This is a genomic window from Streptomyces wedmorensis, from assembly GCF_000716445.1.
Taxonomy (GTDB): Bacteria; Actinomycetota; Actinomycetes; order Streptomycetales; family Streptomycetaceae; genus Streptomyces; species Streptomyces wedmorensis.
On sequence record NZ_JNWK01000002.1, the window covers coordinates 57,672 to 173,014 of the forward strand.

At 72.1% G+C, this 115,343-nt stretch carries 93 protein-coding genes and 4 tRNA genes (2 of these 97 cut by a window edge); 72 read left to right on the plus strand and 25 right to left on the minus strand.

Annotated elements, in window-relative coordinates; genetic code table 11:
* The 4 genes from OO54_RS01490 to OO54_RS01505 all read right to left on the minus strand — a co-directional run.
* A protein-coding gene (locus tag OO54_RS01490) for a carbohydrate ABC transporter permease (RefSeq protein WP_051786648.1) crosses the window boundary here: on the minus strand, positions 1 to 602 show its 5' portion. The gene continues 397 nt to the left of window position 1, outside the view; only the first 602 of its 999 coding nucleotides appear in the window; the start codon lies at positions 600 to 602; its stop codon lies beyond the left edge, outside the window.
* Between the two features lie 16 nt (positions 603 to 618).
* Positions 619 to 1,965: an ABC transporter substrate-binding protein gene (locus tag OO54_RS01495; RefSeq protein WP_033201057.1), complete on the minus strand. Its 1,347-nt coding sequence runs from the start codon at positions 1,963 to 1,965 to the stop codon at positions 619 to 621.
* Between the two features lie 49 nt (positions 1,966 to 2,014).
* On the minus strand, positions 2,015 to 3,229 hold the full coding sequence (locus tag OO54_RS01500) for an ROK family transcriptional regulator (RefSeq protein WP_033201058.1): 1,215 nt from the start codon (positions 3,227 to 3,229) through the stop codon (positions 2,015 to 2,017).
* A 208-nt stretch (positions 3,230 to 3,437) separates the two neighbouring features.
* Complete coding sequence (locus tag OO54_RS01505) at positions 3,438 to 4,517, minus strand: mechanosensitive ion channel family protein (protein WP_051786649.1); 1,080 nt, start codon at positions 4,515 to 4,517, stop codon at positions 3,438 to 3,440.
* A 249-nt stretch (positions 4,518 to 4,766) separates the two neighbouring features.
* Here OO54_RS01505 and OO54_RS01510 point away from each other — a divergent pair, with 249 nt between their 5' ends.
* A complete protein-coding gene (locus OO54_RS01510; RefSeq protein WP_033201060.1) occupies positions 4,767 to 5,330 on the plus strand; it encodes an HNH endonuclease in 564 nt (187 codons plus the stop codon).
* An 87-nt stretch (positions 5,331 to 5,417) separates the two neighbouring features.
* Here OO54_RS01510 and OO54_RS47075 read toward each other — a convergent pair whose 3' ends face one another.
* On the minus strand, positions 5,418 to 8,696 hold the full coding sequence (locus OO54_RS47075; protein WP_037944150.1) for a glycoside hydrolase family 84 protein: 3,279 nt from the start codon (positions 8,694 to 8,696) through the stop codon (positions 5,418 to 5,420).
* Positions 8,697 to 9,022: 326 nt separating this feature from the next.
* On the opposite strand from OO54_RS47075, the gene OO54_RS01520 reads away from it, so the two are divergent.
* From OO54_RS01520 to OO54_RS01530, 3 genes are read left to right on the plus strand one after another with little or no spacing between them, the layout of a single operon-like run.
* Entirely contained in the window at positions 9,023 to 9,223 is a 201-nt protein-coding gene (locus tag OO54_RS01520; RefSeq protein ID WP_017237950.1) for a hypothetical protein, read from the plus strand.
* Position 9,224: 1 nt separating this feature from the next.
* Positions 9,225 to 11,345 (plus strand): 4-alpha-glucanotransferase, encoded by a 2,121-nt coding sequence (malQ, locus tag OO54_RS01525; protein WP_033201061.1) that lies wholly within the window; start codon positions 9,225 to 9,227, stop codon positions 11,343 to 11,345.
* Positions 11,346 to 11,365: 20 nt separating this feature from the next.
* Entirely contained in the window at positions 11,366 to 11,593 is a 228-nt protein-coding gene (locus tag OO54_RS01530) for a hypothetical protein (protein WP_033201062.1), read from the plus strand.
* 163 nt (positions 11,594 to 11,756) lie between these two features.
* Here OO54_RS01530 and OO54_RS01535 read toward each other — a convergent pair whose 3' ends face one another.
* Positions 11,757 to 12,263, minus strand: a complete 507-nt coding sequence (locus tag OO54_RS01535) for a MarR family winged helix-turn-helix transcriptional regulator (RefSeq protein ID WP_033201063.1) — start codon at positions 12,261 to 12,263, stop codon at positions 11,757 to 11,759.
* A 131-nt stretch (positions 12,264 to 12,394) separates the two neighbouring features.
* Here OO54_RS01535 and OO54_RS01540 point away from each other — a divergent pair, with 131 nt between their 5' ends.
* The 4 genes from OO54_RS01540 to alc are packed head-to-tail and all read left to right on the plus strand — an operon-like array spanning position 12,395 to position 16,478.
* A complete protein-coding gene (locus tag OO54_RS01540) occupies positions 12,395 to 13,342 on the plus strand; it encodes an EamA family transporter (RefSeq protein WP_033201064.1) in 948 nt (315 codons plus the stop codon).
* A 4-nt stretch (positions 13,343 to 13,346) separates the two neighbouring features.
* A complete protein-coding gene (locus OO54_RS01545) occupies positions 13,347 to 14,357 on the plus strand; it encodes a DMT family transporter (RefSeq protein ID WP_078905004.1) in 1,011 nt (336 codons plus the stop codon).
* A gap of 10 nt (positions 14,358 to 14,367) precedes the next feature.
* Complete coding sequence (locus OO54_RS01550) at positions 14,368 to 15,294, plus strand: LysR family transcriptional regulator (RefSeq protein ID WP_033201065.1); 927 nt, start codon at positions 14,368 to 14,370, stop codon at positions 15,292 to 15,294.
* A gap of 59 nt (positions 15,295 to 15,353) precedes the next feature.
* Positions 15,354 to 16,478 (plus strand): allantoicase, encoded by a 1,125-nt coding sequence (alc, locus tag OO54_RS01555; protein ID WP_033201066.1) that lies wholly within the window; start codon positions 15,354 to 15,356, stop codon positions 16,476 to 16,478.
* Between the two features lie 81 nt (positions 16,479 to 16,559).
* Here the strand turns inward: alc and pepN (OO54_RS01560) are convergent, their stop codons facing one another.
* The 5 genes from pepN (OO54_RS01560) to OO54_RS01580 all read right to left on the minus strand — a co-directional run bounded on the left by pepN (OO54_RS01560) (position 16,560) and on the right by OO54_RS01580 (position 25,716).
* A complete protein-coding gene (gene pepN / locus OO54_RS01560; RefSeq protein WP_033201067.1) occupies positions 16,560 to 19,139 on the minus strand; it encodes an aminopeptidase N in 2,580 nt (859 codons plus the stop codon).
* 52 nt (positions 19,140 to 19,191) lie between these two features.
* Positions 19,192 to 20,376 carry a TerD family protein gene (locus OO54_RS01565; RefSeq protein WP_033201068.1) on the minus strand — a complete coding sequence of 395 codons (1,185 nt, stop codon included), beginning with the start codon at positions 20,374 to 20,376 and terminating at the stop codon, positions 19,192 to 19,194.
* An 86-nt stretch (positions 20,377 to 20,462) separates the two neighbouring features.
* Complete coding sequence (locus OO54_RS01570; protein WP_033201069.1) at positions 20,463 to 21,479, minus strand: aspartate-semialdehyde dehydrogenase; 1,017 nt, start codon at positions 21,477 to 21,479, stop codon at positions 20,463 to 20,465.
* A 179-nt stretch (positions 21,480 to 21,658) separates the two neighbouring features.
* On the minus strand, positions 21,659 to 24,979 hold the full coding sequence (locus OO54_RS01575; RefSeq protein WP_033201070.1) for a S8 family serine peptidase: 3,321 nt from the start codon (positions 24,977 to 24,979) through the stop codon (positions 21,659 to 21,661).
* Positions 24,980 to 25,173: 194 nt separating this feature from the next.
* The gene (locus OO54_RS01580; RefSeq protein WP_033201071.1) at positions 25,174 to 25,716 is read right to left on the minus strand and encodes a CGNR zinc finger domain-containing protein; all 543 of its coding nucleotides are present in this window, start codon (positions 25,714 to 25,716) and stop codon (positions 25,174 to 25,176) included.
* A gap of 129 nt (positions 25,717 to 25,845) precedes the next feature.
* Between OO54_RS01580 and OO54_RS01585 the strand changes: the two genes are divergently transcribed.
* The 5 genes from OO54_RS01585 (at position 25,846) to OO54_RS01605 (ending at position 29,740) form a co-directional block, all read left to right on the plus strand.
* Positions 25,846 to 26,301, plus strand: a complete 456-nt coding sequence (locus tag OO54_RS01585) for a VOC family protein (protein ID WP_017237961.1) — start codon at positions 25,846 to 25,848, stop codon at positions 26,299 to 26,301.
* 102 nt (positions 26,302 to 26,403) lie between these two features.
* Positions 26,404 to 27,288, plus strand: a complete 885-nt coding sequence (locus OO54_RS01590) for a pyridoxamine 5'-phosphate oxidase family protein (RefSeq protein WP_033201072.1) — start codon at positions 26,404 to 26,406, stop codon at positions 27,286 to 27,288.
* Between the two features lie 179 nt (positions 27,289 to 27,467).
* A complete protein-coding gene (locus tag OO54_RS01595) occupies positions 27,468 to 27,989 on the plus strand; it encodes an HPP family protein (RefSeq protein WP_033201073.1) in 522 nt (173 codons plus the stop codon).
* A 9-nt stretch (positions 27,990 to 27,998) separates the two neighbouring features.
* A complete protein-coding gene (locus OO54_RS01600; protein WP_033201074.1) occupies positions 27,999 to 28,466 on the plus strand; it encodes an NUDIX hydrolase in 468 nt (155 codons plus the stop codon).
* Between the two features lie 140 nt (positions 28,467 to 28,606).
* The gene (locus OO54_RS01605; protein WP_033201075.1) at positions 28,607 to 29,740 is read left to right on the plus strand and encodes a serine hydrolase domain-containing protein; all 1,134 of its coding nucleotides are present in this window, start codon (positions 28,607 to 28,609) and stop codon (positions 29,738 to 29,740) included.
* Between the two features lie 47 nt (positions 29,741 to 29,787).
* On the opposite strand, the gene OO54_RS01610 is transcribed toward OO54_RS01605, so the two are convergent.
* Together OO54_RS01610 and pepN (OO54_RS01615) are read right to left on the minus strand one after the other, a co-directional pair.
* On the minus strand, positions 29,788 to 30,792 hold the full coding sequence (locus OO54_RS01610) for a hypothetical protein (RefSeq protein ID WP_033201076.1): 1,005 nt from the start codon (positions 30,790 to 30,792) through the stop codon (positions 29,788 to 29,790).
* Between the two features lie 147 nt (positions 30,793 to 30,939).
* A complete protein-coding gene (gene pepN, locus OO54_RS01615) occupies positions 30,940 to 33,489 on the minus strand; it encodes an aminopeptidase N (RefSeq protein ID WP_200146714.1) in 2,550 nt (849 codons plus the stop codon).
* A 162-nt stretch (positions 33,490 to 33,651) separates the two neighbouring features.
* Here pepN (OO54_RS01615) and OO54_RS01620 point away from each other — a divergent pair, with 162 nt between their 5' ends.
* Entirely contained in the window at positions 33,652 to 34,287 is a 636-nt protein-coding gene (locus OO54_RS01620) for a mycothiol-dependent nitroreductase Rv2466c family protein (RefSeq protein WP_033201078.1), read from the plus strand.
* A 116-nt stretch (positions 34,288 to 34,403) separates the two neighbouring features.
* Here OO54_RS01620 and OO54_RS01625 read toward each other — a convergent pair whose 3' ends face one another.
* The 3 genes from OO54_RS01625 to OO54_RS01635 all read right to left on the minus strand — a co-directional run bounded on the left by OO54_RS01625 (position 34,404) and on the right by OO54_RS01635 (position 38,101).
* Positions 34,404 to 35,048: a superoxide dismutase gene (locus tag OO54_RS01625; protein WP_033201079.1), complete on the minus strand. Its 645-nt coding sequence runs from the start codon at positions 35,046 to 35,048 to the stop codon at positions 34,404 to 34,406.
* Between the two features lie 139 nt (positions 35,049 to 35,187).
* A complete protein-coding gene (locus OO54_RS01630) occupies positions 35,188 to 36,597 on the minus strand; it encodes an amino acid permease (RefSeq protein ID WP_033201080.1) in 1,410 nt (469 codons plus the stop codon).
* Positions 36,598 to 36,712: 115 nt separating this feature from the next.
* Positions 36,713 to 38,101 (minus strand): amino acid permease, encoded by a 1,389-nt coding sequence (locus OO54_RS01635; protein WP_033201081.1) that lies wholly within the window; start codon positions 38,099 to 38,101, stop codon positions 36,713 to 36,715.
* 255 nt (positions 38,102 to 38,356) lie between these two features.
* Here OO54_RS01635 and OO54_RS01640 point away from each other — a divergent pair, with 255 nt between their 5' ends.
* Entirely contained in the window at positions 38,357 to 38,950 is a 594-nt protein-coding gene (locus OO54_RS01640) for a biotin transporter BioY (RefSeq protein ID WP_017239326.1), read from the plus strand.
* Between the two features lie 31 nt (positions 38,951 to 38,981).
* On the opposite strand, the gene OO54_RS01645 is transcribed toward OO54_RS01640, so the two are convergent.
* Complete coding sequence (locus tag OO54_RS01645; RefSeq protein WP_033201082.1) at positions 38,982 to 40,439, minus strand: amino acid permease; 1,458 nt, start codon at positions 40,437 to 40,439, stop codon at positions 38,982 to 38,984.
* A gap of 196 nt (positions 40,440 to 40,635) precedes the next feature.
* On the opposite strand from OO54_RS01645, the gene OO54_RS01650 reads away from it, so the two are divergent.
* Positions 40,636 to 41,130, plus strand: a complete 495-nt coding sequence (locus tag OO54_RS01650) for a ribose-5-phosphate isomerase (RefSeq protein ID WP_017239325.1) — start codon at positions 40,636 to 40,638, stop codon at positions 41,128 to 41,130.
* The gene (locus tag OO54_RS01655; protein WP_033201083.1) at positions 41,130 to 41,939 is read left to right on the plus strand and encodes an Fpg/Nei family DNA glycosylase; all 810 of its coding nucleotides are present in this window, start codon (positions 41,130 to 41,132) and stop codon (positions 41,937 to 41,939) included. Before OO54_RS01650 ends, OO54_RS01655 begins: the two co-directional genes overlap by 1 nt.
* A 154-nt stretch (positions 41,940 to 42,093) precedes the next feature.
* On the opposite strand, the gene OO54_RS01660 is transcribed toward OO54_RS01655, so the two are convergent.
* On the minus strand, positions 42,094 to 43,323 hold the full coding sequence (locus OO54_RS01660) for a GNAT family N-acetyltransferase (protein ID WP_033201084.1): 1,230 nt from the start codon (positions 43,321 to 43,323) through the stop codon (positions 42,094 to 42,096).
* Between the two features lie 105 nt (positions 43,324 to 43,428).
* On the opposite strand from OO54_RS01660, the gene OO54_RS01665 reads away from it, so the two are divergent.
* A complete protein-coding gene (locus OO54_RS01665; RefSeq protein WP_033201085.1) occupies positions 43,429 to 44,574 on the plus strand; it encodes a PP2C family protein-serine/threonine phosphatase in 1,146 nt (381 codons plus the stop codon).
* A 158-nt stretch (positions 44,575 to 44,732) separates the two neighbouring features.
* Positions 44,733 to 44,927, plus strand: a complete 195-nt coding sequence (locus OO54_RS01670) for a hypothetical protein (RefSeq protein ID WP_015033610.1) — start codon at positions 44,733 to 44,735, stop codon at positions 44,925 to 44,927.
* Positions 44,928 to 45,051: 124 nt separating this feature from the next.
* Here OO54_RS01670 and OO54_RS01675 read toward each other — a convergent pair.
* Positions 45,052 to 45,125: transfer RNA gene (locus OO54_RS01675), tRNA-Gly, on the minus strand.
* Positions 45,126 to 45,257: 132 nt separating this feature from the next.
* Between OO54_RS01675 and OO54_RS01680 the strand changes: the two genes are divergently transcribed.
* The 5 genes from OO54_RS01680 to clpX all read left to right on the plus strand — a co-directional run bounded on the left by OO54_RS01680 (position 45,258) and on the right by clpX (position 49,915).
* Positions 45,258 to 45,334: transfer RNA gene (locus OO54_RS01680), tRNA-Pro, on the plus strand.
* A gap of 171 nt (positions 45,335 to 45,505) precedes the next feature.
* On the plus strand, positions 45,506 to 46,891 hold the full coding sequence (tig, locus tag OO54_RS01685; RefSeq protein WP_017239322.1) for a trigger factor: 1,386 nt from the start codon (positions 45,506 to 45,508) through the stop codon (positions 46,889 to 46,891).
* A 242-nt stretch (positions 46,892 to 47,133) separates the two neighbouring features.
* The gene (locus tag OO54_RS01690) at positions 47,134 to 47,751 is read left to right on the plus strand and encodes an ATP-dependent Clp protease proteolytic subunit (protein ID WP_033201086.1); all 618 of its coding nucleotides are present in this window, start codon (positions 47,134 to 47,136) and stop codon (positions 47,749 to 47,751) included.
* A 61-nt stretch (positions 47,752 to 47,812) separates the two neighbouring features.
* Positions 47,813 to 48,475, plus strand: coding sequence for an ATP-dependent Clp protease proteolytic subunit (locus OO54_RS01695; RefSeq protein WP_033201191.1), 663 nt, complete (start codon positions 47,813 to 47,815; stop codon positions 48,473 to 48,475).
* Between the two features lie 156 nt (positions 48,476 to 48,631).
* On the plus strand, positions 48,632 to 49,915 hold the full coding sequence (clpX, locus tag OO54_RS01700) for an ATP-dependent Clp protease ATP-binding subunit ClpX (protein WP_015033605.1): 1,284 nt from the start codon (positions 48,632 to 48,634) through the stop codon (positions 49,913 to 49,915).
* 70 nt (positions 49,916 to 49,985) lie between these two features.
* Here clpX and OO54_RS01705 read toward each other — a convergent pair whose 3' ends face one another.
* The gene (locus tag OO54_RS01705) at positions 49,986 to 50,948 is read right to left on the minus strand and encodes a hypothetical protein (RefSeq protein ID WP_033201087.1); all 963 of its coding nucleotides are present in this window, start codon (positions 50,946 to 50,948) and stop codon (positions 49,986 to 49,988) included.
* 138 nt (positions 50,949 to 51,086) lie between these two features.
* Between OO54_RS01705 and OO54_RS01710 the strand changes: the two genes are divergently transcribed.
* Both OO54_RS01710 and OO54_RS01715 read left to right on the plus strand, forming a co-directional pair.
* The gene (locus tag OO54_RS01710) at positions 51,087 to 53,708 is read left to right on the plus strand and encodes a valine--tRNA ligase (RefSeq protein WP_033201088.1); all 2,622 of its coding nucleotides are present in this window, start codon (positions 51,087 to 51,089) and stop codon (positions 53,706 to 53,708) included.
* A gap of 154 nt (positions 53,709 to 53,862) precedes the next feature.
* Positions 53,863 to 55,002 (plus strand): sensor histidine kinase, encoded by a 1,140-nt coding sequence (locus OO54_RS01715; protein WP_033201192.1) that lies wholly within the window; start codon positions 53,863 to 53,865, stop codon positions 55,000 to 55,002.
* Positions 55,003 to 55,217: 215 nt separating this feature from the next.
* Here the strand turns inward: OO54_RS01715 and OO54_RS01720 are convergent, their stop codons facing one another.
* Complete coding sequence (locus tag OO54_RS01720) at positions 55,218 to 56,240, minus strand: rod shape-determining protein (RefSeq protein ID WP_167348113.1); 1,023 nt, start codon at positions 56,238 to 56,240, stop codon at positions 55,218 to 55,220.
* Positions 56,241 to 56,305: 65 nt separating this feature from the next.
* On the opposite strand from OO54_RS01720, the gene folC reads away from it, so the two are divergent.
* The 20 genes from folC (at position 56,306) to galE (ending at position 84,605) form a co-directional block, all read left to right on the plus strand.
* Positions 56,306 to 57,841: a bifunctional tetrahydrofolate synthase/dihydrofolate synthase gene (gene folC, locus OO54_RS01725; protein ID WP_051786650.1), complete on the plus strand. Its 1,536-nt coding sequence runs from the start codon at positions 56,306 to 56,308 to the stop codon at positions 57,839 to 57,841.
* 5 nt (positions 57,842 to 57,846) lie between these two features.
* Entirely contained in the window at positions 57,847 to 58,212 is a 366-nt protein-coding gene (locus OO54_RS01730) for a DUF4233 domain-containing protein (RefSeq protein ID WP_033201090.1), read from the plus strand.
* 66 nt (positions 58,213 to 58,278) lie between these two features.
* Positions 58,279 to 58,692: a nucleoside-diphosphate kinase gene (gene ndk, locus OO54_RS01735; protein WP_017239314.1), complete on the plus strand. Its 414-nt coding sequence runs from the start codon at positions 58,279 to 58,281 to the stop codon at positions 58,690 to 58,692.
* A gap of 218 nt (positions 58,693 to 58,910) precedes the next feature.
* Positions 58,911 to 59,930: a rod shape-determining protein gene (locus OO54_RS01740; RefSeq protein ID WP_033201091.1), complete on the plus strand. Its 1,020-nt coding sequence runs from the start codon at positions 58,911 to 58,913 to the stop codon at positions 59,928 to 59,930.
* Positions 59,931 to 60,009: 79 nt separating this feature from the next.
* Complete coding sequence (mreC, locus tag OO54_RS01745; RefSeq protein WP_033201092.1) at positions 60,010 to 61,008, plus strand: rod shape-determining protein MreC; 999 nt, start codon at positions 60,010 to 60,012, stop codon at positions 61,006 to 61,008.
* The gene (gene mreD / locus OO54_RS01750) at positions 61,005 to 61,673 is read left to right on the plus strand and encodes a rod shape-determining protein MreD (RefSeq protein WP_033201093.1); all 669 of its coding nucleotides are present in this window, start codon (positions 61,005 to 61,007) and stop codon (positions 61,671 to 61,673) included. The genes mreC and mreD overlap by 4 nt, the downstream gene beginning before the upstream one ends.
* 19 nt (positions 61,674 to 61,692) lie before the next feature.
* On the plus strand, positions 61,693 to 63,906 hold the full coding sequence (mrdA, locus tag OO54_RS01755) for a penicillin-binding protein 2 (protein WP_017239310.1): 2,214 nt from the start codon (positions 61,693 to 61,695) through the stop codon (positions 63,904 to 63,906).
* Positions 63,907 to 63,911: 5 nt separating this feature from the next.
* On the plus strand, positions 63,912 to 65,111 hold the full coding sequence (gene rodA, locus OO54_RS01760) for a rod shape-determining protein RodA (protein WP_033201094.1): 1,200 nt from the start codon (positions 63,912 to 63,914) through the stop codon (positions 65,109 to 65,111).
* Between the two features lie 18 nt (positions 65,112 to 65,129).
* The gene (locus OO54_RS01765; RefSeq protein ID WP_033201095.1) at positions 65,130 to 66,668 is read left to right on the plus strand and encodes a CYTH and CHAD domain-containing protein; all 1,539 of its coding nucleotides are present in this window, start codon (positions 65,130 to 65,132) and stop codon (positions 66,666 to 66,668) included.
* Positions 66,669 to 66,720: 52 nt separating this feature from the next.
* Positions 66,721 to 68,649, plus strand: a complete 1,929-nt coding sequence (locus tag OO54_RS01770; RefSeq protein WP_033201096.1) for a TIGR03960 family B12-binding radical SAM protein — start codon at positions 66,721 to 66,723, stop codon at positions 68,647 to 68,649.
* A gap of 75 nt (positions 68,650 to 68,724) precedes the next feature.
* The gene (locus OO54_RS01775; protein WP_037944158.1) at positions 68,725 to 70,194 is read left to right on the plus strand and encodes a hypothetical protein; all 1,470 of its coding nucleotides are present in this window, start codon (positions 68,725 to 68,727) and stop codon (positions 70,192 to 70,194) included.
* Positions 70,195 to 70,315: 121 nt separating this feature from the next.
* Positions 70,316 to 71,107: a TIGR03936 family radical SAM-associated protein gene (locus OO54_RS01780; protein WP_026058233.1), complete on the plus strand. Its 792-nt coding sequence runs from the start codon at positions 70,316 to 70,318 to the stop codon at positions 71,105 to 71,107.
* A gap of 235 nt (positions 71,108 to 71,342) precedes the next feature.
* Entirely contained in the window at positions 71,343 to 75,164 is a 3,822-nt protein-coding gene (locus tag OO54_RS01785; RefSeq protein ID WP_033201097.1) for an Rne/Rng family ribonuclease, read from the plus strand.
* Positions 75,165 to 75,409: 245 nt separating this feature from the next.
* On the plus strand, positions 75,410 to 75,730 hold the full coding sequence (gene rplU / locus OO54_RS01790) for a 50S ribosomal protein L21 (protein WP_015033583.1): 321 nt from the start codon (positions 75,410 to 75,412) through the stop codon (positions 75,728 to 75,730).
* A gap of 13 nt (positions 75,731 to 75,743) precedes the next feature.
* Complete coding sequence (gene rpmA, locus OO54_RS01795) at positions 75,744 to 75,998, plus strand: 50S ribosomal protein L27 (RefSeq protein WP_003976205.1); 255 nt, start codon at positions 75,744 to 75,746, stop codon at positions 75,996 to 75,998.
* Positions 75,999 to 76,105: 107 nt separating this feature from the next.
* Entirely contained in the window at positions 76,106 to 77,545 is a 1,440-nt protein-coding gene (obgE, locus tag OO54_RS01800; protein ID WP_033201098.1) for a GTPase ObgE, read from the plus strand.
* 179 nt (positions 77,546 to 77,724) lie between these two features.
* The gene (locus OO54_RS01805) at positions 77,725 to 79,362 is read left to right on the plus strand and encodes a glycosyltransferase family 2 protein (RefSeq protein ID WP_033201099.1); all 1,638 of its coding nucleotides are present in this window, start codon (positions 77,725 to 77,727) and stop codon (positions 79,360 to 79,362) included.
* Positions 79,363 to 79,567: 205 nt separating this feature from the next.
* Entirely contained in the window at positions 79,568 to 82,351 is a 2,784-nt protein-coding gene (locus OO54_RS01810) for a bifunctional glycosyltransferase/CDP-glycerol:glycerophosphate glycerophosphotransferase (RefSeq protein WP_033201100.1), read from the plus strand.
* Positions 82,344 to 83,501: a glycosyltransferase gene (locus tag OO54_RS01815; RefSeq protein ID WP_026058232.1), complete on the plus strand. Its 1,158-nt coding sequence runs from the start codon at positions 82,344 to 82,346 to the stop codon at positions 83,499 to 83,501. The genes OO54_RS01810 and OO54_RS01815 overlap by 8 nt, the downstream gene beginning before the upstream one ends.
* 111 nt (positions 83,502 to 83,612) lie before the next feature.
* Positions 83,613 to 84,605, plus strand: coding sequence for a UDP-glucose 4-epimerase GalE (galE, locus tag OO54_RS01820; RefSeq protein WP_017239299.1), 993 nt, complete (start codon positions 83,613 to 83,615; stop codon positions 84,603 to 84,605).
* Positions 84,606 to 84,692: 87 nt separating this feature from the next.
* Here the strand turns inward: galE and OO54_RS01825 are convergent, their stop codons facing one another.
* The gene (locus OO54_RS01825; protein WP_033201101.1) at positions 84,693 to 86,390 is read right to left on the minus strand and encodes a hypothetical protein; all 1,698 of its coding nucleotides are present in this window, start codon (positions 86,388 to 86,390) and stop codon (positions 84,693 to 84,695) included.
* Between the two features lie 250 nt (positions 86,391 to 86,640).
* On the opposite strand from OO54_RS01825, the gene OO54_RS01830 reads away from it, so the two are divergent.
* From OO54_RS01830 to OO54_RS01860, 7 genes are all read left to right on the plus strand, one after another.
* The gene (locus OO54_RS01830) at positions 86,641 to 87,636 is read left to right on the plus strand and encodes a glycosyltransferase family 2 protein (RefSeq protein ID WP_033201102.1); all 996 of its coding nucleotides are present in this window, start codon (positions 86,641 to 86,643) and stop codon (positions 87,634 to 87,636) included.
* Positions 87,636 to 88,130, plus strand: coding sequence for a GtrA family protein (locus tag OO54_RS01835; RefSeq protein WP_051786651.1), 495 nt, complete (start codon positions 87,636 to 87,638; stop codon positions 88,128 to 88,130). Before OO54_RS01830 ends, OO54_RS01835 begins: the two co-directional genes overlap by 1 nt.
* Positions 88,131 to 88,254: 124 nt before the next feature.
* Positions 88,255 to 89,358, plus strand: a complete 1,104-nt coding sequence (gene proB / locus OO54_RS01840; protein ID WP_033201196.1) for a glutamate 5-kinase — start codon at positions 88,255 to 88,257, stop codon at positions 89,356 to 89,358.
* Between the two features lie 168 nt (positions 89,359 to 89,526).
* The gene (locus OO54_RS01845; RefSeq protein WP_033201103.1) at positions 89,527 to 90,048 is read left to right on the plus strand and encodes a hypothetical protein; all 522 of its coding nucleotides are present in this window, start codon (positions 89,527 to 89,529) and stop codon (positions 90,046 to 90,048) included.
* A 106-nt stretch (positions 90,049 to 90,154) separates the two neighbouring features.
* On the plus strand, positions 90,155 to 91,438 hold the full coding sequence (locus OO54_RS01850; RefSeq protein WP_033201104.1) for a glutamate-5-semialdehyde dehydrogenase: 1,284 nt from the start codon (positions 90,155 to 90,157) through the stop codon (positions 91,436 to 91,438).
* A gap of 76 nt (positions 91,439 to 91,514) precedes the next feature.
* Positions 91,515 to 92,075, plus strand: a complete 561-nt coding sequence (locus OO54_RS01855) for an SCO2584 family spore wall biosynthesis protein (RefSeq protein ID WP_033201105.1) — start codon at positions 91,515 to 91,517, stop codon at positions 92,073 to 92,075.
* 109 nt (positions 92,076 to 92,184) lie between these two features.
* Positions 92,185 to 93,273, plus strand: coding sequence for an SCO2583 family membrane protein (locus OO54_RS01860; protein WP_033201106.1), 1,089 nt, complete (start codon positions 92,185 to 92,187; stop codon positions 93,271 to 93,273).
* 110 nt (positions 93,274 to 93,383) lie between these two features.
* On the opposite strand, the gene OO54_RS01865 is transcribed toward OO54_RS01860, so the two are convergent.
* On the minus strand, positions 93,384 to 94,487 hold the full coding sequence (locus OO54_RS01865) for a M48 family metallopeptidase (RefSeq protein WP_033201107.1): 1,104 nt from the start codon (positions 94,485 to 94,487) through the stop codon (positions 93,384 to 93,386).
* A gap of 128 nt (positions 94,488 to 94,615) precedes the next feature.
* Between OO54_RS01865 and OO54_RS01870 the strand changes: the two genes are divergently transcribed.
* The 7 genes from OO54_RS01870 (at position 94,616) to OO54_RS01900 (ending at position 98,849) form a co-directional block, all read left to right on the plus strand.
* Positions 94,616 to 94,840 (plus strand): hypothetical protein, encoded by a 225-nt coding sequence (locus tag OO54_RS01870; RefSeq protein ID WP_017239291.1) that lies wholly within the window; start codon positions 94,616 to 94,618, stop codon positions 94,838 to 94,840.
* Positions 94,841 to 94,923: 83 nt separating this feature from the next.
* Complete coding sequence (locus tag OO54_RS46290) at positions 94,924 to 95,085, plus strand: hypothetical protein (RefSeq protein ID WP_017239290.1); 162 nt, start codon at positions 94,924 to 94,926, stop codon at positions 95,083 to 95,085.
* Positions 95,086 to 95,137: 52 nt separating this feature from the next.
* On the plus strand, positions 95,138 to 95,758 hold the full coding sequence (nadD, locus tag OO54_RS01880; protein WP_078905006.1) for a nicotinate-nucleotide adenylyltransferase: 621 nt from the start codon (positions 95,138 to 95,140) through the stop codon (positions 95,756 to 95,758).
* Positions 95,759 to 95,777: 19 nt separating this feature from the next.
* On the plus strand, positions 95,778 to 97,472 hold the full coding sequence (locus OO54_RS01885; RefSeq protein ID WP_033201109.1) for an LCP family protein: 1,695 nt from the start codon (positions 95,778 to 95,780) through the stop codon (positions 97,470 to 97,472).
* Positions 97,473 to 97,555: 83 nt separating this feature from the next.
* On the plus strand, positions 97,556 to 98,023 hold the full coding sequence (rsfS, locus tag OO54_RS01890) for a ribosome silencing factor (RefSeq protein WP_033201197.1): 468 nt from the start codon (positions 97,556 to 97,558) through the stop codon (positions 98,021 to 98,023).
* On the plus strand, positions 98,020 to 98,673 hold the full coding sequence (locus tag OO54_RS01895) for a histidine phosphatase family protein (RefSeq protein WP_033201110.1): 654 nt from the start codon (positions 98,020 to 98,022) through the stop codon (positions 98,671 to 98,673). Before rsfS ends, OO54_RS01895 begins: the two co-directional genes overlap by 4 nt.
* A 103-nt stretch (positions 98,674 to 98,776) precedes the next feature.
* Positions 98,777 to 98,849: transfer RNA gene (locus tag OO54_RS01900), tRNA-Ala, on the plus strand.
* A gap of 89 nt (positions 98,850 to 98,938) precedes the next feature.
* Here the strand turns inward: OO54_RS01900 and OO54_RS01905 are convergent.
* Positions 98,939 to 99,802 carry a helix-turn-helix transcriptional regulator gene (locus tag OO54_RS01905; protein WP_078905007.1) on the minus strand — a complete coding sequence of 288 codons (864 nt, stop codon included), beginning with the start codon at positions 99,800 to 99,802 and terminating at the stop codon, positions 98,939 to 98,941.
* Positions 99,803 to 99,903: 101 nt separating this feature from the next.
* Here OO54_RS01905 and OO54_RS01910 point away from each other — a divergent pair, with 101 nt between their 5' ends.
* Together OO54_RS01910 and OO54_RS01915 are read left to right on the plus strand one after the other, a co-directional pair.
* Entirely contained in the window at positions 99,904 to 101,340 is a 1,437-nt protein-coding gene (locus OO54_RS01910; protein WP_200146715.1) for an MFS transporter, read from the plus strand.
* 137 nt (positions 101,341 to 101,477) lie between these two features.
* Entirely contained in the window at positions 101,478 to 101,711 is a 234-nt protein-coding gene (locus OO54_RS01915) for a hypothetical protein (protein WP_017239283.1), read from the plus strand.
* On the opposite strand, the gene OO54_RS01920 is transcribed toward OO54_RS01915, so the two are convergent.
* A complete protein-coding gene (locus OO54_RS01920; RefSeq protein WP_033201112.1) occupies positions 101,690 to 102,910 on the minus strand; it encodes a glycosyltransferase 87 family protein in 1,221 nt (406 codons plus the stop codon). The two genes, OO54_RS01915 and OO54_RS01920, sit on opposite strands and share 22 nt — an antisense overlap.
* 124 nt (positions 102,911 to 103,034) lie before the next feature.
* Here OO54_RS01920 and OO54_RS01925 point away from each other — a divergent pair.
* The 10 genes from OO54_RS01925 to OO54_RS01970 all read left to right on the plus strand — a co-directional run.
* Positions 103,035 to 103,107, plus strand: a tRNA-Ala gene (locus OO54_RS01925).
* Positions 103,108 to 103,409: 302 nt separating this feature from the next.
* Positions 103,410 to 106,286, plus strand: coding sequence for a leucine--tRNA ligase (gene leuS, locus OO54_RS01930; RefSeq protein ID WP_033201113.1), 2,877 nt, complete (start codon positions 103,410 to 103,412; stop codon positions 106,284 to 106,286).
* Positions 106,287 to 106,445: 159 nt separating this feature from the next.
* Positions 106,446 to 107,168 carry a hypothetical protein gene (locus tag OO54_RS01935; protein WP_033201114.1) on the plus strand — a complete coding sequence of 241 codons (723 nt, stop codon included), beginning with the start codon at positions 106,446 to 106,448 and terminating at the stop codon, positions 107,166 to 107,168.
* 132 nt (positions 107,169 to 107,300) lie between these two features.
* Positions 107,301 to 108,146, plus strand: a complete 846-nt coding sequence (locus OO54_RS01940) for a DegV family protein (protein ID WP_033201115.1) — start codon at positions 107,301 to 107,303, stop codon at positions 108,144 to 108,146.
* Between the two features lie 269 nt (positions 108,147 to 108,415).
* Positions 108,416 to 109,462 (plus strand): ComEA family DNA-binding protein, encoded by a 1,047-nt coding sequence (locus OO54_RS01945; RefSeq protein WP_167348114.1) that lies wholly within the window; start codon positions 108,416 to 108,418, stop codon positions 109,460 to 109,462.
* Positions 109,459 to 112,041 (plus strand): ComEC/Rec2 family competence protein, encoded by a 2,583-nt coding sequence (locus OO54_RS01950; RefSeq protein ID WP_033201116.1) that lies wholly within the window; start codon positions 109,459 to 109,461, stop codon positions 112,039 to 112,041. The genes OO54_RS01945 and OO54_RS01950 overlap by 4 nt, the downstream gene beginning before the upstream one ends.
* A 52-nt stretch (positions 112,042 to 112,093) precedes the next feature.
* Positions 112,094 to 112,714 (plus strand): winged helix-turn-helix domain-containing protein, encoded by a 621-nt coding sequence (locus tag OO54_RS01955; protein WP_051786652.1) that lies wholly within the window; start codon positions 112,094 to 112,096, stop codon positions 112,712 to 112,714.
* Positions 112,715 to 112,719: 5 nt separating this feature from the next.
* On the plus strand, positions 112,720 to 113,982 hold the full coding sequence (locus OO54_RS01960; RefSeq protein ID WP_033201117.1) for an MFS transporter: 1,263 nt from the start codon (positions 112,720 to 112,722) through the stop codon (positions 113,980 to 113,982).
* 30 nt (positions 113,983 to 114,012) lie between these two features.
* Positions 114,013 to 114,912 carry an arylamine N-acetyltransferase family protein gene (locus OO54_RS01965; RefSeq protein WP_033201118.1) on the plus strand — a complete coding sequence of 300 codons (900 nt, stop codon included), beginning with the start codon at positions 114,013 to 114,015 and terminating at the stop codon, positions 114,910 to 114,912.
* A gap of 88 nt (positions 114,913 to 115,000) precedes the next feature.
* Positions 115,001 to 115,343, plus strand: partial view of a YceI family protein gene (locus OO54_RS01970; protein ID WP_033201119.1) — the beginning only. 542 nt of this gene lie beyond the right edge of the window; only the first 343 of its 885 coding nucleotides appear in the window; it begins with the start codon at positions 115,001 to 115,003; its stop codon lies off the right edge, out of view.

Here is a 115,343-nt window from a genome sequence, read left to right on the forward strand (position 1 = left end):
GCCATGAAGATGACCATGAGGTCGCCGACGCCCCACACGGCGAGGACGGTCAGCGCGGGCTTGGACCAGGACGCGTCGTTGAACCAGGAGGGGGCGGGCAGACCGACCGCCTCCAGGAGCGCGTTGACCGGTCCGGTGCCGGGGTTCAGCAGGAAGACGAAGGCGAGCGTGGCCGCCACCGGCGGGGCCAGGTACGGCAGGTAGAAGAGGGTCCGGAAGACGCCGGCCGCCGTCTTGATCTTGGTGATCAGCATGCCGACGCCGAGGCCGAAGAGCACCCGGCAGGCCACCATGACGACGGCGAGCCACAGGGTGTTGCGCAGGGCCGGCCAGAACTGCGGGAACTCGCCGAAGACGTACGTCCAGTTGTCCACGCCCCGCCAGGTCGGCGGGTTGAGGCCGTCGTACTTCATGAAGGAGAAGTACAGCGTGGAGACGAGCGGATAGGCGAAGAAGACGCCGAATCCGATCAGCCAGGGGGACATGAATGCCAGGGTGCGCAGCGCGTTGCGCCGGCGCTTGGACCGCAGCGTGTTCCGTCCCCCGGGGGAGGAGGCGGCCGGGGCGGCCGCCTCCTTCGCGGGCAGGGTGTCCGTGCTCATGGGTGGCTTCCGGCCGTCACTTCGCCGCGGCGATGTCGCGGTCGATCTGGGCCGCGGTGTCCGCGAGGCCCTTCTTCAGGTCGGTGACCTGGCCCTTCTCGTACTGCTGGGCGAACTTCTGCAGGGTGTCCTGGTAGGCGGAGCCGTTGACCGCGCCGTCCGAGGTGGTGGACGCCGGGTGCCGGGCGATGTCCAGGAAGGTCTTGAAGCGGTCGTCGAACTTCAGGTTCGGGGACTTCAGCGCCTCCAGGGTGGAGGGCACGTTGCCGATGGCGTTGGCGAAGCTCACCACGGCCTCGGTGTCCGTGGTCATGTACTTGACCAGCTCCCAGGCCGCGTTCTGCTTCTTGCTCTGCGGCGCGATGCCCATGATCGTGCCGGACAGGTAGCCCTTGCCGTACTCGCTCAGCTCGTCGTCGGCGACCGGCAGCGGCGCGACGCCGACGTCGAAGGGCACCTTGGCCTCCTTGACGAAGTTCAGCCGCCACTCGCCGTCCAGCTGCATGGCGACCTGACCGGTCTGGAAGGGGTGCTTGGCGCCCCACTCGTCGCCGAAGGTGGTGCGGTACTTGTCGAGCTTCTGGAACCCGCCCAGGGCGTCCACCAGGGACTTCTGGTAGGTCATCATCTCGGCGAACGCCGGGTCGGTGGCGACGGTCGACTTGCCGTCCGCGCCGAAGTACCCCTGGTGGCCCCACTGCGACATGTAGTGCGAGACGACCGTCTCGTAGCCGAGGTAGTTCGGCATGAAGCCGAGCCGCTCGTACGAGTCGCCCTTGGCCTTCGTCAGCCTCTTGGCGACCTCGGTGAACTGGGACCAGGTCTTCGGCGGGGCCTCCGGGTCGAGACCGGCCTCCTTGAAGGCGGTCTTGTTGTAGTAGAGCCCGTACGCGTCGGAGAGCAGCGGCAGCGTGCAGCGCCTGCCCTCGAACTGCGTGTACTCCTGGAGGACCTTCGGGAAGGTCTTGTCCAGGTCGAGCTTCGACTTCTCGATGAAGGGCTCGAGGTCCGCGAGGGCGCCCGAGGCGCAGAACTTGCCGACGTTGGCGGTGGTGAACGAGGAGACGACGTCCGGCCCGTTCGAACCGCCCGCGCGCAGCGCCTGGCCGAGCTTGTCGTCGTTGATGTTGCCGACGACCTTCACCTTGATGTTCGGGTGGCTCTTCTCGAACCGGGCGACGTTGTCCTCGATCGCCTTGACCTCGGAGGGCGCCGACCAGCCGTGCCAGAAGGTGATGGTGGTCTCGGCCTTGGGGTCGTCGGAGGCCTGGTTGTTCGCGGAGCCCGTACAGGCGGAGGCGAAGAGGGCGATCGAGGCGGTGGCGGCGAGCGCGGCGGCGGCTCTGCGCGGGCGTGCGGGCATGACGGTGTCTCCCTGGGGCGGGTCGGGGTGTGCGGAGGGGCAGGGGTGGTCAGCGCGAGGTGTCGAAGACCTCGTCGCGCGTGGTGGCGAGGGCGCTTTCGAGGGCGCCGCGCAGCACGGGGCTCCGGCGTACGGCGGAGAGCACGAGCCGGGGCCGGGAGGGAGCGAGGTCCGCGAGTTCGGACTGGACGCGGGCGCGCAGGGGTTCGCCGCCGGGGACGAGGGCGTCACCGGACAGCACGATCAGTTCGGGGTCGAGGACGGCCACCAGGGCGGCGAGTCCGGTGGCGAGGCGCTCGGCGTAGCGGTCGAGCAGCTCCGCCGACCGGGGGTCGTCCTCGTGGGTCTCGGCGGCCCGGGACAGCAGCCCGGCCACCACCGGTACGAAGGGGTGGTCGGGGGTCGGGATCCCGGCGGCGCGGGCGAGCCGGGGCACGGACTGGATGCCCGCGAGCTCCTGGAAGCCGCCCGAGTTGGCCTTGGTGACCTGGCGGACGAGCGGTGTGCCGGGCACGGGGAGGAAGCCGAGCTCGCCGGCGCCGCCGGTGAAGCCGCGGTGCAGCCGGCCGCCGAGGACGAGGGCGGCGCCCAGGCCCCCCTCGTTCCACAGCAGGACGAAGTCGTCGTGGCCGCGGGCGGCGCCCACGCGCTGCTCGGCCACGGCGACGAGGTTGACGTCGTTCTCGTACTCGAACGGCATGGGCAGGACGGCGGCCAGCTCCTCCAGGAGGGTGGGGGAGTGCCAGCCGGGCAGGTGGGAGGCGTACCGCAGGCGTCCGGTGGCCGGGTCGAAGGCGCCGGGGGTGCCGATGACCAGCCGCCGCACGTCCTCGCGGGCGAGTCCGGCGGCCTGGACCGCGCCGTCGAGGGCGTCGGTGACCTGTCGGACGACGCCGGAGTTGGAGCGGCCCGGGGTGCGGAGCTCGTACGCGCCGACGATCTCGCCGGTGATGTCGGCGACGGCGGCGTGGATGCGGTGCTGGTCGACGTCGAGTCCTGCGGCGTAGGCGGCGCGCGGGTTCACGGCGTAGAGCTGGGCGTTCGGTCCGGGGCGGCCTTCGGTGGTGCCGGTGGCGACGACGAGCCCGGCGGCTTCGAGGCGGGCGAGCAGCTGGGAGGCGGTCGGCTTGGAGAGGCCGGTGAGCTTGCCGATCCGGGTCCGCGAGAGCGTGCCGTGTTCGAGGAGCAGGTCCAGGGCGGCGCGGTCGTTCATGGCCCGCAGGACGCGCGGCGTGCCGGGGGTGCCCGGGGTCGTAGCGGCCATGAGTGCGCACCTGCCCTTCCGCGATGGTCGGGCCATTGTGCTGCCTGCCGGCCGGCCCGCTCTCCCACTTGCTCTGTTAGGAAAGTTTCCTATTCGATGGGAGGAAGGTAAGGCGGCCGCCGCGAAGGCGTCAATACCCGGGAACGCACGACGCCCCCGAAGGCAACCGAAGCGTTACCTGCGGGGGCGTACGGGACGTACGGGGACGCTACTTCGAGAGGTCCGACTTCGGCAGCGGGGTCGCCGCCGCCGACTGCGGCGAGGTCGTCGAGGCGAACGCCGACGGCGCCGCCATGCCCGCCGTCGGATCGGCCGCGGACTCCTCGGCCTGCGGCGGGACCCCGCCGACGATCCGGATGCCGGCCTCGTCCAGACCCCGCTTGATGCGCCAGCGCAGCTCGCGCTCCACGCCCAGCTTCTTGCCCGGCATCGTCTTCACCGAGACCCGGACGGTCATCGAGTCGAGCAGCACCTCATTCAGACCGAGCACCTCCACCGGACCCCACAGGCGCTCGTTCCACGGCTCCTCCTTCGCCATGGTGTCGCCCGCCTCGGCGATCACCGTCCGCACCTTCTCCAGGTCCTCCGTCGGCCGGACGGTCACGTCCACGCCCGCCGTCGCCCAGCCCTGGCTGAGGTTCCCTATCCGCTTGATCTCGCCGTTGCGCACGTACCAGATCTCGCCGTCCACCCCGCGCAGCTTGGTCACCCGCAGACCCACCTCGACGACCTCGCCGGAGGCCACCCCCGCGTCGACCGAGTCGCCCACGCCGTACTGGTCCTCCAGGATCATGAAGACGCCGGAGAGGAAGTCCGTCACCAGGTTCCGCGCGCCGAAACCGATCGCCACACCGGCCACACCGGCCGAGGCGAGCAGCGGCGCCAGGTCGATCTTGAAGGCGCCGAGCACCATCAGGCCGGCCGTGCCCAGGATGAGGAACGACGCGACCGAGCGGAGGACCGACCCGATCGCCTCCGAGCGCTGCCGGCGCCGCTCGGTGTTGACGAGGAGACCGCCGAGCGTCGTCCCCTCCACCGCCTGTGCCGAGCGGTTCATCCGCTCGATCAGCTTCGTCAGGGCGCGGCGGACGGCCATCCGCAGCAGGAGCGCGACGATCAGGATCAGCAGGATGCGCAGCCCGGTGTTCAGCCAGGTGGACCAGTTCTCCTCCACCCAGCTCGCCGCGTTCGTCGCCTTCTCCGCGGCCTCGTCCAGGGTCACCGGAATGGGTTCGGGGTCGGTGGCAGCCACTAGGACGGACCAGGACACGGGGCAACCTCCAGGCATCGCGTACGCAGGCCATCCACACTAACGGGGCGTCGGACGTGGTCCCGTTGCCGTGTTCGAGGGAGAGACGGACCTCACCTGGGCAAGTAAGAGACAGGTAAGAGGAGGAGTCGCCGATGTGGTCGAGAACACTCCGGGCGCGTCACCCCGATCCCGGAACGTGGTGGCGCTCCGACCAGGCCTGAGGAGAGACTGAGAGCAGTTCGTCCCGGCGCGAGCCACGCGCCGCCGGCGCCATAGGAGGCATCCGTGCCGCATGTCCTGGTCCTCAACGCGTCGTACGAGCCACTGGGCGTCGTACCGCTCCGCCGCGCACTCGTCCTCGTACTGGAGAACAAGGCTCTCTGCCTCGAGGAGTCCGGCGCCTTCCTGCACAGCGAGACCCAAGTCCTCCCCGCACCCAGCGTGGTGCGACTGAAACGCTTCGTGCGGGTCCCCTACCGGGGGCCCGTTCCTTTGACCCGCAGAGCCCTCTTCGCCCGCGACGGCGGGCGCTGTGTGTACTGCGGGGGCGTCGCCACCAGCGTCGACCACGTCATCCCGCGCAGTCGCGGGGGCACGCACGCCTGGGACAACGTCGTGGCGGCCTGCCGCCGCTGCAACCACGTCAAGGCCGACCGGCACCTGCGCGAGATCGGCTGGCGCCTGCGCCACCAACCGGCCCCGCCGTCCGGCCTGGCCTGGCGGATCATCGGGACCGGACACCGGGACCCCCGCTGGCTGCCGTACCTCCAGCCGTACGGCGCCGAGGACGTGATGGCCCGGATCGACTCCGTCGCCGAAGCCCCCGTGAGGGCGCTGACGACGGGTTGAGCCGGGCCTTTCGCGTACGCGGGGCTTCGCGCGCGCGGCCCCTCCGCATACCGGGGGGCCGATGGCGGCACGGGAGCGGCGCGCCCCTCAGGGGGCGGGCCGCTCCTCCGGTGCGCCCGTGGGAGCCTCCGGCCGCTCCGCCTCCTTCTCCGGGGCCACGGCATAGGTCTCCACCGACCAGAGGGAGTAGCCGAACCGGGTCGCCCGCGCCTCCCCCTGCACCCGCAGGAAGCGCGTGTCCGCCGCGTCCATCCGCACCGTCTCCCGGCCGCCCCCGCCGTCCGCGACGGTCGCCGCCGTGCGCCACACGCGCCCGTCGGCCGACACCTGGATCCGGTAGCGGGAGGCGTACGCGTCCTGCCAGTGCAGCACCACCTGCCCTATCCGCGCCGGCTCGGCCAGCTCCAGCTGCCACCAGGCGCCGTTCTCGGCCGGCGAGGACCAGCGGGTCGCCGGATCGCCGTCCACCGCCGAGGCGGCCGGGAAGTCCGGGGTCTCGTCGCCCGACGAGCTCGCCGTCGCCGTCCGCGCCAGGTCGGGACCGGCCGTACGCGGAAAGGCCCGCACGGTCAGCACCCGCTCCTCGCCCGCGAACGAGACCGGCACGCGGTACGAGCCGGCCGGCACGTCCGCGCCCACCGACACCTCCAGGGGCACGGACGTCCGCGCGCCCCGCTCCACGACGGCCTCCTTCGGGAGGCGCACCGCGATCCCCTTCGGGGCCTTCGCCGTCAGCGCCCCGCGCACCTCGTCCGCGCGCAGGCCCGTCAACTCCACGTCCACCCGCCGTGCCGGTCCGCCGATCTCGGCGTCCGTCTCCCCGCGGGCCAGTTCGAGCCCGGCCCGTGGCCCGTCGCCGAACCACGGCACCAGCGAGCGCACCCCGGGATCCCGACCGCCCCCGCTCCACGACACGCGCACCGCGTCGGCCCGCAGGCCCTTCAGATCGGTCTGGGTCCAGCCGGACGTCGACAGCGGGCCGAGCGACCGCCAGCCCTCCCCGGGGACATGCGCCTCCACGCGCGCGTCCGTGGCCGCCGCCTTGTCCGTCCCGTCTCCCGTGCCCGCTCCCGTTTCTCCGGGCCTTGCCATCACCGTCAGGGCCGCCACGGGCCGCGCCCGGTCGAGCCGCACGGTGTACGAGCCGGGGGCGCGTTCGGCCCGCGCCGCGGCGGGCCGGTCGGCGCCGGTCCAGGCCGCCGACTCCGCCACCGCGCGCGTGAGGAACGGGTCGAGCACCCCCGCGCCGACCGTCACCCGGCTCGACCCCAGCGCCTCCCGCAGCGGTTCGAGGGCCAGCTGCGCCCGCCAGGCCGCCGCGCCGTCGCCGCGCGCCTGGGCGAGCAGCATGTCGACCGCCGTCTCGCCGGCCTCGCCGTACCGCGCGAGCTGTTCGAGCCAGGGGCCCGCCTCGTCGCCCAGCGCGGAACCACCGGAGCCGCCGGAGCCGCCCGGACCGCCGGAGCCGCCCGGACCGCCGGAGCCGCCCGGACCGTCGGAGCCGCCCGGACCGTCGGAGCCGCCCGGACCGCCGGAGCCGCCCGAATCACCGGAGCCGTCCGGACCGTCGGAGCCCCCGATGGTCGCGAGTCGCTCCGGGGCCCCGCGCATCACGGTGAACGCGGCCCGCAGCTCGCGCGCCGCCCGATCCCGTGCGGCCCTGCCCGCGGGGGTGTCGGGGCCGCCGCGCGAGGCCCAGAACGCGGTGAGCAGAGGCTTCAGGTAGGCCGATTCGCCCTTCGGGTCGAGGATCGAGGAGGCGCCGTTCCCGGCGAGCGCCCGCAGCGCCTCACGGGCCGCCGGATCAGGGCCCGCGAGGTCGTCGACGGCGGCCCCCCAGGACTCCGCGGGCCGGTAGCCCCGCGGGTTCCAGGCGTAGTCGGCGGCGGTGAAGAGCGGGATCCGGGAGGCCGTGGGCTGCTCCATGGCGTGGGCCAGGAAGGCGGCGGAACCGGCGGCCACGGCCGGCTCCCGGCCGGTGGCGGGGCCGAGGAACAGCCGGTCCTGCGCGTAGTCGTTGACCGGGTAGTTGTCCATCGTGACCAGCGGATGACTGCCCAGGGCCGTCCGCGCCCCGGCCAGTTCGCCGCCGGTGATCGTGCGCGGGACGACACCGACGCCCGTCCACGCCACCCGCACCTCGGGGTCGAGCGCCCCGGCGAGCTCCGTGCGGTACGCGGTCGCGCCGTCCTGGTAGTACTCCGTCGGCAGCACCGTCAGCGGCTCGGCGTCCGGGTACCGCTCGGCCAGGTGCCGGGCGACGGTGTTCGCCACGCGCGCGTGGGCGGCCGCCGCGGCCCCGGGCCCCCGGCCGAAGGTGTCGGCGTCCTTGTCGCAGTGCCACTCGTCGTACGAGGCGTCCTGGAACTGGAGCTGGAAGACCCGCACCCCGAGCTCCCACATGGCGTCGAGCTTCCGCGTCAGCGCCGTCACGTCGCCGGCCGATGCCAGGCACATGGACTGGGCGGGTGACACGGCCCAGCCGAGCGTCACCCGGTTGGCGCGGGCCCGTTCGGCGAGCGCGCGGAACTCCCGCCGCTGCTCCTCCGGGTAGGGCTCGCGCCACTGCGCTCGGCGGTACGGGTCGTCGCCGGGCGCGTACAGATAGCGGTTCTGCTTGGTGCGGCCGAGGAAGTCCATTTGCGCGAGCCGCTGTTCGAGGGTCCAGGGGCTGCCGTAGAAGCCCTCGGTGATCCCGCGCTCGACCGTGCCCGGCCAGTCGCGGACGACGACCCCGGGCACCTCCCGGCCGGTGCCGACGAGCTGCCGCAGCGTCTGGACGGCGTGGAACAGGCCGTCCTCGCCCACCCCGTCCAGGACGACCGTCTCCCGCCCCTGGTAGCGGCCGGTCGCGAGACGGTAGCCGCCGCGCGGCAGGTCCGTCCGCTCGGGCACCCGCAGGGCCGTCAGGGCCGCCTCCGCCGCCTCGCCGGAGGGACCCGCGAGCCGCAGCACCGGGCCGCGGCCGGGGAGTCCGGCGTGGACGGTCCGCACTCCGGCGCCCCGCAGCAGCTCGCGCAGGGCGGCGACGGCGTACGGATCGGCGTCGGCGTCCGCGAGCAGCGTCACCTCGTCCCCGAGGCGTACGGACGGCCCGGCACCGGTCAGCGACTGCGGCCGGGGCCAGACGGCCGGCAGGGGCGCGGCGGCGACGGCACCCGCGCGCGTGGGGGCTGCGACCGCCGGGCCCACCGGAGGCGCCGGGGCCGAGGGCCGGACCGGCGCGGCGGGGGCCGTCGGGGCCGCGGGAGTCGCCGGTGCGGCCGGGGTCGCGTACACCGGGACCGGCGCGGCGCCGCCCAGGAGGCCGCCGATGACGGCGGCCGCGACGGCCGTCGCGGTCCGCTTCCTGCGCCCGAGGTGCACGGGGTCTCCCTTCGGACAGGCCCGGCAGCTCCGCCGGTTTGGTCACGAGTGGGTCACGAGCCCACCACCCGTCGCACGGAAGTGTCAATGCACGAGGGCGATGTGTCGCCTTTGCCCGGCGATCCGTCGGCGAGGTGACGTCACTTCGCCACCTTCCGCCGGTAAAACGAGGTGCGGTGGGTAGGGCTCACTCGCACCCCCCCGGGGGGTGTCCTGCCGATCAGGCCGGATCAGGGAGCGGCGTCCGGTGCCAGGCGTCGCGAGCCCGGCCTGATCGGCAGGACGCCCCCTTGGCCCAGCTGTCGAGACGAAACCGGGAGACCCCCGTGACCACGACCGCCCGCCACACCGGACGGATACGCGTTCCCCAGCAGGCGTCGCCCACCGCCGCGCCGCTGACCAGCGAACCGCCGCTGCCCGACGCGGCACCCCTCACGAGCGAACCGCCCCTGACCGAGGCGGCCCCCCTCACCAGCGAGCCCACCGCCCCCGGCAGCGCGGGTGGCACGGAGTCCCCCGGAGTGTGAAGTGACCCTGGCCCGTCTCGCCGCCCGTCACGGCGTCGCCACCGCCTACAGCCCGTCCGAAGGCGTCACCGTGCCCGTGCCCGACGCCACCGTGGTCGCCGTCCTCGGCGCCCTGGGCGTCGACGCGACCACCCCGGAGGCGGTCGCCGCCGCCCTCGGCGCGGCGGAACGGGCCGACCGGGACCGCCTGTTGCCGCGCACCCTCGTCCACCGGCGGGGCGACGAACCCCTGCGCCCCCCGGCGGACCTGCCGTCCGGCACCCGGCTGCGGGTCACCACCGAGGAAGGAGCCGTGGTCACCGGCCGGGACTGGGAGCGGCTGCCCCTCGGCGTCCACGCCGTCGCCGCGCAGGCGCCCGACGGGCGCACCTCCACCAGCACCCTGATCGTGAGCCCCGCGCGCGTGCCCGCGCCCGAGCGGCGCGCGTACGGGCTGCTCGTCCAGCTGTACTCGCTGCTCTCCCGCCGCTCCTGGGGCATGGGCGACCTCGGGGACCTGCGCGAGCTCGCCGGCTGGGCGGGCCGCACGCACGGAGCCGGCTTCGTCCAGGTCAATCCGCTCCACGCGGGCGTGCCCGGGGCGCCCACCGACCCCTCGCCGTACCGCCCCTCCTCCCGCCGCTTCCCGGACCCGGTCCACCTGCGGATCGAGGAGATCCCGGAGTACGCCCTGGTGGGCCCCGAGCACCGGGAGGAGCTCGACCGGATCCTCGCCGAGGCCGCCGAACTGCGCGAGCGGGTCCTCGGCAAGGGCGCCCTCATCGACCGGGACGCGGTGTGGGAGGTCAAGCGGCGGGCCCTGGAGCTCGTGGTCGGCGGCGTGGAACTCGGGCCGGGCCGGCGCGCCGACTTCCACGACTTCCTCGCCGACCGCGGCCGCCCCCTGGAGGACCACGCCACCTACCAGGCCCTGGCCGAACGGCACGGCCACCACTGGCGCGACTGGCCCGAGGAGCTGCGCGGGCCGCGCACGGCGGAGTCCGCCGTGCGCGCCGACCCGGAGCTCGCCGCCCGGGTCGACTTCCACTGCCGGCTCGCCTGGCTGACGGACCGGCAGCTGGCCGACGCCGCCGCGACCGCCCGCGAGGCCGGGATGGAGATCGGGATCGTCCACGACCTGGCCGTCGGCGTCCACCCGGAGGGCTCGGACGCCTGGGCCCAGCAGGACGCCTTCGCGACCGGCATGTCGGTCGGCGCCCCGCCGGACGCCTTCAACTCCCGCGGTCAGGACTGGGGTCTGCCGCCCTGGCGGCCTGACGCCCTGGCCGCCGCGGGCTACGCCCCCTACCGGGGCCTCCTGCGTGAACTCCTGCGCCACGCGGGCGCGCTGCGCATCGACCACGTCATGGGCCTCTTCCGGCTCTGGTGGGTGCCCGAGGGCCACGAGCCCACCGAGGGGACCTACGTCCGGTACGACGCCGAGGCCATGCTCGCCGTCCTCGTCCTGGAGGCGCACCGCGCCGGCGCCCTCGTCATCGGCGAGGACCTCGGCACGGTCGAGCCGGGAGTGCGGGAGGAGCTGGCCCGGCGCGGGGTGTTCGGCACGTCCGTGCTCTGGTTCGAGCGGGACTGGGCGGGCACCGGCCGCCCGCTGCCTCCGGCGCAGTGGCGCCGGGAGTGCGTGGCCACGGCCACCACCCACGACCTGCCCTCCACCGCGGCCCGGCTCTCCGGCGACCACGTCGCGCTGCGCCACCGGCTCGGCCTGGCCGACGGGGACCCGGTCCGCGACCGGGCGGCGGACGCGGCCGAGACCGCCGAGTGGCTCGGCCTGTTCCGGCGGCTGGGGCTGCTCCCGGAGGGGGAGGGGGACGAGGAGGCCGCCGTCCGGGCTGTCCACCGGTATCTGCTCGCCTCCCCCGCCCGGATGGTGGGGGTGTGGCTGCCGGACGCGGTGGGGGACCGCAGGCCGCAGAACCTGCCGGGCACCTGGGACGAGTACCCGAACTGGCGGCTGCCGCTCGCCGGCCCGGACGGCCAGCCGCTGACCCTGGAACAGTTCGCCGCCTCGCCCCGGGCGCACGCCCTGCTGCACGAACTGCACACCCGTACGGCTTCCGACGACACGGCCGACGGGTGGGGGAGCGCCCGTACGGCACCCCCGGGCGCGCGGTCCGTTTAGGTGTTCGCTACGTTTGCACCGTGGACAAGAAGAACGCTCTGCGCGCCGGCTCCGTCGCGGCCGGTACGACGCTGATGATGCTGCTCATGTCGTCCCCCGCGCTCGCGCTCACCCGCGACGACGGTGACGACCCGGCCCCCAAGCTGAGTGTCGCCGAGACGCTCGGCCTCTACGTGGCCGCACCGCTGGTGCTGTTCCTGGTCATCATCGGCCTGGTGATGGTGCTCGACAAGTCCAAGAAGGCGTAACGGCCTCATCGGTCTCCGCCGAGGGCGCCGCACGGTACGAGGTACCGTGCGGCGCCCTCGCATGCGTCGAGACCCCCGCCGCGCCCGCGCCGGGTCCGCCCGCCGTGCCCGATCCGCCCGCCGCGCCCGGGGTCTGTTCCGCGGGTGGGCCGACCGCCGACCGCTAGACGGTCGTGGCGAGCAGCTTGCGGAGGAGGCCGGCCAGCTGGTCCGCCTCCTCCTTGGTGAGCGCGCCCCACAGGGCGGCCTGCTGCTCCGCGAGGCCGGCCGCGACGGCCTGGTCCACCAGTTCCCTGCCGCGCTCGCTGAGGGTGACCCGCAGCCCGCGCCGGTCGTTCGGGTCGGGGCTGCGGGTGAGCAGCCCGGCCTTCTCCAGCTTGTCGAGGCGGCCCGTCATCCCGCCGGTGGTGATCATCAGCGTGGCGGTCAGCTCGCGCGGCGAGAGCGTGTACGGCTCTCCTGACCTGCGCAGCGTGGCGAGCACGTCGAACTCCCCGAGCGCCATGCCGTAGGGCGAGTACGCCTTGTCCACCCGGCCGCGCATGGCGTTGGCCAGCCGGTAGATCCGGCCGAAGACGGCCATCGGCACGGTCTCCAGATCGGGGCGGACGGCCGCCCACTGGTCGGTGATGGCGTCGACGGCGTCGTGGGCGGGGGGCTTCGTGTCCATGGCCCCAGTCTCCTCTTCCTCGCGACTCGATGGCAAGAAAGCCACTTGCAAGTAAGTAGCTTAGTGGTAAGTTAATTACCGCCAAGCCAGTCCGGTGCGGCAGCAGGACTCCACAGCAGGGGGAAACCGTCATGTCCCGCAAGGCAGCAGTCGTCGCGCTCACCGCCCTCGCCCCGATCTCCTGGGGCTCCACCTACTTCGTCACCACGGAGTTCCTGCCGCCCGACCGGCCGCTCTTCACCGGCCTGATGCGCGCCCTGCCCGCCGGCCTCCTGCTCCTCGCCCTCACCCGCAAGCTCCCGCAGGGTGCCTGGTGGGGGAAGGCGGCGGTCCTCGGAGCGCTGAACATCGGCGCCTTCTTCCCGCTCCTCTTCCTCGCCGCCTACCGGCTCCCCGGCGGTGTCGCCGCCGTCGTCGGCTCCGTCGGCCCGCTCTTCGTCGTCGGCCTCGCCGCCCTCTTCCTGGGCGACAAGCCCACCGCGAAGTCCCTGATCACGGCGATCGCCGCCGCCTTCGGCGTCAGCCTGGTGGTCCTCAAGGCCGGGGCCGCGCTCGACGCGCTCGGCGTGGTCGCCGGACTCCTCTCGGCCCTGTCGATGTCCGCCGGCGTCGTCTTCACCAAGCGCTGGGGCCGCCCGGAGGGTGTCGGCGCCCTCGCGCTCACCGGCTGGCAGCTCACCGCGGGCGGCCTGATCATCCTGCCCATCGCCTTCCTGATCGAGGGCGCCCCGCCGGCCCTGACCGGCACCAACCTGGCCGGCTACGCCTACCTCGCCTTCGGCAACACCGCGATCTCCTACTTCCTCTGGTTCCGCGGCATCGAGCGGCTGAGCGCCTCCTCGGCCACCCTCCTCGGCCCGCTCTCCCCGCTCACCGCGGCGATCATCGGCTGGGCGGCGCTCGGCCAGGCCCTCGGCCCGGTGCAGATCGTCGGCATGGTCATCGCCTTCGGCGCCACGCTGGCCGGCCAGCTGAGCCCCCGCGCGTCGAAGGTCCCGCAGATCGAAACGTTCAGCTTGACTGAAAAGAATGCTCAGGAAGTTTCGATGGACCTGGAGGGTTCGGCGATGCGACGGTAACGGCATGAAGCTGATCACCGCCCGCCACCCGACCGCCACGACACCCACCGGCACCACGGCCGACAGCACCACCGGCACCACGATCGACAGCACCACCCGCACCACCCGCACCACCGTCACCGAGAGGCCGGCGCCCGCGAGGAAGCTCGCACGGGGCGCCGGCCTCGGCGTGCTCCTCGCCCTGCTCGCCACCGTCGTCTGGTCCGGCAGCTTCGTCGCCACCCGGGACATGGCCGACACCGTGCCCCCCGTCCAGGCCGTCTTCTGGCGCTGGGTCATCGCGCTGGTCGCCGTCGCCCCCTTCGCCGCCCGCCCGTTCCTGCGGCAGTGGCAGACCATCCGCCGCCACCTCGGCTTCGTCACCCTCGCCTCGCTGTTCGGCGTCACCCTCTACAACACCCTGGTCCACCAGGCCGGACTGACCACCTCCGCCTCCAACATGGGCATGATCATGGCCGCCTCCCCGGTGATCATGGCGGTCTACGCCCGGCTCGGCGGCGAACGCCTCGGCGCCCGCCGCGTCCTCGGGATGCTGATCGCCGCCCTCGGCGTGCTCCTGCTCGTCGGAAAGGGCTCGCTCGCCGTCGACCTCTCCGCCGGCGACCTGTGGATGCTCGCCGCGGCCCTGTCCTTCGCCTCGTACAGCGCCCTGCTCAAGCGGAAGCCCGCCGGGATCGACCAACTCGCCTTCCTCTTCACCACCTTCCTGCTCGGCGCCCTGATGCTCGCCCCCGCGTACGCCGTCTCCCTCGCCGTCCAGGGCGGGTTCGCCCTCGGCGCCGCGACCGCCGGCCCCCTGCTGTACGTCGGGGTGCTCTCCTCCGCCGTCGCGTTCTTCGCCTGGAACAGGGCCGTCGCCCTCGTCGGCGCCGCGCGCGCCGGCGTCGTCTACTACCTCCAGCCCGTCTGCGTCGCCCTCCTGTCGTACGCGCTCCTCGGCGAACGGCTCGGCGCCCTCGGCGTCGCGTGCATGGCGCTCATCCTCGGCGGAGTGGCGCTGAGCTCCGCCCGGTAGGTTGCGCCCCATGACCGAGTGGGACATCAAGAAGCTCCGGATCCTCCGCACCCTCCGCGACCGCGGCACCGTCACCGCGACCGCGGAGGCCCTGCTCATGACCCCCTCGGCCGTGTCGCAGCAGCTCACCAACCTCTCCAGGCAGCTCGGCGTACGGCTCCTCGAAGCCCACGGGCGCCGCGTCCGGCTCACCGACGCCGCCCATCTGGTGCTGCGGCACGCGGAGGCGGTGTTCGCACAGCTCGAACGCGCCGACGCCGAACTCGACGGGTACCTGCGGGGCGAGGCGGGACAGGTGCGGGTGGCGGCGTTCTCGACGTCCGTGCCCGCGCTCGTCGTCCCCGCCGTACGGCAGCTGCGCACCGCGCACCCCGGACTCGACGTCCGCGTCCGGGAGGCCGAGGCGGCGGAGGCGTACGAACTGCTCGCGGCCGACCAGGTCGACCTGGCGCTCTCGCTCGCCGCCCACGCCCCCTCCGTACGCGACCCCAAGTTCAGCCGCGTGCCGCTGCTCGCCGATCCGCTCGACGTGGCCCTGCCGGCCGGCCACCCGCTCGCCGACGCCCCCGGACTGCGCCTCGCCGACCTCGCCGCCGAGCCCTGGATCTTCGGCGGCTCCGGCCCTTGGTCCGAGATCACCACCGCCGCGTGCGAGGCCGCCGGCTTCGTGCCCGAACAGGCCCACAGCGCCTCCGGCTGGACCGCGATCCTCGCCATGGTCGAGGCCGGGATGGGCATCGCCCTCGTGCCCCGCATGGCCTCGGCCGAACGCCGGGGCGGCGCCGGCGTCGTCATGCGCGTCCTCTCCGCCGACCAGCCGCGCCGCCACGTCGTCGCGGCCGTACGGCGCGGGGCGGAGGACGGGCCCGCGGTGTCGCGGGTCCTCGCCGCGCTCCGGCAGGCGGCGGCCGCCCGTGAGACCGTTCAGCAGGGCTGAACAGCCTCGTCGAAAACATTCGATGGACCGAAGGGTCGCCACGGGGCAGAGTCGAAGCCATGAGCAGCCACGACGCGCACCAGGACCCGCACGCCAACGACGCCGCCCCCTACTCCGGCGGCGACCCGTACGCCGACTACCGCTCCGGAGACTTCCCCTTCACCGAGCTCGTCGACCTCGCCGACCGCCGCCTCGGCGCCGGAGTCGTGGCCGCCAACGACGAGTTCTTCGCCGAGCGGGAGAACCTCCTCGTCCGCGAACGGGCCGTCTTCGACCCGGAGCACTTCGGCCACAAGGGCAAGGTCATGGACGGCTGGGAGACCCGCCGCAGGCGCGGCGCCGACGCCGAGAACGTCTTCCCCGCCCCCGAGGACCACGACTGGGCCGTCGTCCGCCTCGGCGCCCCCGGCGTCATCCGCGGGATCGTCGTCGACACCGCCCACTTCCGCGGCAACTACCCGCAACGGGTCAGCATCCAGGCCACCGCGGTCGAGGGCTCGCCCAGCCCCGCCGAGCTGCTCGACGCGAAGTGGGAGGAGCTCGTCCCGCCCACCCCCGTCCGCGGCCACGCCGCCAACGGCTTCGCGATCGACGCCGAGCGCCGCTGGACCCACGTCCGGGTATGCCAGCACCCCGACGGCGGCATCGCCCGCCTGCGCGTCCACGGCGAGGTCGTCCCCGACCCCGAGTGGCTCGAACTCCTCGGCACCCTCGACCTGATCGCCGTGCTCAACGGCGGTTCGTACGAGGACGCGTCGGACAGGTTCTACTCGTCGCCCACTCAGATCATCCTGCCCGGCACCTCCCGCAAGATGGACGACGGCTGGGAGAACCGCCGCCGCCGGGTCCGCGGCACCAACGACTGGGTCCGCTTCCGGCTCGCCGCCCAGGGCGCCGTCCGCGCCGTCGAGATCGACACCGCCTGCCTCAAGGGCAACTCGGCCGGCTGGATCGCCCTCCAGGGCCGCAACGGCGAGTCCGGCGAATGGTTCGAGATCATCCCCAGGACCCGTCTCCAGCCCGACACCCTGCACCGCTTCAAGCTCCCCGCCCAGGCCGTCGTCACCCACGTCCGCCTCGACGCCTTCCCCGACGGCGGCGTCGCCCGCATGCGCCTCCACGGCACCCTCACGGACCAGGGCGCGGCCGACCTCCGCGCCCGGTACGCCCGGCTCGGCGGCTGACGGGCACGAGGCGAGCGGGTACGAAGAAGGGGCGCCCCCACGGGGAGGGCGCCCCTTCTCTCGTACTAGCTCACCGCGGCACTACTTCGCGGCGGCCGCGTCCGCGGCCCGGGCCTTGAGGGCGCGCTCGATACCGGCGCGGCACTCCGTGACCATGCGACGCAGGGCCGGGACCGGGTTGTGCTCGGCGATCCAGGCGTCCGTGGCGTCCAGCGTCTCCTGCGAGACCTGGAGCGACGGGTACAGGCCGACGACGATCTGCTGGATCATCTCGTGGCTGCGGGTCTCCGAGACACGCTTGATCGACGCGAAGTACTTCGCCGTGTAGGGGGCGAGCAGCTCGCGCTGGTCGGCCTGGACGAAGCCGCCGATGACGGCCTCCTGCACGGCGTTCGCCAGCTTGTCGTCCTCGACGACCGACGCCCAGGCCTCGGCCTTCGCGGCCTCCGTCGGGCGGGCCGCCCGCGCGGTCGCCGCGTGGCGCTCGCCGGCCGCGGTGCGGTCGCGCTCCAGCTCGGCGGCGATCTCCGGCTCGTCGAAGCGGCCGGTGGCGGCGAGGCGCTGCACGAACGCCCAGCGCAGCTCGGTGTCGACGGCCAGGCCCTCGATGACCTCGGAGCCGTCGAGCAGCCCGGCGAGCACGTCGAGCTCGGCGTCCGTGCGGGCGGTCGCCGCGAAGGCCCGTGCCCACGCCAGCTGGTGGTCGCTGCCGCCCTCGGCGGCGCGCAGCTGCTCCTGGGCGAAGGTGCCCCAGCGCGCCAGGCCCTCGGCCCGCCACTCCGGCGCCGCGTACATCTCCAGGGCCGCCTTGACCTGGCCCTGGAGCGACTGGACCACGCCGATGTCGGACTCCTTGGCGATGCCCGAGAGCACCAGGTCCAGGTAGTCGCGGGTGGCCAGCTCGCCGTCGCGGGTCATGTCCCAGGCCGAGGCCCAGCACAGGGCGCGCGGCAGGGACTCGGCGAAGTCGCCGAGGTGCGCGGTGACGTTGGTGAGGGACACCTCGTCGAGGCGGACCTTCGCGTACGAGAGGTCGTCGTCGTTGAGAAGGACGACCGCCGGGCGGGCCTTGCCCACCAGCTGCGGCACGGCGGTCAGGCCGGCCGCCTCGATGTCCAGCTCCAGGCGGTCCGTGCGGACCAGCCGGCCGGACTCGTCGAGGTCGTAGAAGCCGATCGCGATGCGGTGCGGCCGCAGGACGGCCTCGCCCTTGGCGCCGACGGGCAGCGCGGGGGCCTCCTGGCGGACGGCGAACGCGGTGATGGAACCGTTCTCGTCGGTCTCGATCTCCGGGCGGAGGATGTTGATGCCGGCCGTCTCCAGCCATGCCTTCGACCAGGTCTTCAGGTCACGGCCGGAGGTCTCCTCCAGCGCGCCCAGCAGGTCGGACAGGCGGGTGTTGCCGAAGGCGTGCGCCTGGAAGTACGCCTGGACGCCCTTGAAGAACTCGTCCTCGCCGACGTACGCCACCAGCTGCTTCAGGACCGAGGCGCCCTTGGCGTACGTGATCCCGTCGAAGTTGACGAGCACGTCCTCCAGGTCGTTGATCTCGGCCATGATCGGGTGCGTGGACGGCAGCTGGTCCTGGCGGTAGGCCCAGGTCTTCTCCGCGTTGGCGAAGGTCGTCCAGGCGTTCGGCCAGCGGGTGCCCGGGACCGAGGCCTGGCAGGCGACCGAGGTGAAGGTGGCGAACGACTCGTTCAGCCACAGGTCGTTCCACCACTCCATGGTCACGAGGTCGCCGAACCACATGTGGGCGAGCTCGTGCAGGATCGTCTCGGCGCGCCGCTCGTACGCCGCGTCCGTCACCTTCGAGCGGAAGACGTACTGGTCACGGATGGTGACCGCGCCCGCGTTCTCCATCGCGCCCGCGTTGAACTCCGGCACGAAGAGCTGGTCGTACTTGGCGAACGGGTAGTCGTACGCGAACTTCTCCTGGAACCAGTCGAAGCCCTGCCGGGTGACGTCGAAGATGTGCTCCGCGTCCAGGAACTCGGCCAGCGACGGACGGCAGTAGATGCCCAGCGGGACGGTCTGGCCGTCCTTCTCGTACGACGAGTGCACCGAGTGGTACGGGCCGACGATCAGCGCCGTGATGTACGACGAGATGCGCGGGGTCGGCTCGAAGACCCAGACGTCGTCCTTCGGCGTCTCCGGCGTCGGCGAGTTGGAGATGACCTTCCAGCCCGTCGGGGCCTTCACGGTGAACTGGAAGGTCGCCTTCAGGTCGGGCTGCTCGAAGGAGGCGAAGACCCGCCGCGCGTCCGGCACCTCGAACTGGGTGTACAGATAGGCCTGGTCGTCGACCGGGTCGACGAAGCGGTGCAGGCCCTCACCGGTGTTGGTGTACGCGCAGTCGGCGACGACCTTCAGCTCGTTGCGGCCCGCGACCAGGTGGTCGAGCGCGATCCGCGAGTCGCGGAAGACGGCGGCGACGTCGAGCGACTTGCCGTTCAGCACGGCCTCGTGGACGGCGGGCGCGACGAGGTCGATGAAGGTCGAGGCGCCGGCCTCTGCGGAATCGAAGCGGACGGTGGTGACGGACCGGTAGGTGCCGCCCTCCTGCGCACCGGTGAGGTCGAGTTCGACCTCGTACGCGTCCACGGTCAGCAGTGCTGCCCGCTGCTGAGCCTCTTCACGGGTCAGGTTTGTGCCAGGCACCCGGTCAACTCCTCGGTTTCGTGACGTTTGGCCCATCCTTCCATGGGGCGCCTCAGCGGCGCACCGCGCATTTCCACGGCCCGTCACCGCTGATCCGCAGCAGCCCCGGACCCGGCACGGGGGCGCTCACGCGGACCTCCCCGATTTCGTTGACCAGCAGGTCCTGCTCCTCGTCGTCGTAGAGCGGATCCTGCGGCGGAGTGTGCTGGTGGACCGTGAAGTTGGACTCCCCGTGATGCAGGAAGTCGAGCACCCCGGGCGGCCCGTCGTAGATCACCAGATCGTGTGCGAGGCCTTCGAGGTGGCTGTCGAAACGCCGGGCGTGGGACAGCGGCAGCACCCGCAGCGTCCAGGGCGCGTCGGCCTCCACCCGCAGCGTCAGCGGGCGGGCCCGCGGCACCAGGGCGACCGTCCGGGCGCGGACGTCGTCCTCGTACGCCATGAGCAGGAAGTCCTCGGCCCGCCCGTACGCGTCGCAGGCCTCGATCGTGGTGGAGAGCGAGTGGAACGACTCGATCTCCAGGAGCACCCAGTGCCCCGGCGGCAGCGCCGGGTCGCAGTGCACGGTCTCCTTGCCGCGCCCCTGGTACACGGCGGGCCGGAACTCGCCGCCGTACGGGTCCGCCACCGGTACGGGCGGCGCCGCGGGCGCCGGCGGCGGGGGCGGCGGGACGTAGCCGGGGCCCGGGATCGGCGGCGGCGGGGACTCCACCACGATGCCGAAGTCCGTCGCGAGCCCGGCCAGACCCGAGGCGTAGCCCTGGCCGACCGCCCGGAACCGCCAGCCGCCGTCCCGCCGGTAGAACTCCCCGAAGACGAAGGCCGTCTCCGTCGTCGCGTCCCCGATCGCGCAGTACGCCACCGGGTTCCCGGCCGCGTCCGTGACCCGCACGTCGAGCGCCGGCACCTGCCCGAAGGAGCCGCCGTCGGCGGAGGCGGCGATCACCAGGCGCCCCACGTCCGGCTCCACGCGCGCGAGGTCGAGCCACAGCCAGTCGGCGGCCGGGCTGCCGGGCACGCCGGGCGCCGACTTTCCCAGGTGCCGTACCGCCCCCGAGGGATGTTCGGCGTGGTTGTAGAAGACCAGGTCGGCGTCGCCCCGCACCCGCTCCCCGGCCCCGAGCAGCAGCGCCGACACGTCCACGTCGGGCACCTCGTACCCGGTCCGCCAGCTGACCGCGACGTGGAGGGCCTGCGCGGGCACCGGGACGTTCGCACCCCTGGGTATCTGGGTCATGGAGGCACTCTGGCACGCCCGGGCACGCCGGAGGGGCGGCTCCCCGCAACGGGAAGCCGCCCCTCCGAAAGGAACGGTGCTCCTGGTCAGCCCTTGAGCTCGGCCGCGACGAGCTCCGCGATCTGCACGGCGTTCAGCGCCGCGCCCTTGCGCAGGTTGTCGTTGGAGAGGAACAGCGCCAGGCCGTTGTCGACGGTCTCGTCCACCCGGATGCGCCCGACGTACGAGGCGTCCTTGCCGGCCGCCTGGAGCGGGGTCGGGATCTCGGAGAGCACGACGCCCTCGGCGCCCTCGAGCAGCTCGTAGGCGCGCTCGACGCTGATCGGGCGCTCGAAGCGGACGTTGACCTGGAGGGAGTGGCCGGAGAAGACCGGGACGCGCACACAGGTGCCGGAGACCTTGAGCTCGGGGATCTCCAGGATCTTGCGGGACTCGTTGCGGAGCTTCTGCTCCTCGTCGGTCTCGAAGGAGCCGTCGTCGACGATCGAGCCGGCCAGCGGGACCACGTTGAAGGCGATCGGACGCTTGTAGACGGCCGGCTCGGGGAACTCGACGGCCTCGCCGTCGAACGCCAGCTGGTCGGCGGTCTCGGCCACGGCGCACGCCTGCGTGCGCAGCTCGGCGACACCGGCCACGCCCGAGCCGGACACGGCCTGGTAGGTGGTGGCGATCAGCGCGGTCAGGCCGGCCTCCTGGTGGAGCGGCTTGAGGACCGGCATGGCGGCCATCGTGGTGCAGTTCGGGTTGGCGATGATGCCCTTGGGGCGGTCCTTGATCGCGTGCGGGTTGACCTCGGAGACCACCAGGGGGACCTCGGGGTCGCGGCGCCAGGCGGAGGAGTTGTCGATCACGACGGCGCCCTGCGAGGCGACCTTCTCGGCGAGGGCCTTGGAGGTGGCGCCGCCGGCGGAGAAGAGCACGATGTCCAGGCCGGTGTAGTCGGCGGTGGAGGCGTCCTCGACCGTGACGCCGTCCACGACGGTGCCGGCGGAGCGGGCGGACGCGAAGAGCCGCAGCTCGTCGACCGGGAAGTTCCGCTCGGCCAGGATCTTCCGCATGACTGTGCCGACCTGACCGGTGGCTCCGACGATTCCGACCTTCACGGGGACTCCTCCGTACGTATGTGCAGGGTGCTGCCGGTCCATGATGCGTATGTCCCCGCCCGCCTTGTCCAATCCATTGTCCAAGGGTCGGGACGAGTCGCGGACGCGTCACACACGGGGGTCAGGACGCGAAAGGGGCGGGCGCCGGTTTCGGCGCCCGCCCCCTCACCCGTACGGTGCTACGGGGTGACGGTGCCGATCAGGACGCTGCCGCTGCCGGCGACGGTGCCGCGGGCGTTGAGCAGCTGGACCTGGCCGAAGAACTGGCGTCCCTCGGGGGCCGGACCGCCGACGACGACCTCGGCCGTGACCTTGGTGCTCGCGCCGTTGGCCAGCGGGTAGGTCTTGGCGCCGTCGACCTGGACGGTGCCGAGCGCCGGGGAGTAGTACACGTCCTTGTAGTCGTAGGTCGTGCCGCCCGCGGCCTGGACCGAGTAACCGTCGACCACGACGGTGTACGTGCCCGCGGCGGGCTTGACCAGGGAGACGCTCTCCTCCGAGTCGCCGTCGGCCGACTGGGCGACCTGCTTGCCGTTGAGGAGCACGGTCAGGTCGAGGTCGGCGGCCTTGTCGGAGGTGTTGCCGATCGCGATGTCGAGCCGCTCGACGCCCTCGCCGATGGTGACGGTCTTCGTGTGCTTCTCGTGGTGCTGGATCGTCGGGGTCTCGACCTTGGCCGAGCCCAGCGAGCCGCCCTTCAGCTTGCCGTCGAGGGCGGCGAACTTGTTGGTGACGGTCCACTCGACGGCGGACGGGGTGCCGACCTTCGCCTCGGCGACGGTCTGGACCGCCGGGTCGAAGGAGACGCCGAGCGCGGCGACGTTCAGCGTGTACGGGTTGTCCAGGTCGGGCGAGGTGCGGCGCGCCTCGACCTCGATCTCCCAGACGCCCGGCTGCGGGTTCGCGTAGGAGCGCAGGTCCGGACGGCAGGTGTTGGCCGGGTTGTAGTGCGGGTAGCAGCCCGTGGTCGCGGTCGGGTCGACCGGGACGCCGTACGGGTGGATGGCGATGAACCGGGTCTGGCTCTTCTCCTTCAGGCCGCCGATCGCGACCTCGAGGGAGGTGGCGCCCGCGGGCACCGTCACGAAGTACGACTTGGTGCTGTTGCGCTGCACCGATCCCGAGGCGGAGAAGCCGTAGCCGGGGGCGACCAGGTCGCTCGCGACGACCGAGGTGGCGAGGATCTGCTTGTCGACGCCCTCGGTGCGCTCGTCGTCGGCCTCCAGGAGCACGCTGTGCACGCCGGCGGTGCGGGGGCGGGCCTCCAGCTTGACGGTGACCGGCTTGTTCAGCGGCAGGTCGATCTCGTCGTCGCCGAGGATCCGGAAGGTGCCGTCGTCGTACTTGAGGTCCAGCTCGTGCTCGATGGCACGGTCCGGGCCGCTGGTACGCGTGATGGTGACGTCGTAGACCTTCTTCTGGCCGACCTTGAGGCCGCCCTCGCGGTCGTACACACCGGTGCCGGTGTGCGGGGCCGGGAAGATCACGGTGTCGACCGGGGCCTCGACCTTGTAGGAGTGGGCGGTGGCCCCGTCCTTGATCGACTCCCACGCCTCGTTGACGTCGACGAGGCCGGCGCCCTGCTCGTGGGCCGCGACACCCGGGATCCGCCGGGCGGTCGAGGTGAGGGCGGTACGGAGGGTCAGCGGGGAGAGCTCGATGCCGCGCTGCTTGGCCGCGGAGAGGAGCAGCGCGCCGACGCCCGCGACCTGCGGGGACGACATCGAGGTGCCGTTGAGCATGCCGTAGCCGGCGGGAAGCGCGTATCCGGCCTCGGCGACGCCGGAACCGGCCTGCCAGGTCGGGATCGTGTTCACGGACGAACCCGGGCCGGTGACCAGCGGGGCCGCGCCGCCGTCCTCACGCGGACCGCGCGAGGAGAACGGGAACATGGCGTACTTCTTCTCGACGGCCGAGCCGTAGTTGGCGGCCCAGGTCGACTGGGAGACCGCCGCGCCGACCGAGAGGACCTTGTCGGCCAGGCCGGGGTCGCCGATCGTGTTGGTGCCCGGGCCGGAGTTGCCGGCCGAGATCACCAGCTGCACGCCGTACTCGTCGATGAGGCGCGTGTAGAGACGGGAACGGACGTTGTCGCCGTCGTTCAGCGCGGGCAGGCCGCCGATCGACATGTTCACGATGTCGACGCCGCGGTTGACCACGAGGTCGACCATGCCCTCGGTGAGCGCGGTGTTGGTGCAGCCGCCGGTCCAGGTGCAGGCGCGCGAGGAGACGATCTTCGCGCCGGGCGCGGCGCCGTTCATCTTCCCGCCGAAGAGGCCCTTGGCGGCGGTGATGCCGGCGACGTGGGTGCCGTGGGAGGACTCGACGAGGCCGATGTTGACGAAGTCGCGCTTCTGGCCGACCCAGCTGCCGCCGAGCGGGTCCATCGGGACGTCCTTGCGGATCTCCACGACGAACGGGGTCTTCTCGACGACATCGGTGGCCGGGTTGTCGGTGCCGAAGGAGCCGACCTGGAACCCGTCCTTGTACGGCTTCATCGGCTCGTTGTCCGTGAAGTCGTTGTTCTGGTCGACGTCCACGCGGACGGTGCCGGCGGCCGGGTCGTACAGCATGCCGAAGACGTCGGTGGTGTCACCGTCTCGGTTGATGTCGCCCGCCGGGTCGCCGCCCGCGGTGACCGCCTCGGTGAAACGGCTGAACTGGAAGGAGCCCTCGGGGGCCTTCCAGCTCTGCGAGGCACCGGTGAAGACCGGGCCCGCGACGGGGGCGTTCTGCAGGCGCCAGGTGGCGTCGCCCTCGGTGATCGGGTCCGTGGCGGTGACCCAGTCGACGATCTTGCGCTCGCCGGTCGTCGTCTTCTGGAGGGCCGGGTGTCCCAGGTCGACGCCGGAGTCCAGGATGCCGATGGTCACGCCGCGGCCGTCGGCCTTCGGGTGGTCCTCGACGAACTCGACCGCGCCCGTCTCGTGCGACGGGTTGTACGGGTTCTTCGCCGGGGTCTTCGCGCTCGGGGCCGGGTAGGTCGTGGTGACGGTGGTGCCCTCGACGGCACCCGTCGCCGCGCCCGCGTCCGGAGTCGGGTCGTCCAGCGGGATCTCGGCCTGGAGGTCGATCGACTGGACGGAGGAGAGCCGGGTGGCGGCCTTGATCGCGGCCGCGGCCTTGGCGGTCGGCAGGGTGGCGCGCACGTAGCCGAGCGCGTCCTGCTGCTTTCCGACGGAGGCGCCGGGGACGGCGTCGAGCTGGCCGGCGACCTGCTCGGTGGCGCCGGGGGCGGTGGCGACGAGGACGGTGACGTTCTTCTCGCCGCTGACCTCGGCCTCGGTGAGGCGCTGGGCGTCGATCGAGCCGAGCTTGTCGGCGGGGTCCGAGGCCTTGACCGGGGGAGTGGCGTCCGGGGCGTCGGCGGCGAGCACGGGCGCGGCGCCGGTCGCGACGAGCGCGGCGACGAGCCCGGCAGCGGCGGCGATGCGTGCCGCGCGCCTGTGCCCGGTCGTCGAGCGTCCGGGTATGGAGCTCCGAGTTTCGGGGGTGGTCATCTACATCCCTGTTGGTGAAAGGAGAGGGTCCGGAATTCGGTGCCGGATGACCGCTCAGCCTTTCGTAAATGACCTGGGTTTGTGGAGAGTTGTCGTGGGTCGTGATGCCGTCACGGCACAAACCCGCCACCGCCCGGGATCCGCCACAGCGGACGAACCCGTTCCAAGCGGGGCGAGTTCACCGTCCCCGGCGGTCAGCCCTCCTTCGTGCGGGCGTAGTGGCGGGAGGCCTTGGCCCGGTTTCCGCAGATCGCCATCGAGCACCAGCGGCGGGTGCCGTTCCGCGAGGTGTCGAAGAAGTGCAGGATGCACGCCTCGTGGGCGCACGCGCGGATCCGGTCGGGAGCGGTGCGCAGCAGGTCGAGGTAGTCGCGCGCGGCGGCCCAGCCGGGCCCCCAGGACGGGTCCGCGAACTCGGCCTCCTCGCCGGGGCCCGCGGCGGTGAGCGTGGCCCTGATGCGGCCGTGGTCGAGGACCGCGTCGACCCGTGCGGTGGCGGCGGGGTCGCCGGGGCGGTCGACGAGCCCGGCGAGGGCGTCCCGGGCGGCGAGGGTGTGGCGCAGGGTCGTGGCGTCCGCGGCGAACCGTCGCTCCAGGCGGTTGGTGGCGAGCCAGACCGCGAGCCCCTCGACCCCGTCGAGCAGGTCCTGCCGGACCCCCTCCAGGTTCCAGCGGGTGTTGAGCAGGTCGAGGGAGAGCGGCTCGCCGACGAGCGGCCGCGGGTCGACGACGGTCATGGCGGACACCCTCCTCGGTGAGCTAACCCCTCAAGAGTACGTGAACGGTTGACGCTGCTCGCATCTAACCTCTAAAGTCGAATTAAGAGGTTAGCCCGCAGGGGTGGCCACATCGAAGAGGGGACCCCCATGTCCGCGATCGGCAAGCTCGCCACCCACCACGTCGGCGTCAACGTCACCGACCTGGACCGCTCCCTCGCCTTCTACGGCGACGTCCTCGGCTTCGACGTCCTCGGCGAGGGCAAGGAGGAGGACAGTCGCTTCGCCTTCCTCGGCCAGGACGGGACCCTGGTCCTCACCCTCTGGCAGCAGGCCGACGACGCCTACGCCCCCGGCCGCGCGGGCCTCCACCACCTCGCCTTCGAGGCCGAGTCCCTCGACCACGTCCGCGCCGCCGAAGCCGCCCTCACCGCCCGCGGCGCCACCTTCGCCTACGACGGCCTCGTCGCCCACCGAGAAGGCGCCGCCTCCGGCGGCATCTTCTTCCACGACCCCGACGGCACCCGCCTCGAGATCTCCGTCCCGAAGGGCGCCGAAGAACTCTCGGCCCCGTCGGACTCGGCCCCGACCTGCGGCTTCTTCTAGCCACCCGCGGTGTGGGCACCCGTTCCGCCGCGTCGGAACGGGTGGGCGCACCGACGAACCTGCCCCGCGCCACTACGAACCCGCACGTCAGGGAGGCCCGTCATGGACCCGTTCAACCCCGGCTCGCTCGCCGTGCAGGAGCGCGTCGGCGTCCGCGACCTGGCGGACCACGTGGGCCGCTCCATCACCCCCGGCATCCGCCCCGTCGCCGCCGCCTTCCTGGAAGCCCAGCCCATGCTCGCCATCGGCGCCGCCGACGCCGAAGGCCGCGTCTGGGCGAGCCTCCTCACCGGCGCCCCCGGCTTCGCCCGTGCCACCGGCCCGCACACCGTCTCCGTCGCCGGCGGCGTCCCCGCCCACGACCCGCTGGCGGCCGCCGTCACCGCCGACGGCACCCCCGTCGGGACGATCGCCCTCGACCCCCGCACCCGCCGTCGCATGCGCCTCAACGGCATCGCGCGGCCCAGCGCGCGCGGCTTCACGATCGAGGCCGAGCAGGTCTTCTCCAACTGCCCGAAGTACCTGCAGAAACGGGACCTGTACGGCTCCGATCCCACCCGCCGCCCGGACGCGGCCGCGGTGCGCCACGGCGACGCGCTCACCGCCGAGCAGGTGCGCCGCGTCCGCGCCGCCGACACCTTCTTCGTCGCCACCAGCGCACCCGACGGCGTCGACACGAGCCACCGCGGCGGCAGGCCCGGCTTCGTCCGGGTCGACGCGCCCCGCGAGCTCAGCTGGCGCGACTACCCGGGCAACGCGATGTTCCTGACCCTGGGCAACCTGGAGTCGGACGGCCGCGCCGGCCTCCTCTTCCTCGACTGGGAGACCGGGACGACCCTCCAGCTCAGCGGCCTCGCGCACACCGAGTACGGCCCCGAGGGCCGCGTCACCCGCTTCCGCGTGGACCGCACGGCCGAGACCCCGTCCGCCAGCCCCCTGCGCTGGTCGGCCCCGGAGTACTCCCCGGCCAACCCGACGGAGCCCTGACCGCCCTCGTCGCGGGCGATCGTTCCGCAGGGCGGAACGGGTGGGCGCGAACCGAAACGCGCCCCCGCGCCCCGGGCCCGTCCCCGCGCCCTGGGGCCCGTCCCCGCCCCCTGGGGCCCGCCCCCGCGCCCCGGGGCCCGCCCTCGCAGCCCGGCACACCCGACACTCCTGGAGACCCCGTGGCCACGACCACCACCACCGCCCCCGCACCCACCGCCCCGCCCCGCGCCACCGCGCCTCCCCGCCCCCGCCCCGGGGTCGTCCTCGCCTCCACGGCCGCCGCCGTCACCGCCCTCCTCCTCCTGGTCGCCGTCGGCGCCCTCCTCCGCGAGCCGCTGCTGATCCCGCCGTTGGCGGCGAGCATGGCCCTGGTGGCGGGCGCGCCCGACCTGCCGCTGTCCCAGCCGCGTTCGGTGGTGGGCGGCCAGCTCCTCTCGGCCCTCACCGGCTTCGCGGTGCTCGCCGTGGCGGGACCCGGCCTGTGGGGCGCCGCCGTCGCGGGCGGCCTGGCCCTCGGCGTGATGATGGCCGCCAGGACCCCGCACTCGCCCGCGGCGGCCACGGCCGTCATCGTCGCCCTCCAGGCCCCGCCCTTCTGGTCGTTTCTCGGCCTTCTCGCGCTCGCCTCCCTCCTCCTGGTCGCCGTCGGGCTCGGGGCGGGCCGTGCCACGGGGCGGACGTATCCCCGGTACTGGTTCTAACCTCTGTCCATGCAGCAGGAGTTGAGGGTGGCGGCCTACGCCGTGTGCGTCCGCGGCGACGAGGTCCTCCTGGCCCGCTGGGTCGCGAAGGACGGCGTCAAGCGGTGGACCCTGCCGGGCGGCGGCATGGACCACGGCGAGGACCCCGTCCGTACCGTCGTCCGCGAGGTCGAGGAGGAGACCGGCTACCTGACCGAGCCCACCGCCCTCCTCGGAATCGACTCCATCCGGCGCTCCTGGCTCCGCCGGCTCGGCGGGCCCGGCGACTGGCAGGGGCTGCGGATCGTCTACGAGGCGCGGATCACCGGCGGCGCCCTGCGGAACGAGGAGGGCGGCTCCACCGACCTCGCCGCCTGGCACCCGCTCGACTCCGTGCCCTCCCTGCCCCGCGTCGAACTCGTCGACATAGGCCTCCAGCTCTGGCGCGACCGGCCGCCCCTGGGCCGCTCCCCCCTCACCGACCCGGCGAACGGCTGACCCCTCCGCCGGAGGGCCGGCTCCTCCCCACAAGGCTGAAAACGGCCCAACCGTCACGAGTGCGGTCAACCTTCGGCACCCACCCGCGGTCCCCTCCCCCGACCACAGCACGACGCAGCACACGATCAGGGGAGCCCCGCATGTCAGCCGTACGCACCGTCGTCGCCGCCACCCTCGTGGCGGGCCTCGCCGCCACCGCCCTCGCCGCGCCCGCCCTCGCGGCACCGGCGCACCGGCAGGACCACGCGGCCACCCGGCAGGCGCTCCAGGCCGCCGTCGCCGACGGCGTGCCCGGCGCCGTCGCCCAGGCCCGCGACGGGCGCGACCGATGGACCGGAACCGCCGGCGAGCGGAAGGGCAACGACCGTTTCAGGGTCGGTTCCATCACCAAGACCTTCACCGCCACCGTCCTCCTCCAGCTCCAGGCCGAGGGTCGTATCGACCTGGACGACCCGGTCGAGAAGTGGCTGCCCGGAGTCGTCCGGGGCAACGGCCACGACGGACGGAAGATCACCGTGCGCCAGTTGCTCAACCACACCAGCGGCGTCTACAGCTACACCGAGGACCCCGCCTTCCAGGAGCGCGTCTTCGGCGCCGGCTTCCTGGAGCACCGCTACGACACCTGGCCCGCCGGGAAGCTCGTCTCCGTCGCCATGACCCACAAGCCCGAGTTCGCGCCGGGCACCGCCTGGAGCTACTCCAACACCAACTACGTCCTCGCCGGCATGGTGATCGAGAAGGTCACCGGCCGCCCCTACGGCAAGGCCGTCGAGAACCGCATCATCAAGCCGCTCAAGCTCCGCGCCACCACCGTCCCCGGGACCCGCACGGCCATGCCGCGGCCCAGCAGCCCGGCGTACTCCAAGCTCTCCATGGACCCGAACGCCCCCGTCCACGAGGTCTCCGCGCTCAACCCCAGCATCGCGGGCGCGGCGGGCGAGATCATCTCCGACTCCCAGGACCTGCAGACCTTCTACCGCGCCCTGCTCAAGGGCCGGCTCCTCACGAAGGACGGCCTCAAGGAGATGACCGACACCGTCGCGATCTCCCCCGAGTACCCGAACCTCGGGTACGGCCTGGGGCTCATGAAGCAGAGGCTCAGCTGCGGCACGGAGGTCTGGGGCCACGGCGGCGGCATCCACGGCTCCTCCTCGCTGGCCCAGGCGACCCGTGACGGCGAGCACTCCCTCGCCGGCAACTTCAACGCCGACTGGACGGGCGACACCGAGGCCGTCGTCGAGGCCGAGTTCTGCGGCACCGCGCCGAAGGAGTAGCCGCCGGCGGGTGTCCCGCCGATCCGGCCTGACCGACCGGACACCCGCTAGCGCGGCAGGACGACGACGTACGCGGAGGGCTGCCGGTCCGGCGCGGCCATCAGGGCCGTACGGACCACGGTGGCCTGCTGGTCCATCGCCTCGCGCAGCTTGCGCGGGGTGATGTGGAGGACCGTGATGCCGAGCCGCTCCAGGTGCTCGCGCTTGCGGGTGTACTCCGACCAGAGCGCGTCGTCCTCCTGCCGCGGCGCCCGGGTGTCCAGCTCGACGGCGACCGCCTGGTCCGGCCAGTAGGCGTCCACGCCGCCCAGGTGGGGGCCGCCCGGCAGCCGCAGGTCCACGTTCCACAGCGGGTCCGGCAGGCCGGACTCCCGCACCATGTCGTACAGCCGCTGCTCGGAGAGCGAGCGCCCCTCGGCCAGCAGCGTGTCCACCGCGTCCACCACGTGCGGCCGCGTCAGCAGCCGGGCCCGGTTCAACTCCCTCACCACCGCGCCCGGTTCGCAGTGTCCGCCGCGGACGGCCTCGGTGAGCAGCCGGCGTACCGTCTCCGCGTCCGAGAGGCCCGACACCGCGTCGGCGACGGAGCGGGCGACCGGCGCGACGGGGACGCCCGTGAGCTCGACCGGCTCCGGGGCCTCGGGCGCGCGCACCACCCGCACCCAGCCGGTCGACCGCAGCCGCCGGGTGCGCGGCACCAGCACGTCGATCCGGTCCAGGGCGGTGAGCGGGGGAGCGGACGAGAAGCGGTGCAGGGTCAGGGCGGCGAGCCCGGTGATCATCGCGTCCGGCCTCAGGGTGGGTACGGCGCCGGTCCTGCGGGCGTAGAGGAGCGCGGCCTTCAGGCGGTCCTCGCTGGTGGGCTGCCCCGGGTGGAGCAGGAACACACCGGGCAGCAGCTGCTGCCAGCCGCCCGGCCGGCAGCGTGCGGCCACCTCGGCGGCGGGCATCCCCTGCGCCCTCAACTGGTCGGCCGACGCCAGGCGTTGGGCCCGTCCGGTGTGGGGGGAGAGGGGGAGGGGGCGGGGGGTGATGGGGGTGTTGTGGTTCATGCCGGGGGTCTTCCGCTCCCGAAGGCTCCCCTAACCCCTGTTACACGCTCGTCGACATTTAGGGACAAGCTCGCCCTAAAGTACGCGCGTTCGACTGCCGATGGGGGCGGCGCACCTTCACCGGAGCCGCCCCCACCGCGTCACTGCCTAGACCGCCGCGCGTCCATCGCACTCCTGCGCCCGCAGCGCCCGCGCCAGGTCGTCGCGCCCCTCGAGGACGAGGCGGCGCAGGGCCGGCGCGGCCGACGCGTGGGCGGAGAGCCAGTCGTCCGCCGCGGCCAGCGTCGTCTCGTCGTCCTGGAGGCCGGGGAACAGGCCCCGGACGACGTCCATGCCGATCTGGATCGACCGGTCGGCCCACAGCTGCTCGATCGCGGCGAAGTACTTCTCGCCGTACGGGGCGATCAGCTCGCGCTGCGAGGCCTGGACGAAGCCCGTGATGGTCGCTTCGACCAGCGCGTTCGACAGGGTGTCCGACTCGACGACCTGCGCCCACGCCTGCGCCTTGACCGCCGGCGAAGGCCGCGAGGCGAGGAGGCGGACCTGGTGGCGCTTGCCCGTCGCCGTGTCGTCGCGGGCCAGTTCCTCGTCGATCCGCTCCTCGTCCGCGAGGCCGTGCACGACCAGCGGGGTGAGCAGCGCCCAGCGCAGCTCCTGGTCGACGTCGAGGCCGTCGATCTTCGCCGTGCCGTCGAGCAGCCCCTCCAGGAGCTGGAAGTCGGCCTCCGACGAGGACGTCGCCGCGAAGAACCGCGCCCAGGTCAGCTGGTGCTCGCTGCCCGGCAGGGCGAGCCGCAGCTCGCGCAGCCCGCCGTCGGCGAGCAGCCGCCCGCCCTCCTCGCGCCACGTGTGCGCCGCGTAGTGGGTGACCGCGGACCTCGTCCAGGCGTGCACCATCTGGAGGACGCCGATGTCGGTCTCGCTGCCCGTGAAGGCGAGCGCGACGGCGACGAAGTCCCGGGCGGGCATCAGCCCGTCACGGGTCAGGTTCCACAGCGCGGACCAGCACAGGGCGCGGGCCAGCGGGTCGGCGATGGAACCGAGGTGCGCGCGCACGGTGGCGAGGGAGACCTCGTCGAAGCGGATCTTGCAGTACGTCAGATCGTCGTCGTTGACGAGCACCAGGTCGGGCCGCTCCTGGCCCGCGAGCTCGGAGACGACGGTCCGCGCGCCGGTGATGTCGACCTCGGCCCGCGCGTACCGGGCGAGCACTCCGTCGGACAGCCGGTAGAGGCCGACCGCCGCCCGGTGCGGACGCGGCTCGCCGCCCTCCTGGACGACGGCGAGCTCGGTGATCCGGCCCTCCGCGTCGCAGGTGACGGCCGGCGTCAGGGTGTTCACGCCGGAGGTCTGGAGCCAGGACTTCGCCCAGGCCTTCATGTCGCGCCCGGAGGTCTCCTCCAGGATCGCGAGGAGGTCGGCGAGCCGCGTGTTGCCGTAGGCGTGGCGCTTGAAGTAGCGGCGCGCGCCCTCCAGGAACGCCTCCCGGCCGGCGTAGGCGACGAGCTGCTTGAGGACCGACGCGCCCTTGGCGTACGTGATGCCGTCGAAGTTGAGCTTGGCGTCCTCCAGGTCACGGATGTCGGCCGTGATCGGGTGCGTGGACGGCAGCTGGTCGGCGCGGTACGCCCAGGCCTTGCGGTTGTTGGCGAAGGTCACCCAGCTGTTGGTGAAGCGGGTGGCCTCGGCGTTCACGAAGGAGCCCATGAAGTCGGCGAACGACTCCTTCAGCCACAGGTCGTCCCACCACACCATGGTGACCAGGTCGCCGAACCACATGTGCGCCATCTCGTGCAGGATGACGTTGGCCCGGCTCTCGTACTGGGCCTGGGTGACCCGGCCCCGGTAGACGTACTCCTCGCGGAAGGTCACCATCCCCGGGTTCTCCATCGCGCCGAGGTTGTACTCGGGGACGAAGGCCTGGTCGTACTTCCCGAAGGGGTAGGGGAAGTCGAAGTTGTCGTGGAAGAAGTCGAAGCCCTGCTTGGTGATGAGGAAGACGTCGTCCGCGTCGAAGTGCTTCGCCAGCGACTTGCGGCACATCGCGCCGAGCGGGATCTCCAGGTCGCCGCGCGTGTAGCTGTCGGTCACGTAGTGGTACGGGCCCGCCACGACACAGGTGATGTACGTCGAGATGGGCGCCGTCTCGGCGAACCGCCACACGCCGTCGGCGTCCCGTTCCCCCGCGCCGTTCGACCAGACCGTCCAGCCCTCGGGGGCGGTCACCGCGAAGCGGTACGGCGCCTTGAGGTCGGGCTGCTCGAAGTCGGCGTACACCCGGCGGGCGTCGGACGGCTCGTACTGCGTGTAGAGGTAGACCTCGCCGTCCTCCGGGTCGACGAAGCGGTGCATGCCCTCGCCGGTGCGGCTGTAGGCGCACTGCGCGTCCACGACGAGCACGTTCTCGTCGGCGAGGCCGTCGATCGCGATCCGCGAGCCGTCGAAGACGACCGCCGGGTCGAGCGTGCGGCCGTTCAGGGTGATCGCGTTCACGGAGGGCGCGATCAGGTCGACGAAGGTGGAGTCGCCCGTGCCGGTGCGGCGGAAACGGATCGTCGTCTCCGAACGGAAGGTGCGGACCGCTTCGGCGGAGTCGCCGACGGCCGAGCGGAGGTCGAGGACGACCTCGTACCCGTCGACGGACAGCAGCTCGGCCCGCTCCTGGGCCTCGTCGCGGGACAGATTCTCACCGGGCACGGTCACTCCTTCGTGGCGCGTTCGAAACAGCCGCAATCCTCCCATGTGCGGCTGTCCGCCGGGACACGGGAATCCGGGCGCCACGGGAATGCGGCCGCGTTACCGTGGCGTTGCCTCCTTTCGGCGCACCGCCTACTTCCCACGGCCGTATAGAGGAGTGACATGTCCGAGAGCAGGACCACCGCCGACTTCTACTTCGACCCGCTGTGCCCGTGGGCCTGGATGACCTCCCGCTGGATGCTGGAGGTCGAGCAGGTCCGTCCGGTCGACGTGCGCTGGAAGGTCATGAGCCTGGCCGTGCTCAACGAGGACCGGCTCGACGAGGTGCCGGCCGAGTACCGGGAGATGCTGGAGACCAAGGCCTGGGGCCCGGTCCGGGTCGTCATAGCGGCGCAGCAGCTGCACGGCGACGAGGTCGTCGGCAAGCTCTACACGGCGCTCGGCACCCGCTTCCACAACAACGGCGAGGGCCCGACCCGCGAGGCGATCGCCGGCGCCCTGGCCGACGTCGGCCTGCCCGAGGACCTGGTGGAGTACGCCGACAAGGACACCTACGACACCGAGCTGCGCGCCTCCCACCAGGAGGGCATCGGCAAGGTCGGCCAGGACGTCGGCACCCCCGTCATCGCCGTACCGGGCCCGACGGGCGACGAGGTCGCCTTCTTCGGTCCCGTCGTCACCCCGACCCCGCGCGGCGACGCGGCGGCCCGGCTCTGGGACGGCACCCTGCTGGTGGCGTCGACGCCGGGCTTCTACGAGATCAAGCGCACCCGTACGGCGGCGCCCAGCTTCGAGTAGTCCCCGGTCCGCCCCCGGTACGGAAGAACCCCCGCGATTCCTGTCATCGCGGGGGTTCTTCTTTCATCCGCCTGCCCGGTGAAGGTTGAGAAGACGATCACGAGCAGGAGCGCGGGTCAGAAGGAGATCAGCGGTACGGAGGCCTTGGCGGCGTGGTAGCGCCTGCTCACGTCCTGCCAGTTGACGACCTGCCACATGGCCTCGATGAAGTCGACCTTCTGGTTCTTGTACTGCAGGTAGAAGGCGTGCTCCCAGGCGTCGAAGACGAGGACCGGGACCGAGCCCTGGCCGACGTTGCCCTGGTGGTCGTAGACCTGCTCGACGATGAGCCGGCCGCTGATCGGCTCGTACGCGAGGACGCCCCAGCCGGAGCCCTGGGTGGTCGCGGAGGCCTTGGTGAGCTGGGCCTTGAACTTGGCGAAGGAGCCGAAGGACTCGGTGATGGCGTCCGCGAGGTCACCGACGCCGTCGGCGGCCAGCGGCTCGCCCCCGCCCCCGTTCTTCGGGCTGTCCATGTTGTTCCAGTAGATGGAGTGCAGGATGTGGCCGGAGAGGTGGAACGCGAGGTTCTTCTCCAGGCCGTTGATCGCGCCCCACTGGTCCTTGTCGCGCGCCTCCTCCAGCTGCTCCAGGGTGTCGTTCGCGCCCTTGACGTAAGCGGCGTGGTGCTTGTCGTGGTGCAGCTCGATGATCTGCGGATTGATCACCGGCTCCAGCGCCGCGTAGTCGTACGGCAGCTCCGGAAGTGTGTAGATCGCCATTGCCCGGCCCCTTCGACTGCTCCTGCTTGTTGCAACCTATGTGCAAGTGCAGGCTAGCAGTAGTTGATCTATCGGGGCATGAAAGGACCCCCGGACCGACGGGCGGTCCGGGGGTCGCGTACGGGCAAGGGGGGAGGGGTCAGGAGGCCCGGCCCGCCGCCCTCTGCCGCACGAAGCCGACGACGGCGAGCAGCAGGGTCAGCCCGCCCGTCCAGTACAGCTGGACGCGGGTGCCTTCCTCGCGGGCCATCAGGACGAAGATCGCCGCCATGCCGGCCAGCGCCACCCAGGTCAGGACCGGGAACGCCCACATGCGCACGACCAGCTTCTCCGGCGCCTCCCGCTCGGTGCGGCGGCGCAGCACCAGCTGCGAGGCGGCGATGAAGAACCAGACGACCAGGATGATCGCGCCGATCGTGTTGAGCAGCCAGACGAAGATGTCGGCCGGCCGCCAGTAGCTCAGCAGCACGCAGCCGAAGCCGAAGACCGAGGAGACCAGCACGGCCGGGCGGGGGACGCCGCCGAAGAGGCGGCCGAGCGCCTTCGGGCCCTGGCCGCGCGCGACGAGCGAGCCGGCCATGCGGGAGGCGCCGTAGATGTTGGCGTTCATCGCCGACAGCAGGGCGACCAGCACGACGACGTTCATGATCTCGCCGGCGCCCGAGATGCCCAGGTGGTCGAGGGTGGCGACGTACGGGCCCTTCTCCACGACCGCCTTGTCGTCCCACGGGACGAGGGTCACGATGACCGCCATCGAGCCGATGTAGAAGAGGGCGATCCGCCACATCGCCGTGCGGACGGCCTTGGCGACGCCCTGCACCGGGTGCTCCGACTCGGCCGCCGCGATGGTGACCGTCTCCAGGCCGCCGTAGGCGAAGACCGAGGCCAGCAGACCCACGATCAGGCCCTCGGAGCCGTTCGGGAAGAACCCGCCGTCGCCGGTCAGGTTCGCGGTGCCCGGAGCGTCCGTGCCGGGCAGGACGCCGACGATCGCGAGCACGCCGATGCCGAGGAAGAGGACGATCGCGCCGACCTTCAGCGCGGCGAACCAGAACTCGAACTCGCCGAAGTTCTTCACCGCCGCCAGGTTGGTGACGGTGAAGACCACCATGAACAGCGCGACCCAGGCCCACTCGGGGCTGCCCGGGAACCAGCCGGTCATGATCTTCGCCGCGCCGATGCCCTCCAGGCCGACGGCGACGCAGAGCAGGAACCAGAAGGCCCAGCCCGAGGTGAAGCCCGCCCAGGAGCCGAAGGCCCGCTCGGCGTGGACGGAGAAGGAGCCGGAGGCCGGGTTCGCCGCCGACATCTCGCCGAGCATCCGCATCACGAGCATCACGAGGATGCCGGACAGGGCGTAGGCGATCACGATCGACGGACCGGCGGCGGCGATGCCGGCGCCGGAGCCGACGAAGAGGCCGGCACCGATGACGCCGCCGAGGGCGATCATCGAGAGGTGGCGCTGCTTGAGGCCGTGCGAGAGACCCTCGGCGGGTGCGGTCGCGCCGTCCTTGCGGTCGGCCGGCGCGGGCGCGGTGGTCCGGGACATGAGCGAACCCTGTTCACTAGCTGAGACGGGGAGGAGCCCACAGTCTGGGTGGGTGCACCGCTCAGAGGGAACACGCGTCCGCTATACGGTCACGATCCTCACACAAAGTGAAGAATCATGGCCGTTTCGTACGCATCTCCCGCACCCAGGCCACCCCCAGCACCACGGCCGTCGCCGCAGCCGACCACAGCACCTGCGGCCGCGCCCCGTCGTCGCACAGCATCAGGACGAGCACCGCCGCCATCGCGGCCAGCGCCACCCACGTCAGCCAGGGGAAGCCCCACATCCGCAGCGTCAGCGTCTCCGGCGCCTCCCGCTCGATCCGGCGCCGCAGCCGCAGCTGCGAGACCGCGATCAGCGCCCAGACGAAGAGCAGCACCGCGCCGACCGCGTTGAGCATGTAGAGGAAGACGGAATCCGGCCACTTCAGATTCAGCAGTACGGAGACGAAGCCGAAGGCCACCGAGGCGAGCACCGCCCGGCGCGGCACCCCGCCGCCCGCCGACCCGTCGCCCGAGACCTTGAGCAGCCCCCTCGGCGCCTCCCCGCGCTCCGCGAGCGAGAACACCATCCGGGACGACCCGTAGAGGTTCGCGTTGAGCGCCGAGAGCAGCGCCACGAACACCACCACGTTCATGATCTGGCCCGCCCCCGGCACGCCGATCGCGTCCAGGACCGCCACGTACGGCGACTCGCCGGGCTTCATCGACGTCCACGGCAGCAGGGTCACGATCACCAGCATCGACCCCACGTAGAAGAGGAGGATCCGCCACACGGCGCTGCGCACCGCCCGCGCCACGTTCCGCGCGGGGTCGTCCGACTCGGCCGCCGCGATCGTGACGACCTCCAGGCCGCCGAACGCGAAGACGACCGCGAGGACCCCGGAGACCACGCCGGACCAGCCGTTCGGCAGGAACCCGCCCTGCCCGGTCAGATTGGTCATCCCCACCGGGTCCGTGTCGGGCAGCCACCCCACGATCGCGAGCACGCCCAGGACGAGGAAGAGGACGATCGCTCCGACCTTCAGCGCGGCGAACCAGAACTCGAACTCGCCGAAGTTCTTCACCGCCGCCAGGTTGGCGACGGTGAACACGACCATGAAGACCAGCACCCAGCCCCACTGCGGAACCCCCGGCGCCCAGCCGTTCGCGATCCGCGCCGCGCCCGTCGCCTCCACGGCGAGGACCACCACGAGCAGGAACCAGTACAGCCAGCCCACCGAGAAGCCGGCCCACCGGCCCAGTGCCCGCTCCGCGTGGACCGAGAAGGCCCCCGACGCGGGCATCGCCGACGACATCTCGCCCAGCATCCGCATGACCAGCATCGCCAGCGCGCCGGCGATCAGGTACGAGACGACGATGCCGGGTCCGGCGACGGCGATGCCCGCTCCCGAGCCGACGAAGAGTCCCGCGCCGATCACTCCGCCGAGCCCCAGCATCGTCAGGTGACGCTGTTTCAGGCCGTGGGAGAGGGGCTCCGGTTCGGGGGCGAGGGAGTCGTGCATGTGGGGGGCTCGTGCTCTCTGACGGTTTATGGAGACCCAACAGTCTCTCCAGTGGACACCCCTTGGCGCAAAAGGGACCTCCGTGCACGAGTTCCCAGTGACGAGCGTCACGTGGCGCGACGCATGATCGGCGCGGTTTGTTCGATCTCCACGAAGTGCTCGACCGCCCCTTTGTGGGCGGCTGACGGTGATCGGGCGTTCACTCCTGGCATACCGTCAACCTGTCCCTCCCACCCTCACCCTCGCGGAGTACCGATGAGCACCGCCGCCGCCCCCGCCCGCACCCTCCGTGCGGGCACCGTCCTCGCCGACCTGATCCCGGCGAGCCGTGCCCGCGACATCGCCCTGGTCGTCGGTGGCGCCGCCCTCACCGGTCTCGCCGCGCAGATCTCCGTCCCGGTCCCCGGCTCCCCGGTCCCGGTCTCCGGCCAGACCTTCGCCGCGCTGCTCGTCGGCACCGCGCTCGGCGCCCGACGCGGCTTCCTCGCCCTCGCGCTGTACGCGGTGGCCGGCATGGCGGGAGTGCCGTGGTTCGCGCAGGCCACCTCCGGCTACGGCATGCCCTCCTTCGGCTACATCCTCGGCATGCTCCTCGCCTCGACCGTCGTCGGAGCCCTCGCCCGCCGTGGCGCCGACCGCTCGGTGCTCCGCACCGCCGGCGCCATGGTCCTCGGCTCGGCGATCATCTACGCCGTCGGCGTCCCCTACCTGGCCCTCGCCACCGGCATGACCCTCGGCCAGGCCGTCGCCGCCGGCCTCACCCCGTTCCTCATCGGCGACGCCCTCAAGGCCGCCCTCGCGATGGGCGCCCTGCCGGCCGCCTGGAAGCTGGTCGGCCGCAAGGGCTGAGCCCCGCGGACACGCGAGGAGGGCTATCGGGTCACAGCTGCTCGAGCTCTGTCTCCGGCTGGGCGGAGAGCTTCCCGAACTTCTGCCGGACCAGCGCCACGGCGATCACCAGCGCGGCCACCAGCAGCGAGAGGACGACCTGCTCGCGGGCGCTGCCGCCGTCGTAGAGCATGTAGCCGAGGACGAAGACGATCATGCCGATCGTCGCCCAGGTCAGGTACGGGAAGAGCCACATCTTCACGACGAGCTTCTCCGGCGTCTCGCGCTGGATGATGCCGCGCATCTTCAGCTGGGTCACGCAGATGACCAGCCAGACGAAGAGCGCGACCGCGCCGGAGGAGTTCAGCAGGAAGGCGAAGACGGTGTCCGGCCACTTGTAGTTGAAGAAGACCGCGACGAAGCCGAAGACGACCGAGCCGAGGATCGCCGCCGTGGGCACGCCCCGCTTGTTGACCTTGGCGAAGGCCTTCGGCGCGTCGCCGCGCTGCCCGAGCGAGAAGGCCATGCGCGAGGCCGTGTAGAGGCCCGAGTTCAGGCAGGACAGGACGGCCGTGAGGACGATCACGTTCATGATCTGGCCGGCGTTCGCGATGCCGATGGAGTCGAGGGCGGCGACGTACGAGCCCTTCTCGACGATCGACTTGTCGTTCCACGGCAGCAGGGTCAGGACGATGAAGATCGAGCCCAGGTAGAAGACGCCGATCCGCCAGATCACGCTGTTGGTGGCCTTGGTGACCGCCTTCTGCGGGTCCTCGGACTCACCGGCGGCCAGGGTGACGATCTCGCTGCCCATGAAGGAGAAGACGACCATCAGCACACCGGTGAGGATCGCCCCGGCGCCCATCGGGAAGAAGCCCCCGCTGTCGGTGAGGTGCGCGAAGCCCGCGCCCGGGTTGTCCGAGCCGGGGAGCACGCCGAAGACGGCCAGCATGCCGATGACGACGAAGGCGCCGATGGCGACGACCTTGATCCCGGCGAACCAGAACTCGAACTCGCCGTACGAGGCGACCGAGCCGAGGTTGGTGATGGTGAGCACCACCATCACGATGAGCGCCCAGCCCCACTGCGGTACGGCGGGGACCCAGCTCTCCAGGATCTTGGCGCCCGCGGTGGCCTCGACGGCGAGGACGACGACCCAGAAGAACCAGTACAGCCAGCCGATGCTGAAGCCGGCCCAGCGGCCGAGGGCGCGGTCCGCGTAGGCGGAGAAGGAGCCGGAGGACGGCCGGGCGGCGGCCATCTCGCCGAGCATCCGCATCACGAAGACGACCATGGCGCCGACGAGTGCGTAGGAGAGCAGGATCGCGGGACCCGCCGCGGCGATGCCGGAGCCGGAGCCGACGAAGAGGCCGGCGCCGATCACACCGCCGATGGCGATCATCGACAGGTGACGGTTCTTGAGTCCGGCCTTGAGGCCGTCGGAGGAGGGCGCGGTCCCGGTGGTGCCGGTCTCCTGGCCGTCCTTCGTCAGGGTCGGTTGCGTGTTCATCAACGCTTCCTCGTGTGTGGGGGGCGCTCGGGTCGCGAGCCTGAGCATTGAACCCTGTGAACAGGGGTGATCGGAAGCCCTCATTCCGGATTGTTGTACGGGCGACCTCGCGAGGGTCGAAGGTCCGTACCAGGCCGGGTGAAGGTCCCGACCCCGCTGCCTGCTACCCGGGTCCTGGCGTGCCACACTCGGTTTCATGCGCGTCTACATCGGTTCCGACCACGCCGGATTTGAACTCAAGAACCACCTCGTCGAGTGGCTCACCGCACACGGTCACGAGGCCGTCGACTGCGGTCCCCACATCTACGACGCCCTCGACGACTATCCGCCGTTCTGCCTGCGTGCCGCCGAGAAGACGGCCGCGGACCCGGACAGCCTGGGCGTCGTCATCGGCGGCTCGGGCAACGGCGAGCAGATCGCCGCGAACAAGGTGAAGGGGGTCCGCGCCGCCCTCGCCTGGAGCGAGCAGACCGCCGCCCTCGGCCGCGAGCACAACAACGCCAACGTGATCTCCGTCGGCGGCCGGATGCACACCCAGGAAGAGGCGACCAAGTTCGTCGAGATCTTCCTGAACACCCCGTACTCCGGTGACGAGCGTCACACCCGCCGCATCGACATGCTCACCGCGTACGAGAACACCGGCGAGCTCCCCCCGATCCCGGCGCACCACCCGCAGGAGCCGACCGCCTGATGCCCGAGGGGCACACCATCCACCGGCTGGCCGCCGACCACCGCGAGCGGTTCGGCGGCCGGCCCGTGCGCGTCTCCAGTCCGCAGGGCAAGTTCGCCGACTCGGCGGCCCTGCTCGACGGCACCGTCCTGGAGACCACCGAGGCCCACGGCAAGCACCTCTTCCTCGGCTTCGAGGGCATGGGCTGGGTCCACATCCACCTCGGCCTCTTCGGCAAGGTGAACTTCGGCGACGCCCCCGCCCCGCCGCCCACCGACACCGTCCGGCTGCGGCTCGCCACCCCCGACGCGTACGTCGACCTGCGCGGCCCCACCACCTGCGCGTACATCACGGACGCCGAGAAGCAGGCGATACACGACCGCCTCGGCCCCGACCCGCTCCGCGACGGCGACGACCCCGGCCGGGCCTGGCACCGCGTCTCGAAGTCCCGCACCACCGTCGCCGCCCTCCTCATGGACCAGAAGGTCATCGCCGGCGTCGGCAACGTCTACCGCGCCGAAGTCCTCTTCCGGCACGGCATCGACCCCTACCGCGCCGGCAAGGACCTCACGCCGGGGGAGTGGGACGCGATCTGGACCGACCTCGCCGCGCTGATGCGCGAAGGCGTCCGCCTCAACCGCATCGACACCGTCCGCCCCGAGCACACCCCCGAGGCCATGGGCCGCCCGCCCCGCGTCGACGACCACGGCGGCGAGGTCTACGTCTACCGCCGCGCGAACCAGCCGTGCCACATCTGCGAGGGCGAGATCCGCACCGCCGACCTCGCCGCCCGCAACCTCTTCTGGTGCCCCACCTGCCAGTCGGCCTAGGGTCTGTCCGGCGGATCAGGGCCGGACAGGCCCCAGTCGCGTCCGCCCCGTCGCGGGCGATCGTTCCGCAGGGCGGAACGGGTGGGCACGACCCCCACAGGGCGTCTCCCGTCCCCGTCCCGCCCGTCCCCGTCCCGCCCGTCCCCGGACCAGGTCAGAACCCGTGCGGCAGCCACGGCGCGACCGGCGACCCGAACGCCACCGACGCCTCGACCAGCGCCCCCTCCCGAAGCTCCCGCACCCGCCCGGCCGCGGCCAGCGAGACCAGCGACGTCCCACCCAGGTACGCCGCCCCCAACTCCCGCACGGACAGCGCCAGATCCGCGGGATCCGACGTCCGCGCGCACACCGCCCCCTTGACGTCCCCCGTCACCCGCCAACGTCCCTCGTTCCACGGGCAGAACGCGTCCTCGACCTCGAACACCACGTCCACCGGCGCCTGGTACGTCCGCGCCTCCAGCGCCGCGCCCACGTCCACGAGCCGGAGGAACAGCGCCTCCCGCGCCTTCGGCTCGCACCGCCGCACGTCCGACACCAGGTGCCGCCAGGCGCCGTCCACCGGACTGCTCTGGATCCGCACCGTCGACGTCAGGTCCACCGAGCACAGGAACCGCCACAGCGCGGCCTCCGCGGCCGGGTCGAGCGCGAGCACCTGCTCCACCACCACGGAACCGTCCGCCCCCGCGAACGACCAGTTCGGCCTGATCGCGTAGTGGGTGAAGCCCACGACCTCGCCGCCCCGCTCCGCCAGCACGCACAGCCGCGGCGAGGCGCCCTCGCGCTCCGACTCGGGGTCGAGCAGCGGCAGCCGCTCCCAGCCGGGCCGCCGGGCCAGCATCCCGGGCCGCGACGGCACCAGCCGGGCGTACACCTCCTCGCAGACCGCCGAGGACTCCGCCAGGTCCGCCTGCCGCAGCGTCACCCCGTCCACGCCGTCCGGCAGCGAGAGCCGCACCCGGTTCGTGTCGACCGTCGCGCGCTCGGTCCACGTCGCGGCGCCGTAGCCGAACCGCCCGTAGATCACCGGCTCGGAGGCCGTGAGCACGGCCACCGGCTCACCCGCCGCCCGTACGTCGTCGAGCTGCCGCCGCATCATCGAGGTCAGGATCCCGCGCCGCCGGTGCGTGCCCGCCACGCTCACCATCGTCACGCCCGCCGCCGGCACGAGCGCTCCGCCCGGCACCGTGAGCCGGAACGAGAACGCCCCCGAGGTCCCCACGCACAGGTCCCCGTCCCAGGCACCGAGCGACCGCTCGAACTCCGTCAGGTCCCGCCACAGGGCGCGCGCGTCCGGTGGCTCGTGAATGCCCCCGAACGCGAGGTCCAGCACCGCGAACCAGCGGTCCCATTCGTTCGGGTCGAGCACCCGGAGTTCAGTCGTCATATGCCATCGATATCAGCGGCGCACGCCCGGGGCGACCCGATTTCACGCACATTGTCACCGGGTACCCCTGCGCGATGACAGGACGTGTGGATAGGGTCCAGGCCAATGGGACACCGCGCCGGAGTGAACGCGTACGCGGCCCGGCTGCGCAGGCGCGCCCGCCGGGCCCGCGTCGCCCTGCGCAAGTCCGCCGTCGACTACTTCCGCGGCGACGGCTCCGACTGGCTCGCCTTCGCCGGACTCCTGCTGATGATTCCGGCCATCGCCTGGGGGACGATCCTCAACCCGATCTGGTGCGCGCCCGCCGCGCTCGCCCTGCCGATCGTGGCCGGCGGACTGCTGCTGCGCCCCGCCAGCCTGCTCGGTCTCTACGCGACCGCGGCCGGCGCCCTGATCGTCGAGTCCGTCGTCCTCGGCCCGTACACCCAGGGCCCCGCCCGGGTCACCCCCGGCACCGTCCTCGTCGTCGCCGCCTGCGGCCTCTTCGGGCTGCTCATCGCCCAGTTCCGGGCCCGGGTCGGCGTGCCCTGGCGGCGCGGCGGCACCATGCTCTTCGACCTGCGCGAGCGCATCCGGGTGCAGAGCGCCCTGCCGCGCCTCCCGCAGGGCTGGCACCGCGAGATGGCGCTCCGCCCGGCCGGCGGCCAGTCCTTCTCCGGCGACTTCGTCGTCGCCGCCCGCACCCACGGCGGCCGGACCCTGGAGGTCGTCCTCACCGACGTCTCCGGCAAGGGCATGGACGCAGCCTCCCGCTCCCTGCTGCTCTCCGGCGCCTTCGGCGGCCTCCTCGGCTCGCTCCCGCCGCACGGCTTCCTCCCCGCGGCCAACGGCTATCTGCTCCGCCAGAACTGGGACGAGGGCTTCGCCACCTCGATCCACCTCGTCCTCGACCTGGAGTCCGGCGACTACGAGCTCTACTCGGCCGGCCACCTGCCCGCCCTCCAACTCCACGCGGGCAGCGGCCGCTGGGAGGAGAAGGACGCCGAGGGCCCGCTCCTCGGCGTCTACGACGGTGCCGAGTTCCACCCGGTCAAGGGCTCGCTGCGCCCCGGCGACGTCCTCATGCTCTTCACCGACGGCCTCGTCGAGGCCGCCGACCGGGACATCGCCGAGGGCATCGACCGCCTCACCGGCGAGGCCGACCGCTGCGTCGTCGACGGCTTCGAGGGCGTCGCCTGGCACCTCATCGAGGCCGTCGCCAAGGACGTCAACGACGACCGCGCCCTCCTCCTCATCTCCCGCCCGGTCTGACGCGCCGCCCTCCCCGGGCGAAGTGATCTTCTCCACGACGATTCGTCACCCGGCAGCGAGGGCAGGGGGGTTGGTGGCACGATGGAGGCAGCGGGGGGTGTTCCGGGACACGGGCTCCCTGGTGGGCAACGTGGGACCGACCGAGGGTGTGATCAGTTGTGGCCATTTCACTGTCTGTGGTGTTGCTCTTGGCAATCATCCTGGTGGTGCTGATCCGCGGGGGGAACCTCAAGGGCGGTCCGGCCGTCGTCGCCGTCCTTTTCGGCTTCTTCCTCGCCTCCACCGGCATGGCCGACGACATCCAGCGCTTCCTGGACTCGATAACGCAGACGGTCGCCTCCATCAAGTTCTGACGACGACACCGGAACGAGCGACGACGGGCCCCCGCCGAGGTCGGCGGGGGCCCGTCGCGCGCGCAGGGCGCGGATCATGTCCGTAACGCAGAAAACCCCAGGATGACCTGGGGTTTTCTCGGTTTGGAGCGGGTGACGGGAATCGAACCCGCGTAGCTAGTTTGGAAGACTAGTGCTCTACCATTGAGCTACACCCGCACAGCGTCGCGCCGCAGGTCACGAGGACCGCGGCACGAGGAGCATGGTAGCCGGTCCACGGCGTTCTTCGCACACCCCGAAAACGGGGGGCGCCGCACAGTCCTCGTCCATGTACCCTACGTGTCGCACCGACGGGGTGTGGCGCAGCTTGGTAGCGCGTCCGCTTTGGGAGCGGAAGGCCGTGGGTTCAAATCCCGCCACCCCGACCATGACGATCACGCGCCCACCTCGCACGTTCTTGATCACGTTGTGGGCGTCATACCGCTTGCGGTTACTATGCAAGCTGCGTGCCCGTGTGTCTTTCTGACCGGGCCGAGCCGCCGGAGCCGCCACACGCGGTATCGGTGGAATCCAGGAATCAGCCACAAGGAGACCGAACCGTGAAGAGCGCCGTGGAGACCCTGAACCCGACCCGGGTTCGGCTCACTGTCGAGGTGCCCTTCGAGGAGCTCAAGGACAGCCTCGACGCGGCGTACAAGAAGATCAACCAGCAGGTCACGGTCAAGGGCTTCCGCAAGGGCAAGATCCCGGCTCGCGTGATCGACCAGCGGTTCGGCCGCGGCGCCGTGCTGGAGGAGGCCGTCAACGACGCGCTCCCGAAGTTCTACACCGAGGCCGTCAACGAGGCCGAGGTCAACCCGCTGGGCCAGCCCGAGGTCGACATCACCGAGCTGAAGGACGGCGAGCTGCTGGCCTTCACCGCCGAGGTCGACATCCGCCCGACGATCGAGATCCCGGACTACTCCGGCATCGAGGTCACCGTCGACGCGGTCGAGGTCACCGACGAGGACGTCGAGAAGTCCGTGGAGCAGCTCCGCGAGCGCTTCGCCTCGACCTCCCCGGTCGAGCGCGCCGCCCAGGACGGCGACGTTGTCACCATCGACCTCGAGGCCAAGGTCGACGGCGAGGTGCTGCCCGACGGTGTCGCGAGCGACGTCTCGTACACCATCGGTTCCGGCGAGCTGCTCGACGGCATCGACGAGGCCGTCAAGGGCCTGGAGGCCGGTGGCGAGGCCACCTTCACCTCGCAGCTGAAGGGCGGCTCCGCCGAGGGCAAGGACGCGGAGGTCACCGTCAAGGTCACCACCGTCGCCGCCCGTGAGCTCCCCGAGCTGGACGACGAGTTCGCGCAGATGGCGTCGGAGTTCGACACCCTCGACGAGCTCAAGGCCGACAGCCGCAAGCGCCTCGAGAACATGAAGCAGTTCGACCAGGCCACCCAGGCCCAGGAGCGCGTCCTCGACGAGCTCCTCAAGCTGGTCGAGGTCCCGATGCCCGAGAAGCTTCTCGAGGACGAGATCAACACCCGCAAGCACAACCTGGAGCACCACCAGCTCGGCCAGATGGGCCTCGACCTCGCGAAGTACCTGGAGATCCAGGGCAAGACCGAGGAAGAGTTCCTGGCCGAGACCAAGGAGCAGGCCGAGAAGGGCATCAAGACGCAGTTCATCCTCGATGAGCTCGTCAACAAGGAGAAGCTCGACGTCTCCCGCGAGGAGCTCACCGAGCACCTGTTCCGCCGTGCCGCCTCCTCCGGCATGAGCCCCGACCAGTTCGCCCAGGCCGTGGCCCAGGGCGGCCAGGTGCCGATGCTCGTCGGCGAGGTCGCTCGCGGCAAGGCCCTCGCGGTCGTCGTCGAGGCCGCCAAGGTCGTCGACACCAACGGTGAGGTCGTCGACCTCTCCGACGACGAGGACGAGGTCGAGACCGCCGCCGAGGCCGTCGAGGCCGTCACCGGCGAGACCGAGGTCTCCGAGGACAAGTAAGAGGCTCCGCGCCCCGGCGCGGAACCCCGTCCCACGGGCCCGTACGCACTGCTGTGCGTCCGGGCCCGTGGACGTACCAGGACCCCTTACACGTCCCCAACTACCTTGCGCTCCCAGCGAACAGTTCGGGAACCGGGATGGCGTTGTCCTACCTGCGCGTTAGGGTCCATGAATACGAGGGCAGTGCCCTCTGAACGAGACGCTGAGACGGCCTGGGCCGTCGGAGACGAGCAGGTGGATACGTGACGAATCTGAAGCCTTACGCCGCGGGTGAGCCGTCCATCGGTGGCGGCCTCGGCGACCATGTCTACAACCGGCTCCTCGGCGAGCGCATCATCTTCCTCGGCCAGCAGGTCGACGACGAGATCGCCAACAAGATCACCGCCCAGATGCTCCTCCTGGCCGCCGAGCCGGAGAAGGACATCTTCCTGTACATCAACAGCCCCGGCGGCTCGGTGACGGCCGGCATGGCCGTCTACGACACCATGCAGTTCATCCCGAACGACGTCGTCACCATCGGTATGGGCATGGCGGCCTCCATGGGCCAGTTCCTGCTCACCGCCGGCGCCCCCGGCAAGCGCTTCGCGCTGCCGAACACCGACATCCTGATGCACCAGGGCTCCGCCGGCATCGGCGGTACGGCCTCCGACATCAAGATCCAGGCCGAGTACCTCCTTCGCACGAAGAAGCGCATGGCCGAGATCACCGCGCAGCACTCCGGCCAGACCGTCGAGACGATCATCCGCGACGGCGACCGCGACCGCTGGTTCACCGCGGAGGAGGCCAAGGACTACGGCCTCATCGACGACATCATCACGCACGCCGCGGGTGTTCCGGGCGGCGGCGGCACGGGCGCCTGAGCGCCGGCCGCCGAAGAGCCCCCTCCCCCCGCCGAACGCCACCAGGACGGTGAACACCCCGATGCTTAACAACCTCTCCGCGAGCGGCCTCTACACCGGCGCGCCGATGGACAACCGCTACGTCGTGCCGCGCTTCGTGGAGCGCACCTCGCAGGGCATCCGCGAGTACGACCCGTACGCGAAGCTCTTCGAGGAGCGCGTGATCTTCCTCGGCGTGCAGATCGACGACGCCTCCGCCAACGACGTCATGGCGCAGCTGCTGTGCCTGGAGTCGATGGACCCGGACCGCGACATCTCGATCTACATCAACAGCCCCGGTGGCTCCTTCACCGCGCTGACGGCGATCTACGACACCATGCAGTTCGTGAAGCCGGACATCCAGACGGTCTGCATGGGCCAGGCGGCCTCCGCCGCGGCCGTGCTGCTCGCCGCCGGTACCCCCGGCAAGCGGATGGCCCTGCCGAACGCCCGCGTGCTGATCCACCAGCCGTCCGGCGGCACCGGCCGCGAGCAGCTCTCCGACCTGGAGATCGCGGCCAACGAGATCCTGCGCATGCGCAGCCAGCTGGAGGAGATGCTGGCCAAGCACTCCTCGACGCCGATCGAGAAGATCCGCGACGACATCGAGCGCGACAAGATCCTCACGGCCGAGGACGCCCTCGCGTACGGCCTGGTCGACCAGATCGTCTCGACCCGCAAGAGCACGGCCGCCGCGGCACACTGACGCCCGACCTTCCCCTGGCACGGTCCGCGTGGCCGAATCGCGACCATGTGAACCGTGCCAAGGGGGGCCCGAACCAGGGGCCCGGCAAGGTACCGTCGAATATGAGGCACCAGGAGCCGCTGAACCAAGCGCTCCCAGGCGAAGGGGAAGCACCTCGTGGCACGCATCGGTGATGGCGGCGATCTGCTCAAGTGCTCGTTCTGCGGAAAGAGCCAGAAGCAGGTGAAGAAGCTCATCGCGGGACCCGGTGTGTACATCTGCGACGAGTGCATCGACCTCTGCAACGAGATCATCGAGGAAGAACTCGCGGAGACGAGCGAGGTGCGCTGGGAGGAACTTCCCAAGCCCCGCGAGATCTACGAGTTCCTCGAGGGGTACGTCGTCGGGCAGGAGCCCGCGAAGAAGGCCCTCTCGGTCGCGGTGTACAACCACTACAAGCGCGTCCAGGCCGGCGAGAACGGCGGCGCGCAGGGCCGGGACGACGCCATCGAACTGGCCAAGTCCAACATTCTGCTGCTCGGCCCCACGGGCTCCGGGAAGACGCTGCTCGCGCAGACCCTGGCCCGCATGCTCAACGTCCCGTTCGCCATCGCCGACGCGACGGCGCTGACGGAGGCCGGCTACGTCGGCGAGGACGTCGAGAACATCCTGCTCAAGCTGATCCAGGCGGCCGACTACGACGTCAAGAAGGCCGAGACCGGGATCATCTACATCGACGAGATCGACAAGGTCGCCCGTAAGAGCGAAAACCCGTCGATCACGCGCGACGTCTCCGGCGAGGGCGTGCAGCAGGCCCTGCTGAAGATCCTGGAGGGCACCACCGCCTCCGTGCCGCCGCAGGGCGGGCGGAAGCACCCGCACCAGGAGTTCATCCAGATCGACACGACGAACGTGCTCTTCATCGTGGGCGGCGCCTTCGCCGGCCTGGAGAAGATCATCGAGTCGCGGGCGGGCGCCAAGGGCATCGGCTTCGGGGCGACCATCCGCTCCAAGCGCGAGATCGAGGCGAGCGACCAGTTCCAGGAGGTCATGCCGGAGGACCTGGTGAAGTTCGGGATGATCCCGGAGTTCATCGGCCGCCTGCCCGTCCTCACCTCGGTCCACAACCTGGACCGCGAGGCGCTCCTCCAGATCCTCGTCGAGCCGCGCAACGCGCTGGTCAAGCAGTACCAGCGCCTCTTCGAACTCGACGGCGTGGAGCTGGACTTCGACCGCCCCGCCCTGGAGGCCATCGCCGACCAGGCGATCCTCCGCGGCACCGGCGCGCGCGGCCTGCGCGCCATCATGGAGGAAGTCCTCCAGTCGGTGATGTACGAGGTCCCGTCCCGCAAGGACGTCGCCCGTGTCGTCATCACGGCCGACGTCGTCCGCAACAACGTCAACCCGACGCTGGTCCCGCGGATCGTGAAGAACGACGGCAGGCACGAAAAGTCGGCCTGACACCGGTCGCACATGAGTGAGGGGGTCCCGCCTTCGGGCGGGACCCCCTCACTCATGTCCGGTCAGCCGGTCAGGACTTGACGCGGACCTCCTTGCGGAGCTTGGCCGTGATGCCGGCGGCCTCCTCGCCGGTGGCGCCCTTGCCGGTCATCATGGCGGACATGTCGACCGGGACCACGAAGCCCACGGTGCTGTGGTCGGCCCACACGCACATCGTGACGGTGAACGTGGGCATGCCGGTGGACGCGTCGCCCTTGCCCTTGGCCTGCTGGCACTTGAGGACCGCGCCGTCGAGGCCGTCCGGCTCGTACGCCTGCGGGCTGCCCTCCAGCTGCGGGGCGTCGGGCTTGCCGGCGCTCTTGTCGGCCTCGGCCTTGGCGCTGGCGAAGACGGCGTCGACGACCTCCTCGGGGTCGGCGATCTCGCCGTAGAGACCGCTGAAGGAGATCATCTTGCTGGCGAGCGGGTTGGCCTTGTTCTCCACCTGGTAGGAGGCCTTGACCTTCTTGGCGTTCTTGACGCCGTTCTTCTCGGCCTCCGCCAGCGAGTCGTCCCCGGAGGAGGAACCGCCCTTGTCGGGAACCTTCTTGTACTCGCCGAGGACCGTCTCCGGCGTGATCAGCTTGTGCGGGCCGTCGTCCGCGACGGACGAACCGCCGCCGCCGAGCAGGAAGTACGCGCCCACGCCGATCGCCGCGACCACCGCGACCGCGCCGATGATCCAGCCGGCCTTGGACTTCTTGGGGGCCGGCGGGTGGGGCACGTAACCGCCGGGGCCCTGGGGGGCGCCGTACTGCGGCTGCTGGCCGTAGGGGCCCGGCTGCTGGGGCTGCTGCGGGTAGCCGTACGGCGGCTGCTGCGGCGGCACGCCCTGCGGGGCCTGCTGGGGGTACCCGTAACCGGGCTGGGGAGCCTGCGGCTGGCCGTACGGGCCGGGCTGCTGCGGCTGCTGGCCGTAGGGGCCCGGCTGACCGTAGGGCCCGGGCTGCTGGGGCGGCTGGCCGCCGTACGGGCCCGGCTGGTTGTAGCTCATCGACAGGTTCCCCTCACAGGATGTTTATGCCTACCGAACATCCTGGCGGAACCGTCGGCCCGGCAGTGCGGCGGGGGCCACACCGTTACCGAACCAAAGCGTTTCAGGACAGGCCTGGGACACCCCTAAACTGGCCCCGTGACCGAGAACACTCAGCAGCAGACAGCGCCCACCACCGAACTGCCGACCACCTACGCGCCGGCCGAGGTAGAGGGGCCGCTGTACGAGCGCTGGGTAGAGCGTGGGTACTTCGAGGCGGACGCGAAGAGCGAGAAGCCGCCGTACACGATCGTCATCCCGCCGCCGAACGTCACCGGTTCGCTCCACCTGGGCCACGCCTTCGAGCACACGCTGATCGACGCCCTCACCCGCCGCAAGCGCATGCAGGGCTTCGAGACGCTGTGGCAGCCCGGCATGGACCACGCCGGCATCGCCACCCAGAACGTCGTCGAGCGCGAGCTCGCCAAGGAGGGCAAGTCCCGCCACGACCTGGGCCGCGAGGCGTTCGTCGAGCGCGTCTGGCAGTGGAAGGCCGAGTCCGGTGGCCAGATCTCGGGCCAGATGAAGCGCCTGGGTGACGGCGTCGCCTGGTCCCGCGAGCGCTTCACCATGGACGAGGGCCTGTCCCAGGCCGTCCAGACCATCTTCAAGAAGCTCTACGACGACGAGCTGATCTACCGCGCCGAGCGCATCATCAACTGGTGCCCGCGCTGTCTGACGGCCATCTCCGACATCGAGGTCGAGTACCAGGACGACGAGGGCGAGCTCGTCTCCATCCGCTACGGCGAGGGGGACGACTCGTTGGTCGTCGCCACCACCCGCGCGGAGACGATGCTCGGTGACACGGCCGTCGCCGTCCACCCCGACGACGAGCGGTACAAGCACCTGGTCGGCAAGCAGATCAAGCTGCCGCTGACCGACCGCTCGATCCCGGTCGTCGCCGACACCCACGTCGACCCCGAGTTCGGCACCGGCGCCGTCAAGGTGACCCCGGCGCACGACCCGAACGACTTCGAGATCGGCCAGCGCCACGACCTGCCGAACATCGCCGTCATGGACGAGCGCGCGGTCATCACCGTCCACGGCCCCTTCCAGGGCCTGGACCGCCTGGAGGCGCGCTCCGCCATCGTCGCCGCGCTGCGCGCCGAGGGCCGGATCGTCGCCGAGAAGCGGCCGTACGTCCACTCCGTCGGCCACTGTTCGCGCTGCAAGACCACCATCGAGCCGCGCCTGTCGATGCAGTGGTGGGTCAAGGTCGGCCCGCTCGCCCAGGCCGCGGGTGACGCGGTCCGCGACGGCAAGGTCAAGATCCACCCGCAGGAGATGGAGAAGCGCTACTTCGACTGGGTCGACAACCTGCACGACTGGTGCATCTCGCGCCAGCTGTGGTGGGGTCACCGCATCCCGGTCTGGTACGGCCCGAACGGCGAGGTCGTCTGCGTCGGACCGGACGAGCAGCCGCCGGCGGGCGAGGGCTGGCACCAGGACACGGACGTCCTGGACACCTGGTTCTCCTCCGGCCTGTGGCCGTTCTCCACGCTCGGCTGGCCCGAGCGGACGGACAGCCTGGCGAAGTTCTACCCGAACTCCGTCCTGGTCACCGGCTACGACATCCTCTTCTTCTGGGTCGCCCGGATGATGATGTTCGGTCTGTACGCGATGGACGGCACCCCGCCGTTCCACACCATCGCCCTGCACGGCATGGTTCGTGACCAGAACGGCAAGAAGATGTCGAAGTCCTTCGGCAACGTGGTCAACCCGCTGGACTGGATGGACACGTACGGCTCCGACGCCGTCCGCTTCACCCTGGCCCGCGGCGCCAACCCGGGCGTCGACGTCCCGATCGGCGAGGACTGGGTCCAGGCCTCCAGCAAGTTCGCCAACAAGATCTGGAACGCCACCCGCTTCGCCCTGATGAACGGCGCGACGGTCGAAGGCCCGCTGCCGGACGCCTCGGAGATGTCGGCGACCGACCGCTGGATCCTGTCGCGGCTCAACAAGACGGTCGCCGAGGTCGACGCGTTCTACGACGACTACCAGTTCTCCAAGCTGTCGGACGCCCTCTACCACTTCGCGTGGGACGAGGTCTTCGACTGGTACGTCGAGCTGTCGAAGACGACGTTCTTCGCCGGCGGCGAGGGCGCGCGGGTCTCCGGCCGCGTCCTCGGCGAGGTCCTCGACGTCATGCTGCGCCTGCTGCACCCGGTGGTCCCGTTCGTCACCGAGACGCTGTGGACCACGCTGACCGGCGGCGAGTCCGTCGTGATCGCCGACTGGCCGAAGGACAGCGGCTTCCGCGACGCGGCCGCCGAGCAGGAGATCGCCCTGGTCCAGCGGGCCATCACCGAGGTCCGCCGGTTCCGCAAGGAGCAGGGCCTCCAGGACGCCCAGAAGGTGCCCGCCCGCCTCACGCTCGACGGCACCCCGCTCGCCGCGCACGAGGCGGCCATCCGCCAGATCCTGCGCCTCCAGCCGGAGGGTGAGGGCTTCTCGGCCACCGCCTCCCTGCCGGTCGCCGGAGCGACGGTCGCGCTCGACCTGTCGGGCACCATCGACGTGGCCGCCGAGCGCAAGCGCCTCGCCAAGGACCTCGCGGCCGCCGAGAAGGAGAAGGCCCAGGCCGAGGCCAAGCTCGGGAACGAGGCCTTCCTGGCCAAGGCCCCGGACAACGTCGTGGACAAGATCAAGGGCCGTCTCGCCAAGGCGGACGAGGACATCGCCCGCATCCGGACCCAGCTGGCGAACCTGCCGCAGGCCTGATCCGCACGACGAGAAGGGCCCGGAACCGGTCATCGGTTCCGGGCCCTTCCCGCATCCCTGATACCCCATCAATACGGACGAAGTGCCCGATGTCACACCAGACGGGACTTCGGGTCCACGGCGCCGGGACGAAAGACCCGGGATGATGGACGGCATGCCCCGCCTCCCCGCTGTCCCCGCGCTGCGCCGTTGCGTGGACCGGTGGGCGGTCTCGCCCCGCGCCCTCGACGTCGTCGCCGCGCTCAGCGCCTTCGGCCTGATGGTCCTGGACGTGCCGGGTCTCGCCCGCGCCGACAACTCGCTCACCGGGGTCACCGCGACCCTGGTCCTCGCGGCCGGCGCGGCCACCCTGGTGCTCAGGCGGCGGCTGCCGTGGGTGCCGTACGTCGTGGCGCTCGGTCTGATGGGCTGGCTGCACGAACTGACCATGATCCAGTTCGCGCTGTACTCGATCGGCCGGTTCCGGGGGCGCCGCGCCGCGATCGCCGCGACCCTGCTCTACGTCGGCGTGGCATACGGCCTCTTCCTCACGCCCGGCTGGCCCGCCCCGCACGGCGACACCCTCAGCGACTTCCTGAGCCTCGTCGTCCCCATCGGCGTCCTCGCCTCCGGCGTAGGCATCGCCGCCTACCGGCAGGACCTCGTCCGCGCCCTGGAGGTCCAGCGCCGTGACGCCGTCGCCCGGCAGGCCGTCCAGGAGGAGCGGATCTCCGTCGGCCGGGACGTCCACGACCTCGTCGGCCGCGAGCTCACGGTCCTCGCGGTACGGGCCGAGGTGCTCGCCGTACGGGCCAGGGGCGACAGCCACCAGAAGGACTTCGAGGAGCTCGCGGACACCGCCCGGCGCGCCCACCTCATGCTCAACGAGACGATCGTGCGCCGCGCCGACCGGGACGCCGCCACCCCCGGCCTCGAAGGGCTCGCCGAGCTGGCGGGGGAGAGCGAACGGATGGGCAGCGCCGTCGAGCTGACGGTCGCCGAGGAGGCCAAGGCCCTGTCCCCGCTCCGGCAGGCGGCCGTCCACCGGGTCGTCCGGGAGTGCCTGACGAACGCCGCCAAGCACGCGCCCGGCCTGCCCGCGACGGTCACCATCACGGTCGAGGGGCCCGACCTGCGGATCGAGGTCCGCAACCCGCTGCCCACGACCCCGCCGGCCCCGGCCCCCGTCTCCACCGGCACCGGCCTCCTCTCCATGGAGGAGCGCGTCACCAGCATGGGCGGCACCCTCAAGGCCCACCGGGAGCGCGACGCCTACGTCGTGACCGCCCTGCTCCCGACCGGCCTCCCCCGGTAGCGCCCTGATCCGGCCTGATCGGCCCAGCGGACCGCCTCCGCCTGCCCGGCACCCCCCAGCGGACCGTCTCCGCCTGCCCGGCACCCCCCAGCGGACCGTCTCCGCCTGCCCGGCACCTCCCAGCGGACCGTCTCCGCCTGCCCGGCACCTCCCAGCGGACCGCCTCCGCCTGCCCGGCACCTCCCAGCGGACCGCCTCCGCCTGCCCAGCACCCCCTAGCGGACCGTCTCCGCCTTCCCCAGCACCCGCTGGAGGCCGTCGAAGTCCTCCACGCAGCGCCCCGAGCCGAGGACCACGCAGTCCAGCGGCCGGTCCGCGACGAAGACCGGGATGCCCGTCGCGGAGGCCATCCTGAGGTCGAGGCCCGGCAGCAGCGCCCCGCCGCCGGTGAGGACGATGCCGTGCTCCATCACGTCGCCGGAGAGCTCCGGCGGGCACTCCTCCAGGGTCACCCGAACGGCCGCGATGATCGCCTCGACCGGCTCGTCGAGCGCCGTCCGCACCTCCGGCACCGTCAGTTCCACCGTCCGGGGCAGCCCGCTGACCTTCTCCCTGCCGCGCACGGTGAACGTCCGGCGCTCCAGTTCCTCGCCGCCGGGCACCGGCCACGCCGTGCCGATCGCGACCTTGACGTCCTCCGCGGTCCGCTCGCCGATGAGCAGCGAGTGCTCCTTGCGCACGTAGTCGGTGACGGCGGTGTCGAGCCGGTCGCCGCCGACCCGCAGCGACTGGGCGGTGACGATCCCGCCCAGCGAGATCACCGCCACCTCGGTCGTGCCGCCGCCGATGTCGACCACCATCGAGCCGCGCGGGTCGGAGACGGGCAGTCCGGCCCCGATCGCCGCCGCCATCGGTTCCTCGATCAGGTGCACCGCGCGGGCGCCCGCCGAGAGGGAGGCGTGCACGATCGCCCGCCGCTCGACCTGGGTCACCCCGCTGGGCACGCAGACCACCATCCGGGTGCGGGGTCGCCGACGGCCCGGCACGGCCTTGCGCACGAAGTGCCGGATCATCTCCTCGGCCGCCTCGTAGTCGCTGATCACGCCGTCGCGCAGGGGCCGGATCGCGGTGATCGAGCCCGGCGTGCGGCCGATGGTCCGCTTCGCCTCCGTGCCGACCGCGAGCGCGCGCCGGGAGCCCTCCTGGACCGCCACCACGGACGGCTCGTCGAGCACGATGCCCTGGCCGCGTGCGTACAGGAGCGTGTTGGCCGTGCCGAGGTCGATCCCTATGTCCATGATCGCCAAGTCTGCCGGGCGGCTCCGGCGGACGGCGGACCGAAAGTCCCGAATGGGGTGGGTCCATGGTCCTGTCGGTACCGCTCCGTAGACTGGGCCCCGTGAGCGAGCCGAGCGACCCGAATGACCAGTTCGACGACATCGTCGACACCGAGACAGACAGAGACCCCGACCTCGCGGTGATCGAGGCCGGCAGCCGTACGCTGCGCACGCAGGGCGGCCCGCCGCAGGGCGACCCCGTGCCCAGCCGCCCCGAGGACCCGGAGCTCGACAAGGCGCTCCGCGAGGTCGAGACCGAGCTGTCCACCCGCTGGGGCGAGACCAAGCTGGAGCCCTCGGTCAAGCGGATCGCGGCCCTGATGGACGTCCTCGGCGAGCCGCAGCGCGCGTACCCCTCGATCCACATCACCGGCACCAACGGCAAGACGTCGACGGCCCGCATGATCGAGGCCCTGCTCGGCGCCTTCGAGCTGCGCACCGGGCGGTACACCTCGCCGCACGTGCAGACCATCACCGAGCGGATCAGCCTGGACGGCGCCCCGATCTCCGCCGAGCGGTTCGTCGAGACGTACCAGGACGTCAAGCCGTACGTGGAGCTGGTCGACGCCCGTGAGGAGTACCGCCTCTCCTTCTTCGAGGTCCTCACCGGGATGGCGTACGCGGCCTTCGCGGACGCCCCGGTCGACGTGGCCGTCGTCGAGGTCGGCATGGGCGGCACCTGGGACGCGACGAACGTCATCGACGGCTCCGTCGCCGTCGTCACCCCCATCGACCTGGACCACACCGACCGGCTCGGCGGGACGACCGGCGAGATCGCCGGCGAGAAGTCCGGGATCATCAAGCAGGGCGCGACCGTGATCCTGGCCCAGCAGCCGGTGGACGCGGCCCAGGTCCTGCTGAAGAAGGCCGTCGAGGCGGACGCCACGGTCGCCCGCGAGGGCATGGAGTTCGGCATCGTCTCCCGCGAGGTCGCGGTCGGCGGCCAGCTCCTCACCCTGCGCGGCCTGGGCGGCGAGTACGACAACATCTTCCTGCCGCTGCACGGCGCCTACCAGGCGCACAACGCGGCGGTGGCGCTCGCGGCCGTCGAGGCCTTCTTCGGGATCGGCGCCGAGCACGCCAGGACCCTGGACGTGGACACGGTCCGCCGGGCCTTCGCCCAGGTGGCCTCGCCCGGCCGCCTCGAGATCGTCCGCTCCTCCCCGACGGTCATCCTGGACGCCGCGCACAACCCGCACGGCGCGCGGGCCACGGCGGAGGGCATCAGCGAGGCCTTCGGCTTCTCGCGGCTCATCGGCGTGGTCTCCACGAGCGGCGACAAGGACGCGAAGGGCCTCCTGGAGGCCTTCGAGCCGATCTTCGCGGAGGTCGTCATCACGGCGAACTCCACTCCGCGGGCCACCGACGTGGACGCGCTCGCCGCGACCGCGGTCGAGGTCTTCGGCGAGGACCGGGTCGTCGTCGAGCCGCGGCTCGACGACGCCATCGAGGCCGCCATCACCCTTGCGGAGGAAGAGGCCGAGTTCGGTGGCGCGGGCGTCCTCGTCACCGGTTCGATCTTCACGGTCGGCGACGCCCGGCTGCTGCTGCGGAGGGGCTGAATCCCATGCGTACGCTCTGTTCCTCGACGCTCATCGGCGAGTTCTTCGTCATCGGCTTCGCCGGGCTCGTGGCCATGAAGGACGACGGGCTCGCGATGTCCACCGTCTGGTGGGTCTGCGGGGCCGCGATGGCCTTCTCGGTGCTGCTGTGCGGGATGGTCACCCGTCCCGGCGGCGTGCAGCTCGGCTGGGCCCTGCAGGTCGGTCTGGTCCTCAGCGGCTTCGTCGTGCCGCCCATGTTCTTCCTCGGCGCGGTCTTCGCCGGTCTGTGGTGGGCCTCCGTTCACTACGGGCGACGGATCGACGACATCAAGGCGCGCTGGGCCGAGGCGCAGGCCGCGGGGGCCTCGGCAGGGCCTGACGCTGCGTAATCGAGGCACGTGCGGGACCTGTAGCCTCGGAGGTCCCGCACACCGCTTTTCCGAAGGAGTCACCCCGTGAGCCAGCGCACGCTCGTCCTGCTCAAGCCCGACGCCGTCCGCCGTGGTCTGATCGGCGAGATCATCGGCCGTATCGAGCGCAAGGCCGGCTGGACCCTGGCGGCCCTGGAGCTGCGCGAGCTGGACCAGGAGACCCTTGAGCAGCACTACGGCGAGCACAAGGGCAAGCCGTTCTACGAGCCGCTGATGGGCTTCATGTCCTCCGGTCCGGTCGTCGCGCTCGTCGTCGAGGGCGAGCGGGTCATCGAGGGCGTCCGGCAGCTCGCCGGCCCGACCGACCCGATCGCCGCCGCGCCCGGTTCCATCCGCGGCGACTTCGGCACCATCGTCCGCGAGAACCTGATCCACGCCTCGGACTCCGAGGAGTCGGCGCTCCGCGAGCTGAAGATCTTCTTCCCGGGCCTCGCCTGATCTGACTCACAGTCAGCCAAACGAAGCACCCTGTGGGGCGACCGAAGGAATTTCGGTCGCCTCCAGGCATATGAACGCCAATCCCGGGAACGGATCGCCGCGTCCTGCCGTCACCAGGTACAGAGGTGGACCAACGCGCGGCATCCGCACGGGCGGCACTACGATGGAAAACTCCATCGCCGCACCACTCTCAGCCATGGGAAATCAAGGGGAACTCAATGTCGTTCATCGGCCGTGACATGGCTGTCGACCTCGGGACCGCCAACACGCTGGTGTACGTCAGGGGTCGAGGCATCGTTCTGAACGAGCCGTCCGTCGTCGCGATCAACACCAACACCGGTGGCATCCTCGCGGTCGGCTCCGAGGCGAAGAAGATGATCGGCCGGACGCCCGGCAACATCGTCGCCGTCCGCCCGCTCAAGGACGGCGTCATCGCCGACTTCGAGATCACCGAGCGGATGCTCCGCTACTTCATCCTCAAGATCCACAAGCGCCGCTACCTGGCCCGCCCCCGCGTCGTCGTCTGCGTGCCCTCCGGCATCACCGGAGTGGAGCGCCGCGCCGTCATCGAGGCGTCGACCCAGGCCGGCGCCCGCCAGGTGCACATCATCGAGGAGCCCATGGCGGCGGCCATCGGCTCGGGCCTCCCCGTCCACGAGGCCACCGGCAACATGGTCGTCGACATCGGCGGCGGCACCACCGAGGTCGCCGTCATCTCCCTCGGCGGAATCGTCACGGCACAGTCGATCCGGGTCGCCGGCGACGAGCTCGACAACGCGATCATCCAGCACATCAAGAAGGAGTACTCGCTCCTCCTCGGTGAGCGGACCGCCGAGCAGATCAAGATCACCATCGGTTCGGCGTACGACCTCGACAAGGACGAGCACACCGAGATCCGCGGCCGCGACCTCGTCTCCGGCCTGCCCAAGACCGTGGTCATCTCCGCCGCCGAGGTCCGCAAGGCCATCGAGGAGCCGGTCAACGCCATCGTCGACGCGGTGAAGACCACCCTCGACAAGTGCCCGCCGGAGCTCTCCGGTGACGTCATGGACCGCGGCATCGTTCTCACGGGTGGCGGCGCCCTGCTGCGCGGCCTCGACGAACGGCTCCGCCGCGAGACCGGCATGCCGATCCACATCGCCGAGGACCCGCTGGACTCGGTGGCGCTCGGCTCCGGCAAGTGCGTGGAGGAGTTCGAGGCCCTCCAGCAGGTCCTGGACGCCCAGCCGCGCCGCTAGGCACCACCCGTACCGCCCACAAGAGAACACCCGCACAGCCGAACAACCCGAACCACGAGGAAAGGCACGGCCGCCGCACGTGAGGGACACACGAGAGAGCCGGCTGCTCCTGGTGCTGCTGATCGCCATCGCGTTCGCACTGATCACGGTGGACATCCGCGGCGGTCAGGAGTCACCCGTCGACGGTGCCCGGCAGGCCGCGGCCGCGGTCTTCGGACCCGTCGAGAACGGCGTGGCGGCGGCCGTCGACCCCATCGGCAACGCCATAGGCGCGGTCCGGGACTCCGGGGAGCGGCACACCCGGATCGCCGCCCTGGAGAAGGAGAACGCCGAGCTCAAGGCCGAGCTCGGCAGCGACGACCGCAACCGCAACCGGCTGCGCGAGCTCGACGGCATGCTCAAGACCGCCGGCGCCGGTCAGTACGGCATCAAGGGCGCTCAGGTCATCGCCATAGGAGCGGCCCAGGGCTTCTCCTGGACCGTCACCATCGACGTCGGCGCCCGCGACGGCATCCAGCGGGACATGACCGTGCTCAACGGCTCGGGGCTCGTCGGCCGCGTCACCACCGTCGGCCCCTCCACCTCCACGGTGCTCCTCGCCAACGACCCCGACTTCACCGTCGGCACCCGCATGGAGAAGTCCGACGAACTCGGCTTCGCCACCGGCCAGGGAGACAGCCCGCTCCTCGTCCAGCTCCTCAACGGCAAGGCCAAGGTGAAGCCCGGCGACCGGCTCGTCACCTTCGGCTCGCGCGCCGACAAGCCGTTCGTGCCCGGCGTGCCGGTCGGCGAGGTCGTCCGCGTCGACCCCGCGGGCGGCGGCCTGACCCGCAACATCTACGTCCGCCCGTACGTCGGCTTCACCAAGCTCGACATCGTCGGCGTCGTCGTCCAGGCCCCCCGCTCCGACCCCCGCGACATGGTCCTGCCGCAGAAGCCGAAGCCCGCGCCGACCGTCACCGTCACCGTCACACCGCCGCCACCGGACGGACAGCAGGCCGCCGACGGCGCGCAGCAGGGCGAGAAGCCGAACCAGAACCAGCAGGCACCGCAGGACCAGGGGGACGCGACACCGTGAAGTTCAACCGCATCCTCCTCTCCGCCACCCTGATCGTGGTCGCCCTGGTCGTCCAGGTCTCGGTCCTCGCCCGCCTCCAACTCCCCGGCGCCGTCCCCGACCTCGTCCTCCTCACCGTCGTCGGCCTCGCCCTCGTCCACGGCCCCGTCAGCGGCTCCCTCATCGGCTTCACCGCCGGACTGCTCTCCGACCTGGCACCGCCCGCCGACCACGCCGCCGGCCGCTACGCCCTCGTGCTCTGCGTCATCGGCTACCTCGTCGGCCTCGCCCGCCCCGACAACGGCCGGCTGACCTCCGCGACCGGCCCCATGGCCGTCGTCGTCGCCGCGGCAGTCGGCTCCACCCTGCTCTACGCGGGCGTGGGCGCCCTGGTCGGCGACACCGCCGCCCGCCATGTCGGCCTCGGGTTCCTGCTGTTCACCGCGGCCGTGTACGACCTGCTCCTCGCGCCGTTCACGGTGCCGCTCATCATGGCCCTGGCCCGCCGGGCCGAGAACGACCCGCTCGCCGACGCCGGCGGCGGAAACGGCGCCGACGTCGCGTCCGGCTGGCTCTCGTCCGGCACCGGCCTGCGGATCGGCACCCAGCGCGGCGGCCTGCGCGTGAAGGCCGCCCGGAGCCGCGCCTCACGGGCCGGACGCATCAAGGGAGTCAAGCGACTGTGACCGAGGGGGCACCGGCAGTATGAGCAACATCCCCGAGACCGGGCGGACCCCGCGGGTCCAGATCCGGCTCGTCGTCATCCAGATCCTCGTCTTCTCGCTGCTGCTCACCCTGGGGGGCCGCCTCTGGTACCTCCAGATCCGCAACGGCAAGGAGTACACGGACGAGGCGAAGAACAACCACGTCCAGCAGGTCGTCCAGCCCGCCGTCCGCGGCTCGCTCCTCGACGCCCGGGGGGTCCCGCTCGCCGACAACGAGACCCGGCTCGTGGTCTCCGCGTCCCGCACCGAGCTGATGAAGATGAAGGACCGGGGCAAGGCCGTCCTGACCCGGCTCGCCGACGTCCTCGACATGAAGCCCGACGACGTCATCAACAAGATCCGGCTCTGCGACTCCCAGACCCCCAAGCCCTGCTGGAACGGTTCGCCCTACCAGCCGATCCCGGTCACCGACGAGGCCACCACCCAGCAGGCCCTCCAGATCCGGGAGCGCGCCGAGGACTTCCCCGGCATCACCGCCGAACCCACCGCCGTACGCCGCTACCCGGCCCCCGGCAAGGCCCGCACCTCCCAGGTGCTCGGCTACCTCTCGCCCGTCACCGACGCCGAGATCGAGAAGGCCAAGGACACCGACTCGCCGTTCCTCCGCTCCGACCAGGTCGGCCGCTCCGGCCTGGAGCGCACGTACGACAAGGAACTGCGCGGCAAGGCCGGCGTCACGCGCTACGAGGTCGACAACCTCGGCCGCGTCATCGGCCAGGCCAAGAGCGACCCCGCCGTGCCCGGCGCCAACGTCGTCACCTCCATCGACGCCCGTGTGCAGGCGGTCGCCGAGTGGGAGCTGCACAACGCGATGGTCGAGGCCCGCAAGGTCCACGACCGGAACACCAACGAGAACTACAAGGCCGACGCCGGCGCCGTCGTCGTCATGGAGACGAAGACCGGCCGGATCGTCGCCATGGCCTCGCAGCCCGACTACGACCCCAACGCCTGGGTCGGCGGCATCTCCGCCAAGGACTACGCGGCCCTCACCGGCAAGAACTCCAACTTCCCGCTCCTCAACCGGGCCATCCAGGGGCAGGCCGCCCCCGGCTCGATCTTCAAGGTCATCCCGACGGCCGCCGCCGTCAACGCCGGATACGAGTTCAACGGCCGCTACCCGTGCCCCTCCTCGTACTCCATCGGCGGCCAGGTCTTCAAGAACTTCGAGTCCCAGGGCCACGGCTCCATCACCCTCGGCCAGGCCCTCGAAGTCTCCTGCGACACCGTCTACTACGCCCTCTCCCACCAGCAGTGGCTGAACGACGGCGGCATGAAGCCGAAGAAGGACGCCAAGGACTGGTTCTACAAGACGGCCCATCAGTTCGGCCTCGGCGCCGAGACCGGCATCGACCTCCCCAACGAGGTCACCGGCCGCGTCCCCGACCGGAAGTGGAAGCAGGACTTCTGGGCGGCCAACAAGGACTACTGGTGCAAGATCGGCAAGCGCGGCGGCACCTACGTGCAGCAGCTCTCGTACGAGAACTGCCTCGAAGGCAACCTCATGCGCGCCGGTGACTCCGTCAACTACTCCATCGGACAGGGCGACACCCTCGTCACCCCCATCCAGATGGCCACCATCTACGCCGCCATCGCCAACGGCGGCACCCTCTGGAACCCCACCGTCGGCAAGGCGATCGTCAGCCCCGACGGCAAGAAGGTCACCGAGATCAAGCCCAAGTCCCACGGCAAGCTCCCCATGGACACCAAGACCCAGGCGTTGATAGAGGAGGCCCTCGCGGGAGTCGCCACCCGCGGTACGGCCGCCTGGCGATTCGGCGGCTGGCCGCAGGACAAGATCCCGATGCACGCCAAGACGGGTACCGCCGAGGTCTACGGCAAGCAGACGACCTCCTGGTTCGCCACGTACACCAAGGACTACTCGATCGTCATGACGATCTCCCAGGGTGGTACCGGCTCCGGCGCCTCGGGCCCCGCCGTGCGCAACATCTACGACGCGCTCTACGGACTCGACGACGCCGGCAACCAGGACCTCAAGCGCGCCCTGCTGCCGCAGCCGCAGAAGGCGCTGCCGAAGATCGAGGCCGACGGCTCCATCGACGCCCCGAAGATCGGGCCGTACGACCCCGAGGCCCAGAAGGTCGACCCGAACGCACCCCCGAAGACGCCGGACGGCACGAAGAAGCCCGACGACGACCCGGCACTCGCGGGCCCGCCCGCGACCTGGAGGGACTGAGGACCATGACCGCACCCCACGGCTTCTCCGTCTCCCGGTACGCCCCCGAGCGCGGCACCCTCGCCCGACTCACGGCCCGCGACTCGGTGGTCCGCCGGCTCGACTGGCCGATGCTGCTCTCGGCACTCGCCCTCTCCGGCGTCGGGTCGCTGCTCGTCTGGTCCGCCACCCGCGGCCGCACCGAGCTCAACAACGGCGACCCGTACTACTTCCTCTTCCGGCACCTGCTCAACACCGGAATCGGCCTCGCCCTGATGGTCGGCACGATCTGGCTCGGCCACCGCACCCTGCGCGGCGCGGTGCCGATCCTCTACACCGTCTCGATCGTGCTGATCCTCGCCGTCCTCACCCCGCTCGGCGCCACCATCAACGGCGCCCACGCGTGGATCGTGGTCGGCGGCGGCTTCTCCCTCCAGCCCAGCGAGTTCGTGAAGATCACGATCATCCTGGTCATGGCGGTGCTGCTCGCCGCCAAGGTCGACGCCGGCGACCAGATCCACCCCGACCACCGCACCGTCGCCAAGGCCCTCACCCTGGCGGCCCTCCCCATGGGCATCGTCATGCTGATGCCCGACCTCGGCTCGGTCATGGTCATGGCCGTCATCGTGCTCGGCGTGCTCCTCGCCTCCGGCGCCTCCAACCGGTGGGTCCTCGGCCTGATCGGCGCGGGCGTCCTCGGCGCCGTCCTCGTCACCACGCTCGGCATGCTGGACGAGTACCAGATCAACCGCTTCGCCGCCTTCGCCAACCCCGACCTCGACCCCGCCGGCGTCGGCTACAACACCAACCAGGCCCGGATCGCCATCGGCTCCGGCGGCCTCCTCGGCGCCGGCCTCTTCAAGGGCTCCCAGACCACCGGCCAGTTCGTCCCCGAACAGCAGACCGACTTCGTCTTCACGGTCGCGGGGGAGGAGCTCGGCTTCGTCGGCGCCGGACTGATCCTGGTCCTCCTCGGCGTCATCCTCTGGCGCGCCTGCCGCATCGCCCGCGAGACCACCGAGCTCTACGGCACGATCGTCGCGGCCGGGATCATCGCCTGGTTCGCCTTCCAGTCCTTCGAGAACATCGGCATGACGCTCGGCATCATGCCGGTCGCCGGCCTCCCCCTGCCGTTCGTCTCCTACGGCGGCTCCTCGATGTTCGCCGTATGGGTGGCGATCGGCCTCCTCCAGTCGATCCGTGTACAACGCCCCATGACGGCCTGACGCGACTAGATTCGACGTATGGCCGAGACGAAGCGCGAGATCGAGCGGAAGTACGAAGCCACCGGGGAGACCCCGCTGCCGGACCTCACCGAGGTCGGCGGGGTCTCCGAGGTCGCCGACCGGGGCGTCATGGAACTCGACGCCGTGTACTACGACACGCCCGGCCTGCGCCTCGCCGCCGACTCCGTCACCCTCCGCCGACGCACCGGCGGCAGCGACGCCGGCTGGCACGTGAAGTTCCCCGTCGCCGCCGGCGTCCGCGACGAGATCAGGGCCCCGCTGAGCGACAGCCTGCCGAGCGAGCTCGCGGCGCTCCTGCGCTCCCGGGTCCGCACCGGCACGGTCGTCCCCGTCGTACGCCTCCGCTCCGCCCGCGACGTCCGCCACCTCCTCGCCGCCGACGGCACCCTCCTCGCCGAACTCTCCGTCGACACCGTCCACGCCGAGCGGCTGCCCGACGGCCCCGAGGCCACCTGGACGGAGATCGAGGTGGAACTCGCCGACGGCGCGGGCCCCGACGGCTCGGGCGGCCCCGACCCCGCCCTCCTCGACGCCGTCGAGAAGCGCCTCCGGAAGGCCGGCATCCACCCCTCCCGGTCCGCGTCCAAATGCGCCAGGGCCCTCGCCGAGACCGGCGAACCGCCCCGGCCGGCCGCCGTCCCCGGCAGGCCCGGCAGCGCCGCTGCCGTCGTCCTCGCCTACGCACGGGAACAGGTCGACGCGATCGTCGCCCTTGACCCGGCCGTACGACGGGACCTGCCCGACGCCGTGCACCAGTTGCGGGTCGCCTGCCGTCGGCTGCGCAGCGCCTTCAAGACCTACCGCCGGGTCCTCGACCGGGACGTCACCGATCCCGTCGGCGCCGAACTGAAGTGGCTCGCCGGAGAGCTCGGCGTCGCCCGCGACCAGGAGGTGCTCGACGCCCGGCTGCGCGCCGGCGTCGCGGAGCTGCCCCCCGCCCTCGTCCTCGGCCCGGTCCGGGCCCGGCTGCGCCGCCGGGACGCCGCCCGCGCCAAGAGCGCCCGGCACCAGGCCCTCGCCGCCCTCGACTCCGCCCGCCACCTCGCCCTCCTCGACACCCTGGACGCGCTCCTCGCCGCCCCGCCGCTGAGCGAGGCCGCCGACCGCGACGCCCGGAAGGTCCTCGCCCGCGCCGTCCGCAAGGACCACCGCCGCCTCGCCGGCCGCGTCGAGCACGCCCTCTCCCTCGACCCCGGCCACGAGCGGGACCTCGCCCTCCACGAGGCCCGCAAGGCCGCCAAGCGCGCCCGCTACGCCGCCGACGCGGCCCGCCCCGCCCTCGGCAAGCCCGCCAAGCGGCTCGGCAAACGCGTCAAGGCCCTCCAGTCGCTCCTCGGCGAACACCACGACACCGTCGTCGCCCGCACCGTCCTCCGCGAGCTCGGGATCCAGGCCCACGGCGTCGGCGAATCCGCCTTCACCTGGGGACTCCTCCACGGCCGCGAGGAGGCCAGGGCCACGGCGATCGAGCACGAGCTGCCGGCGGCCTGGAAGCGGGCCTCGGCCCCGGGACTCCGGTCGGCGCTGACCCGCTGAGCACCGGGGTACGCTTGAGAGTCGCCCCCCTGCCAGCTCACGAAGGTTCGAGATGTCTGCTGCCGAGTCTGTCTTCCCGCAGCTCGAAGCTCTGCTCCCGCACGTGCAGAAGCCGATTCAGTACGTCGGTGGAGAGCTGAACTCCACGGTCAAGCCCTGGGAGTCCGCCGACGTCCGCTGGGCGCTGATGTACCCGGACGCGTACGAGGTCGGCCTGCCCAACCAGGGCGTCATGATCCTCTACGAGGTGCTGAACGAGCGCGAGGGCGTCCTCGCCGAGCGCACCTACAGCGTGTGGCCGGACCTCGAAGAGCTGATGCGGGAGCACGGCGTACCGCAGTTCACGGTCGACTCGCACCGCCCGGTGAGCGCCTTCGACGTGTTCGGCCTCAGCTTCTCCACCGAGCTCGGCTACACGAACATGCTCACCGCCCTCGACCTGGCCGGCATCCCGCTGGAGGCGAAGGACCGGACCGTCGACCACCCGATCGTGCTCGCCGGCGGCCACGCCGCCTTCAACCCCGAGCCGATCGCGGACTTCATCGACGCCGCCATCATCGGCGACGGCGAGCAGGCCGTCCTCGACATGACCGAGATCATCCGCGGGTGGAAGGCGGAGGGCCGGCCGGGCGGGCGCGAGGAGGTCCTCTTCCGCCTCGCGAAGACGGGCTCCGTCTACATCCCGGGCTTCTACGACGTCGAGTACCTGCCGGACGGCCGCATCGGCCGTGTCGTGCCGAACAAGTCCGGTGTGCCGTGGCGCGTCTCCAAGCACACCGTCATGGACCTCGACGAGTGGCCGTACCCGAAGCAGCCCCTCGTACCGCTCGCGGAGACCGTCCACGAGCGCATGTCCGTCGAGATCTTCCGCGGCTGCACCCGCGGCTGCCGCTTCTGCCAGGCCGGCATGATCACGCGCCCCGTGCGGGAGCGAAGCATCACCGGCATCGGCGAGATGGTCGAGAAGGGCCTCAAGGCCACGGGCTTCGAGGAGGTCGGCCTCCTCTCGCTGTCCTCCGCCGACCACACCGAGATCGGTGAGATCGCGAAGGGCCTGGCCGACCGCTACACGGACGACAAGATCGGTCTCTCCCTCCCGTCGACCCGCGTGGACGCCTTCAACGTCGACCTCGCGAACGAGCTGACCAGGAACGGTCGCCGCTCCGGCCTCACCTTCGCCCCCGAGGGCGGCTCCGAGCGCATGCGCAAGGTCATCAACAAGATGGTCTCGGAGGAGGACCTGATCCGGACCGTCTCCACCGCGTACGGCAACGGCTGGCGCCAGGTGAAGCTGTACTTCATGTGCGGCCTGCCGACGGAGACCGACGAGGACGTCCTCCAGATCGCCGACATGGCGATGAACGTGATCGCCGAGGGCCGCAAGGTCTCCGGCCAGAACGACATCCGCTGCACCGTCTCCATCGGCGGCTTCGTCCCCAAGCCGCACACCCCCTTCCAGTGGGCCCCGCAGCTCTCCGCCGAGGAGACCGACGAGCGGCTGCGGAAGCTCCGCGACAAGATCCGCGGCGACAAGAAGTACGGCCGTTCCATCGGCTTCCGCTACCACGACGGCAAGCCCGGCATCGTCGAGGGCCTCCTCTCGCGCGGCGACCGCCGCATCGGCGCCGTCATCCGCGCGGTCTACGAGGACGGCGGCCGCTTCGACGGCTGGCGCGAGCACTTCTCGTACGACCGCTGGATGTCCTGCGCCGAGAAGACGCTTCCCGACTTCGGCGTCGACGTCGCCTGGTACACGACCCGCGAGCGCACCTACGAGGAGGTCCTGCCCTGGGACCACCTGGACTCCGGTCTCGACAAGGACTGGCTCTGGGAGGACTGGCAGGACTCGCTCGACGAGACCGAGGTCGAGGACTGCCGCTGGACCCCGTGCTTCGACTGCGGCGTCTGCCCGCAGATGGACACCCACATCCAGATCGGCCCCACCGGCAAGAAGCTGCTGCCGCTGACGGTCGTGAAGTAGGCCGAGCGGGTAACGCTCCGGCGACGGCCCGGCGCGAGGGGAAACCCTCCGCCGGGCCGTTGCGTCATTTCCGGCATGAGCATGGAGCACCCGTCGCCGCCGCCGGCACTGATCCGCATCCCCGTCCGGATCGTCGTCCTGGCGATCGTTCTCCCCGTCCGCATGGCCTGGGACGCCCTCACCGCCTCCGCCCGCCTCCTCGACCGCACCCTCCTGCGTCCGACGGGCCGCGGCCTGGCATGGCTCTTCCACCACACCCTGACGCTGCCGGCCCGCTGGCTGTACCGATGCCTCCTGGCACCGGTGGGGCGGGGCCTGGCCCGGGTGTTCACGGGGCTCGGGCGGGGTCTGGCGTGGGTGTTCACAGGGGTAGGACGAGGTCTCGCGTGGGTGTTCACGGGGGTCGGGCGGGGTCTGGCGTGGTTCTTCGTCCGGGTGGGCCGGGGGCTCGCCGCTCTGGGACGGGGGATCGCGGTCGGGGCCGGGTGGCTGTGGCGGGGAGCGTCCGCGGCCGGGGTCTGGCTGGGGAAGGCCGTGTTCGTGTGGCCGTGGGTGGGGCTGTGGCGGTACCTGGTCGTGCCCGTCTGCCGGTACGGGATCGCGGTGCCCGCGGCCTGGCTGAACCGGGAGGTGCTCACCCGGCTCGGCGGCGCGCTGCTGTTCCTGCTGGAGAAGCTGGTGTTCGTCCCCCTCGCGGCGCTGTTCCGGTACCTCCTCGTCCCGCTGTTCCGGTACGGCGTGGCCGTACCCGCCGTCTGGCTCGACCGGTACGTGCTGAGCCCGCTGGGCCGGGGGATCGGCTGGTCGTTCCGGCAGGCCGGGCGGGGCCTCGCGTGGTTCTTCCCACGTGTCGGCCACGGCCTGGCGGTGACCGCGCTGTGGCTGGGCAGGGCCGTGTTCGTGTGGCCGTGGGCGGGGCTCTGGCGGTACGTGGTCGTGCCGCTGGTCCGATACGGGATCGTGGTCCCCGTCGCATGGCTCTGGACGCGGGTCCTCGCGCCCGTCGGGCGGGAGGTGCGGGGCGCGCTGGCGATGTGCTGGCGGGTCGCCGGATTCGTGTCGCGGGCGGTCGGCCGGGCCCTCAAGTGGGTCGCGTGGAACCTGGTCGGACGGCCCTTCGCCTGGGCCTGGACGCGAGTCGTCCGGCCCGCGGGACGGTGGGCGCGCGACCACGTGTGGACCCCGGCCCGCAGGATCGCCGCCGCGACCGGGCGGGCGGCGCGGGAGGCGCTCGCGTCCACCCGCGCCACCGTGCGGGAGGCGCTCGCGTCCACCCGCGCCACCGTGCGGGAGGCGCTCGCGTCCACCCGCGCCTCCGTGCGGGAGGCGCTCGGGTCGGCCCGCGCCTCCGTGCGGGAGGCGCTCGGGTCGGCCCGCGCCTCCGTGCGGGAGGCACGCCGGGACGCGTGGCGCGTCCTGGTCGGGGGAGCACGGATGACGGAGCCCGGGGAACCGGAGGTGGCCCGGGCGCGTACTCTGGGTAGTACAACGAACGTGCCCGGCGCGGCGCCCGGCCCCGAGATCTCCCTGCGAAAGCGGGGGTGAACCGGGCGGGGCCCCAGGGCGACACGTACATCTCGTGGGCGGCGCCAGCCGCGCCGCCCCGCACCGAGGAGAAGAACCACTGGGCAAGCGACAGCCCGAAGGCCCGCCGCCCGCACCGGCGGTGCAGCGCATCCGACTGCGCTACACCAAGCGCGGCCGCCTCCGGTTCACCAGCCACCGTGACTTCCAGCGCGCTTTCGAGCGTGCACTGCGCCGTGCCGAGGTGCCCATGGCGTACTCGGCGGGCTTCACCCCGCACCCCAAGGTGTCGTACGCCAACGCCGCCCCGACCGGCACGGGCTCCGAGGCCGAGTACCTGGAGATCGCGCTGACCGAGTCGCGCGACCCCGAGACGCTGCGGGCCCTGCTCGACGAGTCCCTGCCGACCGGCCTCGACATCACCGACGCCGTCGAGGCCCGGACCTCCGGGCTCGCCGACCGGCTCACCGCCTCCGTCTGGGAGCTGCGGCTCGAAGGCGTCACGGTCGACGACGCGTCGAAGGCCGTCGAGGCGTTTCTCGCGGCCGAGACGGTGGAAGTACAGCGCAAGACCAAGAACGGCGTCCGCACCTTCGACGCCCGCTCCGCGGTCACCGAGCTGACGGCAGCCGCTCCCCAGGGCGATCCCCAGGGTGATAGGCCGCTGGACAGCGCCTGTGCGATACTGCGGCTGGTTGTTCGGCACGTGACACCTGCCGTGCGACCCGACGACGTCCTGTCCGGTCTCCGAGCTGTGGCCGACCTGGCGCCGCCGGTCCCCGCTGCGGTGACCAGGCTGGCGCAGGGGCTCTTCGACGAGGAGTCCGGCACGGTGACCGACCCGCTCGCGCCCGACCGCGAGGCAGTCACGGCCGCTTCTACCACGGCCGCCGCGACCGCCTCTGCGACGGCGCCGGGTGCGGGTACCGCGTAGGGAGCGGTCGTTGTAGCGCAGCCCTGGTACTCGGGAGCCACCTGGGTCGGGCGGCGCACTGACCAGGAGACTTTCGCCAGGCCGTCCGCACAGGGCGTACGGAACCGGCGAGCCAGACATACAGCTCCCGTGCGGCGCCCGCGCCCCGGACGGCGGCACCGCGCCACAGGCGCGACCGTGCCGCCGGACCGGAACAAGGCGCGGCGCCCGGGAGCGTGACGGGAGAACCGCCCGCATGCTCGAGTCCAACGAAGACACCAACGCCCCCGGTGACAAGCTGCCGCCGCGCCGCAGGCGCCGCGCCGCTTCCCGCCCCGCCGGTCCGCCGGTGACGGGCGCGACCGCCGAGACGACCCCGGCGGCCGTCGAGGCCCCCGCCGCGGAGGCCGCACCGGTCGAGGCCGAGGCCGCCCCGCCGGCCCGCACCCGCCGCCGCGCCACCCGCAAGGCCACCGCCCCGGCCGCCGAGACCCCGGCCGTGGAGCCCGCGGTCAAGGAGACCCCCGTGGCCGAGGCCGCCGCGCCGGTCGTCGAGGAGGCCGCCGAGGCCGCCCCGGCGCGCCCCGCGCGTCGCCGTGCCACCCGCAAGGCCACCGCGCCCGTGACCTCCACGGCCGCCGCCGAGGAGACCGCGGAGCTCACGGAGACCGCGCCGGTCGCCGTCGAGGAGCCCGCCGAGGAGGCTGCCCCGCCGGCCCGTACCCGCCGTCGTGCCACCCGCAAGGCCACCGCCCCGGCCGGTGCCCCGGCCGCCGCGGAAGAGGCCGCGGAGCCCGTGGCCGCCGCCCCGGCCGCCGAGCCGGTGGTGGAGACCGCCGCCGTCGAGGCCGCCCCGCCGGCCCGTACCCGCCGCCGTGCCACCCGCAAGGCCACCTCGCCCGAGGTGACCACCGAGACCGCCGCCGCCGAGGTCACCGCGACCGAGGCCGCCGTCGGCGAGTCGCTGCCGCCGTCCGCCGTCGCGCAGATCGCCGCCGACGAGGCCGAGGTCACCGCCGCCGAGACCGCCGCCACCCGTGGCCGCGGCCGCCGTCGCGCGACCTCCCCGCAGTTCACCTCCGAGCCGGCCCCGGCCCGGGAGCCGCGCCGCGCCGCGCGCCCCTCCGTCGCCGTCTTCCAGGCCCCGGTCTTCACCGAGCCGATGTTCCAGACCCCGGAGACCGCCGCCGCGGCCGCCGCCGCCGTCGCGGTGGAGCCGGAGGAGGACGAGACGGTCGAGGAGATCGAGGAGATCGAGGTCGTCGAGGCAGAGGTCGCCGAGGCGCCCGAGCCCGCCGAGGCGCCCGAGCGCGCCGAGGGCGGCTCCCGCCGCCGTCGCCGCCGCCGTGGCGAGCCCGTCGCCGTCGAGCCCGTCCCGGCCACCGTCGCCGACGAGCCCGAGGTCGAGGCCGTCGCGGACGAGGTCGAGGAGGCCGACGAGACCGAGGACGCCGACGAGTACGGCGACCGCCCGTCCCGCCGTCGCCGCCGTGGGGGCCGTCGCCGCCGTCGCGGTGAGCTCACCGAGGTCGAGGAGGCCGAGGAGGGCGAGGAGCCGCACGCCGAGGACGAGGCCGAGGAGGCCGAGGACGGCGAGGAGGAGACCGAGGAGGCCGACGGCTTCACCGGCGGCTCCAGCAGCTCCCGTCGCCGTCGCCGTCGCCGCCGTCGCAGCGGGGACACCGCCGCCGACGCCGAGGGCACCGACGAAGAGGGCGTCCGCACGGTCGTCAAGGTCCGCGAACCCCGCCCCGCCCGTGAGAAGGCCGAGCCCGGCACGGGCGCGGACGAGGTCCAGTCCATCAAGGGCTCGACCCGTCTGGAGGCCAAGAAGCAGCGCCGCCGCGAGGGCCGTGAGCAGGGCCGCCGCCGCGTCCCGATCATCACCGAGGCAGAGTTCCTCGCCCGCCGCGAGGCCGTCGAGCGCGTCATGGTCGTCCGCCAGAACGGCGAGCGCACCCAGATCGGCGTCCTGGAAGACAACGTGCTCGTCGAGCACTACGTCAACAAGGAGCAGGCCACCTCGTACGTCGGCAACGTCTACCTGGGCAAGGTCCAGAACGTCCTGCCGTCCATGGAGGCCGCCTTCGTCGACATCGGCAAGGGCCGCAACGCCGTCCTGTACGCCGGCGAGGTCAACTTCGAGGCGCTCGGCATGGGCAACGGCCCGCGCCGCATCGAGACCGCCCTCAAGTCCGGCCAGTCCGTCCTCGTCCAGGTCACGAAGGACCCGATCGGCCACAAGGGCGCCCGTCTGACCAGCCAGGTCTCCCTGCCCGGCCGCTACCTCGTGTACGTGCCCGAGGGCTCGATGACCGGCATCAGCCGCAAGCTCCCGGACACCGAGCGCGCGCGCCTGAAGACCATCCTCAAGAAGATCGTCCCCGAGGACGCGGGCGTCATCGTGCGCACCGCCGCCGAGGGCGCGAGCGAGGACGAGCTGCGCCGTGACGTCGAGCGACTGCAGGCGCAGTGGGCCGACATCCAGAAGAAGGCCGCCCAGATCTCGACGTCCGCGCCGAGCCTGCTCTACGGCGAGCCGGACATGACCGTCCGGGTCGTCCGCGACATCTTCAACGAGGACTTCTCCAAGGTCATCGTCAGCGGCGACGACGCGTGGGAGACCATCCACGGGTACGTCTCGCACGTCGCGCCCGACCTGGCCGACCGCCTGTCCAAGTGGACGAGCGAGGTCGACGTCTTCGCGACGTACCGGATCGACGAGCAGCTCATGAAGGCGCTGGACCGCAAGGTCTGGCTGCCGTCCGGCGGCTCGCTGGTGATCGACAAGACCGAGGCGATGATCGTCGTCGACGTCAACACCGGCAAGTTCACCGGCCAGGGCGGCAACCTCGAAGAGACCGTGACGAGGAACAACCTCGAAGCGGCCGAGGAGATCGTGCGCCAGCTGCGGCTGCGCGACCTCGGCGGCATCGTCGTCATCGACTTCATCGACATGGTCCTGGAGTCCAACCGCGACCTGGTGCTGCGCCGCCTCCTGGAGTGCCTGGGCCGTGACCGGACCAAGCACCAGGTGGCCGAGGTCACCTCGCTCGGCCTGGTCCAGATGACCCGCAAGCGGGTCGGCCAGGGCCTCCTGGAGTCCTTCTCCGAGACCTGCGTCCACTGCAACGGCCGCGGCGTCATCGTGCACATGGAGCAGCCGGCGACCGCCGGTGGCGGTGGCGGCGGCAAGCGCTCGAAGAAGCGCGGCCGCGGCGGCGCCGAGCACGTCCACGAGCACGAGCACGAGCAGGTCGAGGCCGCGGAGGCCGAGACCGAGACCGAGGCCGAGGTCGCGGCGGAGCTTGCCGCCCCGATCGCCCTGCCGGAGCCGATCGGCGCCGACGAGGAGCTGTACGGCTCCGCCGCCGAGGCCGAGGCCGCCGCCACCCGCGGTCGCGGCCGCCGCCGCGCCACCCGCCGGGTGTCCGCACCGGTCACCCCGGCACCGGTCGTGGAGACCGAGGCCGTCGTGTACGAGCCGGAGCCCGTCGCCGCCCCGGCGCCGGTCGTGGAGCCCGCGCCCGTCGCCGAGACGCCGGCCGAGCCGGTCGTCGAGGAGGCCGCCGCCCCGGCCCCGCGCGGTCGCCGGCGTGCGACCCGTCGGGTGACCTCCCCGGTCGTCTCCACCGCGGAGACGGTCGCCGAGGTCGTCGCCGAGCCCGCCCCGGTCGCCGAGCCGGTCGCCGAGACCGCCCCGGAGCCGGAGCCCGCCGTGGAGCCGGTGGCCGAGCCCGCCGTCGAGGAGGCCCCCGCGGCCGCCGCGCCGCGTGCCCGTCGCCGGGTGGTCCGCAAGGCCACCGCTCCCGCCGGCTCGCCCGCGGGCTCCGAGGAGGCCGCCGTCGTCGTGGTCGCCACCGCGCCGGCCGAGGCCGCCGAGGCGGAGGTCGCCGAGACCGAGGCCGCGCCGGCCAAGAAGACGGCGGCGCGCAAGACCGCGAAGAAGGCCACGGCCAAGAAGGCCGCCACCAAGAAGACGGCGGCGACCAAGAAGACCGCGGCGAAGAAGACCACCGCCAAGAAGGCCCCGGCCAAGAAGGCGGCGGAGAAGACCACGGCTCCGGCCCAGGACTGATCCACCGGATGCGGGCCGTCCCTCCACGGGGGCGGCCCGCACCCGCTCGGGCGAATTTGACCCCTTGTGGCAGCCGCCCGTAACCTAGACCGTCGGCGTGTCTGATCGACGCGTCGCGCCTCTGAGCACCTCCCTCCCGCTCGTCGGGAGAGGCCGCTCGTCCGATTCCGGAACGCCGCGGGCCCCCGGGCCCGTGTGAGCGGCTGGCTTCAGAGGTTCCCATCCCGAGTGAGAGAGAGATCCGCGTGTACGCCATCGTGCGCAGCGGTGGTCGCCAGCACAAGGTTGCTGTCGGCGACATCGTTGAGGTTGACAAGATTTCCACTGCCAAGGTTGGCGACACGGTCGAGCTCTCGACCCTGCTCGTTGTCGACGGCGACGCCGTGACCAGCGACCCGTGGGTCCTGGCCGGTATCAAGGTCACGGCCGAGGTCGTGGACCACCACAAGGGCGCCAAGATCGACATCCTGCGCTACAAGAACAAGACCGGCTACCGCCGTCGCCAGGGTCACCGCCAGCAGTACACGGCGATCAAGGTCACCGGTATCCCCGCGGCTGCGAAGTAAGAGGGACTGAGACATGGCACACAAGAAGGGCGCATCGTCCACCCGGAACGGGCGCGACTCCAATGCCCAGCGGCTCGGCGTGAAGCGCTTCGGCGGTCAGGCCGTCAACGCTGGTGAGATCCTGGTCCGCCAGCGCGGCACCCACTTCCACCCGGGTGCGGGCGTCGGCCGTGGCGGCGACGACACGCTGTTCGCCCTGCAGGCCGGTGCGGTGCAGTTCGGCACCCACCGTGGCCGCAAGGTCGTGAACATCGTTCCGGTCGCCTGATCGGAACTCTTTGCGGAGGCGGACCTCACTTCCCCTACGGGAAGCGGGTCCGCCTTTCGCGTGTTACTAGATAGACATTCCGCACGTAACTCTCTGGAGGCACACCCATGACCACCTTCGTGGACCGCGTCGAGCTGCACGTCGCCGCGGGTAACGGAGGCCACGGCTGCGCCTCCGTTCACCGGGAGAAGTTCAAGCCGCTCGGCGGACCCGACGGCGGCAACGGCGGTCGCGGCGGCGACGTGATCCTGGTCGTCGACCAGGCGATCACCACGCTGCTCGAGTACCACCACTCGCCGCACCGCAAGGCCACCAACGGCCAGCCCGGCGCCGGCGACAACCGCTCCGGCAAGGACGGCCAGGACCTGGTCCTCCCCGTGCCCGACGGCACCGTCGTCCTCGACAAGCAGGGCAACGTGCTCGCCGACCTCGTCGGCCAGGGCACCACCTTCATCGCCGGCCAGGGCGGCCGCGGCGGTCTCGGCAACGCGGCGCTCTCCTCCGCCCGCCGCAAGGCCCCTGGCTTCGCGCTGCTCGGTGAGCCCGGCGAGGCGGGCGACGTCGTCCTGGAGCTCAAGACCGTCGCCGACGTGGCGCTCGTCGGCTACCCGAGCGCGGGCAAGTCCTCGCTCATCTCCGTGCTCTCGGCCGCCAAGCCGAAGATCGCCGACTACCCCTTCACGACGCTCGTCCCGAACCTGGGCGTGGTCACCGCCGGCTCGACCGTCTACACGATCGCCGACGTCCCCGGCCTGATCCCGGGCGCGAGCCAGGGCCGCGGCCTGGGCCTGGAGTTCCTGCGCCACGTGGAGCGCTGCTCGGTCCTCGTGCACGTGCTCGACACGGCGACGCTGGAGTCCGACCGCGACCCGGTCTCCGACCTCGACATCATCGAGGAGGAGCTGAAGCAGTACGGCGGCCTGGAGGACCGGCCCCGGATCGTCGTCCTCAACAAGATCGACATCCCGGACGGCCAGGACCTCGCGGACATGATCCGCCCCGAGCTCGAAGAGCGCGGCTACCAGGTGTTCGAGGTCTCCGCCGTGGCCCGTACGGGTCTGAAGGAGCTCTCCTACGCCCTCGCCGGCATCGTCGGCGAGGCGCGCGCGGCCAAGCCCGTGGAGGAGGCGACCCGTATCGTCATCCGCCCGAAGGCCGTCGACGACGCGGGCTTCACCGTCACCTACGACGAGGCCGAAGAGGTCTACCGGGTGCGCGGCGAGAAGCCCGAGCGCTGGGTCCGCCAGACCGACTTCAACAACGACGAGGCCGTCGGCTACCTCGCCGACCGCCTCAACCGCCTCGGCGTCGAGGACCGGCTGCTCAAGGCCGGCGCCCGCGCCGGCGACGGCGTCGCCATCGGCGCCGACGACAACGCGGTCGTCTTCGACTGGGAGCCCTCCATGATGGCCGGCGCCGAGATGCTCGGCCGCCGCGGCGAGGACCACCGCCTCGAAGCCCCCCGTCCCGCCGCCCAGCGCCGCCGCGACCGCGACGCCGCGCGCGACGACGCCCAGCGCGAGTACGACGAGTTCGACCCGTTCTAGCGGGTCGGGTGGCTGCGCCGGTCGCCGGACGGAGTCCGGCGCGGCCACCCGATGCCGGTGAGGCCCCTGGGCCGACGCGTGTCGGCGCACCGCACCCGTTCCAGCGGGGCCGGCCCGGCCTGGTCGCCGGGGATTCGGGGGCGGGCCGGGTGGGGGAGGGGCTCCCGTACGATTCACGGGTGAGCGAGAGTGTCCCCCCGCAGGTCGCGGACCGTGTCAGTGTCGTCGTCATCTCGTACAACGACGCGGCGCGCGTCGGCGACGCGATCCGCTCCGCGCTCGCCCAGGGCGACGCGGTCGGCGAGGTCATCGTCGTCGACGACGCCTCCGGGGACGACATGCCCGGGGTGCTCGCCGGTTTCTCCGGCGAGCCGCGGGTGCGGCCGCTGATCCGCGAGGAGAACAGCGGCGGCTGCGGAACGCCCCGCAACGACGGCGTCGCCGCCGCCGTCCACCCGTACGTCCTGTTCCTGGACAGCGACGACCTGCTGATGCCCGGCGCCGTCGACGGGCTGCTCGCCGTCGCCGCCGAGCAGCGCGCGGACGTCGTCGCCGGCGTCTGCGTGCGACGCGAGCTGCCCGAGGGCCGCGAGACGGTGTGGGCGCCCTCGCTGTACGACGTCTCGCAGGGCGCGACGCTCCCGGGCACCGTCCTCGAAGGCATCGAGAAGCATCCCGAGTTCGTCCTCGACACCCTCTCCGTCAACAAGCTGTACCGCCGCGACTTCCTCGACGCGCACGCGATCCGCTTCCCCGACGGCGCCTTCCACTACGAGGACTTCGTCTTCAGCGCCCGTGTCCAGGCCGCCGCCCCGCGGCTGGCCGTGACCGACGTGCCGGTGTACGTGTGGCACGTGCGGCGTCAGGCCGCGACCCTCTCGATCTCGCTGCGCCGCGCCTCCCTGGCCAACTGGGAGCACCGGATCGCCGCGCACGCCGCCGTCGTCGACGTGTTCCGCGCCGCGGACCGCCCCGCGCTCGCCCTCGCCGCGCAGACGAAGTTCCTCGACTACGACCTCCCCATGTACCTGCGCGAGCTGCCGCAGCGGACCGCCGCCTACCGGGCCGACTGGTGGACGGTCACCCGTGCCCACCTGGCCGGGTTCGACGCCGCCGCCGTCGCCGAGGCACAGGCGCCGTCCCGCTGGCTGCACGCCGCGCTCACGGCCCTGGCCGCCGTGCCGGAGGGCCGCGAGCTGAGCCGGTTCGTCGAGCTGGCCGCCCCCAGCCCCCGCCTCGTCCCCCCGTACCCGCGCGCCGAGGACGGCACCCCTGTGCTGGCCGCCGCCCCCGCCGACGTACCGCTCGACGGTCTGGCGGAGCTGGCGCCCGCCGATCTGCCGGTCGCCGTGGACGGCGTCGTCGCCGTCGGCGGGGCGACCCGGCTGACCCTGACGGTGCACGACCTGTACGGCAGGATCGGCGCGCTGCGCCCCACCGCCGTAAGGGTGGAGTTCACCGAACGGGTGTCCGCCGCGGGACTGCCGGTCGAGGCGCCGCTGGTGCCCGCCGCCGAGGGCTGGACCGCCACCGTGCGGGTGCCGACCGCGAAGCTGCTCCGTCCGGGCCGACTCGCCGCCTGGTCGCTCCACGCCGAACTGCGTTACGCGGACGGTTCGACCGGAAGGGCCGAGGTGAGGGCGCCGCAGGGGTTCGCCGGGCGGCGCGGAGTCGTCGTCGGGCGACTGGGCCGGCCGCTGCTCGTCCAGGTGGTGGCGTCGGCGCGGCGCGGGCTGGTCCTCCGCCTCGCCGGGGGCGCGGTCGGCGCCCGTCAGGTGCTGTCGGGGCGGTTCAGGAGGCTCCTCGCGATGCGGTGAACATCACCGAAGGTGCGGTGGAGCAATTATGGAACAATTCATCCCGCCGGTAGTCTTGCCGGTCGCTGGGTGGCGCCGACCCGACTCGCTGTGGCGGCACCCGACACCACTGAAGCCGTGACGCGCCGTGACCCAGGGCGCGGGCAGCGCCGTGGCGAGTCGGTCAGGCGCCGGATTCGCCGCACGCACTTGTGAGAGGACTTGGATGCCGACTAGCGACGTCCCTGATGTGAGCGTCGTCATCATCGTCTACAACGATGAGGAACGGCTCCCGCGAGCGGTCCGGTCGGTGCTCGACCAGACCCTGAACAACCTCGAAGTGATCATCGCCGACGACTGTTCGACCGATGGCACCGAGCGCGTCGCGCGTTCCCTGGAGGCCTCCGACCCGCGAGTGCGCTACGTGCGGCTGGAGCAGAACAGCGGCGGCTGCAGCGCCCCCCGCAACCGCGGCATCGAGGTCGCGCGGGCCCCGCACGTCATGTTCCTGGACAGCGACGACGAGCTGCCCCGCCACGCCTGCAAGAGCCTGCTGCTCGTCGCCGAGGAGACCGGCGTCGACTTCGTCACCGGCGAGGTGACCCGTCTCTTCGAGGAGACGAACACCACCGGCCTCTGGTACCCGCACCTCTTCACCGAGCGCCGGGTCGTCAACGGCATCGCCGAGCGCCCCGAGTACTTCTTCGACCACCTGTCGACGAACAAGCTCTACCGGACCGCCTTCATCCGGGACAACGCCCTCACCTTCCCCGAGGGCATCCACTACGAGGACCAGCTGTTCTCCGCGCAGGCCTTCTCGCTCGCGGAGTCCTTCGCCGTCGTCCCGTGGTCGGTGTACACCTGGCGCCTCGCGCCGGAGAGCGTCTCCATCTCCTCCAGCCGGCACAAGATCCAGAACGTCGCGGACCGTATCGGCGTGGCCCGGCTCATCGACACCTGGTTCGAGGAGAACGGCCGCGGCGCGCTGCGCGCGGAGAAGGACTACAAGTTCCTCCGCCACGACTTCCGCCTGTACCTGGGCGACCTGCCGTTCCGTGACCTCGAGTGGACCGCCGAGTTCGCCGACGTGGTGAACCCGTACCTGGACGAGATCTCCGACGAGACCTACGCCCGGCTCTCCCGCGAGGAGCGCATCTGCATCCACCTGCTGCGTACCGGCCGCCTGGCGGAGCTCCAGGTCGCCGCCCGCCAGCTGGGCCGCCCGCAGCTCGCCCCCCGCTTCGTCACCGAGGAGGGCGAGGCCACCTACTGGGGCGCCGAGACCCCCGCGGACGACGCGAGCCGCCGCGAGCTGGACATCAGCGAGTGGCACATGAACCGGCAGGTCCTCGCGAGCGGACGCCTCCGCCACGAGCTGACCTCCGTGAAGATGCGCGGCCCGATCCTGTGCCTGGACATCCGCACGTACGACCCGTCCGGTCTGATCACCGACGGCACCGAGGCCACGGTCAAGCTGGCCGCCCACAAGAAGCCGCTGTCCGTACCGCTGGTTCTCCGTCCCGACGGCGACGGGCAGTACGTGTCCCACGCCGAGGTCGACCTGCGCAAGGTGCCCGTCGGCAAGGTCGGCGTGGCGACCCGCCGGCACCCGGTCATCGCCCTGGAGCGCGACGGCGCCCATCGCACGGACGTCCTGCTGGCCGAGCACGACCAGCCCGACTTCCGCGCCACCGTGACCTACCACAAGTTCGGCATCCACTACCTCCGCGTCAAGGCGGAGCAGAAGGGCGCCGGGCGACTCGAGGTGACCTGGCAGCGGTCCGGTGTCCTCAAGACGCTGGAACCGCTCGGCCCCTACGCCCGCAAGGCGAAGGACAAGGTCGGCAAGGTCAAGAAGATCCTCGTCGGCAACGAGGGCAAGGCCACGGCGTACGACGTCGTCTCCAAGCTGCCGCGCAAGCGCAGCCTCGCCGTCTTCGAGGCGATGGAGGGCCGCGGTTACGCGGACAACCCGCGTTACATCTACGAGGAGCTCAAGCGCCGGAACCTCCCGATCGACGTGGTCTGGGTGTACTCCGGCAACCGTGCCTCGTTCCCGAAGGACGTCCCGGTCGTCCGGCGCGGCAGCTTCGCTTACGGCCGCGCGCTGGCCCGCGCCACCTACTGGGTGGACTCCCACAACCTGCCGTACCTGTACCCGAAGCCGAAGGGCACCCGGTACCTGCAGACGTGGCACGGGCAGACGTTCAAGGCGATGGGCTTCGACGTGCCGTCGCTGCGCCAGGCGCCGGCCGCCGAGCAGGAGGCGTTCCGGGCGGGCGTGGCCCGCTGGGACGCGCTGGTCTGCCCGAGCGCCGAGTTCGAGCGGACCTTCGTGCCGGCCTTCGAGGTCTCGGCCGACCTGATCCGCTCCGGCTACCCGCGCAACGACGTGCTGGTGCGCTGGGCCGAGCCGGAGCAGCAGGCCAGGGTGGCCGCCGCCCGTGAGGCGCTGCACATCCCGTCCGACCGCAAGGTGCTGCTCTACGCCCCGACGTTCCGCGACGCGGCCCGCCGCACCGGCCAGTCGGTCCGGGTGGACTTCGAAGCGCTGGCCCCGTACCTGTCCGACGAGTGGGTCGTCGTCGTGCGCACCCACCCGTACGACCGGTTCAAGATCGACCCGGAGCTCGGCCACTTCCTCCGCGACGGGTCCACGTACGCCGACATCAACGACCTGATGCTGCTGTCGGACGCGGTCCTCACGGACTACTCGTCGCTGATGTTCGACTACGCCAACACCGGCCGTCCGATCCTGCTCTACACGGACGACTACGAGGCCTACCGGGGCGGCGACCGCGGCACGTACTACGACCTCGAAGAGATCGCGCCCGGGCCGATGCTGACGACCACCGAGGACCTCGCGGCAGCCGTGCGGGACCTGGACGGCGTCCAGGAGCGGCACGCGCAGCGGTACGCGCGCTTCCAGGAAATGTTCTGCTCGTACGAGACCGGCCACGCCAGCAAGATGGTGGTCGACGCTTTTTTCGAAGGCGGCACCCATGACTGAGGCCTCCCCTGCCCGTAAGAACGTGTTCTTCGTCGGTATCGACGTCGACTCGATGGGCGGATCCCAGCGGGTGCTGCACACCCTCGCCCAGGGCATGGGAGAGCGCGGTCACCGGGTGGAGCTGATCGGCATCCGTCCGAGCCCCGAGCCCTTCCCGTACAACGCCGAGCGCTCCTACCGGCACTCGACGCTCTACCCGGCCCCCGTCGAGCCCAAGGCGCCCGTGCGCACGGTCGGCGACCGGCTCAGCCTGGCACGCCGCGCCGAGACCCGGCGGGCCCGTGCCGAGCGGGACACCGCTCGCGCGGAGATCGAGCGGAAGCTCGCCGAGGTGAAGGACGGCTACATCGTCTTCGGCTCGCCGTGGGCGGTGGACTGGATCATGCCGCTGAAGTGGCGGCACCTGAAGGGCATCGGGCAGTACCACGAGTCCTTCGCGCAGGCCAAGCGCAGCGCCAACCTGTCGCTGATCCGGCGTCACTACCCGGAGCTGGAGCAGACGCTGGTCCTCTCCGAGGGCGACGCGGTCGAGTTCGTCAACCAGCGCGTGCCGAACGTGCGGGTCATGCCGAACCCGCTGCCGTTCTACCCGGACGAGCAGGCCCCGCTCGACACCCGCAAGATCGGCGCGGTCGGCCGTCTCGACCCGATCAAGCGGTACGACCGGATGATCGAGGCCTTCGCGGAGGCCCACAAGGGCCGCGAAGGCTGGGAGCTGCACCTCTTCGGCGAGGGTCCGCTGGAGAGCGAGCTGCGGATGACCGCCGCCGACCTCGGCGTCGCCGACCAGGTCGTCTTCCGGGGTACGGCCAAGGACATGGCCGCCGCCTACCGCGAGCTGTCGATCGTCGCGATCAGCAGCGAGCGCGAGGGCCGGCCGATGGCGCTGGCCGAGGCCGCCGCCTGCGGTGTGCCCTGCGTGAGCTTCGACGTCTCCGGCGGTGTCCGGGAGCTCGTCGCGGACGGCGTCACCGGCACCCTGGTGCCGCCGGCCGACGTGCCGGGTCTCGCCGCCGCGCTCGGCGAGCTCATGGACGACGACGCCCTGCGGCAGCGCTACGGCAGCGCCGGCCGGGAGCACGTCGCGCACCTCGCACTGCCGCACGTCCTCGACCAGTGGGAGGCGGCGTTCGCCGAGATCGAGCGCTAGAACCCTCGTCGAAGCCCCGTCCGGACCGCGCGTCCGGGCGGGGCTTCCGCGTGCCCGGGGCCGTCCGCGGAGTCCTCCGGGGGGTTCGGGGGCTGTGGCTACACTGTCCGAATGACCTGGCTCATCACCGGCGGCGCCGGTTACATCGGTTCCCACGTCGTCAAAGCAATGACCGAGGGCGGCGAGCACGTCGTCGTGGTCGACGACCTCAGCACCGGCAACCCCGCGCGCATCCCCGACGGCATCGTCCTGGAGCAGGGCACGGTCCTCGACCGCGCCTTCCTCGACCGGGTGCTGCGCGAGCACCGGATCAAGGGCATCGTCCACCTGGCCGGCAAGAAGCAGGTCGGCGAGTCCGTCGAGAAGCCGCTGTTCTACTACCACGAGAACGTGACGGGCCTCCAGGTCATCCTCGACGCCGCGGTCGCCGCGGGCGTGAAGAGCTTCCTCTTCTCCTCGTCCGCCTCCGTCTACGGCATGCCCGACGTCGACCTCGTCACCGAGGACACCGAGTGCCTGCCCCTCAGCCCGTACGGCGAGACCAAGCTCGTCGGCGAGTGGATGGCGCGCGCCGTCGGCCAGGCCCACGGCCTGTCCACCGCCTGCCTGCGGTACTTCAACGTGGCGGGCGCCGCCGCCCCGGAGCTCGCCGACACCGGTGTCTTCAACCTGGTGCCGATGGTCTTCGAGCGCCTCGACGCCGGCGAGTCCCCGCGCATCTTCGGTGACGACTACCCGACGCCGGACGGCACCTGCATCCGCGACTACATCCACGTCGCCGACATCGCCGACGCGCACCTGGCCGCGGCCCGCGCGCTCGTCGCGGCGGGCGAGGCCGGCGAGACGGCCACGCTGACCCTGAACATCGGGCGCGGCGAGGGCGTGTCGGTGCGCGAGATGGTGAACCTGATCAACGAGATCACCGGTCACACCGTCGAGCCCCTGGTCACCCCGCGTCGCCCCGGCGACCCGGCGCGCGTGGTCGCCTCGGCCGAGCGCATCGAGTCGGAGCTCGGCTGGAAGGCGCAGCACGACGTCCGCTCCATGATCAGCTCCGCCTGGGAGGGCTGGGGCGCGAACCGAGCGGCCCGCGCCGCCGGCTGACGCGTCCGGTCCACCGGCAGAGCGGGGTGCCCCCACGGGGGCACCCCGCTTCCGCATGCCGTCGAACGAGCGGTCGACAAGACATCCCTAGGGCCGGTGGATCCGGTCGACGCGGTAGTACGTGGCCGTGCACCGGGCCGCCCAGTCGCGCTCGTACGAGGAGGCGAACAGGGGCTCGCTGAGGCCGCCGATGAGGAGGGGCCCGTAGGCGACCTCACGGGCGCCCGCCGCGACCTCGCTCCGGATGCGGGCGTTCTGACGGTCCCAGGCGACGCTCCGCACCACCGTGGCCGTGGTCAGCTCGCGCACCGGCTGCACCAGGGCGGCCGCGCTGCCGAGGGCGACCGCGCCCGCCGCGACCAGCGCGGCGGCGCGTCCGGCGGGGCGCGGGACGGGTGCCAGGAGACGACGGCCCAGCAGGTACCCGCCCCACGCCCCGTACGCGCAGAGGGCGAGCAGCAGGGGGAACAGGAAGTTCGTCCAGGTGCGGCCGTACGTCCAGCCGGTGTCCCCGTAGCCGCTGCGCAGCCCGTGGACGACGGCCAGGCTCGCGAGCAGGACCAGCGGGAGCGGCAGGAGCACCATGACGAGGAAGAGCCACCGCGGGGGGAGCCCGCCGGGACGGTCGTCGCGGCCGACTGCGCGGGTGGTGCGGGCGGTGCGTTCCGAGTGGTCGGTGCGTGCTGTGCGTTCCGATTGGTCGGTGCGGTCGGTGCGGTCGGTGCGGTCGGTGCGGGCGGCGCGGTCCTTGCTGTCCGTTCGGTCCGTGCGGCCCGTCCTGGCCGTCTCGTCCGTCCGCGGGCGGGCCGCGGCCAGGGCCAGGCCGAGGAGGGCGCCGACGGCGAGGGCTCCCGCGTACGCGCCCTGGCCGCCGATCGTCTGCCAGACGCGCCACCAGTCGTGGAAGGTCTCCCCGAGCCCGGCCAGTGACAGCGACTCCTGGGGGTGCTGCGCGCGCCGCCACCGGGCGCCCGGCGAGGTGTAGAGGAGGGTGAGGCCGGTGGCGAGACCGAGGCAGGCGGCCGCGCACCAGGTGGAGACGTACCGGTCCGCGGCCCAGCCGAGCCGTGGCAGACACAGGACGCCGACGGTGGCGGCGAGCAGCCCGCCCACCAGGGTGAAGGGTTCGCTCAGCATGCCGAGCGCCACCCCGGTCACCAGCGCCGATCCCACCGCCGCGCCCCGGGCCCACCGGGGTCCGCCGCGCGCGGCCCGAACGGCGGCGAGCACCGCCCAGAGCCCGATCACGCTCGGCAGCGTGTGGGAGATGGCCGCCGGCGCCCAGAGCAGCACCTGGTACGAGCGGGTGCCGGCGAAGAACAGCAGCGCCGAGAGCAGGGCCGCCGCGGCCACGAGCAGCACGACGGGCGGCCGGGGGAGGCGCAGGGCGCGCAGGGCCGCGCGGGCGAGGAAGAAGAGCCCGCTGCCGAGCACGACCACCAGCACGGCGGGCAGCAGCTTCGGGCCCCGCATGTCGTCGGAGTAGAGCAGTCCGGTCAGGAAGGCGTTGGTGACGCGCCCGTTCTGGGTGCTGTAGAAGTCGGCGGTGATGCCCAGGACGCCCATGTCCCGGGTCTTCCAGAGGGCGCACCAGTCGTCGGAGGTGGGGCGCACGTAGAGGCCGAGGAAGGCGCCCACCGCGAGCAGTGCCGCCGCTCCGGCGGCGACGACGAGCGCGATCCCGGACGCCGCCCGCCGCAGGCCGTCGCCGCGCGTGCCGTCGTCGTCCCCTCCGCCGTCGCGCGTCCGTGCGTCGCCGTGCTCCGAGACGGTCGTCCTGTTCAACGGTCATCGCTCCAGCCGGCCACGGTCCGCGGCACGTCGTCCTAATGGGTGACGAATGGGTGAAATGCCACGTATATCAATATCTTCCCCGCATGCTTTGCTGCATGGACGACATGCCGACCGGGAGCGGTCACTCGGGCGACGCACGGTCGTCACCGCCGCTCCGTACCGTGGCCGGGCTGCTCGAAGGAGAGCTCGGTGGCGGTCCTTCAGGACGTACTCTCGCCCATCCCTCTGGAGTGACCGTTCCATGACCAGGCTTTCCGTCGTCGTCCCCTGCTACAACGAGGAGGACGTCGTCGAGCGGTTCGACGCCCGCATGCGACAGGTGCTCGACACCCTCCCGGTCGGCTACGAGATCTGTTACGTGGACGACGGCAGCTCCGACGGAACGCTGGGCAAGCTGCGCGAGATCGCCGCCCGGAACCCGCACCGTACCCAGTACGCCTCCTTCAGCCGCAACTTCGGCAAGGAGGCCGCCATGCTCGCGGGCCTCCGCAAGTCCACCGGCGACGCCGTGGTCATCATGGACGCCGACCTCCAGCACCCTCCCGAGCTGCTCGCCCGAATGCTCGACCTCTACCACCAGGGCCACGACCAGGTCATGGCGCGGCGCACCCGCGAGGGCGACAAGAAGCTCCGCTCGGCGCTCAGCCGCGTGTACTACCGGGCGGTCAACCGCTGGGTCGACGTGGAACTCACCGACGGCGTCGGGGACTTCCGGCTGCTCTCCCGCCCCGCCGTCGACGCCCTGCTGTCGCTGCCCGAGTACAACCGCTTCTCCAAGGGGCTCTTCTCCTGGATCGGCTTCGACACCGTCACGTTCGACTACCAGAACGCCGCACGCGAGGGCGGTGAGACGAAGTGGAAGTTCAGCTCCCTGCTCAACTACGGCATGGACGGGCTGATCTCCTTCAACAACCGCCCCCTGCGCATCGCCCTCTGGCTCGGGATGACGCTCAGCGGCCTCGCCGTCCTCTACGCGGTCTGGGTGACCGCGGCCGCCCTCACCCAGGGCGTCACCGCCCCCGGTTACGTCACCCTGGTGGCGATCATCGTGGGACTCGGTGGCGTCCAGATGGTGATGCTGGGGCTGATCGGCGAGTACATCGGCCGCATCTACTACGAGACCAAGCGCCGCCCGCACTTCCTCGTCAAGGAGACCCACCGCTCCTTCGGCCGCGCGGCCGCCGAGCGCGCCGCCGCCGAGCGCATCCGCGTCGTGACCGCCGACCGGGAGCGCTGATGGCGAAAGGCTGCAGGAGCGACCGGGATTCCGCCCAGGGGGCCGGTGGAAGGCGTGCGCGCCTCGCGCAGATACTCCGGTTCGCGCTGGTCGGCGGGGTCAACACCGGCACGTTCTTCGGGTGCTACCTGCTGCTCCACCCGTGGATGCCGTACTTCGCCGCGTACTCCCTCGCCTTCCTCCTCAGCATGATCGGCTCCTTCTTCCTCAACACCTACTTCACCTACCGCACCCGCCCGACCTGGAAGAAGTTCGCCCTCTTCCCGCTCACCAACGTCACCAACTACCTGGTGCAGAGCGTCGGTCTCTACGCCCTCGTCACCTGGGCCGGGATGGACGACAGGATCGCGCCACTCGTCGCCGCCGTCGTCGCCATCCCCTTCACCTACCTCGTCTCGCGGCGGATCCTGGTGCCCCGGAACGCTCGGACGGCCCCCGGCGAGCCCGGTCCAGGAAGCGAAACGGACGAGCGGCGGCACTCCCGGCTCGCGTAGATTGCCTGGCAGCCGCGGCGGGGAGCGCGCGGCCGTGGACAGCCGGGTGAGGCCGTGAGGCCGAGTGAGGACGACGCAGGTGGCAACGCAGGTGACGGGACAGACGGACGTGACGAGGCAGTACGTGACGGAGGCCCGCAGGATCGTCGTCAAGGTCGGCTCCTCGTCCCTCACCACCGCCTCCGGAGGCCTCGACGCCGACCGCGTCGACGCCCTCGTCGACGTGCTCGCCAAGGTCCGCAGCGGCGGCGAGAAGGAGATCGTCCTCGTCTCCTCCGGCGCCATCGCCGCGGGCCTCGCCCCCCTCGGCCTCACCCGCCGCCCCAAGGACCTCGCCCGCCAGCAGGCCGCCGCCAGCGTCGGCCAGGGCCTCCTCGTCGCCCGCTACACCGCCTCCTTCGCCCGCTACGGCGTCCGGGTCGGCCAGGTCCTCCTCACCACCGACGACACCAGCCGCCGCGCCCACTACCGCAACGCGTACCGGACGCTCGACCAGCTCCTGGCGATGGGCGCACTGCCCGTCGTCAACGAGAACGACACCGTCGCCACGGACGAGATCCGCTTCGGCGACAACGACCGGCTCGCCGCGCTCGTCGCCCACCTCGTCCGCGCCGACCTGCTGGTCCTCCTCTCCGACGTCGACGGGCTGTACGACGGCGACCCGGCCAAGCCCGGCACGTCGCGGATCGCGCAGGTCACCGGCCCCGAGTCGATCGCCCACGTCGAGATCGGCGCGGCCGGCAAGGCGGGCGTCGGCACCGGCGGCATGGTCACCAAGGTCGAGGCCGCCCGCATCGCCGCCGCCGCCGGCATCCCCGTCGTCCTCACCTCCGCGAGCCGGGCCGCCGACGCCCTCGCCGGCCGCGACACCGGCACGTACTTCCACTCCACCGGCCGCCGCTCCGCCGACCGGCTCCTCTGGCTCGCCCACGCCTCCACTCCGCAGGGCTCCCTCACCCTCGACGACGGAGCCGTGCGCGCCGTGGTCGAGGGCAAGAAGTCCCTGCTCGCGGCCGGTGTCGCCGCCGTCGAGGGCGACTTCGTCGCCGGTGACCCGGTCGAGCTGCGCGACACCGCAGGCCGGGCCGTCGCCCGCGGCCTCGTCAACTTCGACGCCAAGGAACTCCCCCGGATGCTCGGCCGGTCCACCCGTGAACTGGCCGGGGACCTCGGACCCGAGTACGAACGCGAGGTCGTGCACCGCGACGACCTGGTCGTCATCGCCTGACCGTCCCACGCCCGGTCGACCGACCCCTACGAAACGGCCGAAAGTCCGGCCATCCGGAAGGGACGTTTACCAAAACCGCCCCATGTAAGGCCTCGGACTGGTCAACTTTGTCTCGGGGGTAAGACAAGGCGGGGTACAGCACCACACGCATCACACAGGAGGCCGCCGGTGAGACGAGCGCGCCCAGGGGCACCGCCCCGCGGGACTGCCGAACGCGCCCTGACCAGTGTCGAGGCCGGAGCCGACTTCGACGAGGTACGGGACAGGTCGACGGACAGGAAGACCGAGACCACCACCGAGACGCGTGAGTCACGCGAGACACGCGAGGCACGCGGCAAGGAGCAGCCCGAGTCCAAGCTCTGGCACATCACCCTCAGCGTCTCCGGCGTGGAGTCGCCGCTGAAGGAGGTACGGCGCGGGCTGGAGCAGCTCGCCCACGACCACCCCTTCCTGCTGACCAGCCGCTACGCCAACGACCACGCCGAGATCCGCTACTGGGAGGAGGCCCGCGACCTGCACGACGCCGCGGCCGTCGCCCTGCGCCTCTGGGGCGAGCACCGGCAGACCGCCAAGCTGCCGCCCTGGGAGATCGTCGGCCTTGAGGTCATCGACCGCGAGACCTACCACCAGCGGATCGCGGAGGGCTACGGCCCGCCGCCGGCCGCCCCGGTCGGGGTCCACCCCTACTGACCACCCCGGCCGCGGCCCGGTTCCCGGGCCCGCCCCCGTGGCGGGCCATGTCTCGGAGTGCGGGATACGTGAGGGATGTCCGCAGAGGTGCCAGTACCCTGCGGACATGACCTCGCTCACGCCCTTCGACAACCTCTCCCCGGTCGCCCGGGCCGCCTACCGGGCCCGTGGCGCCGCCGCCGAAATCGCGCCACTCCCGCGCGCGGCCAAGGACGACGCCCTGCTGGCGATCGCGGACGCCCTCGAAGTGCGCACCGCAGAGATCGTCGAGGCCAACGCCGAGGACATCGCCAAGGCCCGCGAAGCCGGGACCAGCGAGGCCATCATCGACCGGCTCACCCTCACGCCGGAGCGCGTCCGGGCCATCGCCGCCGACGTCCGCGACGTCGCCGCACTGCCCGACCCCGTCGGCGAGGTCGTCCGCGGCTCGACCCTCCCCAACGGCATCGACCTGCGCCAGGTCCGCGTGCCGCTCGGCGTCGTCGGCATCATCTACGAGGCCCGCCCCAACGTCACCGTCGACGCCGCAGCGCTCTGCCTCAAGTCCGGCAACGCCGTCCTGCTCCGCGGCTCCTCCTCCGCGTACGCCTCCAACACCGCCCTGGTGACCGTCCTGCGCGACGCCGTCGGCGGCGCGGGACTGCCCGCCGACGCCATCCAGCTCGTCCCCGGCGAGTCCCGCGAGTCCGTCCGCGAGCTGATGCGCGCCCGCGGCCTCGTCGACGTCCTCATCCCGCGCGGCGGCGCCTCCCTCATCCGGACGGTCGTCGAGGAGTCCACCGTCCCGGTCATCGAGACCGGCACCGGCAACTGCCACGTCTACGTCGACGCCCAGACCGACCTCGACATGGCCGTCGACATCCTGCTCAACTCCAAGGCCTCGCGGGTCAGCGTCTGCAACGCCGCCGAGACCCTCCTCGTCCACCAGGACGTCGCCGAGGCCTTCCTGCCCAAGGCCCTCGCCGCCCTCGCCGACGCCGGCGTCACCGTCCACGCCGACGAGCGCGTCCTCGCCCTCTCCGAGGGCTCCAAGGCCACCGTCGTACCTGCCACCGCCGAGGACTGGGAGACCGAGTACCTCTCGTACGACATCGCCGCCGCCGTCGTCGACTCCCTCGACAAGGCCGTGGAGCACATCCGGATGTGGTCCTCCGGCCACACCGAGGCGATCGTGACCACCTCGCAGGCCGCCGCCCGCCGTTTCACCCAGCTGGTCGACTCGACCACGGTCGCCGTGAACGCCTCCACCCGGTTCACGGACGGCGGCCAGTTCGGCTTCGGCGCCGAGATCGGGATCTCGACCCAGAAGCTGCACGCCCGGGGCCCCATGGGCCTTCCCGAGCTGACCTCGACCAAGTACATCGTCACCGGTGACGGTCACGTGCGGTAACACCTCCTTTCGGTACGTGCGGGGAGGGTTCGCACTCTCCCTGCCCAAAACCACCTCGCGGGTCTACTCTGAATCCGTGCCGGACGACGTGGGGGGCCAGCCGTTCCAGGACGGCGGGGACCCCGATGACGGTGTCGACCGCGGAGGCGCCGACGAGGTCTACGCCGCCGTGGTGTTCGACGAGGACTTCGTACGGGCCGCCACCATCCACGAGCCGACGGCGGTGGAGCGGCTCCTCGCCGCCGCCCAGGCCCGCGCGGAGGCCGAGGCGGCCCGCGCCCGCGCCGGTATCGGAGCGGCCGACGACGACCCCTACGAGGACGGGCGCGACCCCGTAGGCCTCACCTACGAGCCCGACGACGTCGGCGACGACGCCAGCCCCTACGGGCGCCACGGCGGCGCCCTGCGCCCCTACCGGGGCACCGCCCGCTGGCACCGGCCCGTGGCCTGGATCCTCGCCCTCGTCATGGGGATCGGCATGGTCGCCCTCGCCTTCAGTGCCGTCTACCGGGGCGCCGCGGCCAACCGCGACGATCAGGTCCCGCCGCCGGCCACCACCGGTGTCGACACGCCGAAGCCCCTTCCCGCCCCGCCCGCGGACCACGCGCCCGCGGCCAGGTCCGCCGCGTCCGAGTAGCGGCCGCGTACCGGCCCGCCGGCGCCGGTACGCCCCGACGGCGGAATTCTTCCGAACTTGTCGTGTAGCTGGGCGTTTACCGAAGCGCCCGCAGACCTACCCTGAAGGTATGGCAGGGCGTGGCGACCCGCCTGAGGGGACGCCCGAGGGGTTCCCCGGCGGTGGTGAGGACGAGTACCGATCCGTCGTCTTCGACGAGGCGTTCGTCCGTGCTGCCCGCCTCCAGGAGTTCTCCGCCCAGGAACGGATGGGCGAGCACGCCCGGGCCGTCCGGAGCCGCCCCTCCGCCTGGGAGCGCCGCAGCAGCTCCCGCCAGGCGGCACTGCTGGTCCTGCTGATCCTCCTGGCCTTCGGGACCGCCATCTACCTGGGCGTCCGCAACCCGTACCAGCCCCCGGTCGACCAGCGGGCCGAGCCGCTGCGGACCACGGTGGTCCCCCTCGCCCCTCCGGGCCCGGTCCCGGGTGGCGATCCCGCCCGGCTCTTCGCGCACAGCCCGGCCGCCGAGTACCGCACCGGCGCCGCCGGCATCAACCTGCCGGTCGCCGGACGCACCTCCCACTTCGCCGAGAGCCAGGTCGTCACCGCCCTCGGCATCGCCAAGGACTACCTGGTGGCCTCCTCCCTGGATCCCGACGTCCTGTCCGGGGCGACCGTCCGGCCCGTACGGCTGCTGCTCGACCCGGACCAGCTGGAACAGTTCGACCGGAGCGTCGAGTCGCCCGCCGACGACGGCCGTCACGCCCTCGCCGGCTGGCTCGTCCGCTTCGACCCCCGGCAGGCCGTCGTCACCGACCCCGCCACCCGCGTGCAGGGCATCCTCCGCTTCGAGGAGACCGGCCCCGACACGCTGGACGTCACCGCCGACCACACGTACACCTACGCCCTCCGCCCGGCCGTCCAGGGCGCCGGGCCGGTCGCCGCGGCGTCCCTCTTCACCGTCCACCGCCAAGTGCACTTCCGCTTCGACCGCGACGACCTGCGCATGCACCGGGCCGAGCTGCTGATCAGCACCGTCGAGGCCGGACCGCAGGCGTGCGGAGCCGACACCACCGGCTCGCTCAAGCCGCTCCTGGCCGGGGCGCGGGTCCCCGACACGGGCGGTGGCCCGGCGGTCACCGACCCGTACGCCACGGGCCGGCCCGCCGCGCCCTCGCTCTGCGGAGCCCTCGCCCCGAGCGCCCAGCCCTCGCTCTGACCGTGCGGTGCCGGGCCCTCAGCCCTCGGCTCCGGCCGTCCGTGGCGCGGGCCCTCAGCCCTTGATCCGGGCCCTCAGCCCTTGACGGCCGGGCCCGTGGCGCCGGGCCCTCAGGCCTCGCTCCGGCCGTCCTGGGTGCCCGTCGTGCCCTCGTCCTCGGCGTCCGCCTTCCTGGGGTCCTGACCGGTCCCGAAGCGGTTGCGCAGCCGGCCGCCCAGGTCGCCCGCCAGGTCACCGGCGCCACCGGCTATGTCCCCGAACAGCTTCATCAGCGGATCCTTGCTGGTCCGCACCGTATCGGCGTAGTGCCCGGCCGACTCCCGGAAGGAGTCCGTGACCGAGGTGTCCTTGTCCTCCGAGCGCTTCGGGTAGTGCCCGTCCATGATCCGCTGGAAGTCGCGGCTCTCCGACCACTTCTTCAGCTCCGCCGCCCGGACGGTGGTGAACGGGTGCGAGCGCGGCAGCACGTTGAGGATCTTCAGGACCGAATCCCGCAGGTCCCCGGACTTCTCGTACTCGTCGGCCTGGGCGAGGAACGCGTCCACGTTCATCTCGTGCAGGTGGTTGCCGCCGGCGATCTTCATCAGACCGCGCATCGAGGCCTGCACGTCCTGCCCGACCAGCAGCCCGGCCCGATCGGCGGAGAGCTCCGACTTGCGGAACCACTCGCGCAGCGCGGTGACGATGGCCATGATCGCCACGTTCCCCAGTGGAATCCAGGCGACCTTGACCGCCAGGCCCGTGAGGAAGAGCAGGATCGTGCGGTAGACGGAGTGGCCGGAGAGCGCGTGGCCGACCTCGTGGCCGACGACCGCCCGCATCTCCTCCTCGTCGAGGAGCTCCACCAGGCCGGTGGTGAGCACGATGATCGGCTCGTCCAGGCCGATGCACATCGCGTTGGGCTTCGGGTCCTGCGCCACGTACATCGGCGGGACCTTCTCCAGGTCCAGGACGTAACAGGCGTCCCGCAGCATGTCGTTGAGATGACTGAACTGGGCGTCGCTCACCCGGACGGAGTCCGAGAGGAAGAGGAGCCGCAGGCTGCGCTCGGGCAACAGGCCGCTGAGGGCCTTGAAGACCGTGTCGAAGCCGCTGAGCTTCCGCAGGGCCACGAGGGCCGAGCGGTCGGCCGGATGTTCGTAGGCCCGCGAGGAGATGCCCGGGAACCGCTTCCGCTGCCTGCTCGGCACGTTCCCCTGGTCGTTCTCGGTCATGGATGCCCCCTGTTCGTACGAGTCGGTGCTCGTCCCCCTGACTGAACCCACCCTAGGCGCTGGCGTTACCGTGTGTCGGAGCCTGTGGATAACTCGGGCACCGAGGACGACCTGGGAGCACGACCGACATGCCGGACACCGCCGAAGCCGCTGCCGCCCTGCTTGCGGGCGCCGCCGCACAAGGGGCGGGCAACACGCTCCGGATCGTGCTGCTCGTCTCGCTCGTGGGCGGCGCGCTGCTCGCCTGGTTCCTGCTGCGCGGCTACGGCGGCGACGACGCGGACGCCGCCGACGCGGCCGGCGGACCCGCGAGCCGTACGGACGGCGACACGGACCACGACGCCAACGCCTGAGTCGGCGTGAGCGCCTCGGGACGGCCCGCATACGATGTGCGCGAAGTCTCCGCTCCCATCCCCGATCGATAGGTCTGCTGAAGATGAGCCTCCACAGCACCGCCGCCAACCTGGTCTCTCTTGCCGAGGGCGCCGAGCACGGCGGCAACCACGACAGCCTCAGCCCCTACCTCACCGGCTTCGGCGCCTTCGGTGCCCTGCTCCTGCTGCTGTGGATCACCACCCGCTTCAACCGCGACCGCTGATCCGGCGACCACTGATCCGGCGTCCGCTGCCGTGCCAGTAGGCTCTGCACGCATGGGAGAGCAGGAAGTGCCTACTGGCGGGCGCGGGAAGCGCCGAGTCGGCGTGATGGGCGGAACCTTCGACCCGATCCACCACGGACACCTGGTGGCGGCGAGCGAGGTGGCCGCCCTGTTCCACCTGGACGAGGTGGTGTTCGTACCGACCGGGGAACCGTGGCAGAAGAGCCACAAGGCGGTCTCGGCGGCCGAGGACCGGTACCTGATGACCGTCATCGCCACGGCGTCCAACCCGCAGTTCTCGGTCAGCCGCATCGACATCGACCGCGGCGGCGCGACGTACACCATCGACACTCTGCGGGACCTGCGTTCTCTCAACAGCGACTCGGACCTCTTCTTCATCACCGGGGCCGACGCGCTGTCGCAGATCCTCACCTGGCGCGACGCCGAGGAGCTCTTCGCGCTCGCCCACTTCATCGGTGTCACCCGACCGGGCCACGACCTCACCGACGACGGACTGCCCAAGGGCGGCGTCTCGCTGGTCGAGGTCCCCGCGCTCGCGATCTCCTCCACCGACTGCCGGGCGAGGGTCGCGCAGGGGGATCCGGTCTGGTACCTGGTTCCGGACGGCGTGGTGCGCTACATCGACAAGCGCCAGCTGTACCGCGGCAAGTGAGCTTCGGGGAGGGGCACCGGTGAACGATCAGCAGCATCCGTACGACCCGTACTATCCACAGCAGCCGCAGATCATCGGCTATGACGAGTACGGGCAGCCGGTGTACCAGCAGCCCGCGCAGCACTACGACCCGTACGCCGGCCACCAGCAGCAGGCGCAGCAGCAGCCGCAGCAGGCATACGGCTACGACCCGTACGCCCAGCAGCAGCCGCAGGCGCCGCAGCCCCAGGCCCAGCAGCCGCCGTACGACCCGTACGGCCGGCAGGGCTACGCCTACCCGCAGTCCTACGACACCGGGCAGCAGTGGGCCGCCCAGGCCGAGCCCGTCCCGGCGCAGGCCGCCCCCGTCGCCCCCGAACCGCCGGCCGCGCCGGTCGCGGCCCCGGCCGGCGTCCCCGGCCAGCGGCCCGCTCCCGAGCGGCCCGCCCCGGCACGGCAGGGCGACGACGACCGGCAGTACCGCACCGAGCAGTTCTCCTTCATCGAGGAGCCCGACGAGGACTCCGAGGACGTCATCGACTGGCTCAAGTTCACCGAGAGCCGCTCGGAGCGGCGCGAGGAGGCCAGGCGCCGCGGCCGCAACCGGGTCATCGCGCTCGTCGTCGTCCTCGCGCTCGCCGTCGTCGGCGGCGTCGGCTACCTCTGGTCCGCCGGCATGCTCCCCGGGACGTCCGCCCCGGAGCAGAAGGGGAACACCGCGACCGGCCCGCAGAAGCGCGACATGATCGTCGTCCACCTCCACGACCTCAAGAGCGGCGGCACCTCCACCGCCCTCCTGGTGGACAACACGACCACCCGCCAGGGCACCACGATCCTGCTCCCCAACTCCGTCGTCGTCGCCGACGACGAGGGGGCCGCGACCACCCTCGGCAAGTCGGTCGAGGACGACGGATCCGGCGGCACCCGCGAGGCGATCGACAACCTCCTCGGGACGAAGATCACCGGCACCTGGCGCCTGGACACCCCGTTCCTCGAGAACCTCGTCGAGGCCGTCAGCAGCATCGAGACCGACACCGACACGGACGTGCCCGACCCGAAGAAGGGCGCCGAGCCGCTCGTCAAGAAGGGCGAGAAGCAGACGCTGAACGGCCGCGCCGCCGTCGCCTACGCCACCTACCGGGCGCCCGGCGAGGCCGAGGCCAAGCAGCTCCAGCGCTTCGGCCAGGTCATGTACGGGGTGCTGCGCAAGATCTCCTCCGACCCCGAGGTCGCCATGGTCACCGTCGAGACCCTCCAGCAGATCCTCGACCCCTCCCTCCCGGAGAAGGACCTCGCCGCCTCCCTGGCCAAGCTCGCCGAGCACGCCAAGATCGGCGACTACAAGACGGCCCTGCTCCCGGTCGGGCAGGACGGGACGCTGACCGAGGGCGCGAGCGACAGTGTGGTGAAGGACATCCTCGGCGGAAAGGTCACCGCCCCCGAGGCCGGCGACGTGCCCCGGGTCTCGCTGCGGGACGGATCCGGCAAGAAGGCCACGGAGGCCGCCCGGGTCGTCCTGATCAACGGCGGCTACGCCTTCGTTGGCGGCAGCACCGGCGACACCCAGGAGAAGTCGCAGGTCGTCTACGGCGACGACGCGCACAAGCCGACCGCGGTCGAGGTGGCCAAGACGCTCGGCCTCCCTGAAGGCTCGGTCACCAAGGGGAAGCCGGTGGGAGCCGCCGCGGTGACCGTGATCCTCGGCCAGGACTACAAGATCCCGGGAGCCTCGTAGCGGCGCTCCGGAAATCGTTGGCGGGGCCGTCGGCGGTCCGTGAGACCCTGGAGGGGTACTGGACCGCCGACGAAAGCCTGCTTGTGACCGCCACGGACCGTTCCATCGAGCTCGTCAACGCCGCCGCACAGGCGGCCGCAGACCGGCTCGCGCACGACATCATCGCGTACGACGTCAGCGACGTGCTGTCGATCACCGACGCCTTCCTGCTCGCCTCCGCGCCCAACGACCGCCAGGTCAAGTCGATCGTCGACGAGATCGAGGAGCGCCTGAACAAGGACCTCGGCGCCAAGCCGGTCCGCCGTGAGGGCGACCGCGACGCGCGCTGGATCCTCCTGGACTACGTCGACATCGTCGTCCACGTCCAGCACAGCGAGGAGCGCGTCTTCTACGCCCTGGAGCGGCTGTGGAAGGACTGCCCCGAGCTGCCGCTGCCCGAGGACGCGCAGAAGACCCGGGGCAAGGGCGCCGAGCACGCCGCCCTGACCGGTGTCGACCTCTCCGACCACGCCGCCGGCCTGCCCGACGAAGTGGACGGTGAGCTGAGCTGAGCACCACCAAGGGCGGCAGCGGCCGCCGCATCGTCCTCTGGCGCCACGGCCAGACCTCCTGGAACCTGGAGCGCCGCTTCCAGGGCTCGACCGACATCGAGCTGACGGAGGTCGGCGTCGGCCAGGCGCGCCGCGCAGCCCGGCTGCTGGCCGCGCTGAAGCCGGACGCCATCGTGGCCTCCGACCTGCAGCGCGCGGCGGCCACCGCCGCCGAGCTCGCCGCGCTCACCGGCCACACCGTCGTCCACGACTCCGCGCTGCGCGAGACGTACGCGGGGGAGTGGCAGGGGCTGACCCACCACGAGATCGTGGCGCGGTACGGCGAGCAGTACGCCGCCTGGAAGCGCGGGGAGCCCGTGCGCCGGGGCGGCGGCGAGCTGGAGACCGAGGTCGCCGACCGGGCCGCCCCGGTGGTCCTGGGCCACGCGGACAAGCTGCCCCAGGACGGCACCCTCGTCGTGGTGAGCCACGGCGGCACGATCCGCACCACCATCGGCCGGCTGCTCGGCCTGGAGGCCCGCCACTGGGAGAGCCTGGGCGGCCTCTCCAACTGCTGCTGGTCGGTCCTCGGCGAGGGCGCGCGCGGGTGGCGCCTGACGGAGCACAACGCCGGCACGCTGCCCGAGCCGGTCCTCGGCGACGACGACTGAGACCGTGGCCGGGCCTGCCGGACCCGGATTTCACTTTCCGGCAGGTCACAGGCTAGAGTTCTTCTTGTTCGGATCGCACAGCGCGAAGAACGGAAGAACACGAGGGGCTATAGCTCAGTTGGTAGAGCGCCTGCATGGCATGCAGGAGGTCAGGAGTTCAATTCTCCTTAGCTCCACAGTCACCGAATCCCGTCCCCACCAGGGGGCGGGATTCGTCGTTGTGCCCCTTCCCGCTGCGCGCACCCGCCCTGACGCCTCCTCGCCGTCACGTCTCCGCGCGCAGGGCCTCCATCCCGAGGCGGCTCTCCTCGTCGTTCGGCGAGTAGGCCACGATCCGGCACTCCGGCATCCCGTTGACGGAGAGGGAGACCGAGGTCAACCGGACCTCGCCCACCCGGTCGTGACGGAAGGTCTTCACCCGGGTCCCCGGCGGGACCACGTCACCGCTCCGCCAGAGCCTGGCGAACTCCGGGCTGGCCTCCGACAGGCGCCGTACGAACTCCTCCCAGGCGGGCTCGCCCACATGGCGTCCGTACGCGCCGCGCAGCTGGGCCACCATCAGCGGCAGCTCCCGCTTCCGGTCGACCACGGGACACCTGGGGTCGGGCACGCTGAAGAGCGCCCACAGGACGTTGCGTATGCCGAACGGGCCGGTGTCCAGGCCCGGTCCGTCCTGCATGAGGAGCCGCTCGTACATGGTGTTGGTCGCGAGCACGTCGTACCGCGCGTTGTAGAGCACCGCGGGGTGCGGGTCCAGGGCGTCGAGGATGCCCTGGATCTCCCGGCTGACCACCTCGGAGTCCGGGGCCGCCCGGTCGGGGGCGTACGGCACCTCGGCGAGGTGGTACAGGTGCTCGCGCTCGGGCCGGTCGAGGCGGAGCGTGCGCGCCACGGCGTCGAGGACCTGCGCAGAGGCGTTGATGGGACGGCCCTGTTCCAGCCAGGTGTACCAGGTCACGCCGACCCCGGAGAGGTGGGCGACCTCCTCGCGGCGCAGCCCCGGTGTGCGGCGGCGCAGGCCCGGCGGCATGCCGACGTCCTCCGGTGTCACCCTGGCCCGGCGGCTGCGCAGGAACGCTGCCAGTTCCGGCCGTCGACGCCGCTGTCTCGGTGCTGCCACGATCGTCACACCCCCATGGTCGAGTCCCCGTGCCGCCGCTGCCAGGTGCTGTCGGTACCAGCATCGGCGGGCTCTCGTTACCCGTATCGGATCGTCGTCATGCTCCTCGCATGTCCTCGACCACGACACGTCCCTCCCTCAGTAAAGACCGCGGCACCGACAACCGACCCGGAGTACTGCTCGGCGTGGTGCTCGCCGCCCAGTTCATGGCGCTCCTCGACGTCTTCATCGTCAACGTCGCCGCCCCCACCATCCGTACCGAACTCGCCGCGTCCGGAGCCGCGCTCCAACTCGTCATCGCCGGATACACCATCGCCTACGCGGTGTTGCTCATCACCGGCGCGCGGCTGGGCGACCTGCTCGGGCACCGCCGCATGTACCTCGCCGGCCTCGCCCTCTTCACCGCGGCATCCCTCGCCTGCGGACTCGCAGCGGGAACCGGCCAGTTGATCGCCTTCCGGCTCGTCCAGGGCGCCGGCTCGGCCCTGATGATCCCGCAGGTGCTCAGCCTCATCCAGCGCAACTTCACCGGCGAGCAGCGGGTCCGCGCCCTCAGCGCCTACTCCGCGGTCCTGGCCACCGGCGCTGCCGCCGGACAGGTCGTCGGCGGCGTCCTGGTGAGCGCCGACCTCTTCGGCACCGGCTGGCGGCCGGTCTTCCTCGTCAACGTCCCGATCGGGCTCGTCCTGCTCGTCCTCGGCACCAGGTCCCTGCCCCGCGACCGCCGCACCGCGCCCACGCGCGCGCGTGCCCTCGACGTGCCTGGCCTGCTCCTGCTCGCGGCCGCCGTGTCCCTGCTGACCGTCCCCCTGGTCCTCGGCCAGGAGCAGGACTGGCCGCTGTGGTCCCGGCTCTCGCTCGGCGGCTCCCTGGTGCTCCTCGCGGCCTTCGGCGCGTACGAGACGGGGCTGGCGCGCCGCGGCGGGACGCCGCTCATCGCCCCGCGGGTCCTGCGCGTCCCCGGCATGGGGCGGGCCGTCCTGTGGATCACCGTGGCGATGGGCGTCAACGCCGGTTTCCTGTTCACCCTGACGCTGCACCTCCAGGGCGGCCTCGGCCACAGCGCGCTGCGCGCCGGACTCACGTTCGGACCCGCCGCGGTGGTCTTCGGCGCCGCCGGGCTGACGTGGCGGCGCGTGCCTGCCCGGCTGCACCGCGCACTGGTCCCGTGCGGATTCCTCCTCGCGGCCGCGGCCGCCCTCGCCATCGGCGGGCTGCTCGGGGGCGGCACCTCGGGCGGCTGGGGGCTCTACCCGGCCCTGGGAGTGCTGGGAGCGGGCATCTCGCTGGCCTTCAGCCCCGCCCTGACCGGCGCCCTGGCCACCGTACGGGCCGAGGACGCGGCCGACGCCAGCGGTCTGCTCGCCACCGTCACCCAGCTCGGCCAGCTCATCGGGGTCGCCACCTTCGGCACGCTCTTCCTCGGCCGCCTCGCCGGCCCCGGAGCACAGAATTCCGCCGACGCGCTGTGGGCGACCACCCTCGCCCTGGCCGCCGCCTCGGTCGTGGGCGCGGCCTCGGCGGTGCTCCCGCGCCGAGCGCGCTGACCCTCTTGCGGGGCCATGGCAGAATCGGACGGCCGGAGGGGGACGAGGCTCCGGACGGGAGGGTGACCCAAGTGCTCGGCGACAACGGCGGGGCGTCCTGTGGGTGCACGGCCTGCGGCCACGGCTGGAGCTGATCGATGGGTGCACACAGGCGGAAGTGCGACTGGTGCGGCAGCGGCACGCCCATCGTGCGCGACATGGACCCCGTCAACACCGGGTTCCAGTACTGGTGTGAGGAGTGCGCGCGGGCGCTGATCATAAAAGGCGACCCGATCGAGACGTACCGCGAGCTGGAGGGCGAGCCGATCTACGGCCGGCTCCTGGACGAGCACTGCACCCTCAAGCGGTTCTACTCCTTCGCCACGGCCTGACGCCGCAGGGTCAGCGCGTACCCCACGAGGAGCGCCGTCGTCGTCAGCGGGTAGACCGCCGAGAGCAGCATCTGCCCCGCGTTCTGGTCCAGTTCGGGACGGCCCGGGTCGTGCGGCACCCACCACAGCGCGAACGAGGCGAAGGCGAGGGCGACCGCCCCCGTCACCGGCCACGTGCGCGTGGCGCGGTCCGCGAGCAGGATCAGCAGCGGCACGCACCAGACCCAGTGGTGGGACCACGAGATCGGGCTGATCATCAGGGCGGTGAACGCGCAGACGACCACGGCCACGGCCTTGTCGCCGCGCACCGCGGCCCGCACCGCGAGGACCATCGCCAGGCCGCCCAGGAGGGCCGCGGTCACCGCCCACCACATGCCGGGGTCGTCGGTGTGCATCAGGCGTGCCAGGACGCCGCGGATGGACTGGTTGCCGGTCTCCTCGGCGAAGCCGACCCGGCCCGTCTCGAACAGCGTCTCCGTCCAGAACCGCTTCGAGTCCGCCGGAAGCGCCAGCGCCACGGCCAGCGTGGTGCCCAGGAACACCCCGGTCGCCGTGACCGCGGTGCGCAGCCACTGGTTCCAGCCCCGGTCCCGGCGCCACAGCAGCAGGCCGGCGGCGAACAGCAGGACCACGAAGAGCCCCGGTGTGAGCTTCACCGCGGTCGCCAGGCCGATGCCCAGACCGGCCCAGCGGCTGCCCTCGCGGCGGGTGAGGTCCCAGAGGACCGCCACCGCTATCAGCAGGTTGATCTGGCCGTACCGCAGCGTCGTCCACACCGGCTCGCACCAGACCACGACCGCGGCGACCCAGAGCGTCGTACGCCACAGGTCCGTGCGGGACAGCGACGGGCGGACCAGCTGGAGCGAGAGCTGGACCAGGGCGACGACCAGGAGCAGGTTGCCCGCGGTGCAGAGCGTCCGCATCAGCGGCACGCCCACCAGGGTCAGCGGGACGAACAGCAGGGCCGCGAAGGGCGGGTAGGTCATGCCGAGGTTCGCCGACGTGGCGCGCATCGCGTAGAGATCGCCGCCGGCCCGGACCGTCTCGCCCTCGGCCCGGTAGACCATCACGTCGAGCATGTTCACGTGGGCGAGGCGTTGCGCCACCCAGAAGGCCGCGAACGAGAGCAGACAGGCCGCCGCGGCGGTGGCCAGGGGCCACGGCCGGACGCGGGTTTTCGAGAGCACGGAGACGGACACAGTCGGCGACCCTACCCGGCTGGTCAGAGGGGTCATGAGAATCGATTTGGAGATCTGGCCGGGAGCCGGTTAATGTTCTGTCTGTCGCCGCGAGGGAAACCGAAACGGAGACGGAAAACAGCAAGGGGCTATAGCTCAGTTGGTAGAGCGCCTGCATGGCATGCAGGAGGTCAGGAGTTCAATTCTCCTTAGCTCCACAGAAGAGAAAGCGGGCCACCCGGATCGGGTGGCCCGCTTTCTCGTTGTCTCACGATCGTCTTCCTGTTCGTCCTCCTCGCCTCCGTCATCCCTGGAACGCCGGTGCGGCCCGTCCGGGCCCTGCGGTACCCTGGCGCCATGCGTGCCGTACGCCTCCTGCTTACCGAGCCGCGCTGACCAGTCCCGGCGGACGACAGACAATCCGTCGGAGTCGGCGCGGCATCCCCTCCTGTGCGAGGGGATTTTTCATTTCGGCAGTCAGTGGCCGTGGGCAGAGACGATCGATGGAGCTTCAAGGACCATGACCGAGATCAATACGGCCGCCGAGACGGCGGCTCCGCATCGCTACACGGCAGCCATGGCCGCCGACATCGAGGCACGCTGGCAGGACTTCTGGGACGCCGAGGGCACCTACGAGGCGCCGAACCCCACCGGTGACCTGGCGGGCGACCCCGCGGTCGCCGCCCGGCCCAAGAAGTTCATCATGGACATGTTCCCGTACCCCTCGGGTGCGGGCCTGCACGTCGGCCACCCGCTCGGCTACATCGCCACGGACGTCTTCGCCCGCCACGCGCGCATGACCGGTCACAACGTGCTGCACACGCTGGGCTTCGACGCCTTCGGCCTGCCGGCCGAGCAGTACGCCGTGCAGACGGGCACGCACCCGCGCGTGTCCACCGAGGCCAACATGGAGAACATGAAGGTCCAGCTGCGCCGGCTGGGCCTGGGCCACGACAAGCGCCGGTCGTTCGCCACGATCGACCCGGAGTACTACAAGTGGACCCAGTGGATCTTCCTGCAGATCTTCAACTCCTGGTACGACGACGAGGCCAGGAAGGCCCGTCCGATCGCCGAGCTGATCGAGCAGTTCGAGAACGGCACCCGTGAGGTCCCCGGCTCCGCGGGCGCGTGGAGCGAACTGAGCGCCGCCGAGCGCTCCGACGTCCTGGGCGAGTACCGCCTGGCGTACGCCTCCGAGGCCCCCGTCAACTGGTGCCCCGGCCTGGGCACCGTCCTGGCCAACGAGGAGGTCACCGCCGACGGACGCTCCGAGCGCGGCAACTTCCCCGTCTTCAAGTCCAAGCTGCGCCAGTGGAACATGCGGATCACCGCCTACGCGGACCGCCTGCTGGACGACCTGGACGGGCTGGACTGGCCCGAGGCCATCAAGCTGCAGCAGCGGAACTGGATCGGCCGGTCCGAGGGCGCCCGCGTCGACTTCCAGGTCGGCGACACCGGCGCGATCACCGTCTTCACCACCCGCCAGGACACCCTGTTCGGCGCCACCTACATGGTTCTGGCGCCCGAGCACGACCTGGTCGAGAAGATCGTCCCGGCGGCCTGGCCCGAGGGCACCCACGACGTGTGGACCGGCGGACACGCCACCCCGTCCGAGGCCGTCGACGCCTACCGCAAGCAGGCCGCCTCCAAGTCCGACGTCGAGCGCCAGGCCGAGGCCAAGGACAAGACCGGCGTCTTCACCGGCGCGTACGCGACCAACCCGGTCAGCGGCGAGCAGGTCCCCGTCTTCATCGCCGACTACGTCCTGATGGGCTACGGCACCGGCGCCATCATGGCCGTCCCGGCGCACGACACCCGCGACTTCGCCTTCGCGCGCGCCTTCGAACTGCCGATGCGCTGCGTCGTCGAGCCGAGCGACGACCGCGGCACCGACCCGGCGACCTGGGACGACGCGTTCGCCTCCTACGAGGCGAAGCTGGTCAACTCCGCCAACGACGAGATCTCCCTGGACGGCCTGGGCGTCGTCGACGCCAAGGCGAAGATCACCGCCTGGCTGGCCGACCGCGGCATCGGCGAGGGCACCGTCAACTTCCGGCTGCGCGACTGGCTGTTCAGCCGCCAGCGGTACTGGGGCGAGCCCTTCCCGATCGTCTACGACGAGGACGGCGTCGCCCACTCGCTGCCCGAGTCGATGCTGCCGCTGGAGCTGCCGGAGGTCGAGGACTACTCGCCGCGCACCTTCGACCCGGACGACGCCGACACCCGGCCGGAGACCCCGCTGTCCCGCAACGAGGACTGGGTCAACGTCACCCTGGACCTGGGCGACGGCGCCGGCCCGCGCCGCTACCGCCGCGAGACCAACACCATGCCCAACTGGGCAGGCTCCTGCTGGTACGAGCTGCGCTACCTGGACCCGCACAACTCCGAGAAGCTGGTCGACCCCGCCGTCGAGCAGTACTGGATGGGCCCGCGCGAGGGCATGCCGACCGGCGGCGTCGACCTGTACGTCGGCGGCGCCGAGCACGCCGTGCTGCACCTGCTGTACGCGCGCTTCTGGTCCAAGATGCTGTTCGACCTGGGCCACGTCTCGTCGGCCGAGCCGTTCCACAAGCTCTACAACCAGGGCATGATCCAGGCCTTCGTCTACCGGGACGCGCGCGGGATCGCCGTACCGGCGGCCGAGGTCGAGGAGCGCGACGGCGGCTTCTGGTACCAGGGCGAGAAGGTCAGCCGCGTCCTGGGCAAGATGGGCAAGTCCCTGAAGAACGCGGTCACGCCCGACGAGATCTGCTCCGAGTACGGCGCCGACACGCTGCGCCTGTACGAGATGGCGATGGGCCCGCTGGACGTCTCGCGCCCCTGGGACACGCGCGCCGTGGTCGGCCAGTACCGGCTGCTGCAGCGCCTGTGGCGCAACATCGTCGACGAGTCGACCGGCGAGGTCACGGTCGTCGACACCGCGCCCGACGAGGACACGCTGCGCGCCCTGCACAAGGCGATCGACGGCGTCTCGCAGGACATGGCGGCCATGCGCTTCAACACCGCCATCGCCAAGATCACCGAGCTGAACAACCACCTGACCAAGTCCGGCGGCGCGATCTCCCGGTCGGTCGCCGAGCAGCTGGTGCTGCTGGTCGCCCCGCTGGCCCCGCACGTCTCCGAGGAGCTGTGGCGCCGGCTGGGCCACGCCGACTCGGTCGTCCACCAGGACTTCCCGGTCGCCGACCCGGCGTACGTCGTCGACGAGACCGTGACCTGCGTCGTGCAGATCAAGGGCAAGGTCAAGGCCCGCCTGGAGGTCTCCCCGTCGATCACGGACGCGGAGCTGGAGACGCTGGCGCTGGCCGACCCGCACGTGGTCGCGGCGCTGGGCGGCGCTGAGATCCGCAAGGTGATCGTGCGCGCGCCGAAGCTGGTCAACATCGTCGCCGGCTGACGGAGAGCCGTCGGCCGGCGGGACATCGCCGGCCGACGGCGCATAGGGGTTTCCCCTACGGGCAGGTTGGGGGTTCCGATGGAACCCGCGGCCTGCCTCTTCCGTTTACGGTGGAGATACCACAGCCGTGGAGATTCGACGGATGCCGGAGGGGCACACATGGAAGCCACGATTATCACGATCATGGCGCTGCTCTTCTTCGCCTTCGTGGCGCTCGGGGTGTTCGTCACCGTGAAGGCCGTGAAGGCCGCGAAGCGTGGCGTCGACCGCACCATCGACCAGGCCCGACGCACGGTCGAGGACACCACGCTGCGGGCCAAGAGCCTCGGCCAGGGCGGGATCGCGGGCGAGCTCGCACGGCTGCGGCTGAGCCTGCGCACCTCGATGCGGGCCACCCAGGAGGCGCTCCAGGCGGGTGCCGTCGAGGACGCCTCGCTGAAGGAGTCCCTCGAACTCTTCCACCGGCTCAGCGCCCACGGCCTCGAACTGGACGGGGACCTCAAGCGCCTGGAGCGGGAGCCCGACCGGGCGTGGGTCGCCGGGCAGCTCCCCGAACTCACCGCGCGGACCGAGCGGATCACCGGCTCGGCCGACGCGCTGCGGCGCGCGGCGCGGGACCGCGCCCTCAAGTTCGCCGAGGACGACCTGTCGACGCTCAGCGCCCAGATCGACGTCGAGGCGGGCGCCCTGCGCCACTGGACCGACCCGGAGACCGCTCCGGGAGCCGCTGCCGGTCCCGCGCACGACGTGACTCCCGGGACGCCGGCCGGAGGGAACCCCGGCGCGGCACGCGGCGCCGAGCCGTCCGCGATCACCGCGCCCGACCCCCGACGGACCGCCTACCCCTGGGAGAAGACCTCCCGGCCGGAGACCACCACCTGACGGAACGATCAGCCCCGGTACCCGGACGCGGCCGCGCGCTGGACCGGGCGCCGCGAGCCAGGACTGATCGGCAGGCACGCGTGAGGGGGGTCGGGCTGCCGCGCGGCGGCCCCGGCGGGTAACCTCCCGCTCATGTCCCGGCATGTCGCGATCCTCACCGATTCCACGGCCTATCTGCCACGCCAGACGAGGGAGCGGCACGCGATCATCACGGTCCCGCTGACCGTCGTCATCGGCGACCGAGCCCTCGAGGAGGGCACCGAGATCTCGGCCGTGGCCCTCGCCGAGGCCCTGCAGAAGAGGCGGCCCGTCACCACGTCGCGTCCGAGCCCCGAGGTGTTCGCCGAGGCGTACCGCGAGGCGGCCGCAGCCGGGGCGACGGGCATCGTCTCGCTCCACCTCTCCGCCGAGGTCTCCGGAACCCATGACGCCGCCGTGCTCGCCGCGAAGGACGCGCCCGTACCCGTGCGGGTGGTCGACACCCGCATGATGGGCATGGCGCTGGGCTTCTGCGCCCTGGCCGCCGCTCGGGTCGCCGAGGCGGGCGGCTCGCTCGACGAGGCGGTCGCGGCGGCCGAGAAGCGAGCGGCGGGAACCTCCGCCTACTTCTACGTCGACACCCTCGACTACCTCCGCAGGGGCGGGCGCATCGGCACCGCGCAGGCCCTCCTCGGCTCCGCCCTCGCGGTCAAGCCCCTCCTCGAACTCGACGGCGGGCGCATCGAACTCCGGGAGAAGGTCCGGACGGCCTCGAAGGCCATCGCGCGCCTGGAGGAGATCGCCGTGGAGCGCGCCGGCTCCGGCGCCGTCGACATCGCCGTGCACCACCTCTCCGCCCCCGAGCGCGCCGCCGCCCTCGCCGACCGGCTCAGGGAGCGCGTACCGGGCGTCGAGGAGCTCCAGGTCAGTGAGGTGGGCGCGGTCATCGGCGCGCACACCGGCCCGGGACTCCTCGCAGTGGTCGTCTCGCCGCGCTGAGGCCCCCTGCCGCGCTGAGGCCCTCCGGCGCCGGTGGGCCTTCCTTCGCGCAGAGGCCCTCCGGCGCCGGTGGGCCTTCCTTCGCACAGAGGCTCTCCGGCGCCGGTGGGCCTTCCTTCGGGTGGAGGCCTTCCGGCGCGGTGGGCAGCCCTCCGCTCTGAGACGCTCCGTCCCCCGGGAGGGTGACGGAGTTGTCCACAACGGCTGCCTCGTCCACGGAACGGAAGCGAGTCCCGCACGGCCGGGTCGTGACTCCTACCGTCACGAGCATGACTCTTCGCACACGCATCGCATCGACCGCTCCCGGGACCCTGGGCTCCGCGGGTACGTCCACGAGCGGGCCCGGCAGGCCGCCGGGCTCGGACGGGCGGAGCCGGCCCGTCGGACACGGCACGTCTCCCGGCCGGGCCCGGAGGCGCGCCCGGGTGAGGCGGGTCGCCGTGGTGTCCCCCGCCGCCGTACGGCAGCGGGGGGAGGCCATGTTCCCGGCGACCGCACAGCCGGTGCCGTCCGCCGCGTCCCCTGGGGGGCCGGAGACCGGGTGGCCGCCGGAGGCGCGGGAGGAACCGGCGACGCCGGAGCGCGGCTCGCCGCCCGGGGCGCGGGCGCGGCTGGCGGCGGCCGTCCGTGAGCGGGCCCCGGTCTGGGTGCAGACCAGGTGCGGCCTCGAACCGAGGACGCTGGCCGCCCTGACCGTGTTCCTCGTCGTGGCCGCGGGCGTCGCGGGCGGGTACTTCTGGGCGGGACGGCCGGAGGCGGTGCGCGCTCCCGAACTCGTCCGTGCCGCGCGCCCGGCCACCGCGCCCGCCGTGGTCGCCGCGCCCGGGGTGCGGGCGGGACCGGTGTCGAGGCCCGGAGAGGCTGCCGCTGCGTCCGGGGCGAAGGTGGTCGTCGACGTGGCGGGGAAGGTGCTCAGGCCGGGCGTGCTGACCCTCCCGGCGGGCTCGCGGGTGGCGGACGCGCTGCGCGCCGCCGGCGGGGCGCGTCCCGGAGCCGATCTGACCGGGCTCAACCGGGCCCGTGTCCTGTTCGACGGCGAGCAGGTGCTCGTCGGTGTGCCGGGGATGCCGTCCGGCGGAGCCGGATCAGCCGGCGGGAGCGCGAGCGGCGGCGGTGGGCCCGGGGCGCCGCTGAGCCTCAGCACGGCCACGGTGGAGCAGCTCGACACGCTCCCAGGCGTCGGACCGGTCCTCGCCCAGCACATCGTCGACCATCGCGTCGAGCACGGCGGCTTCCGGTCGGTCACGGAGCTGCGCGAGGTCAACGGCATCGGCGAGCGCCGGTTCGCCGACCTCGAACCGCTGGTGCGGCCATGAGGCGCGACACGCCGCCGTGGGACGAGGGGCCGGTCGATCTCCGGCTCGTTCCGCTCGCGGTGGCCGCCTGGGCGGCGGCCGCGGGTGCCGTGGGCGTCGCGGGGTGGTGGACGGCGGCGGGCGTCGCGGTCTGTCTGCTGGGGGCCGTGGTCCTGCTGGTGCCCGCGGTGGCTCGGCGGTTCGGCGGTGGTGCCGGCGGACGGGACCTGACGGGGCCGCGGGAGACGCGCGGTGCGGACATGGGCCGGGACTCGCCCGGGTGGCGGTTGCGGGCGACCGCGTGCGCCGGGGTGTTGTTGTGCGCGGCGGCCGGGGCCACTTCGGCGGGGCTGCACGCGGCGGACCTGCGACGCGGGCCCGTGCCGGCCGCGGCGGGGGAGTACGCCAGGGTGTGGACGGAGGTGACGGTGACCTCCGATCCGCGGCTCACCAGGCCCCGGGTGCGGGGTGACGCGACGGCTCCGGTCTCGGTCGTCATGGATGGCGAGGTGACGCGGGTCGGGCGGTCGGACGGATCGGTCCACCGGACCCGCGCGCCGGTGCTGGTGATCGTGCCGCCGGGCGAGGGGAGGGAGGAATGGCTGCGGCTCCTTCCCTCCACCCGGCTGCGGGTCGGCGGGCGGCTCGCGCCACCACTGCGGGCCGGGGAGCCGTTCGCCGCGGTGCTGAGGGCCGACGGGACGGGGCCGCCGCGGATCGTGGAGTCGCCGAGCGCACCACAGCGGATGGCGGGCGACCTGCGCGCCGGGCTGCGGAAGGCGACGGACGGACTCGCCCCGGACGCGCGGGCCCTGCTGCCGGGGCTGGTCGTCGGGGACACCTCCCGCGTCGGTCCCGATCTGCGGGACGCCTTCGAAGCCGCCGATCTCACCCACCTGTTGGCGGTCTCCGGAAGCAACCTCTCGATCGTCCTGCTGCTGCTCGTCGGGCGCCCCGGGCGGGCGCACCAGGTGGAGAGGGGTGGACTCGCGCCCCGGCTCGGCATGTCGCTGCGGGTCACCGCGGTGGCCGGGGGAGTGCTGACCCTGGCCTTCGTGGTCGTCTGCCGGCCCGATCCGAGCGTGCTGCGCGCGGCGGCCTGCGGTTTCGTCGTGCTGCTCGCGATCGGTACCGGCCGGCGGAGATCGCTGGTTCCCGCGCTGGCCGCCGCCGTGCTCGTCCTGGTGCTCTACGACCCCTGGCTCGCGCGGAGTTACGGCTTCCTGCTGTCGGTCCTGGCCACCGGTTCCCTGCTGACGGTCGCCCCGCGGTGGAGCGAGGCGCTGCGGCGGCGGAGGATGCCGGGCCGCCTGGCGGAGGCGCTGGCCGCGGCACTGGCCGCGCAGGCGGTGTGCGCTCCGGTCGTGGTGGTGTTCGCCGCCCGGGTGAGCCTGGTCGCGATTCCGGCGAATCTGTTCGCCGAGCTCGCGGTCGCGCCCGCGACGGTGCTGGGATTCGCCACGCTCGCCCTCGCGCCGCTGTGGGCGCGTGGTGCGGAGGGTCTGGCGTGGGTGGCGGGTTGGCCGGCCGGGTGGATCGCGTGGGTGGCGCGCGCGGGAGCGGCGCTGCCGGGCGCGGAACTGACCTGGTCCGGCGGCTGGTGGGGCGGGCTCGGCCTCGCGCTGCTCACGGCCCTGGTCGTGCTCGGGGCGCGCAGACTGCCGTACCGGGGGCCGGTCGCCGTACTCCTGGCGGCGCTGCTGCTGGTCGTGGTGGCGCGACCGGCGCCGCTGGCGCGCTGGGTCACCGGATGGCCGCCGCCGGGGTGGGTGTTCGCGATGTGCCAGGTGGGTCAGGGGGACGCGACGGTGCTCGCGGCGGGCGGGGACGCCGCCGTGGTGGTGGACGCCGGGCCCGACCCCGTACCGGTGGACCGGTGCCTGCGGGAACTCGGGGTGAGACGGGTGCCGTTGCTGGTGCTCACCCACTTCCACGCGGACCACGTGGCGGGGCTGCCGGGTGTGCTGCGGGGACGGTCGGTGGGGGCCATCCAGACCACGGCGCTCGAAGAGCCGCCGGCCCAGGCGGCGTTCGTACGGCGGACGGCGGCCGCCGCGCGGGTGCCCTTGATCCAGGCGGGCCCGGGGGAGGAGCGGCGGGTCGGCGCTCTGGAGTGGCGGGTGCTCTGGCCGCCGGCGGCCGCCGGGGAGCCGGCCGTTTCGGGGCCGTCGGCTGCGGCAGGGGCGTTCTCGGCCGCCGGGAGGCCGTCCGCTTCCAGGGTGGCGTCCGGCGGGCCGAACGACGCCAGTGTCACGCTGCTCGTCCGTACCCGGGGCGGGGTGAGTCTGCTGCTGCTCGGGGACCTGGAGCCGCCGGCGCAGCGGGAGTTGTCGCGGGCTCATCCCGGCCTGGAGCCGGTGGACGTGCTCAAGGTCGCGCACCACGGGTCCGCGCACCAGGACCCGGGGCTGATGGAGGCGGTGCGGCCGCGGCTCGCGCTGGTGTCGGCGGGGCGTGACAACCCGTACGGGCATCCCTCGCCCCGGACGCTGGAGGCGCTGCGGGCGGGCGGGACGCGGGTGCTCAGGACGGACAGGGACGGAGCGATCGCGGTGGCGGGGGCGGGGAGGGGCCTCGTGGCCGTACCGAGAGGGTGGTGAAGCTTGTAAAGAAAACCTTGTAAAGAAGTCTTTCTAAAGATACCTTTCCATCATGCCGGAGATCAGTGAACCGCACCCGGAGGGCGAGCAGCCCCGCAGTATCCGTCTGACCGACCCCCGCGCCCTGCGGGCCTACGCCCACCCCCTGCGGATGTCCCTCGTGGGGCTGCTGCGCAGCATCGGACCCTTCACCGCCACCCGGGCCGCCGAGCTGACCGGCGAATCCGTGGCCAGCTGCTCCTACCACCTGCGCATACTCGCCAAGTACGGGCTCGTGGAGGAGGCGCCGGGCGGGCGGGGGCGGGAGAAGCCCTGGCAGGCCACGGCGCGGTACACGGAGTGGCCCGAGTACAGCGAGGACGCGAGCGTCGCGGAGGCCGCCGACGCACTGAGCGCCGCGGTCGCCGAACGCTACTTCGAGCGGGTCGCCCGGGCCATGGAGAACCGTCACCGGCTGCCGAGGGAATGGCGGGAGGCCGAGCAGTTCGGTGACTCCCTGCTCCACCTCACCCCCGAGGAGCTGACCGACCTCGGAGAGCGGATCGACGCCCTGCTCCGGCCCTACGAGGGGCGCGCGTCCGACGCGTCCCTCCGGCCCGAGGGCGCCCGGCCGGTCAGCATCCTGCGGGTCGCCTACCTGGACCAGGAAATCCCCGACAGCGAAGAGGAGTGAGCGAGATGGCCCTCGTGGAACGCGTACCGGCACTGCTGCGCGAGCGTGCCTTCCGTCGCTACTGGATCGGTCAGACCGTCTCCCTCACCGGCGACCAGATCTCGCTCATCGCCATCCCCCTCGCCGCCGTGCTGATCCTGGGCGCCGACGCCGCCGCGATGGGCTGGCTCAAGACCGCCGAACTCCTGCCCACCCTCCTGTTCAACCTGCCGCTCGGGGCCTGGGCCGACCGCCAGGCGCACCGCAGACGCGCGATGATCGCGGCCGACATGGCCCGGGCGGCGCTGGTGCTGACCCTCCCCGCGGCCTACGCGCTCGACGCGTTGACGCTCGGTCAGCTGTACGCGGTGGCCTTCGGGATCGGGGCGCTCACCGTGCTCTTCGAGGTCTGCAACTCCACGCTCCTGGTGGCGCTCGTCCCCAGCGAGCGCTATGTGCAGGCGAACGCGCTGGTCAACGGCAGTCGTTCGATGTCCTGGCTCGCCGGGCCCGGGATCGGCGGCGTCCTCGTGCAGGTGCTCACCGCGCCGTTCGCCCTCGTCGCGGACGCGCTCACCTACCTGGTGTCGGCCGGTTACCTGGCCCGGATCAGGCCCGTGGAGCCCCCGCCGGCCCCCGTGGCCAAGGGGCACTTCACCGAGGGCCTGCGCTGGGTCCTCCGGGAGTCCTCGATGCGCGCGCTGTTCGCCGCCTCCGGCACCCTCCAGTTCTTCAACTACATGTTCCACACCCTCTTCGTGCTCTACGCGACCGCCGAACTCGGCATCGGCGCGGGACTGCTCGGCCTGATCCTCGGCGCCGGAGCGGTGGGCGGGCTGCTCGGTGCGGCGTTCGCCGGACCGGTCGTCCGGCGGATCGGCATCGGGGCCTCGCTCGTCGTCGGCTTCCTCGGATTCACGCTGCCGCTGCTGCTGATACCGCTGGCCGGAGGGCCGCTTCCGCTGGTGGTGGCCGTCATGTTCGCCGCGGAGTTCCTCTCCTGCATCGGCGTGATGATCGCCGACGTCGCCGGCGGGTCGCTCCAGATGGCGCTGATACCCGACGCCGTGCGGTCGCGGGTCATGGGCGCGTACCGGACGCTCAACCACGGCTTCCGCCCGCTCGGCGCGCTCGCCGGCGGCCTGCTCGGCACCGCGATCGGGCTGCGTCCGACGCTCTGGATCGCCACCGCCGGAGCCGTTCTCGCCGTGCTGTGGCTGCTGCCCTCGCCGCTGCCGCGCATGCGTGAACTGCCCACGAGGGAAGAGGAGTCGGTCCCCGTCGGGTAGCGGCGGACCGTCGACCGGCAGACTGCCGGTATGACCACACCATCGACATCGACATCTCCGACGGCGTCCGTCCCGTCCGTCCCGGTCGTCCCGGCCGAGCCCTTCGTTCCCGGGGCGTCCGCCGTCGACGCCTACCTGCGGCGCATCGGCGCGGAGCGGCCGGCGAGGGCGGACGCCGGGGCGCTGCGCGAACTGCACCTGCGGCACCTGCGGACCGTGCCCTTCGAGAACCTGTCGATCCACCTCGGCGAGGACATCGTCCTGGACGAGAAGGCGCTGCTCGACAAGGTGGTCGGTGCCCGGAGGGGCGGCTTCTGCTACGAGGTCAACACCGCGTTCGCCGTCCTGCTCCGGGGTCTCGGATACCGGGTGGCACTGCTCCAGGGGCGGGTCATCGGGCCGGAGGGGAAGCCCGGCATCCCGTACGACCACATGGCACTGATGGTGGAGACGGCGGAGGGGGAACGGTGGCTGGCCGACGTCGGGTTCGGCGACCACAGCCACTTCCCGCTGGCCTTCGACGAACGCGCCGACCAGGAGGATCCGGGTGGCGTCTTCCGCATCACGGCGGCCGCCGACGGCGACCTGGACGTGCTGCGGGACGGGAAGCCGCAGTACCGGCTCGAACCCCGGCCGCGTGAGCTCGCCGACTTCACGGCGGGGGCCTGGTACCACCAGACCTCGCCCGACTCGCACTTCCCGCGGTCCCTCATCTGCTCCCTGCTGACGGAGGACGGCCGGATCACGCTCAGCGGCCGGAAGCTGATCACCCGTGCGCACGGTGAGCGGGACGAGCGGGAACTCGAAGGGGAGGCGGAGGTGCGGGAGGCGTACCGGGACCTGTTCGGCATCGTGCTGGACACGCTGCCGGTCGTCCGCGGGGGAGAGCCCGAGCCCGAAAGCGGAACCCCTAATTCGGACCCTCGGTAACACATGCCTCGTTTGCCTCGAACCCCCCAACGGTGATCGAATGCGAATTCGTTGCACAGTGAACGAGTCGCACGGGGGTGCGTGAAGAATGTTCGACCGTCTCTTCGGGAAGCGTGCGGCGGGCGCCGCGAAGGGCGGCCCGCTGGCCGGCATCGCGGTCCCCGCCTCGGCCGGGGTGCTGAGCTGCCGGGTGCTCGACCCCGTGCACGAGCCCGTCCGCCAGGCCGAGTTCGTCGTCAGCGACACGGCGGGACGCAAGGTGCTCGCCGGGGAGACCGACCCGTACGGCACAGCGCTCGCGACCGTGCCGGCCGGCGAGTACCGACTGGCCGTCACCGCCGAGGGCTACACGCCGCACCACGGCTCCGCCGTCGTCGCCGAGGGCGGCCACACCGGCCTCGGCGACGTCCTGCTCCAGGTCGCCCCACAGC

Excerpts from the sequence above, each read along its gene's own strand:
- OO54_RS01495 (WP_033201057.1), bottom strand. The coding sequence starts at position 1,965 with ATGCCCGCACGCCCGCGCAGAGCCGCCGCCGCGCTCGCCGCCACCGCC.
- OO54_RS01500 (WP_033201058.1), bottom strand. The coding sequence starts at position 3,229 with ATGGCCGCTACGACCCCGGGCACCCCCGGCACGCCGCGCGTCCTGCGG.
- OO54_RS01505 (WP_051786649.1), bottom strand. The coding sequence starts at position 4,517 with ATGCCTGGAGGTTGCCCCGTGTCCTGGTCCGTCCTAGTGGCTGCCACC.
- OO54_RS01535 (WP_033201063.1), bottom strand. The coding sequence starts at position 12,263 with ATGGACACGAAGCCCCCCGCCCACGACGCCGTCGACGCCATCACCGAC.
- OO54_RS01540 (WP_033201064.1), top strand. The coding sequence starts at position 12,395 with ATGTCCCGCAAGGCAGCAGTCGTCGCGCTCACCGCCCTCGCCCCGATC.
- OO54_RS01545 (WP_078905004.1), top strand. The coding sequence starts at position 13,347 with ATGAAGCTGATCACCGCCCGCCACCCGACCGCCACGACACCCACCGGC.
- OO54_RS01550 (WP_033201065.1), top strand. The coding sequence starts at position 14,368 with ATGACCGAGTGGGACATCAAGAAGCTCCGGATCCTCCGCACCCTCCGC.
- alc (WP_033201066.1), top strand. The coding sequence starts at position 15,354 with ATGAGCAGCCACGACGCGCACCAGGACCCGCACGCCAACGACGCCGCC.
- OO54_RS01565 (WP_033201068.1), bottom strand. The coding sequence starts at position 20,376 with ATGACCCAGATACCCAGGGGTGCGAACGTCCCGGTGCCCGCGCAGGCC.
- OO54_RS01575 (WP_033201070.1), bottom strand. The coding sequence starts at position 24,979 with ATGACCACCCCCGAAACTCGGAGCTCCATACCCGGACGCTCGACGACC.
- OO54_RS01580 (WP_033201071.1), bottom strand. The coding sequence starts at position 25,716 with ATGACCGTCGTCGACCCGCGGCCGCTCGTCGGCGAGCCGCTCTCCCTC.
- OO54_RS01585 (WP_017237961.1), top strand. The coding sequence starts at position 25,846 with ATGTCCGCGATCGGCAAGCTCGCCACCCACCACGTCGGCGTCAACGTC.
- OO54_RS01590 (WP_033201072.1), top strand. The coding sequence starts at position 26,404 with ATGGACCCGTTCAACCCCGGCTCGCTCGCCGTGCAGGAGCGCGTCGGC.
- OO54_RS01600 (WP_033201074.1), top strand. The coding sequence starts at position 27,999 with ATGCAGCAGGAGTTGAGGGTGGCGGCCTACGCCGTGTGCGTCCGCGGC.
- OO54_RS01605 (WP_033201075.1), top strand. The coding sequence starts at position 28,607 with ATGTCAGCCGTACGCACCGTCGTCGCCGCCACCCTCGTGGCGGGCCTC.
- OO54_RS01610 (WP_033201076.1), bottom strand. The coding sequence starts at position 30,792 with ATGAACCACAACACCCCCATCACCCCCCGCCCCCTCCCCCTCTCCCCC.
- OO54_RS01620 (WP_033201078.1), top strand. The coding sequence starts at position 33,652 with ATGTCCGAGAGCAGGACCACCGCCGACTTCTACTTCGACCCGCTGTGC.
- OO54_RS01625 (WP_033201079.1), bottom strand. The coding sequence starts at position 35,048 with ATGGCGATCTACACACTTCCGGAGCTGCCGTACGACTACGCGGCGCTG.
- OO54_RS01630 (WP_033201080.1), bottom strand. The coding sequence starts at position 36,597 with ATGTCCCGGACCACCGCGCCCGCGCCGGCCGACCGCAAGGACGGCGCG.
- OO54_RS01635 (WP_033201081.1), bottom strand. The coding sequence starts at position 38,101 with ATGCACGACTCCCTCGCCCCCGAACCGGAGCCCCTCTCCCACGGCCTG.
- OO54_RS01640 (WP_017239326.1), top strand. The coding sequence starts at position 38,357 with ATGAGCACCGCCGCCGCCCCCGCCCGCACCCTCCGTGCGGGCACCGTC.
- OO54_RS01645 (WP_033201082.1), bottom strand. The coding sequence starts at position 40,439 with ATGAACACGCAACCGACCCTGACGAAGGACGGCCAGGAGACCGGCACC.
- OO54_RS01650 (WP_017239325.1), top strand. The coding sequence starts at position 40,636 with ATGCGCGTCTACATCGGTTCCGACCACGCCGGATTTGAACTCAAGAAC.
- OO54_RS01655 (WP_033201083.1), top strand. The coding sequence starts at position 41,130 with ATGCCCGAGGGGCACACCATCCACCGGCTGGCCGCCGACCACCGCGAG.
- OO54_RS01660 (WP_033201084.1), bottom strand. The coding sequence starts at position 43,323 with ATGACGACTGAACTCCGGGTGCTCGACCCGAACGAATGGGACCGCTGG.
- OO54_RS01665 (WP_033201085.1), top strand. The coding sequence starts at position 43,429 with ATGGGACACCGCGCCGGAGTGAACGCGTACGCGGCCCGGCTGCGCAGG.
- OO54_RS01695 (WP_033201191.1), top strand. The coding sequence starts at position 47,813 with ATGCTTAACAACCTCTCCGCGAGCGGCCTCTACACCGGCGCGCCGATG.
- OO54_RS01705 (WP_033201087.1), bottom strand. The coding sequence starts at position 50,948 with ATGAGCTACAACCAGCCGGGCCCGTACGGCGGCCAGCCGCCCCAGCAG.
- OO54_RS01715 (WP_033201192.1), top strand. The coding sequence starts at position 53,863 with ATGCCCCGCCTCCCCGCTGTCCCCGCGCTGCGCCGTTGCGTGGACCGG.
- OO54_RS01720 (WP_167348113.1), bottom strand. The coding sequence starts at position 56,240 with ATGGACATAGGGATCGACCTCGGCACGGCCAACACGCTCCTGTACGCA.
- folC (WP_051786650.1), top strand. The coding sequence starts at position 56,306 with ATGGTCCTGTCGGTACCGCTCCGTAGACTGGGCCCCGTGAGCGAGCCG.
- OO54_RS01730 (WP_033201090.1), top strand. The coding sequence starts at position 57,847 with ATGCGTACGCTCTGTTCCTCGACGCTCATCGGCGAGTTCTTCGTCATC.
- OO54_RS01740 (WP_033201091.1), top strand. The coding sequence starts at position 58,911 with ATGTCGTTCATCGGCCGTGACATGGCTGTCGACCTCGGGACCGCCAAC.
- mrdA (WP_017239310.1), top strand. The coding sequence starts at position 61,693 with ATGAGCAACATCCCCGAGACCGGGCGGACCCCGCGGGTCCAGATCCGG.
- rodA (WP_033201094.1), top strand. The coding sequence starts at position 63,912 with ATGACCGCACCCCACGGCTTCTCCGTCTCCCGGTACGCCCCCGAGCGC.
- OO54_RS01765 (WP_033201095.1), top strand. The coding sequence starts at position 65,130 with ATGGCCGAGACGAAGCGCGAGATCGAGCGGAAGTACGAAGCCACCGGG.
- OO54_RS01770 (WP_033201096.1), top strand. The coding sequence starts at position 66,721 with ATGTCTGCTGCCGAGTCTGTCTTCCCGCAGCTCGAAGCTCTGCTCCCG.
- OO54_RS01775 (WP_037944158.1), top strand. The coding sequence starts at position 68,725 with ATGAGCATGGAGCACCCGTCGCCGCCGCCGGCACTGATCCGCATCCCC.
- OO54_RS01785 (WP_033201097.1), top strand. The coding sequence starts at position 71,343 with ATGCTCGAGTCCAACGAAGACACCAACGCCCCCGGTGACAAGCTGCCG.
- rpmA (WP_003976205.1), top strand. The coding sequence starts at position 75,744 with ATGGCACACAAGAAGGGCGCATCGTCCACCCGGAACGGGCGCGACTCC.
- obgE (WP_033201098.1), top strand. The coding sequence starts at position 76,106 with ATGACCACCTTCGTGGACCGCGTCGAGCTGCACGTCGCCGCGGGTAAC.
- OO54_RS01810 (WP_033201100.1), top strand. The coding sequence starts at position 79,568 with ATGCCGACTAGCGACGTCCCTGATGTGAGCGTCGTCATCATCGTCTAC.
- OO54_RS01815 (WP_026058232.1), top strand. The coding sequence starts at position 82,344 with ATGACTGAGGCCTCCCCTGCCCGTAAGAACGTGTTCTTCGTCGGTATC.
- galE (WP_017239299.1), top strand. The coding sequence starts at position 83,613 with ATGACCTGGCTCATCACCGGCGGCGCCGGTTACATCGGTTCCCACGTC.
- OO54_RS01830 (WP_033201102.1), top strand. The coding sequence starts at position 86,641 with ATGACCAGGCTTTCCGTCGTCGTCCCCTGCTACAACGAGGAGGACGTC.
- OO54_RS01835 (WP_051786651.1), top strand. The coding sequence starts at position 87,636 with ATGGCGAAAGGCTGCAGGAGCGACCGGGATTCCGCCCAGGGGGCCGGT.
- OO54_RS01850 (WP_033201104.1), top strand. The coding sequence starts at position 90,155 with ATGACCTCGCTCACGCCCTTCGACAACCTCTCCCCGGTCGCCCGGGCC.
- OO54_RS01860 (WP_033201106.1), top strand. The coding sequence starts at position 92,185 with ATGGCAGGGCGTGGCGACCCGCCTGAGGGGACGCCCGAGGGGTTCCCC.
- OO54_RS01865 (WP_033201107.1), bottom strand. The coding sequence starts at position 94,487 with ATGACCGAGAACGACCAGGGGAACGTGCCGAGCAGGCAGCGGAAGCGG.
- OO54_RS01870 (WP_017239291.1), top strand. The coding sequence starts at position 94,616 with ATGCCGGACACCGCCGAAGCCGCTGCCGCCCTGCTTGCGGGCGCCGCC.
- OO54_RS46290 (WP_017239290.1), top strand. The coding sequence starts at position 94,924 with ATGAGCCTCCACAGCACCGCCGCCAACCTGGTCTCTCTTGCCGAGGGC.
- nadD (WP_078905006.1), top strand. The coding sequence starts at position 95,138 with ATGGGAGAGCAGGAAGTGCCTACTGGCGGGCGCGGGAAGCGCCGAGTC.
- OO54_RS01910 (WP_200146715.1), top strand. The coding sequence starts at position 99,904 with ATGTCCTCGACCACGACACGTCCCTCCCTCAGTAAAGACCGCGGCACC.
- OO54_RS01915 (WP_017239283.1), top strand. The coding sequence starts at position 101,478 with ATGGGTGCACACAGGCGGAAGTGCGACTGGTGCGGCAGCGGCACGCCC.
- leuS (WP_033201113.1), top strand. The coding sequence starts at position 103,410 with ATGACCGAGATCAATACGGCCGCCGAGACGGCGGCTCCGCATCGCTAC.
- OO54_RS01935 (WP_033201114.1), top strand. The coding sequence starts at position 106,446 with ATGGAAGCCACGATTATCACGATCATGGCGCTGCTCTTCTTCGCCTTC.
- OO54_RS01940 (WP_033201115.1), top strand. The coding sequence starts at position 107,301 with ATGTCCCGGCATGTCGCGATCCTCACCGATTCCACGGCCTATCTGCCA.
- OO54_RS01945 (WP_167348114.1), top strand. The coding sequence starts at position 108,416 with ATGACTCTTCGCACACGCATCGCATCGACCGCTCCCGGGACCCTGGGC.
- OO54_RS01950 (WP_033201116.1), top strand. The coding sequence starts at position 109,459 with ATGAGGCGCGACACGCCGCCGTGGGACGAGGGGCCGGTCGATCTCCGG.
- OO54_RS01955 (WP_051786652.1), top strand. The coding sequence starts at position 112,094 with ATGCCGGAGATCAGTGAACCGCACCCGGAGGGCGAGCAGCCCCGCAGT.
- OO54_RS01960 (WP_033201117.1), top strand. The coding sequence starts at position 112,720 with ATGGCCCTCGTGGAACGCGTACCGGCACTGCTGCGCGAGCGTGCCTTC.
- OO54_RS01965 (WP_033201118.1), top strand. The coding sequence starts at position 114,013 with ATGACCACACCATCGACATCGACATCTCCGACGGCGTCCGTCCCGTCC.